The organism is Streptomyces sp. NPDC058457, assembly GCF_042720695.1.
In the GTDB taxonomy this organism is placed as follows: domain Bacteria; phylum Actinomycetota; class Actinomycetes; order Streptomycetales; family Streptomycetaceae; genus Streptomyces.
On sequence record NZ_JBHXLU010000022.1, the window covers coordinates 1 to 115343 of the forward strand.

90 protein-coding genes and 1 other RNA gene are annotated in these 115343 nt (G+C 70.9%); 33 read left to right on the forward strand and 58 right to left on the reverse strand.

All coding sequences use genetic code 11. The annotated features are described in order from the left end of the window. Positions 1-291 precede the first annotated feature (291 nt). Positions 292-465: a hypothetical protein gene (locus tag ACFWPS_RS19245; RefSeq protein WP_383706572.1), complete on the forward strand. Its 174-nt coding sequence runs from the start codon at positions 292-294 to the stop codon at positions 463-465. A 1192-nt stretch (positions 466-1657) separates the two neighbouring features. Here ACFWPS_RS19245 and ACFWPS_RS19250 read toward each other — a convergent pair. Together ACFWPS_RS19250 and ACFWPS_RS19255 are read right to left on the reverse strand one after the other, a co-directional pair. Continuing rightward, on the reverse strand, positions 1658-1981 hold the full coding sequence (locus ACFWPS_RS19250) for a hypothetical protein (RefSeq protein WP_383706573.1): 324 nt from the start codon (positions 1979-1981) through the stop codon (positions 1658-1660). A gap of 438 nt (positions 1982-2419) precedes the next feature. Further along, complete coding sequence (locus tag ACFWPS_RS19255) at positions 2420-3100, reverse strand: DUF3566 domain-containing protein (protein ID WP_383706575.1); 681 nt, start codon at positions 3098-3100, stop codon at positions 2420-2422. A 267-nt stretch (positions 3101-3367) separates the two neighbouring features. Here ACFWPS_RS19255 and ACFWPS_RS19260 point away from each other — a divergent pair, with 267 nt between their 5' ends. Genes ACFWPS_RS19260 through ACFWPS_RS19270 form a run of 3 tightly spaced genes read left to right on the forward strand, consistent with a single transcriptional unit; the run spans position 3368 to position 6122 of the window. Then, on the forward strand, positions 3368-4207 hold the full coding sequence (locus ACFWPS_RS19260; RefSeq protein ID WP_383706577.1) for a CPBP family intramembrane glutamic endopeptidase: 840 nt from the start codon (positions 3368-3370) through the stop codon (positions 4205-4207). Beyond that, the gene (locus ACFWPS_RS19265; protein WP_383706579.1) at positions 4204-5448 is read left to right on the forward strand and encodes a sensor histidine kinase; all 1245 of its coding nucleotides are present in this window, start codon (positions 4204-4206) and stop codon (positions 5446-5448) included. The genes ACFWPS_RS19260 and ACFWPS_RS19265 overlap by 4 nt, the downstream gene beginning before the upstream one ends. Beyond that, positions 5445-6122, forward strand: coding sequence for a response regulator transcription factor (locus tag ACFWPS_RS19270; protein WP_089106638.1), 678 nt, complete (start codon positions 5445-5447; stop codon positions 6120-6122). The genes ACFWPS_RS19265 and ACFWPS_RS19270 overlap by 4 nt, the downstream gene beginning before the upstream one ends. 33 nt (positions 6123-6155) lie before the next feature. Here ACFWPS_RS19270 and ACFWPS_RS19275 read toward each other — a convergent pair whose 3' ends face one another. The 10 genes from ACFWPS_RS19275 to ACFWPS_RS19320 all read right to left on the reverse strand — a co-directional run bounded on the left by ACFWPS_RS19275 (position 6156) and on the right by ACFWPS_RS19320 (position 18942). Further along, positions 6156-7325, reverse strand: a complete 1170-nt coding sequence (locus tag ACFWPS_RS19275) for an SUKH-4 family immunity protein (RefSeq protein WP_383706581.1) — start codon at positions 7323-7325, stop codon at positions 6156-6158. Positions 7326-7641: 316 nt separating this feature from the next. Next, a complete protein-coding gene (locus ACFWPS_RS19280) occupies positions 7642-9954 on the reverse strand; it encodes a xanthine dehydrogenase family protein molybdopterin-binding subunit (protein WP_383706583.1) in 2313 nt (770 codons plus the stop codon). Beyond that, positions 9951-11639, reverse strand: coding sequence for a 2Fe-2S iron-sulfur cluster-binding protein (locus tag ACFWPS_RS19285; RefSeq protein WP_383706585.1), 1689 nt, complete (start codon positions 11637-11639; stop codon positions 9951-9953). The genes ACFWPS_RS19280 and ACFWPS_RS19285 overlap by 4 nt, the downstream gene beginning before the upstream one ends. Then, on the reverse strand, positions 11636-12529 hold the full coding sequence (locus ACFWPS_RS19290; RefSeq protein WP_383706587.1) for an FAD binding domain-containing protein: 894 nt from the start codon (positions 12527-12529) through the stop codon (positions 11636-11638). Before ACFWPS_RS19290 ends, ACFWPS_RS19285 begins: the two co-directional genes overlap by 4 nt. Before the next feature lie 516 nt (positions 12530-13045). After that, complete coding sequence (locus ACFWPS_RS19295) at positions 13046-14674, reverse strand: beta-N-acetylhexosaminidase (RefSeq protein ID WP_383706589.1); 1629 nt, start codon at positions 14672-14674, stop codon at positions 13046-13048. A 3-nt stretch (positions 14675-14677) separates the two neighbouring features. Next, positions 14678-15523: a carbohydrate ABC transporter permease gene (locus ACFWPS_RS19300; RefSeq protein WP_383706765.1), complete on the reverse strand. Its 846-nt coding sequence runs from the start codon at positions 15521-15523 to the stop codon at positions 14678-14680. A gap of 5 nt (positions 15524-15528) precedes the next feature. Then, entirely contained in the window at positions 15529-16515 is a 987-nt protein-coding gene (locus ACFWPS_RS19305; protein WP_383706591.1) for a carbohydrate ABC transporter permease, read from the reverse strand. Further along, positions 16512-17804, reverse strand: coding sequence for an extracellular solute-binding protein (locus ACFWPS_RS19310; protein ID WP_383706594.1), 1293 nt, complete (start codon positions 17802-17804; stop codon positions 16512-16514). Before ACFWPS_RS19310 ends, ACFWPS_RS19305 begins: the two co-directional genes overlap by 4 nt. Positions 17805-18038: 234 nt before the next feature. Continuing rightward, a complete protein-coding gene (locus ACFWPS_RS19315; protein WP_351718250.1) occupies positions 18039-18317 on the reverse strand; it encodes a DUF3039 domain-containing protein in 279 nt (92 codons plus the stop codon). 52 nt (positions 18318-18369) lie between these two features. Further along, positions 18370-18942 (reverse strand): YqgE/AlgH family protein, encoded by a 573-nt coding sequence (locus ACFWPS_RS19320; RefSeq protein ID WP_217545775.1) that lies wholly within the window; start codon positions 18940-18942, stop codon positions 18370-18372. Positions 18943-19193: 251 nt separating this feature from the next. Here ACFWPS_RS19320 and murA point away from each other — a divergent pair, with 251 nt between their 5' ends. Next, positions 19194-20534 carry a UDP-N-acetylglucosamine 1-carboxyvinyltransferase gene (gene murA / locus ACFWPS_RS19325; protein ID WP_383706596.1) on the forward strand — a complete coding sequence of 447 codons (1341 nt, stop codon included), beginning with the start codon at positions 19194-19196 and terminating at the stop codon, positions 20532-20534. A 303-nt stretch (positions 20535-20837) separates the two neighbouring features. On the opposite strand, the gene ACFWPS_RS19330 is transcribed toward murA, so the two are convergent. From ACFWPS_RS19330 to ACFWPS_RS19355, 6 genes are all read right to left on the reverse strand, one after another. After that, positions 20838-21119: an HU family DNA-binding protein gene (locus ACFWPS_RS19330; RefSeq protein WP_189268239.1), complete on the reverse strand. Its 282-nt coding sequence runs from the start codon at positions 21117-21119 to the stop codon at positions 20838-20840. A 299-nt stretch (positions 21120-21418) separates the two neighbouring features. After that, on the reverse strand, positions 21419-22822 hold the full coding sequence (locus ACFWPS_RS19335) for an NAD-dependent malic enzyme (protein ID WP_383706598.1): 1404 nt from the start codon (positions 22820-22822) through the stop codon (positions 21419-21421). 377 nt (positions 22823-23199) lie between these two features. Then, the gene (locus ACFWPS_RS19340; RefSeq protein WP_383706600.1) at positions 23200-25539 is read right to left on the reverse strand and encodes a HelD family protein; all 2340 of its coding nucleotides are present in this window, start codon (positions 25537-25539) and stop codon (positions 23200-23202) included. Between the two features lie 60 nt (positions 25540-25599). Further along, a complete protein-coding gene (locus ACFWPS_RS19345) occupies positions 25600-26424 on the reverse strand; it encodes an anti-sigma factor family protein (protein ID WP_383706602.1) in 825 nt (274 codons plus the stop codon). Next, positions 26424-26945 carry a sigma-70 family RNA polymerase sigma factor gene (locus ACFWPS_RS19350; protein ID WP_010039908.1) on the reverse strand — a complete coding sequence of 174 codons (522 nt, stop codon included), beginning with the start codon at positions 26943-26945 and terminating at the stop codon, positions 26424-26426. Before ACFWPS_RS19350 ends, ACFWPS_RS19345 begins: the two co-directional genes overlap by 1 nt. Before the next feature lie 394 nt (positions 26946-27339). After that, on the reverse strand, positions 27340-27936 hold the full coding sequence (locus tag ACFWPS_RS19355) for a CGNR zinc finger domain-containing protein (protein ID WP_383706604.1): 597 nt from the start codon (positions 27934-27936) through the stop codon (positions 27340-27342). 295 nt (positions 27937-28231) lie between these two features. Here ACFWPS_RS19355 and ACFWPS_RS19360 point away from each other — a divergent pair, with 295 nt between their 5' ends. Next, entirely contained in the window at positions 28232-28762 is a 531-nt protein-coding gene (locus ACFWPS_RS19360) for a peptidoglycan-binding protein (protein ID WP_383706606.1), read from the forward strand. On the opposite strand, the gene ACFWPS_RS19365 is transcribed toward ACFWPS_RS19360, so the two are convergent. Both ACFWPS_RS19365 and ACFWPS_RS19370 read right to left on the reverse strand, forming a co-directional pair. Continuing rightward, positions 28713-29237: a helix-turn-helix domain-containing protein gene (locus ACFWPS_RS19365; protein ID WP_383706608.1), complete on the reverse strand. Its 525-nt coding sequence runs from the start codon at positions 29235-29237 to the stop codon at positions 28713-28715. The two genes, ACFWPS_RS19360 and ACFWPS_RS19365, sit on opposite strands and share 50 nt — an antisense overlap. Before the next feature lie 175 nt (positions 29238-29412). Then, a complete protein-coding gene (locus ACFWPS_RS19370) occupies positions 29413-30471 on the reverse strand; it encodes a ribosome-inactivating family protein (RefSeq protein WP_383706610.1) in 1059 nt (352 codons plus the stop codon). Here ACFWPS_RS19370 and ACFWPS_RS19375 point away from each other — a divergent pair. Beyond that, complete coding sequence (locus ACFWPS_RS19375; RefSeq protein ID WP_383706612.1) at positions 30458-30913, forward strand: LuxR C-terminal-related transcriptional regulator; 456 nt, start codon at positions 30458-30460, stop codon at positions 30911-30913. The two genes, ACFWPS_RS19370 and ACFWPS_RS19375, sit on opposite strands and share 14 nt — an antisense overlap. Before the next feature lie 174 nt (positions 30914-31087). Here the strand turns inward: ACFWPS_RS19375 and ACFWPS_RS19380 are convergent, their stop codons facing one another. The 9 genes from ACFWPS_RS19380 to ACFWPS_RS19420 form a co-directional block, all read right to left on the reverse strand. Continuing rightward, positions 31088-32248 (reverse strand): uroporphyrinogen-III synthase, encoded by a 1161-nt coding sequence (locus ACFWPS_RS19380; RefSeq protein ID WP_383706767.1) that lies wholly within the window; start codon positions 32246-32248, stop codon positions 31088-31090. 94 nt (positions 32249-32342) lie between these two features. Further along, positions 32343-33710 carry a nitrate/nitrite transporter gene (locus ACFWPS_RS19385; RefSeq protein ID WP_383706614.1) on the reverse strand — a complete coding sequence of 456 codons (1368 nt, stop codon included), beginning with the start codon at positions 33708-33710 and terminating at the stop codon, positions 32343-32345. 159 nt (positions 33711-33869) lie between these two features. Then, positions 33870-34796 carry a hypothetical protein gene (locus ACFWPS_RS19390; RefSeq protein ID WP_383706616.1) on the reverse strand — a complete coding sequence of 309 codons (927 nt, stop codon included), beginning with the start codon at positions 34794-34796 and terminating at the stop codon, positions 33870-33872. A gap of 264 nt (positions 34797-35060) precedes the next feature. Beyond that, a complete protein-coding gene (locus ACFWPS_RS19395; RefSeq protein ID WP_383706617.1) occupies positions 35061-35654 on the reverse strand; it encodes a hypothetical protein in 594 nt (197 codons plus the stop codon). A gap of 3 nt (positions 35655-35657) precedes the next feature. Then, on the reverse strand, positions 35658-36260 hold the full coding sequence (locus ACFWPS_RS19400; RefSeq protein ID WP_383706619.1) for a hypothetical protein: 603 nt from the start codon (positions 36258-36260) through the stop codon (positions 35658-35660). Positions 36261-36279: 19 nt separating this feature from the next. Then, positions 36280-37713, reverse strand: coding sequence for a putative T7SS-secreted protein (locus ACFWPS_RS19405; RefSeq protein ID WP_383706621.1), 1434 nt, complete (start codon positions 37711-37713; stop codon positions 36280-36282). Then, positions 37713-38036 carry a hypothetical protein gene (locus tag ACFWPS_RS19410; RefSeq protein ID WP_383706623.1) on the reverse strand — a complete coding sequence of 108 codons (324 nt, stop codon included), beginning with the start codon at positions 38034-38036 and terminating at the stop codon, positions 37713-37715. The genes ACFWPS_RS19405 and ACFWPS_RS19410 overlap by 1 nt, the downstream gene beginning before the upstream one ends. A gap of 40 nt (positions 38037-38076) precedes the next feature. Then, positions 38077-39114: a hypothetical protein gene (locus tag ACFWPS_RS19415; RefSeq protein ID WP_383706625.1), complete on the reverse strand. Its 1038-nt coding sequence runs from the start codon at positions 39112-39114 to the stop codon at positions 38077-38079. After that, positions 39102-39764, reverse strand: a complete 663-nt coding sequence (locus tag ACFWPS_RS19420) for a hypothetical protein (protein WP_383706627.1) — start codon at positions 39762-39764, stop codon at positions 39102-39104. The genes ACFWPS_RS19415 and ACFWPS_RS19420 overlap by 13 nt, the downstream gene beginning before the upstream one ends. 432 nt (positions 39765-40196) lie before the next feature. On the opposite strand from ACFWPS_RS19420, the gene ACFWPS_RS19425 reads away from it, so the two are divergent. The 5 genes from ACFWPS_RS19425 (at position 40197) to ACFWPS_RS19445 (ending at position 47669) form a co-directional block, all read left to right on the forward strand. Further along, positions 40197-44783: an RHS repeat-associated core domain-containing protein gene (locus ACFWPS_RS19425; RefSeq protein ID WP_383706629.1), complete on the forward strand. Its 4587-nt coding sequence runs from the start codon at positions 40197-40199 to the stop codon at positions 44781-44783. Between the two features lie 23 nt (positions 44784-44806). Further along, on the forward strand, positions 44807-45274 hold the full coding sequence (locus ACFWPS_RS19430; RefSeq protein ID WP_383706631.1) for a hypothetical protein: 468 nt from the start codon (positions 44807-44809) through the stop codon (positions 45272-45274). A gap of 157 nt (positions 45275-45431) precedes the next feature. Next, positions 45432-45680, forward strand: coding sequence for a hypothetical protein (locus tag ACFWPS_RS19435; protein ID WP_383706633.1), 249 nt, complete (start codon positions 45432-45434; stop codon positions 45678-45680). A 181-nt stretch (positions 45681-45861) separates the two neighbouring features. Beyond that, complete coding sequence (locus tag ACFWPS_RS19440; RefSeq protein WP_383706635.1) at positions 45862-46401, forward strand: HEAT repeat domain-containing protein; 540 nt, start codon at positions 45862-45864, stop codon at positions 46399-46401. Then, positions 46398-47669, forward strand: a complete 1272-nt coding sequence (locus ACFWPS_RS19445; RefSeq protein ID WP_383706637.1) for a hypothetical protein — start codon at positions 46398-46400, stop codon at positions 47667-47669. Before ACFWPS_RS19440 ends, ACFWPS_RS19445 begins: the two co-directional genes overlap by 4 nt. A 145-nt stretch (positions 47670-47814) precedes the next feature. On the opposite strand, the gene ACFWPS_RS19450 is transcribed toward ACFWPS_RS19445, so the two are convergent. Both ACFWPS_RS19450 and ACFWPS_RS19455 read right to left on the reverse strand, forming a co-directional pair. After that, a complete protein-coding gene (locus tag ACFWPS_RS19450; RefSeq protein WP_383706639.1) occupies positions 47815-49014 on the reverse strand; it encodes an acyltransferase in 1200 nt (399 codons plus the stop codon). Continuing rightward, positions 49011-51176 carry a glycosyltransferase gene (locus ACFWPS_RS19455; RefSeq protein ID WP_383706641.1) on the reverse strand — a complete coding sequence of 722 codons (2166 nt, stop codon included), beginning with the start codon at positions 51174-51176 and terminating at the stop codon, positions 49011-49013. Before ACFWPS_RS19455 ends, ACFWPS_RS19450 begins: the two co-directional genes overlap by 4 nt. 9 nt (positions 51177-51185) lie before the next feature. Here ACFWPS_RS19455 and ACFWPS_RS19460 point away from each other — a divergent pair, with 9 nt between their 5' ends. Then, positions 51186-51677, forward strand: coding sequence for a hypothetical protein (locus ACFWPS_RS19460; RefSeq protein ID WP_383706643.1), 492 nt, complete (start codon positions 51186-51188; stop codon positions 51675-51677). Positions 51678-52427: 750 nt separating this feature from the next. On the opposite strand, the gene ACFWPS_RS19465 is transcribed toward ACFWPS_RS19460, so the two are convergent. Further along, complete coding sequence (locus ACFWPS_RS19465) at positions 52428-53408, reverse strand: LysR family transcriptional regulator (protein ID WP_383706645.1); 981 nt, start codon at positions 53406-53408, stop codon at positions 52428-52430. 84 nt (positions 53409-53492) lie between these two features. Here ACFWPS_RS19465 and ACFWPS_RS19470 point away from each other — a divergent pair, with 84 nt between their 5' ends. Further along, positions 53493-54875 (forward strand): MFS transporter, encoded by a 1383-nt coding sequence (locus ACFWPS_RS19470; protein WP_383706647.1) that lies wholly within the window; start codon positions 53493-53495, stop codon positions 54873-54875. A 166-nt stretch (positions 54876-55041) separates the two neighbouring features. Here ACFWPS_RS19470 and ACFWPS_RS19475 read toward each other — a convergent pair whose 3' ends face one another. The 6 genes from ACFWPS_RS19475 to ftsE form a co-directional block, all read right to left on the reverse strand. Further along, entirely contained in the window at positions 55042-55824 is a 783-nt protein-coding gene (locus ACFWPS_RS19475) for a hypothetical protein (protein ID WP_383706649.1), read from the reverse strand. Positions 55825-55946: 122 nt separating this feature from the next. Beyond that, positions 55947-56333, reverse strand: a transfer-messenger RNA (tmRNA) gene (gene ssrA, locus ACFWPS_RS19480). 94 nt (positions 56334-56427) lie between these two features. Beyond that, positions 56428-56970 (reverse strand): SsrA-binding protein SmpB, encoded by a 543-nt coding sequence (smpB, locus tag ACFWPS_RS19485; RefSeq protein ID WP_383706651.1) that lies wholly within the window; start codon positions 56968-56970, stop codon positions 56428-56430. A gap of 100 nt (positions 56971-57070) precedes the next feature. Then, the gene (locus tag ACFWPS_RS19490; protein ID WP_383706653.1) at positions 57071-58261 is read right to left on the reverse strand and encodes a S41 family peptidase; all 1191 of its coding nucleotides are present in this window, start codon (positions 58259-58261) and stop codon (positions 57071-57073) included. A gap of 68 nt (positions 58262-58329) precedes the next feature. After that, positions 58330-59247: a permease-like cell division protein FtsX gene (gene ftsX / locus ACFWPS_RS19495; RefSeq protein ID WP_383706655.1), complete on the reverse strand. Its 918-nt coding sequence runs from the start codon at positions 59245-59247 to the stop codon at positions 58330-58332. Positions 59248-59282: 35 nt separating this feature from the next. Then, positions 59283-59972, reverse strand: a complete 690-nt coding sequence (gene ftsE, locus ACFWPS_RS19500; RefSeq protein ID WP_383706657.1) for a cell division ATP-binding protein FtsE — start codon at positions 59970-59972, stop codon at positions 59283-59285. 257 nt (positions 59973-60229) lie between these two features. On the opposite strand from ftsE, the gene ACFWPS_RS19505 reads away from it, so the two are divergent. Then, a complete protein-coding gene (locus ACFWPS_RS19505) occupies positions 60230-60424 on the forward strand; it encodes a hypothetical protein (RefSeq protein ID WP_383706659.1) in 195 nt (64 codons plus the stop codon). A 133-nt stretch (positions 60425-60557) separates the two neighbouring features. Here the strand turns inward: ACFWPS_RS19505 and ACFWPS_RS19510 are convergent, their stop codons facing one another. From ACFWPS_RS19510 to ACFWPS_RS19525, 4 genes are all read right to left on the reverse strand, one after another. Further along, positions 60558-61178 carry a hypothetical protein gene (locus ACFWPS_RS19510; RefSeq protein WP_383706661.1) on the reverse strand — a complete coding sequence of 207 codons (621 nt, stop codon included), beginning with the start codon at positions 61176-61178 and terminating at the stop codon, positions 60558-60560. A gap of 301 nt (positions 61179-61479) precedes the next feature. Further along, positions 61480-62586 (reverse strand): peptide chain release factor 2, encoded by a 1107-nt coding sequence (gene prfB / locus ACFWPS_RS19515; protein ID WP_383706663.1) that lies wholly within the window; start codon positions 62584-62586, stop codon positions 61480-61482. Between the two features lie 184 nt (positions 62587-62770). Continuing rightward, positions 62771-64003, reverse strand: a complete 1233-nt coding sequence (locus ACFWPS_RS19520; protein WP_383706665.1) for a serine/threonine-protein kinase — start codon at positions 64001-64003, stop codon at positions 62771-62773. Positions 64004-64114: 111 nt separating this feature from the next. Next, positions 64115-65893, reverse strand: a complete 1779-nt coding sequence (locus ACFWPS_RS19525; protein ID WP_383706667.1) for a serine/threonine-protein kinase — start codon at positions 65891-65893, stop codon at positions 64115-64117. A gap of 418 nt (positions 65894-66311) precedes the next feature. Between ACFWPS_RS19525 and ACFWPS_RS19530 the strand changes: the two genes are divergently transcribed. The 9 genes from ACFWPS_RS19530 to ACFWPS_RS19570 all read left to right on the forward strand — a co-directional run bounded on the left by ACFWPS_RS19530 (position 66312) and on the right by ACFWPS_RS19570 (position 83720). Beyond that, positions 66312-70121 carry an FHA domain-containing protein gene (locus ACFWPS_RS19530; RefSeq protein ID WP_383706669.1) on the forward strand — a complete coding sequence of 1270 codons (3810 nt, stop codon included), beginning with the start codon at positions 66312-66314 and terminating at the stop codon, positions 70119-70121. Between the two features lie 205 nt (positions 70122-70326). Beyond that, complete coding sequence (locus ACFWPS_RS19535) at positions 70327-71703, forward strand: ABC transporter substrate-binding protein (protein ID WP_383706671.1); 1377 nt, start codon at positions 70327-70329, stop codon at positions 71701-71703. A gap of 7 nt (positions 71704-71710) precedes the next feature. Then, complete coding sequence (locus ACFWPS_RS19540) at positions 71711-73045, forward strand: carbohydrate ABC transporter permease (protein ID WP_383706672.1); 1335 nt, start codon at positions 71711-71713, stop codon at positions 73043-73045. Then, complete coding sequence (locus ACFWPS_RS19545) at positions 73042-73881, forward strand: carbohydrate ABC transporter permease (protein ID WP_383706674.1); 840 nt, start codon at positions 73042-73044, stop codon at positions 73879-73881. Before ACFWPS_RS19540 ends, ACFWPS_RS19545 begins: the two co-directional genes overlap by 4 nt. 165 nt (positions 73882-74046) lie before the next feature. Further along, a complete protein-coding gene (locus ACFWPS_RS19550; protein ID WP_383706676.1) occupies positions 74047-76308 on the forward strand; it encodes a CDP-glycerol glycerophosphotransferase family protein in 2262 nt (753 codons plus the stop codon). 124 nt (positions 76309-76432) lie between these two features. Continuing rightward, entirely contained in the window at positions 76433-78625 is a 2193-nt protein-coding gene (locus ACFWPS_RS19555; protein ID WP_383706678.1) for a bifunctional glycosyltransferase family 2 protein/CDP-glycerol:glycerophosphate glycerophosphotransferase, read from the forward strand. Positions 78626-78627: 2 nt separating this feature from the next. Further along, on the forward strand, positions 78628-80832 hold the full coding sequence (locus tag ACFWPS_RS19560) for a CDP-glycerol glycerophosphotransferase family protein (RefSeq protein ID WP_383706680.1): 2205 nt from the start codon (positions 78628-78630) through the stop codon (positions 80830-80832). Continuing rightward, positions 80829-82145 carry a hypothetical protein gene (locus ACFWPS_RS19565; RefSeq protein ID WP_383706682.1) on the forward strand — a complete coding sequence of 439 codons (1317 nt, stop codon included), beginning with the start codon at positions 80829-80831 and terminating at the stop codon, positions 82143-82145. The genes ACFWPS_RS19560 and ACFWPS_RS19565 overlap by 4 nt, the downstream gene beginning before the upstream one ends. 72 nt (positions 82146-82217) lie before the next feature. Further along, positions 82218-83720 (forward strand): hypothetical protein, encoded by a 1503-nt coding sequence (locus tag ACFWPS_RS19570; protein ID WP_383706684.1) that lies wholly within the window; start codon positions 82218-82220, stop codon positions 83718-83720. Here the strand turns inward: ACFWPS_RS19570 and ACFWPS_RS19575 are convergent. After that, positions 83710-84126: an organic hydroperoxide resistance protein gene (locus tag ACFWPS_RS19575; protein WP_217545350.1), complete on the reverse strand. Its 417-nt coding sequence runs from the start codon at positions 84124-84126 to the stop codon at positions 83710-83712. The two genes, ACFWPS_RS19570 and ACFWPS_RS19575, sit on opposite strands and share 11 nt — an antisense overlap. 136 nt (positions 84127-84262) lie before the next feature. Here ACFWPS_RS19575 and ACFWPS_RS19580 point away from each other — a divergent pair, with 136 nt between their 5' ends. Continuing rightward, a complete protein-coding gene (locus ACFWPS_RS19580) occupies positions 84263-84748 on the forward strand; it encodes a MarR family winged helix-turn-helix transcriptional regulator (RefSeq protein ID WP_383706686.1) in 486 nt (161 codons plus the stop codon). Between the two features lie 37 nt (positions 84749-84785). Here the strand turns inward: ACFWPS_RS19580 and ACFWPS_RS19585 are convergent, their stop codons facing one another. After that, on the reverse strand, positions 84786-86351 hold the full coding sequence (locus ACFWPS_RS19585; protein ID WP_383706688.1) for a glycosyltransferase family 39 protein: 1566 nt from the start codon (positions 86349-86351) through the stop codon (positions 84786-84788). A gap of 364 nt (positions 86352-86715) precedes the next feature. Between ACFWPS_RS19585 and ACFWPS_RS19590 the strand changes: the two genes are divergently transcribed. Then, positions 86716-87933 carry a glycosyltransferase 87 family protein gene (locus tag ACFWPS_RS19590; protein ID WP_383706690.1) on the forward strand — a complete coding sequence of 406 codons (1218 nt, stop codon included), beginning with the start codon at positions 86716-86718 and terminating at the stop codon, positions 87931-87933. A gap of 39 nt (positions 87934-87972) precedes the next feature. Then, entirely contained in the window at positions 87973-88953 is a 981-nt protein-coding gene (galE, locus tag ACFWPS_RS19595; RefSeq protein ID WP_383706692.1) for a UDP-glucose 4-epimerase GalE, read from the forward strand. Positions 88954-88988: 35 nt separating this feature from the next. Here galE and ACFWPS_RS19600 read toward each other — a convergent pair whose 3' ends face one another. From ACFWPS_RS19600 to ACFWPS_RS19610, 3 genes are all read right to left on the reverse strand, one after another. Then, positions 88989-89915 carry an RNA polymerase sigma-70 factor gene (locus ACFWPS_RS19600; RefSeq protein WP_383706694.1) on the reverse strand — a complete coding sequence of 309 codons (927 nt, stop codon included), beginning with the start codon at positions 89913-89915 and terminating at the stop codon, positions 88989-88991. Positions 89916-89961: 46 nt separating this feature from the next. After that, a complete protein-coding gene (locus ACFWPS_RS19605; RefSeq protein ID WP_383706696.1) occupies positions 89962-90339 on the reverse strand; it encodes a DoxX family protein in 378 nt (125 codons plus the stop codon). 79 nt (positions 90340-90418) lie between these two features. Beyond that, on the reverse strand, positions 90419-91045 hold the full coding sequence (locus tag ACFWPS_RS19610; protein WP_383706698.1) for a TetR/AcrR family transcriptional regulator: 627 nt from the start codon (positions 91043-91045) through the stop codon (positions 90419-90421). 370 nt (positions 91046-91415) lie between these two features. On the opposite strand from ACFWPS_RS19610, the gene ACFWPS_RS19615 reads away from it, so the two are divergent. Next, positions 91416-92333, forward strand: a complete 918-nt coding sequence (locus ACFWPS_RS19615) for an ABC transporter permease (RefSeq protein ID WP_383706700.1) — start codon at positions 91416-91418, stop codon at positions 92331-92333. Positions 92334-92373: 40 nt separating this feature from the next. Beyond that, positions 92374-93207, forward strand: a complete 834-nt coding sequence (locus tag ACFWPS_RS19620; protein ID WP_383706769.1) for an ABC transporter ATP-binding protein — start codon at positions 92374-92376, stop codon at positions 93205-93207. Between the two features lie 31 nt (positions 93208-93238). Here ACFWPS_RS19620 and ACFWPS_RS19625 read toward each other — a convergent pair whose 3' ends face one another. The 4 genes from ACFWPS_RS19625 to ACFWPS_RS19640 form a co-directional block, all read right to left on the reverse strand. After that, positions 93239-93682, reverse strand: a complete 444-nt coding sequence (locus tag ACFWPS_RS19625) for a GtrA family protein (RefSeq protein WP_383706702.1) — start codon at positions 93680-93682, stop codon at positions 93239-93241. 200 nt (positions 93683-93882) lie between these two features. Next, positions 93883-98820 (reverse strand): NAD-glutamate dehydrogenase, encoded by a 4938-nt coding sequence (locus ACFWPS_RS19630; protein WP_383706704.1) that lies wholly within the window; start codon positions 98818-98820, stop codon positions 93883-93885. 669 nt (positions 98821-99489) lie between these two features. Further along, complete coding sequence (locus ACFWPS_RS19635) at positions 99490-100155, reverse strand: HAD family hydrolase (RefSeq protein WP_383706706.1); 666 nt, start codon at positions 100153-100155, stop codon at positions 99490-99492. A gap of 91 nt (positions 100156-100246) precedes the next feature. Further along, a complete protein-coding gene (locus tag ACFWPS_RS19640) occupies positions 100247-100762 on the reverse strand; it encodes a DUF6912 family protein (protein ID WP_383706708.1) in 516 nt (171 codons plus the stop codon). 336 nt (positions 100763-101098) lie between these two features. Here ACFWPS_RS19640 and ACFWPS_RS19645 point away from each other — a divergent pair, with 336 nt between their 5' ends. After that, complete coding sequence (locus ACFWPS_RS19645) at positions 101099-101560, forward strand: Rv3235 family protein (RefSeq protein ID WP_383706710.1); 462 nt, start codon at positions 101099-101101, stop codon at positions 101558-101560. Between the two features lie 119 nt (positions 101561-101679). Here ACFWPS_RS19645 and secA read toward each other — a convergent pair whose 3' ends face one another. Then, complete coding sequence (gene secA / locus ACFWPS_RS19650) at positions 101680-104526, reverse strand: preprotein translocase subunit SecA (protein WP_383706712.1); 2847 nt, start codon at positions 104524-104526, stop codon at positions 101680-101682. A gap of 361 nt (positions 104527-104887) precedes the next feature. On the opposite strand from secA, the gene ACFWPS_RS19655 reads away from it, so the two are divergent. Further along, positions 104888-105463 (forward strand): GNAT family N-acetyltransferase, encoded by a 576-nt coding sequence (locus ACFWPS_RS19655; protein ID WP_383706714.1) that lies wholly within the window; start codon positions 104888-104890, stop codon positions 105461-105463. A gap of 49 nt (positions 105464-105512) precedes the next feature. Continuing rightward, entirely contained in the window at positions 105513-106730 is a 1218-nt protein-coding gene (locus ACFWPS_RS19660) for a winged helix-turn-helix domain-containing protein (RefSeq protein WP_383706715.1), read from the forward strand. Positions 106731-106751: 21 nt separating this feature from the next. Here the strand turns inward: ACFWPS_RS19660 and ACFWPS_RS19665 are convergent, their stop codons facing one another. The 6 genes from ACFWPS_RS19665 to mtrA all read right to left on the reverse strand — a co-directional run bounded on the left by ACFWPS_RS19665 (position 106752) and on the right by mtrA (position 114485). After that, on the reverse strand, positions 106752-107501 hold the full coding sequence (locus ACFWPS_RS19665) for a response regulator (protein WP_383706717.1): 750 nt from the start codon (positions 107499-107501) through the stop codon (positions 106752-106754). 207 nt (positions 107502-107708) lie between these two features. Continuing rightward, positions 107709-108401, reverse strand: a complete 693-nt coding sequence (gene hpf / locus ACFWPS_RS19670) for a ribosome hibernation-promoting factor, HPF/YfiA family (RefSeq protein WP_383706719.1) — start codon at positions 108399-108401, stop codon at positions 107709-107711. A 314-nt stretch (positions 108402-108715) separates the two neighbouring features. After that, complete coding sequence (locus ACFWPS_RS19675) at positions 108716-109612, reverse strand: ComF family protein (protein ID WP_383706721.1); 897 nt, start codon at positions 109610-109612, stop codon at positions 108716-108718. A 311-nt stretch (positions 109613-109923) separates the two neighbouring features. After that, a complete protein-coding gene (locus tag ACFWPS_RS19680; protein ID WP_383706723.1) occupies positions 109924-111762 on the reverse strand; it encodes an LpqB family beta-propeller domain-containing protein in 1839 nt (612 codons plus the stop codon). Next, a complete protein-coding gene (gene mtrB, locus ACFWPS_RS19685) occupies positions 111752-113794 on the reverse strand; it encodes an MtrAB system histidine kinase MtrB (RefSeq protein ID WP_383706725.1) in 2043 nt (680 codons plus the stop codon). The genes ACFWPS_RS19680 and mtrB overlap by 11 nt, the downstream gene beginning before the upstream one ends. A gap of 1 nt (position 113795) precedes the next feature. Next, positions 113796-114485, reverse strand: a complete 690-nt coding sequence (gene mtrA / locus ACFWPS_RS19690) for a two-component system response regulator MtrA (RefSeq protein ID WP_015659998.1) — start codon at positions 114483-114485, stop codon at positions 113796-113798. A 249-nt stretch (positions 114486-114734) separates the two neighbouring features. On the opposite strand from mtrA, the gene ACFWPS_RS19695 reads away from it, so the two are divergent. Further along, on the forward strand, positions 114735-115124 hold the full coding sequence (locus ACFWPS_RS19695) for a hypothetical protein (protein ID WP_383706727.1): 390 nt from the start codon (positions 114735-114737) through the stop codon (positions 115122-115124). Positions 115125-115343 lie beyond the last annotated feature (219 nt).

Here is a 115343-nt window from a genome sequence, read left to right on the forward strand (position 1 = left end):
AACTGCAGTTACTCCTCGCGGTCTGGACCGGCGCCTGCCCCACCTGTCACCGCGACATGCCAGAGCCCATATCAACCTGACCAAGCACTACTAGTTGTGCAGCAGTACCACTACGCCGCTTCTCCCGTTTCTTCCGTGGTGTCCCCTCCTCCCATCGTCGCCGTCTTCCCCATCGTCCCCGTCCCTCCCGGGCCGCCCGTCCGCCCCTCTTCTGCCCTGCGGGCCGGTGGGGCCGGGCGGACCGGGGGGACCGGTGCGGCCTGGCGGACCGGAAGGGCCCACCTCAAGGCCGTGCGTCTGGAGTTCGACGTCCCCTGCCCACATATCGTCGATCTGCATTTGATGGGCGACGAGCGCGCCCCACTGCGCGACAAGCGCGACGATCAGGGCGGCACCAAGCGCGAGGGGGCGCCGCTTGAGCAGTTTCTCTTTTACGTTTCTCACATTGTCCCTCACGCTGAGTGATGGAAGGATGTAAATAGCAGGGAGTTGACAAGGCTTCCCCCTCGTCGCGCGACCGCCCCGGAGCGGCCGTGAACGCCGCGAGCTCGTCGATCACCGCACGGAGGCACTGAAGCCCGTCCTCGCGGCGGAGCGCGAGCGAGGGTGAGTGCCCCGCGAGGCGGCACTGGAGGCTGCTCGACCAGAGGGCCGCCCTGCGGAAGTTGACGGAGGAAGGGCGACTCGCACCACCGGCACACCAGATCCCGCGGGGAAACGGTGGAGCGGCAGGGACCAAGAGACTCGCGGACGCGTTCGCGGCACGGGGCACGGGGCTCAGTTTTGGATCTTGGTGACAGTGACGGCAGGCCTTGGAGTGGCAACAGCGTCCTTGCCGTCCTGGCCGTCCTCGCCGTCCTGGCCGTCCCTGCCCTGTTGGCCCTCCCGCCCGTTCCTCCCCTCCTGCCCGTTCCTTCCGTCCTGCCCGTTCCTTCCTTGAGGGCCGGCTGGGCCGGCGGGACCCGACGGGCCTGGTGGGCCGGAGGGACCGACTGCGCCGCCATGTGCCTGGAGGTCGACGTGCTGTACCCGCAGACTGTCGATCTCCGCGGCCTGGGCGAGGAGCGCAATCGACTGCACGACGAGGGTGGTGATAAGCATCGCACGGAGCACAAGGGGGCGCGGGAGCCTACGCATACGCGTACGCAGCATTTCGTTTATCCTTCTCACGTCATCTCTCACGCTGTGTGACGGCCAAAGTTTAAATGGCCAGACGTCGGAGAAGTGAACCTCCTCATCGCGTGTCCATTCCGAGACAACCCCTCAGGAAGCCCGCCAAGAAGGCAGCTGGCGACTTCTCCGCAGTTGCGCGCGAACTGCTCGATAGCCGACCTCGGCCACACGCCTTCAAAGCGACGTCATCAAGGCGAAGCCCGAGCGAGGGTGAGTGCGGCCCCAACGCGCCACCAGCGCACCGGATCCCGCGGGGAACGGGGGACGGTGGAACGACAGGGACCAAGGGGCCCGCGGACGCGTTCCCAACGCGCGGCATGCGCGCTCGTCTGCGGGGTACCGGTGCCGGTTCCGCGGTTCGCCATGCACTGCCGGCCGTAACCACACGTCCCTCCGCCCGGTTGCACGCTGGTTGAACATCCAGGCGACGGAGGAAATGTCCGAGAGAACCCCATCCTTGACGTACCCATGGCGAACGTGGGGCTCAGTTGCGGCTCAGGGTGACGGTGACGGTAGGCCTCGGAGTGGCAAAAACGTCCTTGCCATCCTTGCCGTTCTTGCCGTTCTTGCCGTTCTTGCCGAGCCTCCCATTCTGTCCGGGCCTCCCATTCACACCATTCCTCCCATCCTGCCCGTTCCTTCCTGCCGGGCCGGTAACGCCCGGCGGACCCGACGGGCCTGGCGGGCCGGAGGGACCGGGTGCGACGCCTTGTGCCTGGAGGTCGACGTGCTGTACCCGCAGACTGTCGATCTGCGCGTCCTGGACGATGAGCGCAATCGACTGCACGACGAGGGTGGTGATAAGCATCGCACGGAGCACAAAGGGGCGCGGGAGCCTACGCATACGCGTACGCAGCATTTCGTTTATCCTTCTCACGTCATCTCTCACGCTGTGTGACGGCCAAAGTTTAAATGGCCAGACGTCGGAGAAGTGAACCTCCTCATCGCGTGTCCATTCCGAGACAACCCCTCAGGAAGCCCGCCAAGAAGGCAGCTGGCGACTTCTCCGCAGTTGCGCGCGAACTGCTCGATAGCCGACCTCGGCCACACGCCTTCAAAGCGATTTGGATCTCGCTGTGCAGGGGCTCCGTCTCAGTTTCCGTCTCGTTCATCGACGTACGCGGCCGAACGGGTGCGAACACTCGCGGTTCGATTCCCGCCACGGCCTCTACCTGCCTGACCTGACCAGGCAAAACGAAAGGGCGGTATCCCGGAAGGGATGCCGCCCTCGTCGTTGTCCGGGTGGCTACGGCTGCCGGGGGCGGGGGTCGGCTTCGGCGTCGGGTGGGGATGGGTCGCTGCCGCGTCGGCGGGAAAAGCGTCCGGCGGCAATGGGGTTGGCCGGCAGCCAGCCGTCCAGGTGCCGTCGGGTGTGCACGTGCAGCCGCGTCAGGAGTCGGAGGACCTGGGCGGCCGGTGGTGGATCGGTGAGGTCGCCGGTCAGGGCCACCTCGACACCGCCGCTGAACCGGGCGGTGTAGTTGTACATGAAGCCGCACAGGCAGGCCAGAACGGTGCCCAGGAGGATCTCCAGCGCGACGACCCCGGTGGCGACGACCAGTGTCTCCCACGGCGTCGGCCACTCGCCCGGGGTCACGATGTCCAGCAGCACCGACGTGGCGAGCGCGGCGCCCAGGACGCACACGCCCAGGCCCGTCAGGAAGAAGAAGCTCATCACCGTGACCGACCACGGGTTGGTCCCGGATATGCGCATGCGGGTGGGCCGGGGCGGCGGGCCGTGCGGGACGACGTGTTCGCGGGGTGGCGCCGGCTGCGGCGACCCGCGTTCGGGTGCCGTCGGAGTGGGTGCCGTCGGAGTGGGTGCCGTCGGAGTGGGTGCCGTCGGTGACGTCACCATGCGGGACGAGATCCTCGGCGTCGGCTTACCGGTCGTGCCGCGGGTCCTGCTGCGCTTGGTTCGGCTCATGTCCGCTCCCTCGCTGGTCCTCACCTGCGACGTTAGGTGGAGGCGTGCGGCCGCGCATCCCCTGCGGTGACGGTGAGTGAGCAAGGAAGCGTCGCCGGCCCTGAGCGGTGACGGCCGATTCAGAGGGTCCGCCCGTCTGTCCCCCACGTGTCCCCCGTGCGAGCTACGGGCAGGTGTCCACTGAGTGGTGACGATTGCGGGGCGGCCGATCCGTAGCGTTCGGGCCAGTCGCAGCGGTTGGGCTGCGGATCCTGTGAGGGAGTCATCATGAGGCTGGTCTGGCAGCTCCTGGCGGTCGCGGCGGTCGCCTTCGTCGGGGGGCAGGGGGTCGCCGCGGTGCAGGACAACTGGTTCCTCACCCTGGTGCTCGGTCTGCTGACGGCCGTGGTCGCGGTGCTCGTCTACGGGTGGGTGGTACGGCGGACCGAACACCGGCCGAGCAGCGAGGTGGGGCGGGAGGGGGCCCGGGCGGCGTTCGGGCGGGGGGTCGCCATAGGGGTGGTGACGTTCGCGTGTGTCATCGGGAACATCGCCTTCCTCGGGGACTACTCGGTCCGTGGAGCGGGGTCCGTGACGGGTGCGCTGGGGGTCGTCGGGTACATGGCCGCCGCCGCGGTGACGGAGGAACTGCTCTTCCGGGGCGTGCTGTTCCGGATCGTCGAGGAGCGCACCGGGACCTGGATCGCGCTGGTGTCGACCGGGGCGCTGTTCGGAATGATGCATCTGCTCAACAAGGACGCGACGGTGTGGGGCGCCCTCGCCATCGCGATCGAGGCCGGCGGCATGCTCGGCGCCGCGTACGCCGCCACTCGCACCCTCTGGCTGCCGATCGGCCTGCACTTCGGCTGGAACTTCGCCGAGTCCGGCGTCTTCGGCACCGAGGTCTCCGGCAGCGGCGGAGCGCAGCAGGGGCTGCTGGACGCCACCACCTCGGGGTCGCGGCTGGTCACCGGCGGGCAGTTCGGGCCGGAGGCGAGCGTGTACTCGGTGCTGCTCGGGGTGCTGGTGACGGTCGCGTTCCTGTGGCTCGCCAAGCGGCGGGGGCATGTGATGCCGCGTCGGCGGCGGGACGTCCCGGCCGGCCGCGTCGCTACACTGCCCCGGTGATCAGTCCTCGGCAGGCGCCCGGGTGGTGGCACCGGCTCGACGTCACGGTCCGGGATCTGCCGCTCGGGCTGCTGCTCCTGGCCGGGTCGTTCCTGCCGGCCCTGCACGGCAAGGGGACCCAGGTCGGGGACCTGCCGACCCGTCCCTTCGACGCGCTGACCATCGCGGTGCTCGGCCTGGAGTGCCTGCCGCTCGCCGGGCGCCGGCGGTGGCCGGCCGTCTCGCTCGCGCTGGTGTCCCTCGGCTTCGCCGTCGACCAGCTGCGCGGCTACCACTCGGCCGCGGGCACCGCGCTGCCGCTCGCCCTGATCAGCACCGGCGCCCATCTGGAACGGCACCGGCGGGTCACCGCGCTGGTGTTCTCCGCGGCCTACGTGCCGTTGGCGGTCGCGCTGCACCGGCTGGGGTCGGGTGGCGAGACGGCGAGCGGGTTCGTGACGTTCTACCTGGCGCTGGTCCTCGCGTGGGGCGTCGGGGCGTGGCTGCGCTCCACCCGGGCCGCGGAGGCCGAACGCCGACGGCGGGTCGCCGAGGACACCCGCACCACCGAGCGCACCCGAATCGCCCGCGAGCTGCACGACGTGGTGACCCACCATGTGACGGCGATGGTCGTGCAGGCGGAGGCGGCGCGGTATCTGACCGCCGCGCCGGACCGCCTCGACCAGACGCTGACCGCGGTCACCGACACCGGGCGGCGGGCCATCTCCGACCTGCGCCATCTGCTCGACCTGCTCAACCCCGACCACGGCACCGGCACCGGCACCGGTGGCACGGGGGTCAGGACGCCCCCGGCCGGGCGGCTGCTCACGCTCGTGGAGCAGACGCGGCGGGCCGGGCAGCCGGTGGAGTTCACCGAGGAGGGCACGCCGACGGAGTCGGCCGGCAGCGCCGACCTGGTGGCCTACCGGGTGGTGCAGGAAGCCCTCACCAACGCCCTCAAGTACGCCCATGGCAGCCGCACTTCGGTACGGGTCCGCCATGACGAGAAGGAGATCACCGTGGAGGTCGGCACGGACGGGTCCGGTGCGTCCGGAGGGCCCGCCGGTTCGGGAGAGGCCGGCGGGTCGGGAGGAGAGGCCGGGCGGGTCGGGCGCGCGGGCGGATTGCCCGGCGGGAGCGGGCGCGGGCTCGTCGGTCTGCGGGAGCGGGTGGCCCTGCTCGGCGGCGATTTCAGTGCGGGCCGGCAGGCGGACGGCGGGTTCGTCGTCCGGGCCCGGATACCTGTGGGGAACCCGGCGTGACCGCCGCGGGCGAGGCGGCACCGATCCGGGTCCTGGTCTGCGACGACCAGGTGCTGATCCGCACCGGCCTGGCGACGATCATCGACGCCCAGCCCGACCTGGAGGTGGCGGGCGAGTGCGGGGACGGGCAGGCCGCGGTCGACCTCGCCGGCCGGCTGCGTCCGGACGTCGTGGTGATGGACGTCCGGATGCCGGTCCTCGACGGCATCGAGGCCACCCGGCTGCTCGCCGGTGCCGGGGTGCCGCATCCGGTGAAGGTGCTCGTGGTGACGACGTTCAACCTGGACGAGTACGTCTACGAGGCCCTGCGCGCGGGCGCCAGCGGCTTCCTGCTCAAGGACGCGCCGCCGGACCGGCTGCTGCACGGCATCCGGACCGTGGCCACGGGGGCGGCCCTGCTGGACCCCGAGGTGACCCGGCAGCTGGTGGGCCGCTACGCCGCCCGCATCCGCCCCGCCGACGGCGGCACCCCGCACGGCGTCCCGCTGACCCCGCGCGAGCTGGAGGTGCTGCGGCTGATCGCGGACGGCCTCTCCAACGGCGAGATCGCCGCGGCCCTCGTGCTCAGCCCGGAGACCGTCAAGACCTTCGTGTCCCGCATCCTCGCCAAGCTGGGTCTGCGCGACCGCGTCCAGGCCGTCGTCTACGCCTACCGCCAGGGCCTGGTGACCTGACCCGCCCCGCCCGCCCCGCGCCCCCGCCCGCTGCTACAGCACCCCGCCTGCCTCGTCCTGGAACAGCTCCGTCCAGTAGTGCCAGTCGGCGTCCGTGGTGACGGGGGTGGGGTCGATGGCCGCGAGGGTGTGGAGCATGGTCGCGGCGAGCTGGTCGTAGGCCTCGGTGGTGAGTTCGTGGTTGAGGTGCTCGTCGATGGTGCGCTCGTGGTGCAGGAGCCAGAGGGTGTAGGCGAGCGTGGAGATGTCCGTGTTGAGGGGGTAGAGCGTCGCCTCGGGCTCGGAGAAGTTGAGGATCGCGCCCGTGGTGCCGTCCACGACGAGGCTGTTGTCCTCGACCAGGTAGCCGAGGCGTATGAGCCGGTCGGCGTGGGGCGGGAGGTCGTCCAGGGGGAAGCCGCCCGGGTGGATGTCGGTGAAGTACTCCCAGAGGGTGGGGAGCGGGGCGTCCGGGTCGAGGTGGAAGAGGACCGCGTCCTCGGGGATGCCGGTCTCGCGCAGGAAGCGGCGGGTCGGCTCGTGGGTGAGCGTGGGCGGGAAGTCGACCTCCTCGAAGCGGGCCACCCGGCCCTGTCCGAACTCCTGGTCCAGGAGCCGGGCCGGCAGGTCGACGGTCAGCCCGGAGGCCGTGCCGGGGCCCGCGATCAGGCTGAGGGGGCGGATCAGGGCCGTCGCCTTCCAGTACGGCGGGACGCGGCCGGCCGTGCCCTCCTCGAAGAGCTCCAGGAGCTTGCGGGAGGCCTCGGTCGCCGCCTTCGTGCCGTACGTACCGGCGAGGGAGGCGAAACGGCCGCGCAGGCCCGTCAGTTCCTCGGTGACCGCGGCGAAGCGGAGCAGCGTCTCCAGCGAGGGCGCCAGCGGGCGCGGGTCGGTGGGGTCGATCAGGTAGGCCGTGGTGATCTCGCCGGTGCCGCCGTCGAGGAGGATCGACTCCGGGTCCAGGCCGGCCGGGGCCAGCAGCTCCCCTATCACCAGCCGGTCCCGGAGCTCCTCCGCGAGCCGGGACGGGCCGTCCGTGACGTCCGCCAGCGTGCGCAGGCCGGCCGTGCGCAGCGGCTCGAACGTCAGCAGGCCGCCGCTGTGGGGCAGTCCGGGGCCGGCGAGCCGGCTGCGGGTCGGTTCGTGCGTGATGTACCGGTCCAGTTCGGCCTCGGTCAGCGTGATCGCCGTCGCACCGCTGCCGGTCGTGCTGATCGTGCTCATCGCTGCCCCCGCGATCAATGTGTTCAAGACGTGCAAGTAGCAAGAAGGTCGAGTCGAGTGGTGCGTCGTGCGTCGAAGTCAGCGGGGCATGGCGGGCCGTCCGGGCTTCCCCTCCGGAACGGTCGTCCCCACTGCCCAGAACACTACGCCGCGGCACTGACAACGCCCCGCAGAAGAGACGCCAGGAGACCCTCGTCCGTTCCGTCCCGGTGAGAATCGCCTCCACCGCCTGTTCCACGGCGAGTTCGCAGGCGTCCGGCCACGGTGCCGACGGCTCGGTGCGCGGGCGGCTGACCGCCCGCGGCCCCGGACGGGCTCACTGGCCCGTGACCACCGCCGCCTGCGGACGGATCGGGAGGCGGTTGACCGGGCGGCCGGTCGCCGCGCGGACGGCCGACGCGATGGCCGCCGGGGACGTCACCACCGGTACCGCGCTGACCGACTTGGCGCCGAAGGGGGCGACCACGTCCCGCTCCTCCACGAGCTTGACGATCCGGATGTCGGGGGCGTCGAGGGCGGTCGGCAGGGCGTAGCCGGTGAGGTCGGGGTGGCGGATCAGCCCGCGCGGGGTGCGCAGGTTCTCCGTCAGGGCGATGCCCACGCCCTGTGTGACACCGGCCTCGATACGGGCGTTGAGCTGCGCCGGGTTGAGGATCCGGCCGACGTCCTGGGCGACGGCGAGTTCCACGACCCGGACCGAGCCGAGTTCGATGTCCACGTCGACGACCGCGCGGATCGCGCAGAAGGCGAGGCCGACGAAGGCGTCGCCCTGGCCTTCGGCGTCGAGCGGCTCGGTCGGATGCGGGCGGCACTGGGCGGTGGCCCACAGCTCCTTGCCGTCCAGCGCCTCGGTGACGGTGGTCGACAGGACGCCGTCGTACGACGTGATCTTGCCGTCGGTGATCTGGAGCAGCTCGGTCGACATGCCGAACTTGTGGGCGAGGGGCTGGAGGAGCTGGGTGCGGACCATCTTGGCCGCGCGTTCGACGGCGCCGCCGGAGACCCAGGTGTGGCGGCCGCGGCAGCCGGGGCCCGCGGGCGGCTGGTCGGTGTCGACGGGGGCCACGTGGACCTCGTCGATGCCGAGGGTGTCCTGGACGATCTGGCGGGCGAGGGTGGTGAAGCCCTGGCCGGTCTCCACGGCGGCGCAGAGCACGGTCGCGATGCCGTCGTGGACCTTGACGGTGGCCGTCGAGACCTCGTCGGCGCCCTCCGCGCCGAGCATGTGCACCATGCCGAGGCCGTAGCCGACGCCCCGGCGCACCGCGCCCGGCTCGCCGGCGCCCTCGGGGCCGCCGGGCAGCAGCCACTCGTCCTCGGGGGTGTCCTTGGGCAGCGTGGGGAGCGGGAAGTCCTGTACCGCCTGGAGGAGTTCGGCGACCGGCGCCGGGCAGGTCACCGTCTGGCCGATGGGGAGCACGTCACCGGTGGCGAGCGCGTTGCGCAGCCGGATCTCGGCCGGGTCCAGGCCGAGCCGCTTCGCCAGCTTGTCCATCTGCGCCTCGTAGGCGGCGCACACCTGCATGGCGCCCTCGCCGCGGACATGGCCGGAGGGCGGGTTGTTGGTGCGGACGGCCCAGCCCTCGATGAAGGCGTTCGGGACGACGTACGGGCCGCAGGCGAAGGAGACGGCGGCGGCCAGGGACTCGGCGGAGGTGTCGGCGTAGGCGCCCGCGTCGAGCAGGATCTGCGCCTCGACCTTGACCAGCCTGCCCTCGGCGTCGGCGTGGTGCCGGTAGCGGAGCAGGGTGGGGTGGCGGTGGGCGTGGCCGAGGAAGGACTCCTCGCGCGTGGCGGTGAGTTTGACCGGGCAGCCGGTCTTGAGGGCGAGCAGGCCGAGCGGCAGCTGGAAGCCCTGGTCCTCGCGGTCGGCGGTGGCGCCGGGCACGCCGGTGACGACGATCTTCACCTGTTCGAGGGACAGGCCATAGCAGGCGGCGGCCGTGTTCCGGTCGGTGTGCGGGTCGGTGGAGGCCAGGTACAGCTCGACCCCGCCGTCGGGGCGGGGCACGGCGAGGCCGGCCTCGGCGCCGATGGGGGCGGGGTCGGCGCGGCCGATGCGGTACTGGCCCTCGACCACGATCTCGCCGGTCGCGTCCGGGTCGCCGTGCTGGAGCGGGATGTGCCGGATCAGGTTGCCGTCCGGGTGCAGCGGCTCGGCCTCGAAGGACTGCTCGGGGTCGATGACCGGGTCGAGCATCTCGTACTCGACGATGACGGCGGCGGCGGCCATCCGGGCCGTGTCCGGGTGGTCGGCGGCGACGGCCGCGATGGGCTCGCCGTGGTGCCGTACGACCTCGGAGGCGAAGACCGGGCGGTCCGGGGTGCCCCGGCCGTGGCGGGGGGTGCCGGGGACGTCCTCGTGGGTGACGACGGCCCGTACGCCGGGCATCTCGCGCGCGTGGCTGGTGTCGATCGACACGATGCGCGCGTGCGGGTGCGGGGAGCGCAGCACGGCCGCCCACAGCAGGCCTTCGGCCCACAGGTCGGCCGCGTACGGGAAGGTGCCCTCGGTCTTCGCGCCGGCGTCGGCGGGCGGCAGCGACACGCCGAGGCCGTGCGGCAGCGGCTCGGGTGCGGGGACGGGGGTCTCCGCGGCGGTGGTCGTGGTGACGGTCTCGTTGGTCACGCCTGGCCTCCGTCCGGGCCGTAGGGCTGGTCGTCGTAGCTCTGGCTCTGGTCGTCGAACGACTGGTTGCCGCCGAACGTCTGGTTCCCACCGAACGTCTGGTTGCCGCCGAACGACTGGTTACCGCCGAAGGACTGGTTGCCGCCGAAGGACTGGTTCCCGCCGAACGACTGGTTGCCACCGTACGACTGGTCGTACGACTGCTCGTGCGGGACCTGGATTCCGGCCCCGAAGGTGCCCGGGGAGTCGAACGCCGACGCGTTGACGCCGCCGGCGCCCGGTCCCGCCTGATGCGGAATACGGGCCTCGTCGCCGTCCGTCTCAGCGTCGGCGGCGGTGTGTGCCTCGCGTTCGGCGACGACCTCGTTGACGGCGTCCAGGACGCCCCGGTAGCCGGAGCAGCGGCAGAGGTTGCCGCACAGGGCCTGGCGGGTCTCCAGCTCGGTGGGGGCCGGGTTGCCCTCCAGCAGGTCGTGGACGGTCATCGCCATGCCGGGGACGCAGAAGCCGCACTGGACGGCTCCGCAGCGGGCCAGGGCGCGTTGGACGTCGGACGGCTGTCCGTCCTGGGCGAGGCCCTCGACCGTGCGGACCTCGCTGCCGGCCGCGGTGACCGCGGGGACCAGGCAGGAGGCGACCAGGCGGCCGTCGACCTGGACGTTGCAGGCGCCGCACTCGCCCTGCGAGCAGCCGTCCTTGGCGCCGGCGAGACCGAGGCGCTCACGCAGGACGTACAGGAGGGACTCGCCGATCCAGGCGTCGGTGACGGGGCGGTCGGCGCCGTTGACGCGGAGGACGTAGGAGGCGAGGGGGTGGTCGTCGATCGCCTCGGCTTCGCCTTCGGCGTGTTCTTCCCCGGCCGCACCACCCGTGACGCCTTCGTCGTCGGGTGCGGGTGGCCCCGGTGGGGCGGACACGCCGTCGGCGGCCTGCGGATCGTGGGTGGGGTGCCTGCCGGCGACGTCGTGGGGCGCGTCGGCTCCGCCGCTGTCAGGCGATTCACGGATTGCCCGCAGTTCGCTGGTATCACCCGCTTCGCCCCCTTCACCCCGCGTCGGCGCGTCGGCCACAGGTGGCACACCGGCGGCCCCGGAGGCGAGACCAGGGGCCCGCGTGTCGCCGCGGCCCGCACGGGGCCCAGCGGGCGATCCAGGGCCCTCCACGGGGTGCTCCCACGCCGGGGTCTCCGCCGCCCATGGCGCGGACGCGCCGCCCGGCAGGGTCGCCGGCGGCGTGCCGCCCCACTGCTCCATGAGCGCGGATGTGGTGAACTCGCCCGATTCGTCCGGGGCGTCGCCGGTCGCGACCGGGATCGACCACTGGCCGGTCACTTCGTGACCGGGCGCGGGCGGCGGTTCTTCGTACGTCCACTGCTGGGTCGAAGCCGGGTTGTAAGTGAACCGGTCGTCGGCGGGCTGCTCCTGGGGAACCGCGTTCGGATCGGGCCACCGGGCGCCGTCGGCCGGCGCGCCCCAGCCGTCGGTGCCGGGCGCGGCCGCTATCCGCGGCGGCACATAGCCGTGTCCGGGCGCGGCCAGGGGGCTGTCGGCGGACAGCAGGGCCTCGATGCCGCCCTCGGGGAGTTTCACGAAGGCGGTCGCGCCGTCGTCGTAGTCGCCCTGGGGCAGCGGGTTCCAGCGGCCGCCGCCGGAGGGCGCGCCCTCTCCGTGCTGGTCGTCGGTCATGACAGCGCCCTCCCCAGTGCTCGTCGGGCCAGCGCGGCGACGGTGCGCCGCAGGTGCAGTACGGCGGGCGGCAGCGCCGGCACCGAGCCGTCGGGCTCGGGGGCCGGGTCCGGGATGCAGGCGGCCGCGACGTACTCGCCGAAGGCGGCCAGCGCCTCCGGGACGAGCGCGCGGTCGTTGTCCCAGTCGATCAGCCGGGCCACCCACTGCTCGGCGTCCAGGGGCCGGAGCGGCATCGGCGCTATGGCGCCGACGGCGCATCTGACGCCGCGCCGCGCGGGGTCGAGGACGAGCGCCACGGAGGCCACCGAGCGGCCCGGTCCGGTGCGGCCGGTCGCCTTCAGGAAGACCTGCGGGGCGTGCAGCAGCGGCACCCGCACGAAGCCGATCAGCTCACCCGCGCGGAGCATCTCCACGCCGGCCAGCAGGTGCGACACCGGGATCTCCCGGCGGGAGCCGCCCGGTCCCGCGATGACCAGCGTCGCCTCCAGGGCGGCGAGCACCGGCAGCGCGTCGCCGGTGGGCGCGGCCGTGGCGATGTTGCCGCCCAGGGTGCCGGCGTTGCGGATGTGCGGCGGACCGGCGGCCCGCGCGGCGGCGGCGAGCGCCGGGATCAGGGCCGCGAAGTCGGGGCGGCCCATGCGCGCGTGCGTGAGGCCGGCGCCGAGCAGGGCGTTGCCGTCCTGGTACTGCCAGCCGCGGATCTCGCTGATCCGGCCGAGGCCGACCAGGGCGGCGGGCCTGAGCTGTCCGGAGTTGACGGCGGCCATGAGGTCGGTGCCGCCCGCGACGGGGACGGCGGCGGGCATGGCGGTGAGGGCCGCCACAGCCTCGTTCAGCGTCGTGGGCAGCGTGACGGACTGCGCCGCCTGCGGTGCGTGCGTGGTCAAAACCGGCTGCCCCTTCCCGCTGCCCCACCTGGTCCCACCTGTGTGGCCGTACGGTACGTGCTCACAGGGCGGACGTGGCAACTCTGGCACATCTTCGCAAGCCTCGAACGCACGGGTCCGCTAGGAGGCATTCGCCCACCTCATCGGCGACTTGGTCCGTTTTCTTCCACCATCACCGATGCGCTCCGATTGACACTCTTCGGTGATCCTTGGGGTCTTTTTCCATTACGCGTTCGGAGCGAGGAGAACGACCGGGAGAGACCGGCGAGGCGGACCGGAGAACGGGACGGTCGGAGGCCGGAGGGGGGACGGTCGGAGGCCGGAGGGGGGACCGGCGAGACGCCGGAGGGGAACCGGGGAAGGCCGAGGCCGGCCCGGTGAAAAGCCGGCGCCGGACCGGCGACAGGGACAGAGCCGGCCCGGCGAGAAGCCGAGGCGCCGGGCCGGCGAACGAGACCGAAGCGGGACCGGCAAAAGGGCCGGGGTCCGGCAGGTGAAGGGGCGGGCAGGGGTAGGTCAGCGGTTCGGGGGCGGGCCGTCGATCGGGCGGCCGGGGACGCCGGGGCGTTGCTGCCACGGCAGGGGGCCGGTCGGCGGGCGGTAGGCGACCCCCAGGGCGTCGAGGCGCCGGTAGTGCGTGGTCATGCGGCGCTCGAAATCGGCGAAGTCCCGCTCCCCCGGGGCCGGGAGGGCACTCCAGGCGACCTCGGCGAAGGCGGCGAGCCGGGGGAAGGCCTGGTAGTCCACGCGCGCGTGGTCCTCCATCACCTCGGTCCAGACGTTGGCCTGGGTGCCGAGGATCCGCCGCGCCTCGGATTCGTCCAGCTCCGCCGGAACGGGCTCGAACCGGTACACGTCCTCCAGGGTGCGGACGAATCCGATCGGCACCGGCTCGTCGGCGCCGTCGGCCTGCCGGTGGTCGAGGTACACGTACTGCTCGGGGCACATGACGACGTCGTGTCCGGCCCGCGCGGCCGCGATCCCGCCGCCGTAACCGCGCCACGACGAGACGGCCGCGCCCTCGGCGATCCCGCCCTCCAGGATCTCGTCCCAGCCGATCAGCCGACGCCCGCGCGCGGAAAGCCACTTCGCGAAGTGTCCGATGAACCACGACTGCAACTCGTCCTCGTCGGCGAGCCCGAGTTCCTTGATGCGCGCCTGCGCGGCCGGCGAGGCCCGCCACTGGTCCTTGCGGCATTCGTCGCCGCCGATGTGAACGAACTCCGACGGGAAGAGCCCGAGCACTTCCTCGAACACCCCCTCGTAGAAGCGCAGCGTGTTGTCAGTGGGGGCGAGTACGTTCGGAGAGATCCCCCAGGAGTCCCAGACGGAGAGGGCCGTGGTATCGACGACGTCGGTGTTGCCGAGTTCCGGATACGCGGCGATGGCGGCCTGCGAGTGTCCCGGTACGTCGATTTCGGGGACGACGGTGATATGCCGCTCGGCCGCGTAGGCGACGATCTCCCGGATGTCGTCCTGGGTGTAGAAGCCGCCGTGCGGCTTCTCCTCCCACAGCGGTGAGGCCCGGTGACCGAATTTCGTGCGGGTCCGCCAGGAGCCGACCTCGGTGAGCCGGGGGTAGCGCTCGATCCGCACGCGCCAGCCCTGGTCGTCCGTCAGGTGGAAGTGGAAGACGTTGAGTTTGTGCGCCGCCATGAGATCGAGGTAGCGCAGGACGCCTTCCTTGGGCATGAAGTGCCGGGCGACGTCGAGCATGAGGCCGCGCCAGGCGAATCGGGGGGAGTCCTGGAGGTGGCTCAACGGCAGCCGCCAGGAACGGCCGGGCAGCGGCGCACGCCGACAGGCGTCCGGCCCGAGCAGCTGACGCAGTGTCTGGGCGCCCCAGAAAAGCCCGGCGGGGCCGCCGCCCACCACCTGCACGCCGGTGGGCATGACCGCGAGGCGGTAGCCCTCCGCACCGAGATCCCTGGTGACCGACGAGTCGACGGTCAGCCGGATGACGTTGCCGTCCGTACCCCCGCCGGGCGGCAGCGGCAGGCCGGTGGCCGCCCCCAGGGTGGCCCGCAGCCAGCGCTCCGTACGCTCCGCGCCCTCCCCCGCCGCCAGTTCGGTGTCCGGGTCCAGTTCGAAGAAACCGCCCCCGTAGGACGCCACGTACCGGGGCTCGGGAATCACATCCGTCATGTCTCAGTCCTTAACCGCTCCGCCCAGTCCTGAGACCAGGCGTCGCTGTACGAGTACGAAGAACACCAGCACCGGAATCGTCATCACCGTGGACGCCGCCATCACCCCGCCCCAGTCGGGGTCGTCCGGCTTGAAGAACACCAGCAGGGCCATCGGCAGGGTCGACTGCGAAGTGTCGCTGATGATGAAGGACTTGGCGAAGAGGAAGTCGTTCCAGGCGGAGATGAAGGAAAACACGCTCGTGGCCACCAGGCCCGGCAGGACGAGCGGGAAAAGGATCTGCCAGAGAAAGCGCGACCGGCTCGCCCCGTCGATGTACGCGGCCTCCTCCAGCGCCTGAGGCACCCCTTTCACGAACCCCCGCAGCATCCAGATCGCGAAGGGCAGCGAGAAGGCGATGTGGGGCAGGATCAGCGAGCCCAGTGTGTTCAGCAGACCGAAGTCCCGCATCTGGAAGAAGAGGGGGATGGTGAGGGCCTCCACGGGCACCATCTGGGCCACCAGGAACATGATCAACAGGGTGGTCCGGAAGCGGAACCGGAATCGGGTCACGGCGGTCGCGGCGAGAAAGGCGACGAGTGCCGAGACGATCACGACACTGCCCGCGACGACCAGACTGTTGACGAAGTAACGGCCGAATTCCTGCTGCCCGAACACCCGCCGGAAGGAGTCCAGGGAGGGCGAGAGGGTCCACGGCCGGGGCTGGTCCGACTCGATCTCCCCGGCCGGCCTGAAGGCGCCCAGCACCATCCAGTAGAGCGGAAAGGCGACGAGTACGGCGATCGCCAGCGCCGCCCCCTCGGCGGCCAGCCGCCCCGGCCGGCGCCCGAACCCGCGCACAAGATTCACCACGGTCACAGCTCCTCCCCCTGCCGGCGCAGCAGCCGCAGGTAGACCAGGGTCACGGCGAGCAGGACCAGCAGCGTGACGACACCGATGGCGGCGCCAAGACCGTACTGCGAGGAGGCGAAGGCCTGCTGGTAGGCGTACACGTTGAGCACCAGGTTCTGCCCGGCGATCCCGCCCCCGCCGGTCATCACGTAGATCTGGGTGAAGATCTTGAAGTCCCAGATCACCGACTGGATGGTGACGACCATCAGGATCGGCCGGAGCATCGGCGCCAGCACCGACCGCCAGATCCGCCACTGCGAGGCCCCGTCCAGCGCGGCGGCCTCCAGCACCTCGGCCGGTACGGCGCGGATCCCGGCGTACACGGTGACCATGACGAACGGGAAGGAGCACCAGACCACTTCGAGCAGCACCAGGAAGAAGGCGGAGTATCGCCCGTACGTCCAGGAGTGGTCGCCGAGGCCGAGCAGCCGGTTCACCGGCCCGAAGTCCGGGTCGAAGAGGAACAGCCAGACCGTGGACCCGGTGACGGCCGGAGTCGCCCAGGCCCCCAGCGCGGCCAGCATCAACGCCAGCCGCGGCAGCGCACGCACGCGCGTCAGCAGCACGGCGAGCGCACAGCCGACGGCGAGCGTCGACACCACACAGCCGGCGGCGAAGAGGACGGTGGCCAGCAGCACCGACCAGAACTGGCCGTCGGAGAAGACGTCCGAGTAGTTGCCCAGCCCCACGAAGGCGGTGGGTTCACCACCACTGACCTGAGCCTGCGTGTACCGGAAGACCGAGATCAGCCCAAGCTGATAGATGGGGTAGACGAGCAGGCCCCCGAGGATCACAAGAGCGGGCGTGAGATACAGCCAAGGGCCCCATCCAGTGCCCCCATAGGGGCGCGGGGCTGTATTGAATTTGCGGCTACCGCCGCGCGGGCGCGACCAGCCACGACGGCGCCGCACCCGCCCATGCTCGGTAAGCACCCCCACCGTCGGCGTCATCCGGCGGAGCCAAACGCGTCATCCATCTTCTTCGCCGCCTCCTCCGAAGCAGCCGTCACGCTCTTCTTGCCGCTGATGACCTCCTGGAACATCGTCGGCAGCACCAGCGACGAGTCGATCTGCGACCACCCGGCAGAGGCCGGCACGAACTTCGTCCCGGCGCCCAGGGTCTGCACGAACGGCTTCACGAACGGCTCCTTGGCGGCCGCCTGGTCACGGACGTCCTTGAACGTCGGCAGAAATCCCATCGCGTCGAACATCGCCGCCTGCGTCTTCTTGGCGGTCAGCTCCTCCATCAGCTGGACGGCCAGCGTCCGGTGCGTCGTGCTCTTCAGCACCCCGATGTTGTTGCCGCCCGCGAAGGCCGGCGCGACCGAGCCGGCCGTGGCGCCCGGCAGCGGCACCACCGCGTACTTGCCCTTGACGCTCCCCGCCTCCACGGCCGTGTGGCTGAAGTCGCCCCCGATCGCCATGCCCGCCTTGCCCGCGGCGAACGCGGTGACCGTGTCGTTGCCGCCGAAGCCCGCGCACTTGGCGGCCGGACAGTTGTCGTCGCCGAAGAGGGAGGTGTACGCCTTGATGCCCTTCTGTGCGGCCGCGCTGTCGATCGCCGAGGTGTAGGAGCCGCCCTTGGCGGTGGCGAGTTCCCCGCCGTCGGCCCAGATGAAGGGCATCGCGCCGTAGGTGTAGGCGCCGCCGACGACGAGGCCGTAGAGGTCGGGCCTGGCCTTGCGGACGGCGCGGGCGGTGGAGGCCAGCTCGGCGATGGTCGTGGGCGGCTTCAGGCCGAGTTCCCTGAAGACGTCCGTGCGGTAGTAGAGGGCGCGGACGCCGACGTAGAAGGGGGCGCCGTAGACCTTGCCGGCGACGGTGACCGACTGTCTGGCCGTCGGGTCGGTGTCCTTGGCCGCGGGCCAGGCCGCGAACTCCTTGGTGACGTCGAGGAGTCCGCCGTCGTGGACGTAACCGGCGGTGTCGGTGTTGCCGTACTCCATGACGTCGGGGGCCGAGGCCGGGTCGTTGAAGGCGGCCTTGACGCGCTGCGCGCGCGTGTCGACCGGGATGTACTCCACGTCGACCTCGGTGCCGGTGTGCGCCTTCTCGAAGGCGGCGACGACCGAGTCGACGACCTTCTGCTTCGGGTCGTTGCCGACCTCCTGGAAGAGCCACACCCGCAGGGTGCCGCTCTTGTCGTCCTTGTCGGAAGCGGAGTTGGAGGAGGTCTGCGGGGCGCAGCCGACGGCCAGGAACAGGGCGCCGACGAGGAGTGCGGGGACGGGGAGCTTCATGGAATGACCCTCCGGGAGCGCGCTCAAGCATGGGGGCGTTGCAAGATATGCAACGGCTGTTTCGCTCTGCACAACACCACGGAGGCTAGGGACAACATGAACACGCCGACAAGAGGTCTCAACCACTCTGTGACCGCGCGACGCACTCCGTGCAACGCGCGGACATGACAAAGGCCCCGGAGCACGCCAAAGCGCGCCCGGGGCCTCGGAGAGCCGAGCTGTCGGACCGGCGGGTTACTTGTCCTGGCCCTCGCCGTCGCCGCCGGCGCCCATGGACTCGTAGATCTCCTTGCACATGGGACACACGGGGTACTTCTTCGGGTCGCGGCCGGGCACCCACACCTTGCCGCACAGCGCCACGACGGGGGTGCCGTCGAGCGCGCTCGCCATGATCTTGTCCTTCTGGACGTAGTGGGCGAAGCGCTCGTGGTCGCCGTCGCCGTGGGACACCTGCGGCGTCGGTTCTACGAGGGTCCCCGTACCAGTCCCGCGCTCGGGCTCAAGAGTGCTCATAAGTGCCAAGGGTACTGAAGCGCCCGGACAACGGTTGCGAGAAGGCCGACGGTCAGTTGAGCGAGGGGTCGTCCGGGTATGTGGCGACCATCGCGAGCTCGTTGCGCTGGCGGCGGAGGACCTCGCGCCAGAGCCTTTCGGGGGACGGCGAGGAGACGTCGCCGGGTTCGGACTCGACGACGTACCAGGCGCCCTCGACCAGTTCGTCCTCCAACTGGCCGGGGCCCCAGCCGGCGTAACCGGCGAAGATCCGCAGGGAGCCGAGGGCCGAGGCGAGCAGTTCCGGCGGGGCCTCCAGGTCGACCAGGCCGATCGCGCCGTGCACCCGGCGCCAGCCGAGCGGGGCGCGGTCGCCGTTCGCCCCGCCGGGGATGACCGCCACGCCGAGCGCGGAGTCCAGGGACACCGGGCCGCCCTGGAAGACGACCCCCGGCTCGCCGGCGAGGGAGGCCCAGCCCTCCAGGATGTCGCCGACGTCCACCGGGGTGGGGCGGTTGAGGACGACACCGAGGGAGCCCTCCTCGTCGTGGTCGAGAAGGAGCACCACCGCACGGTCGAAGTTCGGGTCCGCCAGGGCGGGCGTGGCCACGAGCAGCCGCCCTGTGAGCGAGGACACCTCGGTCATGCCAGACATGATCCCGCATCTTCCTCTCCCGTGGGGAGCCAATCAGGGTCCACGGGTGAATGCAGCTCAGGGCGGAAGGGAGCGCCCCCGGCGCACGGTGACGGGCGGTGACCCCATGTGTCCGGATAGGCACCGTTCGTGTTGTGACACAGCTATGACGCAGCTGGGTGGTCCTTGGGCTTACGGGAGTGGGCCGATGGGCGATTACTCTGTCTCTCCGGCCCTGCCCAACTCCATGGAACGCGAGATTCATGACCGTCAACGACGATGTCCTGCTTGTCCACGGCGGCACCCCGCTGGAGGGCGAGATCCGGGTCCGCGGTGCGAAGAACCTCGTACCGAAGGCCATGGTCGCCGCCCTGCTGGGCAGTGCACCCAGTCGGCTGCGCAACGTTCCGGACATCCGTGACGTGCGGGTGGTGCGCGGCCTGCTGCAGCTGCACGGGGTGACGGTGCGTCCGGGCGAGGAGCCCGGTGAGCTGGTGCTCGATCCGACGTACGTGGAGAGCGCGAACGTCGCCGACATCGACGCCCACGCGGGGTCCAGCCGGATCCCGATCCTCTTCTGCGGCCCGCTGCTGCACCGGCTCGGCCACGCCTTCATCCCGGGCCTGGGCGGCTGCGACATCGGCGGCCGGCCGATCGACTTCCACTTCGACGTGCTGCGGCAGTTCGGCGCGACCATCGAGAAGCGTGCGGACGGCCAGTACCTGGAGGCGCCGAAGGGGCTGCGCGGCACGAAGATCCAGCTGCCGTACCCGTCCGTCGGCGCGACCGAGCAGGTGCTGCTGACGGCCGTACTCGCCGAGGGCGTCACGGAGTTGTCGAACGCGGCCGTCGAGCCGGAGATCGAGGACCTCATCTGCGTGCTGCAGAAGATGGGCGCGATCATCGCGATCGACACCGACCGCACGATCCGCATCACCGGCGTGGACAAGCTCGGCGGCTACACCCACCGGGCCCTGTCGGACCGTCTGGAGGCCGCGTCCTGGGCGTCGGCGGCGCTGGCGACCGAGGGCGACATCTACGTCCGGGGCGCCCAGCAGCGCTCGATGATGACGTTCCTGAACACCTACCGGAAGGTGGGCGGTGCCTTCGAGATCGACGACGAGGGCATCCGGTTCTGGCACCCGGGCGGCCAGCTGAAGTCCATCGCCCTGGAGACGGACGTGCACCCGGGCTTCCAGACCGACTGGCAGCAGCCGCTCGTCGTGGCCCTGACCCAGGCCACGGGCCTCTCCATCGTCCACGAGACGGTCTACGAGTCCCGCCTCGGCTTCACCTCCGCGCTGAACCAGATGGGTGCTCACATCCAGCTCTACCGCGAGTGCCTGGGCGGCTCGGCCTGCCGCTTCGGCCAGCGCAACTTCCTGCACTCCGCGGTCGTCTCCGGCCCGACCAAGCTCCAGGGCGCCGACCTGGTCATCCCCGACCTCCGCGGCGGCTTCTCCTACCTCATCGCGGCCCTCGCGGCCCAGGGCACCTCCCGCGTCCACGGCATCGACCTCATCAACCGCGGCTACGAGAACTTCATGGAGAAGCTCGTGGAACTCGGCGCGAAGGTGGAACTGCCGGGCAAGGCACTCGGCTGACCGCCATCTCCTGGCCCCGGCCCGGGACAACACCCTCCGGCCGGGGGTCCGGGGGTCGTCCCCCGGATAGACACAGCATGGAGAAGCTCGTGGAACTCGGCGCGAAGGCAGAACTGCCGGGCAAGGCACTCGGCTGACGCCCGCAGGAGACGGTACGACGATGGGGCGGCCCCTGGTGGAGGGGCCGCCCCATCGTCATGTTCGGCGGCGTCGGCGGACGCGCCCCGAAGGGGCGCGGGGAACTGCGCGGCCAGCCACGACGGGCCCGCAGTCACCCACGGCGCTCAGGCCGCGCCCTTCGGCTCACTTGCCCTTCGCGGATTCCTTCAGCTTCGAGCCCGCGGAGACCTTCACGCTGAAGCCGGCGGGGATGTTGATCGGCTCGCCGGTCTGCGGGTTTCGCGCGGTGCGAGCGGCACGGTGGGTGCGCTCGAAGGTCAGGAAGCCGGGGATGGTGACCTTCTCGTCGCCCTTGGAGACGATGTCGCCGACGACATCGGCGAAAGCGGCCAGCACGGCGTCGGCGTCCTTGCGAGTCACCTCGGCACGGTCGGCCAGCGCGGCCACCAGCTCACTGCGGTTCATGTTGTTACTCCCGTGTTCTTCTTGCCATTGAGGCGTGCCACGCGGCGGAGCCGCATGTTGGGCCGGGACGCATCCTGCCCCCACCTGCGGCGGGAACGCCAATCCGGGTGCCGCCAATACCCTACGGGTGGGCCGAAGGAGGGGTTTCACGACGCGCCGGTCGGATGGCGTGGCAAGTTTCACAAACGTTTGCCTGGGGGCTGCCGCCCCCAGACCCCCGCATCATGCGTCTCGCGTGGTGTTTCGGCTGCCCGGCCGGTGGGGGTTGCTCGCGCAGTTCCCCGCGCCCCTACGGGGCGCTACGCGCCCTTCGCGGCCTCTCGCACCGCGCCCGCCACCGCTCCCGCGACCTTCTCGTTGAAGACGCTCGGGATGATGTAGTTCGGGTTCAGCTCGTCCTCGGTGACCACGTCGGCGAGGGCCTTCGCGGCCGCGAGCATCATGTCGGTGTTCACCGTACGGGACTGCGCGTCCAGGAGGCCGCGGAAGACACCCGGAAAGACCAGCACGTTGTTGATCTGGTTCGGGAAGTCGGAGCGGCCGGTGGCCACCACGGCGGCCGTCTGGCGGGCGATCGCCGGGTCCACCTCGGGGTCAGGGTTCGCGAGTGCGAACACAATCGCACCCTCGCCCATGGCGGCCACGTCGGCGCCGTCGAGGACGTTCGGGGCGGAGACGCCGATGAAGACGTCGGCGCCGCGCACGGCCTCCTTGAGGGTGCCGGTCAGGTTCTCGGGGTTGGTGTTGTCGGCGATCCAGCGCAGCGGCGAGTCGGCCGGGGCGTCGACGAGGTCCTCGCGGGCGGAGTGCACGACACCGTGGATGTCGGCGACGACGGCGTTCTTCAGGCCGGCCGCGAGCAGCAGTTTGAGGATGGCGGTACCGGCCGCGCCGGCGCCGGACATGACGACCCGGATGTTCTCAATCGCCTTGCCCGCGACGCGAAGTGCGTTCGTCAGGGCGGCGAGGACGACGATCGCGGTGCCGTGCTGGTCGTCGTGGAAGACGGGGATGTCGAGGGCCTCGCGCAGCCGGGCCTCGATCTCGAAGCAGCGCGGGGCCGAGATGTCTTCCAGGTTGATGCCGGCGAAGCCGGGGGCGATCGCCTTGACGATCTCGACGATCGCGTCGGTGTCCTGGGTGTCGAGGCAGAGGGGCCAGGCGTCGATGCCGGCGAAGCGCTTGAAGAGGGCGGCCTTGCCCTCCATGACGGGCAGCGCGGCCTTCGGGCCGATGTTGCCGAGGCCCAGCACCGCGGAGCCGTCCGTCACGACCGCAACGGAGTTGCGCTTGATGGTGAGGCGGCGCGCGTCCTCGGGGTTCTCCGCGATCGCCATGCACACACGGGCCACGCCCGGGGTGTAGATCATGGAGAGGTCGTCACGGTTGCGGATGGGGTGCTTGGACTGCATCTCGATCTTGCCGCCGAGGTGCATGAGGAACGTACGGTCCGAGACCTTGCCGAGGGTGACGCCCTCGATCTCGCGGAGCTGCCCGACGATCTGGTCGGCGTGGGCGGTCGAACTGGCCGCGATGGTGACGTCGATACGGAGCTTCTCATGGCCGGACGCGGTGACGTCGAGGCCGGTGACCGAGCCTCCGGAGGACTCCACGGCGGTGGTGAGCTGCGAGACGGCGGTTCCGCTCGCGGGCACCTCCAACCGGATGGTCATCGAGTAGGAGACGCTGGGCGCCGTTGCCATGGCCGACTTCCTTCGTTGTTTCACCGTGTCGCTGGTTTTGCCGTCCGATCGTCGCACCTACCGCCGGGTAGGCGTTAGCCGGGCCTGATTGCGTGCGTATTGTTCGCGCAGAAAAGAGGCCCACGTCACACGGTGACGTGGGCCTCTCTCTACGTTCATGACACCGGCCCGCCATGCTCGCCTCGCGGCAAGTGGTCGCTCGCAGCGACGAAGGTTGGGCCCGGGGGCTTGGATCGAGCCGGTGTCACGACAAGGCTAACAAACAGATCCCGCGGAGCCATTCCCGTCCGGGGAGTTCACAGAAAACCTCCAGCCGAACGGGCCTGACACCCACCCTGACGCAGACCCTGCCACCGGCCCTGCCGTCCGCCCTGCCGTCACTCCCTGAGCAGGTCCGGGACCCCCGCCGCGTCCGGTTCGTCGCGCTCGCCCGAAACCACCGTCAGCTGCTGCGTCGCCCGGGTGAGGGCCACGTACAGCACCCGCAGCCCGGCCGGCGACTCGTCGGCGATCTCCGCGGGCGAGACGACGACCGTGGCGTCGTACTCCAGGCCCTTGGCCTCCAGGCTGCCGAGGGCCACCACCCGGTCGCCGAGCCCGGCCAGCCAGCGGGCGGCCTCGGCGCGCCGGTCCATGGCGACGACCACGCCGACCGTGCCGTCGACCAGGTCCAGCAACCGCTCGGCCTCGGCGCGCACGGTCTTCTCCAGCGAGTCGCGCACGACCAGGAAGCGGGGCTCGACGCCGGTGGAGCGGACGGCCGAGGGGGACTTGGAGCCGGGCATGGCGAGGGCCAGGACCTTCGCGGCCAGTTCGGCGATCTCGGCCGGGTTGCGGTAGTTCACGGTGAGCTCGAAGCGGCGGCGCGGGCGGCTGCCGAGGGCCTCGTCGCGGGCCTCGGCCGCCTCGTCCGGGTCGGACCAGGAGGACTGGGCCGGGTCGCCGACGACCGTCCAGGTGGCGTGCCGGCCGCGGCGGCCGACCATCCGCCACTGCATCGGGGTGAGGTCCTGCGCCTCGTCGACGATGACGTGGGCGTACTCGACGCGCTCCTGGGCGAGCCGCTCGGCGCGCTCGCGCTGCGACTCCTCGCGCACCGGCATCAGCTCCTCCAGGCCGGTGAGCTGGTCCAGCGGGTCCGCCTCGCGCTTCCGCTTCGGGCGGGCGGGGGTGCCGAGGATGGCCTGGAGTTCGTCCAGCATGGCGATGTCGTGGACGGTGTGGCCGTCCCGCTTCAGGGAGCGGGCCACCCGGCGGATCTCGCCGGGGTTGAGGATCCGGCGGGCCCAGCGGCCGAGGCGCCTCTCGTCGGTCATGGCCGTGAGGACGGTCTGCGGGGTGAGCTCGGGCCACCAGGCGTCGAGGAACTCGATGAAGGAGTCCTCCGTGACGATGTCCTCGTCGAAGGAGGAGCGCAGTTCGGCGGCGAGTTCCGGGTCGGTGTGGCGGCCGGCCGCGCCGGAGCGGTTCCACAGGGCGTCCAGGAGCAGCTTGCGGGCGCGGGGGCGCAGCAGGTTGACCGGGGCCGTGCCGCCCAGCACGTTGTGTCTGACGCGGTCCAGGTCCGCGGCCTCCAGCTCCAGGCGGCGGTTGAACGCGACGACCCTGAGCCGGGTCGGTGAGTCGTTCAGCTCCAGGGCTCCGCGGGCGGCCTTGCGCAGCACCCGGAGCATCCGGGAGGAGCCCTTGGCGCGGGCGGTGGCCGGGGTGTCGTACAGGGTGGCCTCGGTGCCGTCGACGAGGGAGCCGATGGCCCGGATGGCGACCTGGCCCTCCTCGCCGAGGGAGGGCAGGACCCCTTCGGTGTACGCGACAAGGAGCGGGGTCGGGGAGACGATCAGGATGCCGCCCGCGTACCGGCGCCGGTCCTGGTAGAGCAGGTAGGCGGCGCGGTGCAGGGCGACGGCCGTCTTGCCGGTCCCCGGGCCGCCCTCGACGTAGGTCACGGAGGCGGCGGGGGCGCGGATGACCAGGTCCTGCTCGGCCTGGATGGAGGCGACGATGTCCCGCATGGTGTGGCTGCGGGCCTGGCCGAGGGCGGCCATCAGGGCGCCGTCGCCGATGACGGGCAGCGTGTCGCCGTCCAGGAAGGCGGTCAGCTCGGGGCGCATCAGGTCGTCCTCGACACCGAGGACCCGGCGGCCCTTGGAGCGGATGACCCGGCGTCGTACGACACGCCCGGGATCCACCGGAGTGGACCTGTAGAAGGGCGCGGCGGCCGGCGCCCGCCAGTCGATGACCAGCGGGGCGTAGTCCTGGTCGAGGACGCCGATACGGCCGATGTGCAGGGTCTCGGCGATGTCGGCGGTGTTGTCGGTCCGGACCGCGCCCTCGGCGGGTTCCACGGCGGTGTAGGCGCCGTCGGGCCCCTTCTTGCCGTCCTTCCCGAGGAGCAGGTCGATCCGGCCGAAGAGGAAGTCCTCGAACTCGTTGTTGAGCCGGTTCAGGTGGACGCCGGCCCGGAAGACCTGGGCGTCCCGCTCGGCGAGTGCGCCGGGCGTGCCTACCTGACCGCGTTTGGCCGCGTCGTTCATCAGGAACTCCGCCTCGTGGATCTTCTCCTCGAGGCGGCGGTACACCCGGTCGAGATGTACCTGTTCGATGCTGATCTCACGGTCTCGAACGGAGTCCTGAGCGGAGTCCTGGACGGAGTCCTGTACGGCATCCCGTTCGGAGCCGTACGAGCCGACCGCGGATTGCTGAGCCTGAGCGGCCACCGGGCCCCCTTCTGACGTGCTGGGCAGCCGTCAACCGTACGCGAAGGGGGCCCGCTGAAGCTACGCGCTGACCGAGACGAGCTTCTTGCCGTCGAAGGTCATGACCTCGAAGTGGTCGATCTGGTTGGGGGTGAAGGCGGCCCCGCCGTGCACGTAGAGGGGCTCCTTGGCCTTCGCCGACTTGGCGTCGGTGATGCCGTATCCCCAGGTCGGAACGGACCAGGAGGTCACCGTCTCGCGCTCGCCGTTCTTGCCGACGGCGATCAGCGAGCACTTCTTCGGGCCGGTGACGTTCTTGAGCTGGAGGACCGCGTGGGTGCCCCAGTCCTTCTTCTCGACGGCGACGGTGGCGCTGACGTGGGTCGTCGGGTCCGTGGCCGACTTCTTGTCGGTCATGGTCTGGAAGGCCGCCTGGGCGGGGCCCATGGCCATGTCCGTGCCGTTGTTGCCGTCCGAACCGCTGCCCAGCGCCACGCCGGCCGCCGAGCCGCCGGCGATCAGTACGATCGAGGCGGCCAGCGCGAAGACGTTGCGCCGGCTGCGGACCTTCCGCTTCTCGGAGACCTCGACGACGAGCTTCTCGACCATCCGCGGGCTGGGCTTGGCGGACAGCGACTCGCCGATGGACGGGGTACTTCCGGAACCCGGCAGATCCGCCAGGGCCGCGAGCATGGGCTCCATTCCGGCCAGCTCGTCGAGCTGCTGGGCGCACCATTCGCACCCGGCCAGATGGGCCTCGAAAGCGGTTGCCTCGGCGTCGTCGAGAATCCCCAGCGCATACGCGCCGACGGTCTCGTGCTCATTGGGCACCGGAGATTCCTGCATGGCACCAGACATACCCGAACCGCCTGTGCCGAATCCGCCGTGCCCCCCGTACACACTCATCACGCCGTCACCCCCCGCTCCTCCAGAGCCAGCTTCATCGACCTGAGGGCGTAGAACACCCGCGAACGCACGGTGCCGCTGGGTATACCCAGCGTTTCGGCCGCCTCGTTGACGGTACGCCCCTTGAAGTACGTCTCGACGAGCACCTCCCGGTGGGCCGGGGTCAGGTCGTCGAGCGCGTCAGACAGCGTCATCAGCCACAGCGCCTTGTCGATCTCGTCCTCCGCGGGGATGACCTCCAGCGGCGACGGATCGACCTCCTGCGGCCGGGCCTGCCGGCTGCGGTGACCGTCGATGACGATGCGGCGAGCGACCGTCACCAGCCAGGGGCGTACCGATCCGGTAGCTCGATTGAGCTGTCCGGCGTTCTTCCAGGCACGGATGAGTGTCTCTTGCACGACGTCCTCGGCGCGTTGCCGATCACCGGCGACCAGCCGAAGGACATACGCAAGGAGAGGTCCGGCGTGCTCTCGGTAGAGGGCACGCATCAGCTCCTCATCGGGCTCCGAGGGCTGGGACATGCGATGTCGGGCCCTCGATCCACGTTCATTGGCCACGGCCGCATCCTTGCGCACGCCCACCTCCGGTGTCCGGGGGTTCCCCCAGTCGGTCGCTCCCCCACCGGTACGGAAGTGACTCGCGGCGTGTTCAACAAGACCCCACATTTTTCCGCGAGGTGACATGACGAGCGGGACATGACCCCACATTCCCACCGCGTGATCTTTACATTTCCGACACAACGTCGAAGGCGGCCGGGTTGCCCGTACGCGCCAGTCATCAAACGAAGTGTTGTCGAAATCACTTTCGCGGAGCTTCGATGAAGATCCGGCAGAAGCCGCGAATAGGACGGGAGTTGAGCCGCGGGGTGACGGCGGTCACGCGCGTTCACGCGTGTTCACGCACGTTCAGGCACGTTCAGGCACGGGCGAGCGCGGCTCGGCGCCGGTGCCGGGCCACCCGCTCCCGGTTCCCGCAGACCTCGCTGGAGCACCAGCGGCGCCTGCGCCCTCGGGAGGTGTCCAGGTACACGAGGGGGCAGTTGTCGCCCTCGCACTCCCTGATCGCCGCCCGGGCCACCGGGTCGGTGAGCAGCTCCACGGCGTCCCGGGCGACGGCGGCGAGCAGCGCGGCGCACTCCGGCGGGCCGGCCAACTCCCGCACCAGAAGTCCGTCTTCGCCGGGTACGGCGCGCGGGGCCGGGGGCGCGGCGGCACGGGCGAGGTCGTTGACGCGGCCGAGCGCGAGGTCGTACGGCCGGACCATCGGCGTGTGCCGGCCGCGTACCGACTGGCCCACGTGTACCCGCAGTTCACGGAAGGCGACGAGCCAGCCGGCGTCGGCGTGGGCCAGCGGGGTGCCCGGCGGGACGAGCCCGGATCCGGTGATCCAGGCCCGCAACGGTTCCAGCCCGTCGAGCCGTTCGCCGGGATGCGTGGTCGCGAGCAGATCGAGACAGATCCGCCCGGCGTCGAAGCGCAGCTCGTACGGGGCCGCGGCCGTACCCAGTGCCATGTGCCTGTCACCGCCTACGCCTAGGACAGGGGAACCGTTCTGTTCACAGTGCCCGGTGCGGCGGGCGGCCGGAAGTCCTCGTACCGGTGTTCCGCCGTTCCGCGGCGTTCCCGTGCGACCCCGCTCCGGGCGGGGACGCCGGTGCCCGGAACGCGGGCCGTCCCCGTTCGGTCCGGATACCCCGGCCGGCCTCGCCGCCCCCGCTCCCGGCCGTGACGCTGTCTCCTGCGAACGCACAGCGAGCCGCCCCAGGGGGGACCTCGCCGGGGGACGGCGGTTCAGAAAGGACACGTTCATGACCATGCGCACCCGGGTCGTCGCGATGGCGGCGGCCGTACTGCTGGGCGCCACGGGCATCGCTCTGGCACCCGCCGCGAGTGCCGCCTCGTACCACGGCATCAACGGCGGCGGCTCCGTCCTCGACGACTGGCAGGACGAGGAGCAGATCGGCGTCGACGACTACGCCAACAGCAACGCCACGGCCCTGTGGCAGACCGTTCTGTGGGCGGACGGCGCCCAGTGGCAGGACGACGACGGCATCTCGCACCCCTTCGAGAAGGCCCAGATCGACGGCACGTTCGGCGACGAGACCGAATCGGCCACCCAGTGGTGGCAGGCGCACTTCAACCTGACGGACAGGGACGGCGTCGTCACCGAGGACACCTGGACGTCCGCCCAGAGCAGGCTCACCGGCCCGCCCGGAAACGGCACCGTCACGTACAACGGCGTCCGGAAGGGCACCTTCAAGCGGGTCGGCATCAAGTACCGGGTACGGATCAAGGGCGCCGGCTCCTGGAAGACCGCGTACTACGACAAGCTCGGCTGAGCACGCCGCCTGGGCGGGCGGCCGCAGAGCCGTCCGCCCTGCGGGGCAGCGCCCACCACAGCCCGGCGGCCAGCAGCGCGGCGAGCGCGGACGCGGCGAGGGCGGCGGTCCGCCACCGCCGCTGTCCTATGGAGGGCTTGGCAGGCTCAACGGGCCGGGCGGGCCCGGCGGGCCCTGGTGCCGCTTCCGCCGCCGGCTCCGACGCGCCCTGCGGCCAGGCCTGTTCGGCCAGCTCCCACAGCGCCAGCAGCCGCGCCTGGTCCCCGCCGGCCAGTCGGCCCAGCATCTGTGTCGCGCCCCTCGGCGGCAGTCTGTCGCCGTTCAGATAGCGCTGCCAGGACGACTTGCTGTACGCGGTGCGCCGGGCGAGTCCGGCGAGGCTGAGTCCGGTACGGCCCTTCAGGACCCGCAGTTGCTCGACCAGATGCCGGGCCTCGCGCGGCAGCGTGGCCGGCAAGGGCTGCCAGCGTGTCATGTTCCGTCCCCCCGTGTGCCGTGGTCCGGCGTCAGCGTGCCGCCCGGCCGGAGAGATCCGGCAGAGCGCACGGCCGCGGACCCGGGGCACGGACCGTCGCACGTGCGCGGCCGCACGGGACGGCCCGGCGCGCCCGGGAAGGAACGGACCGGAGTGGCGGGCCGGAAGCCGCCCGCTACGACCCATTGCCCGGCTGCGCTCCCCAGAACGTCGTACGACGGCCGGCCGGTCCGCTCATCCCCCGTGCCGCGGAACCGCCGCACACGGGCTCAGCCGCACACGGGCTCGGCCGCACATGGCTCACCCGCGCGTGGCTCAGCTGCGCAGGGCGAGGGCGAGTTGGGCGTCGACGGCGGACATCGTGGTCAGGCTTCCGGAGCCGACCCGGACGTTGGGCGCGGTGCCGTTTCTGCGTGGATCGCTCGGCCGCCTGGGAGAGGGCCGACCAGTCGTTCTCGAAGTCCAGGCCCGACACCGTGATCATGCTGCCGCCGCTGTTGGAGCCGTTGCTGCTGACCTCCGACTGCCGCCCCGAGCGCCAGGCACGGCCCTGCCCGAGGGCCTGGCCCAGGTTGTAGGAGATGTAGTCGAACCGGGCCGCCTCGGCGAAGGCCTGGACGAGGATCAGCATGGACCGGGCCTGGACCTGCTCGCTCGCGACGGTCGCGTTGTCGAGGTTGCTGATCGCGTTGCGGATGGCCCCCTGGTTGATCTCCAGGACTCCGCGGTCGTTGACGCTCGCGGCACGCTGCATGTCCGCGTAGTTGAGCCAGTTCCGCTCGACGACACGGTCGTTGCGGACCACGCCCGGGTAGGGGTTGGCGGGCCCGCCGAACCGGTAGTAGCGGTTCTCGCCCAGGTTGCGGTAGCCCTCGACGTACAGGTTCCTGGCGTTGAACACGAGGCTCACCTGGTCCCCCGCCCGGTTGGCCAGGATGACGTCGAAGTAGTCGTTGTTCGCGGAGGTCAGGACGATGTTGTCGTAGAGCCGGGAGGAGCCGGCCCGGCAGCGGATCCGCTCGACGACACCGTCGTAGGCCCGCTTGAAGTCCTCGGCGTCGGCGGCCGAGAGGTCGTGGCTGGTGCCGTCGCTGACCTTGTCGGAGGCGACGGTCCGGATGTCGCCGAGCGCGGTGGACCGCGGGGCCGGGGCGCCGTTGGCGTCGGCGAGGAGGACGGCTCCCGCCAGCAGCGCGGGGAGCAGTGCCGTGGTGCCGAGGATGCTGCCGCCCATCGCCGTCCTGGCCCCGCGGCTGGACGTGGCGGACGCGGCCCTGGCCCTGGACCACGGCGTGGCCAGCTACCTGCTGGAGCCGCAGTGCCCGGACCTGTTCACCGTCGCCCTGCACTACACCTCGCGGGGCGGGAGCATCCTGGCCTCGCCGGTGGCCGCCGACTGGGTGAGGGCCCGGTCGGTGCGGGGGACGCGGGTGACCGCCGGCCCGGAGCCGGATCTGGCCCGCCGGCTCACCCGGCGCGAGCGGCAGGTCGTCGAACTCCTGACCACCGGGCTGGGGGTCCGGGAGATAGCCGGTGCGATGTTCCTGACCGAGAAGACGGTCAGGAACTACCTGAGCCGCGTGTACCCGAAGCTGGGCGTGCAGTGCCGGTCCGACGCGATCCTGCGCTGGCTCGGCCGCCTGGAGCCGGACACGCCGGACGCCGGACCGCCCTGATGAGTGTTCAAACGGGTGCCCAAATCGGTGTTCAAATCGGTGTTCAACACGGCGAGGACCTCTTTCGGAAGCCGTTCCTGTGGGGTGCCTCGATCATGCCGGGCCGCGGCCACCGCGAAACAGAGTCACCTGCCTCCGTCACGGGGCGGCAGCGGACCGAACCGGCCGTCCGTCTCAGACGTCCGCGTACTTCGTGTCCGCCGCCGGGTCCAGGGCGAGCCGGTACCCCCGCTTGACGACGGTCTGGATCAGCTTCGGCGCGCCCAGGGCCGTACGGAGGCGGGCCATCGCCGTCTCCACCGCGTGCTCGTCGCGGCCCGCGCCCGGCAGGGCCCGGAGCAGTTCGGCGCGGGCCACCACCCAGCCCGGGCGCCGGGAGAGCGCCCGCAGCAGGGACATCCCGGCCGGCGGTACCGGCTTCAGCGCGCCGTCGACGAGGACGGCGTGCCCCCGGATCTCGACGCGGTGGCCTGCGATGGGCAACGCCCGGGCCCGCGAGGGCAGTTCCTGGCAGAGCAGCTGTACGAGGGGGCCGAGCCGGAAGCGTTCCGGCTGGATGGTGTCGACGCCGAGGGCCTGGAGCGGCAGGGCCGTCACAGGTCCGACGCAGGCGGGGACGACGTCGTGGCCGAGGGCGGCGAGCAGGTCGCCGAGCAGCCCGCGGTGCTCGGCGCGCGAGATCAGCGAGGCCGCGGCGGGCGCGCTGGTGAAGGTGATCGCGTCGACCGAGCGGGAGACGACGGCGTCGAGGAGCCGGTCCACCGGCCCGAGGTCCTCCGGCGGCATCCACCGGTACACCGGCACCGGCACCACCTCCGCGCCCGCCACCCGCAGCGACTCCACGAACCCCGGCAGCGGCTCACCGTGCAGCTGTACGGCGACCCGGCGGCCGTCGACGCCCTCCTCCAGGAGCCGGTCGAGCACCTCGGCCATGGACTCGGACGACGGCGACCACTCCTCGGTCAGCCCGGCGGCCCGGATGGCCCCCTTGACCTTGGGCCCCCGGGCCAGCAGCTCCACGTCCCGCAGCCGCCCGAGCAGCTGCTCGCCGAAGCCCCAGCCGTCGGCGGCCTCGACCCACCCCCGGAACCCGATCGCGGTGGTCGCCACCACCACGTCCGGCGCCTGGTCGATGATCTCCTTCGTGGCGGCGAGCAGCTCCCCGTCGTCGGCGAGCGGCACGATGCGCAGGGCGGGGGCGTGCAGCACGGCGGCACCGCGCCGCTGCAGCAGTGCCCCGAGCTCGTCGGCGCGGCGCGCGGCCGTGACCCCCACGGTGAACCCCGCGAGAGGGCCGTGCGGACCGGGGTCCGGTCGCTGCTGTTCCTCGTCCATCGCCATCGCTGCTCTCCTAGCTGACCCGCATGCCGAACGAGCCTGTCAACGGTGCGTGACAGGCTCGGTTCGGGTTGATGTCACCGGTGTTACGTCACACTTCGACGTAGCTGAGCTGCGCCTTTGCCTCAGTGGCGGCCGTGGCCTGCTCCCGCACGGCCGGCCGGCGAAGGTATACGGCCCAGGTGACGGCGAAGCACAGGCCGTAGAAGACCAGGAAGGCGACGAAGGCGCCGGTGCCGCTGCCGTAGGAGAGGTAGGACTGCCGGAAGGCGAGGTTGATGCCGACGCCGCCGAGCGCGCCGACCGCGCCGATGAGCCCCATGGAGGCCCCGGACAGCCGCCGCCCGTAAGCCGCCGCCTCCTCCCCCTGCAGGCCCTTGGCGAGGGCCTTGGCCTGGAAGATGCCGGGGATCATCTTGTACGTCGAGCCGTTGCCGAGCCCGCTGAGCACGAACAGCACGACGAAGACGGTCACGAACATCGGCAGCGACTTCTGCATGCTGGCGACGACGAGGAGGGCGGTGGCGGTGGCCATGCCCACGTAGTTCCAGAGGGTGATCCGCGCCCCGCCGTACCGGTCGGCGAGCCAGCCGCCGACGGGCCGGATGAGGGAGCCGAGCAGCGGGCCGATGAAGGTGAGGTAGGCGGACTGGAGCGGCGTACGGCCGAACTGGACCTGGAGCACCTGCCCGAAGGCGAAGGCGTACCCGATGAACGACCCGAACGTCCCGACGTAGAGGAAGGACATGATCCAGGTGTGGCCGTCCTTGGCGGCGTCGATCGCGGCGCCGGTGTCGTTCTTCACGGTGGCGAGGTTGTCCATGAAGAGCGCGGCGAGGACGGCGGCGACGACGATCAGCGGGATGTAGATGCCGAGCAGCACCCGCGGCCCGCCGCTCGCCCCGATGATCGCGAGGGCGACCAGCTGGATGACGGGCACGCCGATGTTTCCGCCACCGGCGTTCAGCCCGAGCGCCCACCCCTTCTTCTTCAACGGGAAGAAGGCGTTGATGTTGGTCATGCTGCTGGCGAAGTTACCGCCGCCGATCCCGGCCAGCAGCCCCACGAGCAGGAACGTGTCGAAGGACGTCCCCGGCTTCATCACCGCGAACGCGGCGACGGTCGGGATGAGCAGCAGCCCGGCGCTGATGATCGTCCAGTTCCGGCCGCCGAAGACCGCGACGGCGAAGGTGTACGGCACCCGGACGACCGCGCCGACGAGCGTGACCATCGAGGTCAGCAGGAACTTGTCGGCCGGGGTGAGCCCGTACTCCGGGCCCATGAACAGCACCAGAACCGACCACATGGTCCAGATCGAGAACCCGATGTGCTCGGAGAGGACGGAAAAGATCAGGTTCCGCCGGGCGACCTTCTCACCGGTCGCGTTCCAGAACGTCTCGTCCTCCGGATCCCACTCCTGGATCCAGCGACTGTGTGAGGTAGGGGCTGGGGCTGTCATGACGCCTCCACGGTGCTCCGCGTGCTCGGTCTGCTACGAGTGACTAGGCCACGAAGGTAGGGAGGCGTCGTTTCCGCGCTGTGGCTGTGGGTGACCGGAAGGGAACGTTGCTCTCACCCTGCCGGGAGGCCCGGTGAGAGGTCGGGGACCGGGGGCGGCTCAGCGGGAGGGGTACGGAGGCTGCTGGGTCTGCTGGTGGTAGGGGCCGGGGGCGTACGGACCCGGGGGCTGCCGAGGAGCGGCGTACGGCCCGGCGGGCTGCTGCGGCGGGGCGTAGGGGCCGGGGGTGTGGGGCACGGGCGGCTGCTGACCGTAACCGGGGGCGGGGGCGGAGGCGGAGGCGGAGGCGGCGGGGGGTTGGCCGCCGTAGGGGCCCTGACCGCTCTGGCCGCCATACGGGCCGTAGGGACCGGCCTGCTGCTGGGGCTGGTACTGGGGCTGCTGCATCGGGCTCGGCTGCATGGGCATGGGCATGGGCACAAGCATGGGCATGGGCGTGCCGGGCGGCAGGTACCGCACCCGCCCGCCCTCATCCGTCACCGGCACGAACCCGGCGGCCTGGAGCCGCTGCGCGAACTTGGCGTTGCGCCCGCGCGTGACGAAGAACCCGAGCCCCATGACTGCCATGAGGAGGACCCACACCACACCGGAGACGACGAAGGCACCCGCACTCCCGCCGGCACGCGCCGCGGCAAGCACCAGCCCGAGGGTGATGCCACCGGCCCCGAGCAGCATCCGCTTCTCGACGTTCTTCCCGGTGAGGTCGAACTGGATCCGGGCCTTGAGGAGTTCGACGGCATCGGGCACGAGGGGCGGCAGCGAGACACCGTCGGCGGCGTTCGGGTACTGCGCCCAGTTCTGCGCGGCGCGCGCCCGCCCCTGGGGGCTGCGGTCGGGCACGATCAGCAGCTTGAGGACGTTGTTGCGGGAGCCGGTGTGACGGGCGTCGGCGTACTCGTACCCGAACTGCTGGGCGACGAAGGCGAGCCGGGCGAGCTTCTTCACGGAGGCCCAGGCGTTGGTGAGCTCGACGGGCTCGCCACTGGCCATCAACTGGAACATCTTCCGCACTTGCCGCGCACTCATCGCATCCGCTCCCCGTGTCCCCGTGTCCCCGTGTCCCCGTGATCTGCGTGATCCACCTGATCCGCGTGTAGCTCTGTAGGCGACAGCATCGCACTCTTCGCTTCCGCAACCGAGGCAGTTTTCCACGCGACCAGTCCCCTTCATCTACGACTGGCTGGAATGCCGCACCCGGTGAGCTTCCGTCGACGTGCAGATGATCCGGATACCTTTGCATTCGGTCCGAAGCGGGCTGCTGCAGAACCGCGGCAGCCGGGCTTGCGACGGTCACTTCCAGTGCAGCGACTTGGCGACCGCCTCGAACAAGTCGACCATGGCATCGGCGAACACGTCCAAGGACGTCGAGAACGTGAGCAGCAGGACCGCCCGGGTGTTCGGCACACTGACCGCATAGTCCACCACGGTCACGGGTAGTTGGTTGCCGGTCGGGTCTTCGGCGTCCGGAACCTTACGGGTACGCCGCATCGTCGCGGGACCTGCGAAGGGGAGAACGACGTCGGCGATCTGCTGGGATCGGCCCTTCGCTTCGAGGCGGACGTCCTCCCCGCCCGGGACCACTGTGACGAGGAGCGAAGAGGACAGCGGCACCGGACCGATGGTGGTCGTCGAGATGTAAAGTTCGACGCCACCGTTCTCGTGACCTTCCTCCGCACGCGCGTTTACGGCCTTGATGAATTCCCGCTTGAGGAGCACGGCGTCGTCCTGGCCCTCGAAGACCCGCTCGGCCAGTGCGCGAATGGGCGCTTTCCAGCTGTCGGGTTCGAGAGGAATCCTGAACCAGCCGTCCGGAACGAGCAGTCCGTAGTCGCTCGGAGGGAGAATTTCTCCGTCGGTACGGCCGTCGGCGGCGACGTCTGGCATTCCTCACCCTTCCTTGGTCTCGGCGAGCTCCAGCGACTCGGCCAGCGTCTGCGCCAACTCCAGGAGCGCTTCGCTGAAGACGAGGTTGGTCCACGACATCCGGAAGACAAGGATGTTGTCGACCTGTGACGGAATCACCGCGTAGGTGACCGTCTCCATCATCGTCTTCTTCTTGAAGAGCGAACCGGTCTCGACCGCGAGGAGTTCCTGGACTCGGACGCCGGGCCCGGCCGGAAGGTTCACCTCGGACACGCTCCGGCGCTCGGGCGACGTCGGAAGGACGGCTTCCAGGAGATCAGGAAGACGGTTCGTGGACCGATATCCGTCGCCGTCGTAGTCGTGGACCTCGTAGACGGCGGTCAACGCTTTTGCCGCGTCGATCACGTAGGCATAGGCGAAAGTGGGGTCACCCAGGTCAGCCGTGGCCGCCACCCGGGCCAGTACGGAGGCCAGTTCGCGTACTTCGCTTCGCGGAGCGTCTGCGCCCAAGTACTGCCGGGCAGCCTGCTTGGCCCACTCCCCGAACTCCGCACTCTCTCCAACGGGAAGTCTGATACTGCCTTCGGGTTCAGAGATCAGGCACTGCCACATCGCTTCGTCACTCACTCGGAATTCCTCCTGGCCGTCACGAACCCGCCGTCCAAGCGGTCTTCCACTTGTTGTACGGATTATCCCATTCCATGAGGCCCTGGAGCTTGTCGTTCCCGTCGATGGCGGTCGCCGCGGCAGTGTAACCGAGCCACCTCTGCCCAGCGGATCGCACATAGTCGGTGAACTTCACACCGCCCATACTTTCGAACTTTCCGAGAATCGGCACCTCTTTGAGCGCCTTGCTGGATTCGACCCACTCCGGATTACCGAAGGGCCGGGCTCCCCGCCAAGCATCCTTTCCGAAGAGCTTCCCCACGTCCTTGAAGTCCTTGAGTCCCTTCACGGCGTCCGCCGTGTCCTGATAGATCACCTTGGGATTAAGGACGTGCTTGAACTCCCCGAGCTTCCCGAAGGCTCCCGGCAGGTCGCCCGCGAGTCTCCGTGACGCCTCTTCGGCGGCTTGGTTCGCGACCTTGGTGGCCTTGCCTTTCAGCGTGTTGGCCGCCTTCACCGATCTGCCGGACAGCGAGTTGGCGGCGAGGTAGTCCGCCCTGGCGGAGCGGCTCGCCGTCTGCACTCCCCGCACGCCTGCCGCAGCCGCCTTGCCCGCGCTCAGCGCGGCGCGGCCCAGCCCGAGCGTGAGCAGGGCCACGCCGTCCAGAACCAGGTCGGCGATGCTCGCGTCTCCCGAGAAGACGAGCACCAAGTGACAGGCGAGGGACACCACCGTCGCAAGCAGGGCGATCGCGTCCAGTACACCCGCCAGTGCCCAGCCGATCACCGGGATCCAGCCCACCAGGAGAGAGGCGAGGGCGCAAGCTGTCGCCACCCAGCCGGCGATGTCCGCGATGCTCTTGAGCGCCCCCTTGATGTTCTCCCAGGTGGAGTCCTTCAGTTTGTCGTGGTCGATGAGCGCCTCAAGGGCCCGGGCCGCCTTCTCACCGGCCCGGTTACGGGCGTTCTTGGCGGCGTGCACCCGCTGGATGGCGTCCTGGACACGACCGTCGACCTCGTCCCGCTTCGTGGTCAGCTCGTGCTTCTTCTGCTCGTAGTCGCCCGCGGACTTGTCCAGGGCGTCGAGCGACTTGTCGAGACGGTCCCGCTCCTCGCGGTCGCGCTCGGCGTCATTACGGGCCTTGTCCGCCGCCTGCTGGGAGGACGCCAGGACGGAGGCGTACTTCTCATCCGACCGGTCCGTCTGCTCGCCCAGGAGGTCGGCAGCCGTCTCGAAGCGGTCCAGGACCTTCTTCAGCCGTCCGACGGTCCCCTCGGCCGTCTTGCGGAACTCCTCAGCGGCGTCGCTCTGCCAGCCGTCCACTCCGCAGAGAGCTTCGATGTTGCCGGTCTGTCTTCTGATGGCATCGGCCACCGAGCGGAACCGCCGGCCCAGCTTCGCCACGGCCTCGGGGTCCCCGGACACCGGGTCGGAGTCCAGCTCGACCGGTGACCAGTCCTTCGGTCGGGACATCATCCCCCTTGCCTCTGGGGCTTCTTCCCCTGCTCGCGGACCGCGTTGGCGAGGTCGGTGTCTATCTGCTCGTAGGCCTGGGCCGCGGCCTTCGTGATGGCCGCAAGCTTGGCCAACTCCCCTTCGAGCTTCCCCCGCTTGTAGTCCCAGTTGTCAGCAAAGTCATCGAGCCGGTCCGTGAGCTCCTCGTGACCGACGACCTCTCGGCTCCAGCCGTACTTGTCCTTGTCGTCGAGCCCTTGCAACTCCTCGACGATCTTCCCGATGCCCGTTGCAACGTTCTTGAGCACGTCGAGATCGTCGATCCTGGTCCTGTCACCCACGGCGCCCCCTACGGCCGGAAGGCTCCGGCCGGCCCATCGCTCACCTGTTGACGGACTGGATCTCCTGCACGATGACATCCTGGGTGGCCCCGAAGGTCCCGTCATCCAGGGGTCCGCCCGTATCTCCCGTGCCCGTCCAGCTGATATGCCAGGTGATCGTGGCCTTGAGCGGGTACGAGCCCGTGCCCGAGGACCGCAGGTACTTCACCCCACAGGGTGGCGTCTCGCCGGCTTTCCCCTTGGCGTAGGCCTCTCCGATGCTGCCGTTCTTGAACTCACAGACACCCGAGGCCGGATACGTCACCGCATCCGAGGTTCCGGGGTCGATTTTGAGGGAGTACGGCGTAGCGGTGGTCGTGGCGCTGATGCCCAGCGCGGGAACGGACGCGGTGACGGAGACCGGCTTGAACTCGGCACCATCCAGCCAGGCCCAGGTGGGAAGGTTGACCTTCGTCTTGTCCGCCGGTGCCAGGGTCACCTTCGTACCGGGGACGCGGATCTGGTTGTAGGCGAGTTGCGAGAGGATCTCCGGAGTGACCGCCTGGGGTACGTCCGCCGGCGGCTTGTCACCCGTGTCCACCCAGAAGATGGGCTTCGTGCAGTCGAGCGCGCCGGGGTCCCCTTCACGACCCGGCGTGACATACGAGTCCCACCAGTAGCCCTTACCGGCCTTGTCCTTGTTGAAGTCCGTGTACGGATTCCCGTTGACATAGCGGTCGCGCTGCTGAGCATCCCACTCGTAGCCCGTGGAGTCGGCCTCCCAGATCGGGGTCAGGTAGGCCTCGAGCTCATCAGGCGAGTACTTGGGCGCGTAGTAACAGGCCGGCGGCGTCCAGTTCGTGGTAGGAGTCACCGCGCCGGTCGATGCCCCGGAACCATTCTTGGAGAGGTCGTAGACGACGCCTGCCGTCGCTGAAATATTGCCCTTTTTATCACTTCCGCCGGAAGTGTTCGTATTAGGGTCGCCATTCGTGCTGCCCCCGGGCCCGTAGCCCGCGAATGCCTGCGTGGGGCAGGCCAACAGAGCCACTGCGGCAAGTATGACAATTGCCGAGTTCCGGAACTTCATGGCTGGCATACGGAGCTCCCCCGCTGCGACGTCAGCTTCTCGGTGATCCAGACACCCTGCTTGTTGAGCTGAAGCAGGCTGCTGTAGAGGACGTAGTCGTCCTTCGAGGCCTTGGTGACCTCCGTCTTCCCGGTCTTCAGGCTCTTGTTGTAAGCCTTGGTCTGATCCTCGCAGTAGACAAGACCTGCGGTCCCGTCGTCGTTGATCTGAACCTTGGCATCGAAGTAGCGCTTGGCTCCGGTGATCCGGCCCTTGTAGTCCACGAACTCCTGGATGAACTTCTGGCTGCCCGCAGCCGCCAAGCCCTCGGAGTAGAAACGGTAGGCCTTGTCGAGCGGAGCCTGCTTGGCGATCGCCATGTCCACAGCTTTTATGAACTGCTCAGTGTCGCTGAGGACAGCGTCCTTCTTCTCGTCACCCGTCTTCGCCCACTCGAATGTGTACGTCAGATCCGACGGCAACGTGATCTTCGGACGGCCGACGGTCGTCCCCGAAGCCGAAGCACTCGGCGAAGTCGAAGCCGACGCCCCCGTGTCCGCGCCCGCGATCTTGTCGTTCGACTTGGAGCCGTCTCCGTCACCCCCACCGCACCCGGCAAGCAGCAGTGCGGCCGTCACACCGGCGGTGGCTGTCGTGAGCAGGCGGGAACGGCGGGTCACGGTGGGCTCCTGGTGGGGCGGTTGGGGTCTGCGAAGCAGCGAATACGCTATCGGGGTCCATCCGGAATGCACCAGAGCGATTTGCTGCACCCCAGTCGCATGAAACGCGCACGGCACATCATAGTCGGGCAACTCACCACCCTCACCTCAGCTTTGGTGCCGTCCCGTGACATCGGCGTGCCCGTCACTTGGCCCCCGCAAAGGGCTACCGACCGGGCCAGGCCGCCCGACGACGGGATGACCCCCACGTTCGGCCGAGGCGCCGACTCAAGCCCGGACAAACCCCCCTCGGTGCACCAATGCACACTCTGAAGACACTGACAGCTCCCGTCGACCGCTCCCGGAGCGGCCTTCACTTCAAACTCACGGGACCTGTAACTTCACGTGTGCACAGGTTTGTTGACGGGGCGTACGCGACGGGGGTTGCGGGACATGGCGGGGTATCGGCCGGCGGACTGGCATCCACTCGACCTGGACAGGGACCCGACCCCGGGCGACCCGCAGCGCGTCCGCACCCTGGCCACGCAGCTGCACGACTTCGCCGACGACGTCTCCGACGCGCTGCGCCTGGTGAAGGGTATGGCCGGTGAGGACACGCTCCTGCAGTGGGCGGGCAAGTCGGCGGAGGTGTTCAAGGAGCAGTTCAAGGACGTTCCGAAGAACCTGAAGAAGCTGAAGAAGTCGTACGAGATGTGCGGCGACGCGCTGGCGGACTACTGGCCGAAGCTGGAGCGCGCCCAGGCCCTGGCCGACAAGGCCCTCGCCAAGGCGAAGGAGGCCCAGTCCGACCTCTCCTCTGCCAAGTCCCGGCTCTCCTCGGCCGATTCCTGGGTGACGCGGGCGTCGAAGGAAGCCGACAAGTACAAGGACGACCCCACCGGCAGCAAGTCGGACGGTGACAAGCCGGACGAGGGGAAGGTCCGGGCCGCCACCCGGGACGTGCAGAGCGCCAAGTCGGCGCACAGCAAGGCCCAGTCGGACGTCAGCGGCGCGCAGAGCGCCCTCGACGCGGCGAAGAAGATGGCCGAGGACGCGCGGAAGATGCGCGACGACGCGGCGGGTGAGGCGAAGCGGAAGATCGACGAGGCCTCGGACGCGGGGATACCGAACCGGCACTGGTGGCAGGACGTCGGGCACTGGTTCGAGGACAACTGGGACACGATCGTCACGGTCTGCAAGGTGGTCGTGGCGGTCGTCGGGATCATCGCGATGATCATCGGCGGGCCCATCCTCGGTGCGATCGTGCTCGTCGCCGCTCTCGTCGTGCTCGCCGACACGCTCTACAAATACTCCAAGGGACAGGCGTCTCTATGGGACGTGGCGTTCGCCGCGCTGGACTGCATACCCGGCGGCAAGGGCATCACCAGCCTCGGCAAACTCGCCAAGGGCGTGAAGGAGATGAAGTTCCTCAAGGGCGGCCTCAAGGCCATGGCGGAGAGCCTTGGCAAGAAGGGGCTGCGCAAGGAGGCCGACGATGTGCTCGCCAAGAGCAAGCCGGGCAAGGGGCGGTGCCTCAACGGCGACCCCATCGACATGGTCTCCGGCGAGATGTACATGGCCGAGACCGATGTCGAGCTATCCGGGCTGCTTCCACTTCTCCTACGGCGCACCCACCTGTCCACCTACCGTGCGGGCCGTTCCTTCGGCTCGTCGTGGGCCTGCACGCTCGACGAACGCCTGGAGCTGGACGACCGAGGAGCGGTCTTCGCCACCGAGGACGGCATGATCCTCGTCTATCCCGTGCCGGAACCCGGGGCGTCGGTACTGCCGGCGGAGGGGCCGCGGTGGCCGCTGGACTGGGACGGCACTTCCGGTGCCCCGGTGCGGATCACCGACCCGCTCACCGACGTCACCCGCCATTTCGCCCCGCCGCAGCGGCCCGGACCCATCGACGAGCCGTTCACCCTGCTGCTCACGGCGATGACGGACCGCAACGGCTACCGGATCGACTTCGACCGTGATACCGACGGCACACCGGTGGCCGTACGTGACTCGGGCGGCCGCCACCTCCATGTGGACACCGACGGCGGGCGCGTCACCGCGCTGCGCCTGCGCAATCCTGAGGACGGCCCTGGGGGCACGGTCCTGCGGCGCTTCGACTACAGCTCCTCCGGCGATCTGACCGGCGTCCACGACTCGGGCGAGCTGCCCATGAGCCTCGCCTACGACTCCCGCGGGCGCATCACGTCGTGGACCGACCGCAACGGCTACCACTACTGCTTCGGCTACGACGGGCTGGACCGGTGCGTCCGGGGCGAGGGTGCCGACGGCAGCCTGTCCTGCACTGTGGAGTACGACGACGAAGCGCGTGAGACGCGCTACACGGACGCGCTCGGCCAGACCACGACGTACCGCTACAACGAGCTCTACCAACCGATCGCCGTGACCGACCCGCTCGGGCACACCGAGCTCTCCGAGTGGGACCGTTTCGGACGGCTGCTCGCACGCACCGACCAGCTGGGCCGCACCACTGGCCTCACTCTTGACGCCCACGGCCAGCCGACCCGGATGGAGCGGCCGGACGGCACCGTCATCGAGGTGGCCTACAGCGACGAAGGTCTGCCCGTCGCCGTCACGGAGGCCGACGGGGCGCGCTGGGAGTGCACGTACGACGACCGGGGCAACCTGCTCACCAGCACCGATCCGCTCGGCGCGGTGAGCCGCTACACCTATGACGGGCGCGGCCACCGGACCGCACGGACCGACGCGCTCGGCAACACCTTCCGTTTCGACACCGACGAGGCGGGGCTGCCTGTCCGGGTCGTGGACCCACGCGGCAGCAGCGTCACCGTGCACCGGAACGCGTTCGGCCGCATCGTCCGGATCGATGACCCAGTCGGCGGGACTCTCCGCCAGGGATGGAGCCCAGAGGGCCGGCTGCTGTGGCGCGAGCACGCCGACGGCGGCCGGGAGACGTGGTCGTACGACCCGCAGGGCAACCTCACCGAGCACCGCAACCGCGGCGGGGCCACCACCGCCTTCGCGTACGGCCCGTTCGACCTTCCCAGCGCCAGGACCGATCCGGACGGCACCCGCTACCGCTTCACCCACGACGCCGAACTACGGCTGGTCGGCGTGACCAATCCGCTCGGCGACATCTGGAGCTACCAGTACGACGCGGCGGGCCGTCTCGTCGGCGAGACGGACTTCGACGGCCGGACGCTCACCTACACCCACGATCGCACCGGCCGGCAGACCGAGCGGAGGAACGGCAACGGGCAGACGGTCCGGATGACCCGTGACACCGCCGGCCGCGTGGTGGAGACCCGCACGGACGGCGGCGCCGTCGTCTCCCTGCGCTACGACCCGGCCGGCCGGCTGGTCGAGGCCGCGGGCCCGGAAAGCGTGGTCGCCTTCACCTACGACGCGGTGGGCAGGGTGCTCACCGAAAGCGTCGACGGCCGCACGGTCACCAGCGCGTACGACCCGCTGGGCCGCAGGGTGGGGCGGACCACTCCGTCCGGCGCCACCTCGCAGTGGTCCTACGACTCCGTGGGGCTGCCCGTCTCGCTCGTGACCGGGGCAGGCGAGCTCACCTTCACCCACGACGCGGCCGGCCGGGAAACCACCCGTGGGCTGGCCGGCGCCGCCACGCTGACCCAGTCCTGGGACGCCGGACATCGCCTGGTGGAGCAGATCATCCACTCGGGGACCGGTGCGGCCGGGCCCGATGCCACCACCGTGCTGCAGGCCCGCTCCTACGCCTACCGGGGCGACGGACACCTCACCTCGGTCGACGACAGACTGGCCGGTACCCGGAGGTTCGACCTGGACCGGGCCGGCCGCGTCACCCGGGTGTCGGCCGCGAACTGGACCGAGACCTACGCGTACGACGAACTCGGCAACCTGACCACCGCGAACCATCCCGGAACCGCGGGACAGGACGCGCAGGGCCCGGTCGGGCGCTCCGGCACGAAGGTCACGTCGGCGGGCCGCACCACGTACGAGCACGACGGCCAAGGACGCGTGGTCCGCATGATCCGGCGCACGCTGTCCGGGCTGCGGCGGATCTGGACCTACGCCTGGGACGCCGACGACCGGCTCGTCGAGGCCGCGACTCCCGACCGGGGCGTCTGGCGGTACCGCTACGACGTCCTCGGCCGGCGTACCGCCAAGTGGCGGCTGCACGAGGACGGCTCGGCCGTCGACGAGACCGCCTTCACCTGGGACGGAGCCAACCTCGCGGAGCAGCAGGCGCTCCGGGACGGTGCGGTGGAGACCGACACGTGGGACTGGGGTCCGGGTACCCACCGGGCGGCGGCCCAGACGCGGGGGCGACGCAGCGTCCTTGACGCGGACGAGGTCAGCAGGCGGTTCTACGCGATCGTCACCGACTCGGTGGGGACGCCCAGCGAACTCGTCGACGAGGACGGCGTGATCGCCTGGCGGGCCGCCACCAGCCTGTGGGGACGGCCCCTGGCCGACGACGACGGCCTGTGCCCGCTGGCCTTCCCAGGTCAGTACCGCGACCCCGAGACCGGCCTGCACTACAACCTGGCCCGGTACTACGACCCGGACACCGCGCAGTACCTCTCACCCGACCCGCTGGGACTGGTCCCCGCTCCGAACCACCACGCCTATGTGGACAACCCGCTGCGCTGGACCGACCCGCTGGGTCTGGAGGGCGACAGCACCGAGCCCGTCCGCGTGTACGACGACTCGACGTACAGCAAACACGGTTCAGGCAGCAGTTCGTCGGCCAAGGGCGAGGTCAGCCGCGCCCCGAGCAACGGGCAGGCCGCACTGGACCGGTCCATCCACCTGGGCGACCCGAACAACCCTGACGAATTCCGGCGGCTCGGCGTGGATCACGTCAACAACGAAATCGTGGTCCTGGACCGGCACGACTACGTCACCGACAAGGACGGCAATATCATCAAGGAGATCTACCACGGTCACGTTCAGGGTTCGTACCCGTCGAATAGCGTCAAGGAGAACGCTCTGACCAGGCTTGTGAGGGCCGGAATGATCGACAACAAGAAGAAGCAGCGGGTGCTCCCGCCCAAGTGCGACAAGTGACGGGCGGAGAGGGAAGATCAAGCATGGCGTCCGAGTGGGACTGGCAGAACGGTCAGGGTCTGCTGGCCTTCGACGATCCCGGGGAATGGGATGCCGCGTTCGAGCGCGGCGAGCCTCATCTCGGTACGGCGGTGATCGGGCTGGCGTTCCACTGCCCGTTGGAGGAGGTGTCGCCCCGCATCGTCAAGGCGATGCAGCTGCCGGACAGGCTTCAGCGCACGAACGCCTTCATCGCGACGGGGCACGCGGCACGGCTGAACGGCGCTCTGACCCCGGAGTTGTTCGCGGCCTTGCGGGCCGAGGGCCTCGGCGGGGTCGCCGAGCACCCCATCAGGGACACACTGACCTTCGTACCGTTCCGGGATCTGCCGCCGTGGTTCAAATACCAGCGGGTGTATGTGACCGTGCGCGACAAGCTGGAGTACTGGTGGCAGCGCATCCAGGACGCGGTCGGCGACGCCTGGCGGGCCCTGCGGCGACGCCGCGGCTGAGCCGACCGGCAGCGGAGCAGTGCAGGGGCCTTCCCCGGCGTGCGCCGTCCGGCCACACCCGCGCCCTCCTCCCCGCCGCCACGTCCTCCATCCACCCGAACGCCATCACCGCCGCCACCACCGCCACCACCGCCACCACCGAGTTTCAGCAGTTGCCATGGACGCAGAAATCAAGTCCCGCTTCACGAGCGCCGGCCTGGAAGTGGTCGCGCGATACACGGGCGTTGACGGCCCATCCGTCGAGAAGGCGTTTCACCAGGTCGTGCACATCGATGCCACGCCGGTTCAGAGAATGCAGAAGCGCGGGCCCGACGCGGCTCACCAGATCGACGCGGCCTGGAAGACACGTGCACATGAAGGAGGAGTGGTATCCGACGATGGTGCGTTTCTTGCGGCGGCAGTATGAGCTACGGGTGGGTTCATGTGAGGCTCACCCCGACAACCGATATTTCCGCGTTGGCGGACCAAGGAGGAGAACTCCTTTTCATCGCCCGTTCCATGAGCGGTAACCGGGTCTGCGCGGCCAGCACGGAGGGGTCCGAACACTGGATCCTTGAAGCCGACTTTCCAGCTCAGGAGTGACGGTTATGATCAACCTGGAACGGGTGGACTCCCTCGTCACCGGCGGATACATCGGCGCCGAGCGAGCCGAGGAGGCCGCGGCCGCGGTGCCTGCGGTACGGCATCGTGTCCTCGACTGGCTGCGGATCACGTCCGCCGAGGGGGACTGGCGGCGCTTCGAACGGCTCGCGGCGCTGGCGCTGCACCTCCACCCCGAAGGGCTCGGGCCGATCCTGGCGACAGTGCTGGCCACGCGGCCCGCGGGCGTGAACACGGAGGACCTGGTCGACCTGCTCGGAGAGCTGCGGGCCCCGGAGGGAGTCGAGCCGGTCGCCGCCCTGGTGCGGGACCGGAAGTCGACGGACGGTCCTTACTTCGCCTTCTGCGTCAAGGCCGTCCAGGCACTGGGTGAGATCGGCACCCCCGAAGCCGTCGGTTTCCTGCGCGGCATCGCCACCGGAGATCCCGCAGCCTGGCCCGACCCACTGCGCTGGCACGCCGCGGAGGAACTGGGCATCGAGGACGAGCTCGGCTTCGACGAGGACCGGATGCTGGGCGGATCGTGACCGAAGAGCATCCGCCGGGCGGGGAGGGCGACGAACCGGAACCCGGCCTCGACGAGATCGAGGAGATGTGCGCCATGGCCACGCCCGGGCCCTGGTTCGTCAGAGACCTGGACGACAGCCATGCCATGAACCTGCGTGCCGTCAGCACGGTGGCGGACACCGGACGCCATGAGCGATGGCCCGACTTCGACCACGGGGAGCTGATCGCGGCGACCCTGGTGCAGGAACCACGCTATGTGGACTGCGCCGACGAACGCTGGGACGAGAACGCGGCCTTCATCGCGATGGCGCGGGAGGCCGTGCCCCGGCTCGTGACAGAGGTGAAACGTCTGCGGCAGCTCCTCGCGGCTGCCGTGCCCGGAGAGGGACGCGCGACGGAGACCAGCACCTTCGCGTACCGCTTCCGCAGCCCGCTCGGCGGGCTCGCCGCCGATCTGACGGCAGGGCACATGTCCCCGGGCAGGGAGGACGGCTTCTTCCTGCAGATCGATCGGAAGGTGCGGCTGATCCCGCCCACGGGAGCGCACTGGCGGGACGTCCACTGGCTGGCCCACGGCCTGGCCGCACACGCGGCCGCCCTGCTGTCACTGCACCCCGAGGGCCTGACCGTCAGGGTCACGTCGTTCACGTTCCCGCTCGCCCCCTACCGGCCCGAAGTCGCAGCCCTGGCCATGGACGGCTGGCTCAGGCAGCGGTTCGGCCTGCCGGACCGCGGACTGCGGGTGGCCGTCGAGGTCGGGCGGGGAGCGTACATGTTCCAGTGGGGAGACGGCGCCACCCCTCCTCGGACGACGCTCCGGTTCGATTTCTCCGTGGACGAGAACGAGGCACCCCCGCCGTCGGGGTTCGACCTGGGGCACATGGACGTCCGGGGCGACCGGGGCGAGGCGAGCTCGCGGGACCGCACCCCGGACCAGGCGATGATGATCTACCTTTCGCTGCCCCTCCTCATGGACGGCCTGCGCCGTTTCCTGCCGGGCCGGGACCGGTCCTTCATGACGTCCGCCGTCGACTCGTCCTTCTCGCTGACGTTCCGGCGCGGAAAGGAAGGCTCGATCGAGACCCTCCACGACGGTACGGTCATCGACCGATCCTCCCCCGAGGACCTCGCGAGCGCCGTGTACACGGGAACCGAGCGTTTCGCGGGGCCCCGACTTCCCCTCGGTTCTCTGCCAGGGCGCCGACCGCGCGAACTCGGCCGTGGACCTCGACGGCAACCCCCTGGACCGACCCGCCGTCGCCGAACACTTCGTCCTCGAATTCCGTGATACGGACCGTGTAACGCACGGTTCCGGTGACGGTCCAACCGACCTTTACCGACGCCGATACAGCTGCCTTCGCGTCTGTGTTCTTGCCGAAGAAGGCAACTGACACCGTAGCCAGGTGGCCCCTCAAAGGGTCAAAGGGATTCGCTCACGCCCTGCGACGCGACACCTCGCGCCGCCTCCCCGGCCCGTTCGGCCACAGCCGTGCCCCCCGGCCCGCCGCCACGTCCTCCACCCAGCCGAACGCCACCACCGCCGCCGCGATCAGCGGCCATACCACCACGAACATCCAGAAGCTGTAAGTGGAGTCCAGCAGGCCCGACGCCCGGTCCGACTCCATGCACGGCAGGTTGTACGCCTGGTCGATGATCGGGACCGTCGCCATGATCAGCATGTTGTGCCAGAGGTAGATCGTCACCGCGCGGTTGTTGGACAGGGTGATCCATCTGTCCCAGCGGCGCAGGCCGCCCGGCAACTCCCGCCAGGACGGGGAGTACTGGAGCAGCAGCACGACCGCCCCGAACGACCAGCACGCCTGCGCCAGCGGGATGTCGTTCAGGTCCCAGCCGTCGGGGCCCTGGTGGCCCGACGCCCACCACAGGCCCAGCGCCATCACCAGGCAGGAGAGGGAGACCGCTGCGTAGCGCGGGACGCGCGCCAGTACGCCCTCGTGATGGGCGAAGCCGAGGATCCAGCAGCCGCCGTACACCGCGAAGTCCGTGACCGCGTTGCCCGTTTCGCCGGGGACCCTCACCAACCCCGTGCCCACGACGGCCGTCAGCGCCAGGGGGGCCAGGGTCGTCGGCAGGGGCCACCTGCGGAACGCCCGCAACAGCAAGGGCGACAGCAGGACGAACCACAGGTACGCGCGGAGGTACCAGAGCGGGCCCGCCGCCTGTTCCGCCCAGGTGTCGTCCAGCAGGCCCGATGCCGAGCCCAGGTGTTCGGGGTACGGCGGGGCGCCGATCGGGAGGACGTAGTCGAGGAGTTTCAGCCGGCCGGTCCAGCCGCCGCCCACGTCCGGGTCCTTCAGCGGGTGCCAGCCCGCCGTCAGCATCATCGTCAGCAGGACCGCGCTGAACAGCCAGAGGGGGGGCAGGAGACGGCGAAGCCGGCCCCGGATCACGCTCCCCGCGGGGCGGTTCAGGCTGCGGGCCATCAGTGAGCCCGCCAGCGCGAACATCACGCCCATGGAGGGGAAGAGGACGGTGAGCCACGGCCAGCCGAAGAGGTGGTAGACCACGACTCGGAGCAGGGCCAGGGAGCGGAGGAGGTCCAGGTAACGGTCCCGGCCACCGAGGGTGCCGGCCCTGCCCGTTGCGACCGGGGCCGTTTCTGCGTGTGTCATGCCGCCTGCCTCTCCTCGGCGGTGCCCGGCGCCGCCCCCACCACTCCCGTCCGCCGCAGCTTCTGCCAGCGCAGGCGGCCGCCGGTGAGGGCCGTGATCCAGGACTGGAGCAGGACGACGTACATGAGCTGGCGGTAGAGGATCTGCTGGAGCGGCAGCGAGACGAGATGGGTCATGCGTTCGCGGTCCAGGTGGAAGGCGTAGGCCGCGCAGGCCGCCTGCACTGCCAGGACCCCCAGCCAGGCGCCGATCGTCTTCTGCGTCGGGCCGAAGACGATGCCGTAGAGGAGGAACGCGTCGATCAGGGGGGCGAGGAGCGGGGCCACGACCATGAAGAGGGACACCAGAGGGAGGCCCACTCTGCCGAAGCGGCCGGACGGGCCGCGGTCCAGCAGCGCTCCCCGGTGCTTCCAGATCGCCTGCATCGTGCCGTACGACCAGCGGTAGCGCTGGGACCAGAGCTGCGAGACCGACTCCGGGGCCTCCGTCCAGGCCCGGGCCCGTTCCGCGTAGACCACGCGCCAGCCGTCGCGGTGGATCGCCATCGTGATGTCGGTGTCCTCGGCGAGGGTGTCGTCACTCATGCCGCCGACCCGTTCGAGGGCCGTACGGCGGAAGGCCCCGACCGCGCCGGGGATGGTCGGCATGCAGCGCAGCACGTCGTACATCCGGCGGTCCAGGTTGAAGCCCATCACGTACTCGATGTGCTGCCAGGCACCGATCAGCGAATCCCGGTTGCCGACCTTGGCGTTGCCGGCGACCGCGCCGACGGCCGGATCGCCGAAGGGCTGGACCAGCTCCCGTACCGTGGCCGGTTCGAAGACCGTGTCGCCGTCCATCATCACGACGATGTCGTGGCTGGCGTTCGCCAGGCCCCGGTTGAGGGCGGCCGGCTTGCCCGCGTTCTCCTGGCGGACCACCCGGACGTCCGGCAGGTCCAGGTTCTCCACGATCCGTGCCGTACCGTCCGTCGAACCGTCGTCGATGACGAGGATCTCGACGGGATGTTCGCTCGCGGTCAGTGAACGGACCGTGTTCTCGATGCACTTGGCCTCGTTGTACGCCGGGACGAGGACCGAGACCGGTTCGGTCACCGGTCGGCGGCCCCAGCGGAAGCCCTTGCGGCGGACCCTGCGGGTGTGCAGGAACGACAGCCAGAGCATCAGCGCGAACCGGGCGAGCACCGACGCGCCGATCACCGCCAGGCCGACCACCAGCACGTCCGTGATGCCGTCCGCAGCCTGGACCAGCAGGATCCAGGCCCTGCCCTGCCAGAGGTCGGGGCCGGTGACCGGGGTGTGGGCGCTCGGCGCGTTCAGGGCCTCGGTGAGGTTGTCGAAGGTGTAGCCCCGCTTCTGCAGCAGGGGCACGAACCTGTCCAGGGCCTGGACGGTCTGGTGGCGGTCGCCGCCCGAGTCGTGCATCAGGACGATCGCGCCCTTGCCGGCGTCCGGGGTGGCGTTGCGGACGATCCGGTCGACGCCCGGCTTGCGCCAGTCCTCGCTGTCCGTGTCGTTGACGACGGTGATGTAGCCACGGCCGCCGATGTACTCGGTCACCGGCCAGGAGAGGTCGTCCATCGCGTCGGCGAACGAGGAGTACGGCGGCCGGAAGAGAGAGGTACGGATGCCGGCCGCGCCGGTGATCGCCAGCTGGGTCTGGGACAGCTCCCAGTCGATGCGCTTCTTCGACTGGTACGACAGATCGGGGTGGCTGAAGGTGTGCACGCCCACCTCGTGGCCCTCGGCCACCATGCGCCGCACCAGCTGCGGATAGCGGGAGGTCATGGTGCCGGTGACGAAGAAGACGGCGTGCGCGTGGTGCTTCTTCAGGACGTCCAGGACCTTCGGGGTCCAGGTCGGGTCGGGACCGTCGTCGAAGGTGAGGACCAGGTGGTGGTCGGGGATGCGGAGTGACGTCGTACGGCCGCCCCGGGTGTCGATGACCGGGCCGCCGTCCAGGATCTCCTCCGGGACCCGGTCGGAGGCGGCCTCGGGGCGGACGCGGTGGTCGGCGAGGATCTCGCTGTGGACGTAGCCGCGCAGCATCAGCATCGCCATCAGGGCGGCCAGGAGGAGGACGGGCAGCGTCAGACGCAGGGACAGGCGGCGGCGCCGGGAAGCGTCGGCGGCGGTCCCGCGGCGCCGGGTGCGGGAGGCCATCAGAGGACGGTGGCGGGAGCGGAAGCCGCGCCGGTCGTGATGGTGCGCGGGGCCGCGCCCTCCGCGACCGGGCCGCCGCCGGTCGGAGCGGTCGACTCGCTGGGCGAGGCCGGGGGCGGCGACGAGGCGGGAGAGGCCGGCGGGTCCGAGGAGGGCGTCACCGCGGACGGCGAGGCGGACGCGGACGACGACCCCGGTTCCGGCGAGGAGCCCGTCCTCCCTGCGGACGACGTCGGTCGTGCGGACGCCGACGCACTCGGCCGGACGGTCCCCTTTCCGGCGCCGGGGGCCCGGGAGGAAGTGCCGGCCGACGGGGTCGTACCCCCGCTCACGGCCGGGCCGGCCACCGAGGCGCCGTCGTCCGAGGACCGGGGCGACCGCGCGGGCCGTGGCGAGTCGTCGACCTTGCCGGCCGGCCTGTCGGCGTTCTGCCCGGGCACCGGCAGCCAGGGCGCGTCGGAACTTCCGGACAGCAGGGTGACGACGATGACGACCGCGTAGACCGCGCAGGCGAGGCCGACGGCCATCCCGAACCTGCGGAACCGGCGACTGCGGCGACCCGACTCGTCGACGAAGACGGGGACGGGGACGTCGGAAGCGCCGGACGCGGCGCTGGAAGGGCCGGACGCGCCGGAGGCCTCGGGCGCGCCGGTCCGCATCAGTCGTGTCCGCCCCGACGGCTGTATTCGTACGGCACCGACGTCGTTCTGGACGGTCACCTCGTCGGGGTCGTGCACAAGGTCCGGGGCCGGGTCGTGAACGAGTTCCGGGGCCGGGTCGTGGACGAGGCCCGGAGCCCGGTCGCGCAGAAACACGGGGGTCGGCGGCTCGACAACGCTCCACGGGTCCCGTAACGAGCCGGCCCGCAACACCTCGGTCCCCCCGGTCGCCCCGGCGGCCCCACTCGCTCCGGTCGCCCCGGCGGCCCCACTCGCTCCGGTCGCCCCGGCGGCCCCACTCGCTCCGGCGGCCCCGGCCGCCTCCCCGCCGTCGGCGGCCGGCTCCGCCCCGTCGTCCCCCGTCACCGGCACATCCCGGGCGTCCAGGGCCGCCTGCGGCAATTCGGGTTGGGTTTCTTCTCGCCAATTTTTCACGCGCGTACATCCCCCCACGGGACCGTTCCGGGCGCGCTGACGAACCCGAGCACACGTCAACGGAACGGGCCCCCACCCGCTCCGAACGCCCCCTAGCAGCTCTCCGCGCTCGGGCCCATGAAGCTAGCGCACGGGGAAGACCCCTGTTCCCGATGTGTCATTTGTGGTCGTCCATCACCTCTTGATCACTGGCCGGAATCCATCCACCGGTTGGCCACTGAAGCCAGCGTTCCGCCCGCCCGATCTCGGTGGCGGCCCGGCACAGCGCGTCGACTCCCGGATGGACCAGCCCCTTTCGCCACACGAGCGACACAGGCGACAACGGGACCGGATCGACCAGGGGCCGCGACACGCTTCCAGGTATGGCCGGAAATCCCACTACCGCGAGGATGGGATACCGATCCTTGGCCATGACTCGCCGGAACTCCTCCTCCCCGACGGCCAGCGGCAGGGGCGGCGCGACCGCGATGCCTCGCTCCTCGAAGAGCTGAAAGGCCAGGTCAGTCCATTCCAGGGTGCGTTCGTTCCCGGCGCCGGCGTACACCGTCTCGCCCGCCAGCGCGGCCAGCGGCACCGCGTCCAGGGCCGCGAGCCGGTGATCGGAGGGGAGAATTACGGCCATGGGTTCGAACCGTACGGGCTGTTGTTCGAGTCCGGAGCGCAGCGCCGGATCCAGTCCCGCGAACCGCCCGAAGGACGCGTCGAGCCGACCCGCGATGAGTTCGGCCGCCGCTCCGGTGAGCCCGCTCTCGTAGCGGGCCATCAGCTCGCAGTCGGGAGCGAGTTCACGGGCCCGGTGCAGGACCCGGCGGGCGGTCTCCAGGCCCGGGGAGTTGAGGTCCACCAGCAGCGGCCGGGCCTGCCCGAACGCGGCGAGCAGGGCGTCCTGGGCGGCCAGCACCCGGCGGGCGTACGGCAGCAGCCGGGTGCCGTCGGCGGTGAGGCCGACCCGCCGGGTGCTGCGGAGGAACAGTTCGGCGCCCAACTCCCGCTCCAGCCGCCGCACATCACGGCTGAGGGCCTGCTGGGCGACGTACAGCCGGGCGGCGGCGCGGGTGAAGTGCAGTTCCTCGGCGACGGTCACGAAGACGCGCAGCAGGCGGGGGTCTATGTGGGCGGGCGAGGCAGACGCTGGCATCACGCGAACTTACAACACAGGTGCGTGAATCGGCGCCGAGCAGGTGTTGGACCCCTTGATCGCCCCGGGGCGACGGTGGTGTCCATGCCACAACCGACCCGGCCGAGCCCACGCGAGATCGCCCACACCGCCCGCACCGCCCACACCGTCACCGCCGACTCCCTCGTCACCGTCGACTTCAGCCCCCGATTCCACCGCCGCTCCGACCACCGCGACACCCCGCACCCCCGCCGCGCACCTCGCTCCCGCCCCCGCTCTCGTTCCCACCGCCACCCACCCGGCCCCTACCGCCGCCTCTTCGCCCGCCCCGGCACCAGGGCCTTCACCGCCGGGAACCTGCTGGCCCGCCTCCCCATGGGCATGTTCAGCGTCAGCGCGGTCGTGATGATCGCCGGGTCGCGCGGCTCGTACGCCCTCGCCGGTGCCGTCACCGCGACCGGCCTCGCCGCCACCGGTCTTGCCGGGCCTTGGATCGCACGGCTCGTCGACCGGTACGGGCAGGCCCGGGTCGCCGTACCCGCGACCGTCGTCGCCGTGCTCGGCAGCCTCGCCCTGCTGCTCTGTGTCCGGTACGGCGCACCGGACTGGACCCTGTTCGCCGCCTACGCGGCCACCGCCACCACCCCCAACCTCGGCGGCATGTCCCGGGCCCGCTGGGCGCACCTGCTGCGCGACGACCCCGGTGCCCTGCACACCGCGAACTCCTTCGAACAGGCCGCCGACGAGCTCTGCTTCATGCTCGGCCCGGTCCTCGCCTCCTTCCTGACCGGCACGTTCTTCCCGGAGGCGGGCACGCTGGCCGCCGCGGTGCTGCTGCTCACCGGCGCGCTGCTGTTCGCCGCCCAGCGGGCCACCGAGCCGCCGCCCCGGGCCGGGACCGGCACCCCTCGTACACCGCTGCGCATCGGCCCCCTCCTGGCCTGCTTCGTCGCGACCGGCGCGGTGTTCGGCTCGATGGAGGTCGTCACCATCGCCTACGCCGACGCCCAGGGCCACCGCTCGGCGGCCGGTGCCGTGCTCGCCCTCCAGGCCGCCGGCTCCTGCGCGGCGGGCCTGCTGTACGGAGCGCTCAGGCCGACAGGACCGGCCGAACGCAGGCTCCCCGGCTGCCTGTTGTCGATGGCGGCGCTGATGTCCCTCCCCCTGCTCGCCACCCGCGCCCTCGACACCCTCTGGGCCCTCGCCCCCGCCCTGCTCGCGGCCGGCATGGCGACCGCCCCGACGATGGTGACCGCGATGACCCTGGTCCAGGACCGCGCCCCCGCGGACCGCCTCAACGAGGGGATGAGCCTGGTCGTCACCGCCCTGCTGACCGGCATCGCCTGCGGCTCCGCGCTCGGCGGCTGGACGGCCGAGCACCTCTCCCCGACGACCGCGTTCACCACACCGCTCGCCGCGGCCACCGCGGCGTTCCTGATCTTCGCCACCCGTCGAGTCGCTTCCCCCGATTCCCGCCGGATCCGTTGACGCCCTCAGAGCCCGCACCTGCCGGATCCGTCGGCGCCCTCAGAGCCCGCACCTACCGTCCCCGCCAAAGCGCTTCGCCGTCCCACGTACTCCCCGTATGGGAGGGCCGGTCCAGGGGCCGGTGGAGCGGAGGTCCGTGGACCGTTCCTCCGCTCCGGCGGCCGGGTCAGTCCCGCGCCTGCACCTGCCGGTCCCCTTGCCAGGTGATCGACGTCAGTGTGCTCAGGCCGCCGTGTGCCACGCCCTTGTAGGTCACTCTCCGGGCGGGGCCGGACTCGTGGGCGACTCGTTTCGTCAGTTCCGCGCCCTCGTGGAACAGCCGCTGCCACTCCTCCTCGTACCTGGCCTCGTCCCGGTCCCGCAGATACAGGTTCAGGGTGGTGTCGACGGCCTTCGCCCAGCTGTACAGGCCGGCGACGAGGTCGTCGGACAGGGCCAGTCCGGCGGCCGGGTCGTCGGGGAAGAAGTCCCCGAAGCCGTCGGAGCGCAGCGGACCGTACTGGTACTCGGCCTCGACCGTGAGGTCGAGCGGATGCGGCGGGGTGCCGTGTTCGTCGCGCTCCCAGTGCAGGCGGTCGCAGCCCCAGCACAGCCACTTCGCCGTCCGGTGCCGCTCGTCCCGGTAGCGCACCGCCCATGCCGGCCCCAGCCGCCTGGCCAGGCGCCGGGCGGCCTCCAGCCCTCGCTCGGCGTGTTCGCGCAGGTCGCGGCGGGAGCCGAAGCCCTCCGGCGGCCGGGACGACGACCAGGAACGCAGCTCGTCCGCCAGGTCCGCCGGGAGGGCCAGCCGGTCGTCGTCCAGCGGGATCGCGCGGGTGAAGGCACCGAGGTCGTCGTGGGCCGCCGGATCCTCCGCATCCACCGCATCCACCGGAGGATCCGGCTCGTACAGGGGAGACGGCTCACCCCGCGCCTGCACGAGCAGGCTCCGTGGTGCGTCGGGCGTCATGCGGTGTTCGCTCCGATCACGTGTCCGTTGCCGGCCCTCCGGAAATGACAAGGCCCCGGTGCTCTGCTTCGAGAGCGCCGGGGCCTGTGCCCACATGGGATTGAGGAGCTGGGCTCCCCTGATCGTGGAGATGGCGGGAATCGAACCCGCGTCCAACGGTGCAAAAACAGGGCTTCTCCGTGTGCAGTTCGCTGTGATTTTCTCGGCCCCGGCAATCACGCGAACAAGTCGCCGACGGGCCCAGTCACTGTTTGATTTCCCACCGAACCCCGTGACCGGGCTCGATGGTTTAGTCCCCTAGATTATGCCAGGGTCCGGGTCGGGAACATCCCCGGGCTGACACCCGTTAGGGCCTTCACTCACTGCTTATTAGGCAGCGAGGGCGAAGGCGCGGGAATCGCTCTTGGAATTGGCGATTATTGGTTGCGACATATGGTTTACGAGATCATTGCCGCTTCCTCGACACGCTTCCCCTGCTTCGACATCCGCTGTCGAAACCGATCATCCCCATGTTGATTTTTCAATGCCCACACCAGGGCTTCCCCTGCTGTTGGCCCCATCGTACGTGACCAACGTACGCCCGTGCCACTGCATTCCTGTCGGCTACGCGCCCCGCTGCTTGCGCTTGGCCGACGCGATCGCGCGGTCCGACTCCCGGCGGTCCTGCTTCTCGCGCAGGGTCTGCCGCTTGTCGTACTCCTTCTTGCCGCGCGCCAGGGCGATCTCCGCCTTCGCGCGGCCGTCCTTGAAGTAGATGGCGAGGGGCACGATCGTGTGACCCGTCTCCTGGGACTTGGTCTCCAGCTTGTCGATCTCCTCCCGGTGCAGCAGCAGCTTGCGCTTGCGTCGCACCGAGTGGTTGGTCCAGGTGCCCTGGCTGTACTCGGGGATGTGGGCGTTGTGCAGCCACGCCTCGTTCCCGTCGATCTGCACGAAGCCGTCGGTCAGCGAGGTACGGCCCTGACGCAGCGACTTCACCTCGGTGCCGGACAGGACGATGCCGGCCTCGTAGGTGTCGATGATCGCGTAGTCGTGCCGCGCCTTCTTGTTCTGCGCGACGATCTTGCGCTTGCCGCCCTTCTCGCCGTCCCTGGCTTTGGCGGCCGTCCCCTGCTGCTTCTGCTGGGACTCTTTCGGTACGTACATTCCCTTGGCCATAGTGCCATCCATTTTCGCACTACGGAGGGGGTGGGAGGGAAGCGGATTAGCAGCGGGTTCCGCAGGTCCCGCGACGGGCCACGGCGAGCTACGACGGATCGCCGAGGCCGCTCAGGACCGTCTCCGCCCGCTCCAGCGCCCCGGTGGACACCTCCAGGTCGGGGGTGATGCCCCGGCCGTCGACCGTGTGACCGGAGGGGGTGCGGTAGTGGCCGACGGTGAGCTCGGCGACCGAGCCGTCGGGGAGGCGGGTCGGCATCTGGATGGAGCCCTTGCCGAAGGTGCGGGAGCCGAGGACGACCGCGCGGCCGCGGTCCTGGAGGGCGCCGGTGAGCATCTCGGCCGCGCTCATCGTGCCGCCGTCGACGAGCGCGACCAGGGGTCTCGCGGTGTCGCCGCCGGGCTCGGCGTGCAGGGAGCGCGGGGCGCCGTCGACGTCGTAGGTGGCGACCAGGCCGCCGTCGAGGAAGGCGGAGGCGGCGGTGACGGCCTCGCTGACCAGACCGCCGGAGTTGCCGCGCAGGTCGAGGATGATCCCGGCGTCGGCGGGGGCCTGCCGTACGGCGGTGCAGACGAGCTCCCCGGAGCCCTTGGTGAAGGCGGAGATCCTGATGACGGTGATGCCTGCGGCCAGCTTGCGCACGGTCACCGAGTCGGTGGACAGCAGCGCCCTGCGCACTGTCTCGCTCCACGCGCGCGTGCCGCGCTGGAGGCCGAGGGTGACGGTCGTACCGGCGCGGGCGTCGGTGGCGTCACCGCGCAGTAATGAGACGACGTCGGTGACGGGCCGCCCGTCGACGTCCGCTCCGTCGATGCTCCGCAGCCGATCGCCCTTCTTCACCCCGGCCTCGGCCGCCGGCGACCCGGCCTGCACCTTGCTCACCTCGATCCGGCCGTCCCGCTCGCGCCGGGCCCACAGCCCGACCCCGGTGTACTGGCCGTCGAGCGCTTCCTCGAACTCCTGGTACTCGCCCTCGGAGTAGACCGCGGCCCACCGGTCCCCGCTGCGGCTGGCGGCGCGTTCCGCCGCCTCCATGGGGGACTCGCCGTCGGCCATCGCCTCGGCGGCGGCCTTCGCGACGTCCTCGTGCCCGGCGGCCGGACCCTCGTGCCCGGCGGCCGGACGGGCGGCTCCGGTGGGCGTCTTCCGGTCGGACTGCCCGGGGTCGGGAAACGCCCCGGTGGCCGCCCCGGTCACCAACAGCCCTGCGAACACCAACGTCAGAGCCGCCCCCCGGCGAACCCGGCGGGGCTGACAGAACAGCTCTCGGCCTGACATGCCGGTGAGTCTAGGACAAGGCAAGAGGGCCGCACGGGCGGTTGCCCGTACGGCCCTCTTGGCATGCGTCACACCTTCAGGTACTTGCGCAGCGCGAAGAACGCGGCAAGCGCGGGCATCAGGAGGCTCGTTGCGAGGATGAGCGGGAGCTTGGTCAACACCGCGTCCCAGCCGATGAAGTTGATCAAATTCAGCTTGTGGGACAGGTCCAGGCCGTGGTCGATGATGAAGTAGCGGGCGACCACCAGGAATCCGCAGGCGACCGTGCCGCCGATCAGGCCGGCGACGGCGGCCTCCGCGATGAACGGGGCCTGGATGTAGAAGCCGGAGGCGCCGACCAGCCGCATGATGCCGGTCTCGCGCCGACGGCTGAACGCGGAGACGCGCACCGTGTTGACGATCAGCATCAGGGCGACCACCAGCATGAGGGCCATGACCATGCGGGCCGCCCAGTTCATGCCGTTGAGCAGGCCGAAGAGGTTGTCGAGGATGCCCTTCTGGTCCTGGACCGACTGGACCCCGTCACGGCCGTCGAAGGCCGTCGCGACGACCTGGTACTTCTCCGGGTCCTTGAGCTTGATCCGGTACGACTCCTGCATCTGGTCCGGCGTGAGGGAGTCGGCGAGCGGCGAGTCGCCGAACTGCTCCTTGTAGTGCTTGTACGCCTGGTCCTGCGACTCGTAGGTGACCTTCTCGACCACCGACATCTTGCCGAGGTCGGCCTGGATCTGCTTCTTCTGGTCGTCGGTGACGGCGCCCTTGGCGCAGTTGGGGTCGGACTCGGCGTCGCTCTTGTTGCAGAGGAAGATCGAGACGTTGACCTTGTCGTACCAGTAGCCCTTCATGGTGTTGACCTGGTCGCTCATCAGGAGCGAGCCACCGAAGAGCGCCAGGGACAGGGCGACCGAGACGACGACCGCGAAGGTCATCGTCAGATTGCGGCGGAGACCGACTCCGATCTCCGACAGTACGAACTGGGCGCGCATGGCGTCGGGTTATGCCTTTCCGTGGACGGTCGCGGTCAGTGCTGGTAGCCGTAGACGCCGCGTGCCTGGTCTCGGACGAGGCGGCCCTTCTCCAGCTCGATGACGCGCTTGCGCATCTGGTCCACGATGTTCTGGTCGTGGGTGGCCATCACCACGGTGGTGCCGGTGCGGTTGATGCGGTCGAGGAGCTTCATGATGCCGACCGAGGTCTGCGGGTCGAGGTTGCCCGTGGGCTCGTCCGCGATCAGCAGCTTGGGCCGGTTCACGAAGGCGCGCGCGATGGCCACGCGCTGCTGCTCACCGCCGGACAGCTCGCCGGGCATCCGCTCCTCCTTGCCACCGAGCCCGACGAGGTCGAGCACCTGGGGCACGGACTTGCGGATCTCGCCCTTCGACTTGCCGATGACCTCCTGGGCGAAGGCCACGTTCTCGGCGACCGTCTTGTTGGGAAGCAGGCGGAAGTCCTGGAAGACCGTCCCGAGCTGGCGGCGCATCTGCGGCACCTTCCAGTTGGAGAGACGGGCGAGGTCCTTGCCCAGGACGTGCACCTGGCCGTGGCTGCACCGCTCCTCGCGGAGGACCAGCCTCAGGAAGGTCGACTTTCCGGAGCCGGAGGACCCCACGAGGAACACGAACTCGCCCTTCTCCACTTCCAGGGACACATCCCTGAGTGCGGGGCGGGTCTGCTTGGGGTAGACCTTGGAGACATTGTCGAATCGGATCACGGATGCACCACGGGTCGCCGGGGGTAGATGAGCGTGACCATACGCGAGTCGGGTGAGGAAGCGCAGGCGCCGGTCACGGTTGGGTGAGGCTTGTGCGGTTTTGTTCCGGGGCAGTCTCCTCCGAGTGCCCCGGAGTGCCTGGGCGAGGTCTACGGACGGCCGCGCTCTTTCCGGGGGAACCTGGCACAGTGGGAGGGGAACGTTCTCGTTCCGCGGAGCGTTGTGTAGACGATGGCCGGTGCAAGGAGGGCGAGCGCATGACGTACGACCGGTTGGTGTGCGCGAACTGCGCGGCGCCCGTGAGCGAAGGCCGGTGCCCTGTGTGCCGTGCCAACCGCGAGCGTCTTCAGCAGGAGAGTTTCCTCGGCAGTCTGAACCCGATGGCGCTGATCGGGCTGCTGGCGGTGCTGATCGCCGCGGTGGCGCTGCTGGCGGCGCACCAGACCGCGTAACGAAGCTCACACACGAAGCTCCATCGCGAAGCTCAGACACGAAGCTCGCACAGAGTGACCGAAGGGCCCCGAGCTGTTGCTCGGGGCCCTTCGCCGTGCGGTGCGCACGCGCTCCGTGACCGGCCGGCTACCGTCAGGCGGCGGCGCCGCCGCGGCTGCCCATGAGGCGCGGCAGGATGCGGAAGCCGATACCGCCGGCGATCATCGTGGCGGCGCCGACGATGAGGAAGGTCGTCTGCGCGGCACCGGTCTCGGCGAGCTGGTCGCCGCCACCCTGGGCCTCGGTGTTCGACGAGCCGGTGTCGGTGAGGGCGGAGGTGCCCTCCTCCTGCGCGGAGGTGCCCGAGTTGCCGTCGGTGCCGGTGTTGTTGCCGCCGCCGCTGCTGCCCGTGCCGCTGCCGTCGGTCGGGTTGTCGGTGGTCGGCTCGTCCGTCGGCTCGGTGGGCTCGTCGGTCGGCTGGGTGGGCTCGTCCGAGGGCGCGCTCGACTCGGAGGGCGGCTCGCTGCTCGGCGGCGTGCTGGAGGGCGGCTCCTCCGTCGGCGAGGCCGGGCCGGTCGGGATCTCGGTGGAGCTGTCGGTCGGGGCGGGCGAGTCATCGCCGTCGAGGTCGGCGTTCACCTGCACGCCGGTCTCGTCGGCCTCGACGCCGATGGAGAGGGCGGAGGCGGCGCCCGCCGCGGTCAGCGAGGCGCCGGCGGCGATCACGACGCCGGCGGCTATCCGCGCGACCCGGATCCGCGTCTTCTTGGTCATCTGGTTGCTACCCCCAGTAGCTGAACGTCAGGATGGCGGCGCTGGGGCCGTGATCGACGGGGAAGGCTACGGATGTGCAAGCCCCCCGGTTCACATGCGCCCCAGAGATACGCATGCCACGCTTCACCCTTCCCATTTTTCAAAGCAACGTCAAGGCCGTTGCGGGCGCGATGTCCAGTTGCGCACCCAATGCCGGGACCTGAAGCATGTGAGTGTGACGTAAAACCCAGACAAACGAGAACTGCCGCCACGAGGGCGGCAGTTCCAGGGAGTCCGACTCAGCGTGGGCGAGTCGACAAAGTTACTTCTCCTGCTGCTTGCGCCAGCGAATTCCGGCCTCCAGGAACCCGTCGATCTCGCCGTTGAACACGGCCTCGGGGTTGCCCACTTCGTACTCGGTCCGCAGGTCCTTGACCATCTGGTACGGGTGCAGGACGTACGACCGCATCTGGTTGCCCCAGGAGTTGCCGCCGTCGCCCTTGAGGGCGTCCATCCTGGCCTGCTCCTCCTGGCGGCGCCGCTCCAGGAGCTTGGCCTGGAGGACGTTCATCGCGGTCGCCTTGTTCTGGATCTGCGAGCGCTCGTTCTGGCAGGAGACGACGATGCCGGTGGGGAGGTGAGTCAGCCGCACCGCCGAGTCGGTGGTGTTCACGCCCTGGCCGCCGGGCCCGGAGGACCGGTACACGTCGACCCGCAGCTCGGACTCGTCGATCTCGATGTGGTCGGTCTGCTCGACCACGGGGAGCACCTCGACCCCGGCGAAGGAGGTCTGCCGGCGCCCCTGGTTGTCGTAGGGCGAGATCCGGACGAGCCGGTGCGTGCCCTGCTCCACGGAGAGGGTCCCGTAGGCGTACGGCACCTGCACGGCGAAGGTGGTCGACTTGATGCCGGCCTCTTCCGCGTACGACGTCTCGATGAGCTCGGTCTTGTAACCCTTCTGCTCCGCCCACCGCAGGTACATCCGCTGCAGCTTCTCGGCGAAGTCGGCGGCGTCGACGCCACCGGCCTCCGCGCGGATGTTGACGAGCGCCTCACGGGCGTCGTACTCACCGCTCAGCAGCGTCCGGACCTCCATCTCGTCCAGCGCCTTCTTGACGGAGGTGAGCTCGGACTCGGCCTCGGCACGGGTGTCCGGGTCGTCCTCCTCCTCGGCCATCTCGAAGAGCACGGCAAGATCGTCGATCCGCCCGCGCAGCCCCTCGGCCTTCCTGACCTCGGCCTGCAGGTGGCTCAGCTTGCTGGTGATCTTCTGCGCCTCGTCCGGGTTGTCCCACAGGGACGGCGCGGCCGCCTGCTCCTCGAGCACGGCGATGTCTGCCCTCAGCTTGTCGAGGTCCAGAACGGCCTCGATCGACTCCATGGTCGAGGAGAGGGACTTGAGCTCTTCGGATACATCGACGACTGCCACGCCTCCAGCGTAACGGCTCCGCCAAGCGAGGATGGCCGACGGGCATCCCCCACGCGCTCAGCTCCGCGAGGGGGGCGAGCCGGGCGGGCGCCAGGTCCCTCACCGGGTTCCGGGGCGGAGCCCCGTGGCGGTGGGCTTGTGGGCTGCCGAGTCGGGTGGGTGGGCAATAGGTCGGCCGCTACGGTCACGGCGTCGACGTGCTGTGTGTCTCCTGTGGCGGAGCCGAGTCGTCGCCCGACGTCGCCAGCCACGCGCCGACGCCCACCACCGCGGCCACCACCACCCCCGCCACCGCGAACGTCACCCTGCGTCGCCGAGCCGCCACGCGATGCCGCGCCGACCCCGGCCGCGGCGCCCCCGACGCCCTAGGCGCCCGCGCCGTGCCCCGGGCGCCGCCCGCCAGCTCGTCGGGGCCCGGCACCCGCATCGACGTGTGCGTGTCCCGGTTGGAGTCCGGCTTCGCGCCCGGCACCAGGGAGACGGCCCCCCGGCGCCGTACCCGCTGCTCCTCCGTGGCCGGGGCGGCGGCCGCCTCCTCGGCGGCCTCCTCCGCCGCCTCCGTCTCCGGCTCGTCGACGTCCAGCGGCGGCATCCCCGCCAGCATCGGCAGCTGCTCCCGCAGCCGCGCGGCCAGCTCGGACGCCCGCAGCCGGGAGGCCGGCGCCTTCGCCAGGCACTGGACGAGCAGCTGCCAGAGCTCCTCGGGGATGCCGGGGAGCGGGACGACGGTCTCGGTCACATGGCGGCGCAGCACCGCTCCGGGGTGGCCGCCGCCGAAGGGGGTGAAGCCCGCGAGGAGCTCGTACAGGACCGTCGCGAGCGCGTAGATGTCCACCGAGGCGCGGGGCGGCAGGCCCTCGACGATCTCCGGGGCCAGGTAGTCCGGCGTACCGATGATCTTCGTGGCGCGGGTCCGCTTCGGGGAGTCGATGAGCTTCGCGACGCCGAAGTCGGTCAGCAGCGCCGGGTGGGAGCCGCCCGGCCCCAGCGGGCCCTGCATGTCGAGGAGGACGTTCTCCGGCTTCACGTCCCGGTGGACGACCCCCGCCGCGTGCGCCGCCGCCAGCCCGTCCGCGACGTCCGCGACGATCGCGACGGCCGCCTCGGGCGCGAGCCGCCGTTCCCGGTCCAGACGGGTGCGCAGGTCCGTGCCCCGGACCAGGTCCATGACGAGGGCGAGGTCGTTGCCGTCGACGACGAGGTCACGGACGGACACCACGTGGGGATGCTCAAGGCCCAGCAGTGCCGTGCGCTCCTGCACGAAGCGGCCCACCAGCTCCTCGTCGGACGCGAGATCCTCACGCAGCAGCTTGATGGCGACGGGCCCCTCCGGCCCCTCGCCCAGCCACACCGTGCCGGCGCTGCCCCGCCCCAGGATCTGGTTGGCGGTGTACCGGCTGCCGATCTTCCGTGCCAAGACTGCTCCTACAGACGCGTGTTGCCGACAAAAGTACGCGTCCGATGAGCCAACCTTCACCACGGAGGCGGAAATCACCCGCCAGGTGTCGACAAATCCCCAGAGTCGCGGTCAGTTGCCGGAGCCGTTGCCCAGGTCGCCGATGAAGTTGCTGACCGAGGTCGCCCAGTCCTTCAGCTGGTGCCAGTAGCCCTTGCCCTCGCCGACCCACGTGTGCACCGGGGTCAGATCCCAGATCAGCCAGCCCGCGACGAACAGGATGACGACCAGGAACAGGCAGCCCTTGAGGCAGCCGAGCCCGGGGATCTTCATCGGGTTGGCGCTGCGCTGCCGCGGCTCGCGCGGGGCGCGCTGCTCAGGCTCGGCGGGGGGCGCGTAGCGCTGCTGGGGCTGCTGCGGCGGGGCGTACTGCTGCTGCGGGCGGCCGCCGCCGTACCCGGCGGGCTGCTGCGGCCCGTAGCCGGCCGGCTGCTGCTGGCCGTACCCGGCGGGCGGCTGCCCGTACCCACCCGGTCCGCCCTGCCCACCCGGTCCGCCCTGACCTCGCGGCTGCGGCCGGCGTACCGGCTGCTGCTGCGGGGCCTGGCGCGGCGGCTGCTGCTGCGGCCGGGCCACCTGCCGCTGCGGGCGGCGGCGCAGCGGGTCCTCACCCGGGTCCAGGTACTGGACCTGGGTCTGCTCGTTGCGGTCGCGGGCCGCGCGGAGCTGGGTCTGCCAGGGATGCGGCTGTTCCGGCTGCTGCTGGCCGGGCTGGCCGGGCTGACCCGGCTGGCCCTGGGGCATCGGCGGCAGCACGGCCGTAGGGTCGGCCACGCCGGTGTTCGGCAGCACGGCGGTCGGGTCGGCGGCGCCGAACGGCACCGGCCCGCCGGTGTGCGGCAGGACGCTGGTCGCGGCGTTCGGGTCGTACGCCCCCATCGGCGTGCCCGTGTTCGGCAGCACCTGGGTCGGGTCGGCCGCGCCCGGTACGGCGGTCGGCGCCGGGTCGGGGGCGAGCAGCGCGCCGACGCCCTCGGCCGCCGCGATCTGCGCGGAGTTCGCGTGCACGCCGACGCCCTCGGCGACGACCCGCAGGCCGCGCGCGAGGTTCTCGGCACTGGGGCGTTCGTCGGGGTTCTTGCGCAGGCAGCGTTCTATGACCGTCCACAGCGGGTCGGGGACGGTCGAGGGGCGGCGGGGTTCGGCGCTGAGGTGCTGGTGGAGGACTTCCAGGGCGCTGCCGCCGGAGAACGGCGGACGGCCGGTGACCAGCTCGTACAGCAGGATGCCGGCGCCGTAGATGTCGACGGCGGAGGTCTGCGGGCGGCCCTCGGCGGACTCCGGGGCGATGTACGCGGGCGTGCCGACGAACTCGTGGGTGCGGGTCAGGCCCGGGGAGTCGGCGAGGCGGGCGATGCCGAAGTCGGTCAGCATCGGGTGCATCTGGCCGTTGTACTGGGCGAGCAGCACGTTGGCCGGCTTCAGGTCGCGGTGCACCACGCCGTCGGCGTGGCTGGCGGCGAGCGCGTCGGCGACCTGGGCGGTCAGCAGGGCGGCGGCCACGGGCGTGAAGGGGCCGTTCTCACGCAGGTAGCGGTGCAGGTCGGGGCCGTCGACGAGGTCCATGACCAGGGCGAGGAGATCGCCCTCCACAACGAGGTCCCGGACCCGGACGATGTTCGGGTGGGTGAGCCGGAGCAGGACGGAGCGCTCCCGCAGGAAGCGCATCACGATGTCGGAGTCGTTCGCGAGCTCTTCCTTGAGCACCTTGATCGCGACGGTCTCGCCGGGCTGCCCGGCCACGGCTGCCTCGGCGCCCGCGGTCTCCCGCTGGCGGGCACGCCAGACGGTACCGGTGGCGCCGCGTCCCAGCGGCTCCTCCAGGAGGTACTTGCTGCCTACCGGCCGCACGTCATGCACTCCCTGCTGCTTGCTGAATGTCTCCGACCCATGTGTCCGACCCACTGTAGTGCCGTGGTGCCTGGGACCGGGCTGTCGTCCGGCTGTGCTTTCCCCCTCCCCGGTAGGGAGGCGATAAGCGTCCCGACGTATCCCCATACGTTGCCGTTCCGGCGTGCGTTCGATGGAAAGACGCTTGCTTCGGTCCGCCGGTTGCCGGGCTCGGACGTGACCGATCTCAAGTGATCGCCCGCAAGGTATTGGTCAGGCACTTTTGGGGGCAGAGCTGACCAATCAAGATCACTTACCATCGGGGCGTGGGCGCGTTGTCAGTGGCAGGTGCGAGGATGCGTTTGACAGCAGAACTGGCCGACGTGCTCGTGGCGGTGGGGGGAATTCCGCGCCCGCGCAGAAGGGACCGCTGACGGCGATGCAGATCCGGCTGACCGTCGTAGACCCGCTGGGCCCTGCCGCGCAGCGGGGCCGGGCCGTGAGCCGCGACGTGCTGGTCACGGCGCCGGCGGGCACGGACCTGGCCGCGGTGGCGTCGGGGCTGGCCTCGGCGGTCACCGGGGACGGCAGCCTGGGCGGCCGTGAGCCGAGCGGTGCCCCGGTCGTGCTGTACGCCGGGGTGGAGCGGCTGGACGCCCGCCGCCGCATCCTGGGCGAGCCCCCGCTGGTCGACGGCGCGGTGCTGTCCCTGGGCGCCCCCGCGGCCCCCGAGCCGCACCCCGAGCTGGACGACGCCCCGACCCAGCTGCACGTGATCGCCGGCCCGGACGCGGGCGGGGTCCACCTGCTGCACGGCGGCCAGATCACCATCGGCCGCTCCGCCGACGCCGACGTCCCGCTCGACGACCCGGACGTCTCCCGGCTGCACTGCGCGGTCACGGTCGCCGCGGACGGCCGGGTCTCGGTCGCCGACCTGCACTCCACCAACGGCACCGCCCTGGACGGCACCCGTGTCACCGACCACCCGGTCCGCCTCACCCCGGGCTCGCTCCTGCGCATAGGGGAGTCGGCCCTGCGGCTTACGCCGTCCGGGGGACCGGGGGCCCGGGTGTCCACGGCACCCGACGGAGAGGGGTGCGTGCGGGTCCTGACGGGGGGCGAGGGACCCGACGACGGCGGTTCCGCCGGCCCCGGGGGCGGTACGACCGCTCCGGCGGGCCGCACCCATCACGCCTACGGCACCGCGGGCTGGGGAGCCGCGGGCGGGGCGGCCGGAGGCCAGGAGCACGGCCCGGTGGAGCCACCGGTCGTACCGGCACAGGGGGACGCGCCGAGGATCGAGAGCCGGGGCGGGCTGCCGGCGGCCGACCGCGCGGACGGAACGCCACGGACCACGCGGACCGCGCGGACCGGACGGGAAACCGGACCACCGACCGGGCACGGCGGGCACGGCGGGCACGCGGGCGAACTCCCGTCGGTCGCCGGGCCCAGGACCGAGCCGCCGTCGGCCGGGCGAGGGGACGACGTCGACCGCCGCGGATACCCGTCGGCCGGCAATCACGGCACGCTGCCGGGCCCGCGCGGCGGTTCCGGCGCCGCACCCGGATCGGGCGCCGCGCACGGCCCCGTCCCGTCCCACGGCTCGGAAGCCGCACACAACTCCAGCACGGCGCAGGGCCCCGGCACCGCACACGACTCCGCACGCGGCTCCGCCGTGAAGCACAGCCCGGGCGACACCCATGCCGGCCGATCCGGACTCCTGGGCGGCCCGAGCTCCTCCGGAAGCACCGGAAGCACCAGAGGTACCGGCGCCACCCGGCCCGCGGCCCCCGCCCCCACCGACGACAGCGGCCTCGCCGACACCTCCACCGACGCCTCCGCCCCCTCCGGCAGGCGCAAGGGCACCCCCCTCCGCGGTACCGACGCCCCCGCCCTGCCCGGTGCCCGCAGGCGCGGCGGGCTCGGAGCCTGGGCGCGGCGGCTGGCCGGTGGGCGCGGTGAGCCCCCGTCGGCCGCCGACGACGAGACCGCGGCGGAGGACGGCGGCACCGCTTCCGTCGGAGTTCCCGCCCAGCCCGAGACCTGGCCCGACCCCGCCGCCCTGCTGCTGACCGCGCTCGGCCCCGGCCCCCGCCTCTGGGAGCGCGGCCCCGGCCACCCGGAGACGCTCACCGTCCGGCTGGGCACGGCGGACCGCTCGGCGCCCGACGGTTCGGGCCTGCTCCCCGCCGTCCCGGTCACCGCAGACCTGCGCGAGTCCGGTGCCCTCGGCCTGGCGGGCCCGCGCACCCGCCTGGCCGGCCTCGCCCGCGCGGTCCTGGCCCAGCTCGCCGCACTGCACTCGCCCGACCTGCTGGAGATCGTGCTGATCAGCGCGGACCGGGCCCGCCCCCTGGAGGAGCGCACGGCCGAGTGGTCCTGGCTCGGCTGGCTCCCGCACGTCCGACCGGGGCACAGCCAGGACTGCCGCCTGCTGCTCGCCTACGACCGCGAGCAGGCGGCGGCCCGCGTGGAGGAGCTGCTGCGGCGGACGGAGGAGCTGTCCGCCCCCCGCAGGCCGGCCACCCCGTCCGACCGCCCGGCCCCGGCGCAGGCACCCGCACCCGCACCCGCACCCGCCCGTACGGCAGCGGACACCCCGCCCGCCGAAGCCGCCAACCGCCCCTCCTGGGCCCGCGACGACCTCGGCGCCGACGACAACGGCAGGGGCGGCTTCCCGGGGCCGTACACGGTCGTCGTCGTGGACGGCGATCCGGGCGGCTCCGCGCTGCGCGAGGCGGTGGCGCGGCTGACCGTGGCCGGCCCCCGTGCGGGGGTGCACGTGATCTGCCTCGCGGAGACGGCTCCCACCTCGTCCACCTCGCCGGTCTCCCGGACCTACGAGGAGGCGTGCGCGGTGACGCCGACGTTCCGGGAGTGCGGGGCGGTCGCCCTGCTCAGCGGGGACGTGGCGACGGCGCTGCACCTCATGCGAGTCTCCGCCGGCCACGTCGGCACCGGTCACGCGGGCCCGGTCGGCCCCGGCACGCTGGCCGCGGTGGACGCGGTCTCCCCCGCCTGGGCCGAGCGGTTCGCGAGGGCGCTGGCCCCGCTGCGCCCCGACGGCCCGGGCGGCGACCGGCACCCGCGCGTGGCCGCCCCGCTCCCCCAGTCCGCCCGTCTGCTGGACGAGTTGGGGCTGGCCAGGGCCACCCCGGCGTCGCTGATGGCCCGCTGGGCGGACGCGGCCGACGACACCGAGTCGCTGGGCGGCCGGGCCCGGGCGGTGCTCGGCGCCGGACCGCGCGGCCCGCTCACCGCCGACCTGGTGGCCGACGGACCGCATGTGCTGGTCGAGGGCCCGCCCGGCAGCGGCCGTACGGAGCTGCTGCGGTCGACGGTCGCCTCGCTGGCCGCCGCCGAGCGGCCCGACCGGCTCGGGATCGTCCTGATCGACGGCCGCGACGGCGTCGGCACCGGTGCCGGGCACGGCGAGGGCCTGCGGGTCTGTACGGACATACCGCATGTCACGACCCACCTCACCGCCAACGACCCGGTGCGGATGCGGGAGTTGGCGCAGTCGCTGAGCGCCGAGCTGAAGCGGCGGGCCGAGCTGCTGGGCCGCTCCGACTTCACCGACTGGCACGCGCAGCGGGAGATCTCCGGCCGTATCGTCCCGCAGCGCGCCCGTCCGGCCGCCTCGGGCGCAGCCGACATAGAGGCCCCGCCGAGCTCGACGATCCGCCTGCGCCCGTCGGCCGGCGCCGCGGCCCGCGGGCGTACGGAGGCACCGCCCCCGCTCCCCCGTCTCGTGGTCGTGGTCGACGACCTGGACGCCCTGGTCTCCCCCGCCCTCGGTTCACCGGGCCGGCCGGCCGCCGGTTCCGTGATGCGGGCACTGGAGGCGGTGGCGAAGGAGGGCGACCGGCTCGGCGTGCACCTGGTCGCGGCGGCCGGCACGGGCGGCCGTACGGCGGAGACGGAACCGGCCCGGCAGGCCACTTTGCGCATCACCCTGGACACCCCGGCCGGCGGCCCCGACGAACCGGCGCCGGGCCGTGGCCGTCTGGCCACCCCGGACGGCCGGACCACGGCGTTCCAGACGGGCCGCGTCACGGGCCGTATCCCCCGCACGGCGACCCAGCGCCCCACGGTGGTCCCCCTCGACTGGCACCGCATGGGCGACCCCCCGGCCCGCCGCCCGGTCCGCGAACTGGGCAACGGCCCGACGGACCTGGCCCTGCTGGCGAGCGCGGTGGAGCGGGCGGCGAAGGAGGTTTCGGCGGCGGAGGTTCCTTCGCTTCTGTGAGCGAGGGCACCCCTCTCAGCCCGTCCGGGGGTACCTCCCCTCCGGGGGAGTTTCGAGGACGAGGCCGCCGGTCACCCATCACGACGCGATCACGATCCCCGGCGCTGACCTGTCGGCCCACTTGCCGCGTACGCGGCGCCCGCGTACACCGGAGCGCACGGCACAGAGTTCTGACGTTCAACGAGGAACGACGAACGGGGAAGTGATGCGCGCTATGAGCAACACCATCCGGACACACAGGGCCCTCACCACACTCGCCGCCCTGCTCGCGGGATCCCTCGCACTCACCGCGTGCGGAGGCAACGACAAGAAGCCCGACGGCGGCAACAGCACGGGCGCCACCCAGACCAGCACCCTCACCCTGCCGAAGCTCGACGGCACCACCCTCGAAGTGGCCGCCGTCTGGACCGGGCAGGAGCAGAAGAACTTCAAGCAGGTGCTCGCGGAGTTCGAGAAGCGCACCGGCGCGAAGGTCACCTTCGTGCCCGCCCAGGACCCGATCATCAACTTCCTGGGGTCTAAGATCGCGGGCGGTCAGCCGCCGGACATCGCGCTGCTGCCGCAGCCCGGCGCGATCAAGCAGGCCGTGCAGAAGGGCTGGGCGAAGCCGCTCGACGCGGACACGCTCACGGAAGTGCAGAAGAACTACTCGCAGGGCTGGCAGGACATCGGCAAGGTCGACGGCAAGCAGTACGGCGTCTACTACAAGGCCGCCAACAAGTCGCTGGTCTGGTACAACGCCAAGGTCTTCGAGAACGCGGGCGCCAAGGAGCCCAAGACCTGGCAGGAGCTGCTGACGACGGCGCAGGCGGTGTACGACTCGGGCGTCACCCCGTTCTCGGTCGGCGGCGCCGACGGCTGGACGCTGACCGACTGGTTCGAGAACGTCTACCTCTCCCAGGCGGGCCCGGAGAAGTACGACCAGCTCGCCCAGCACAAGATCAAGTGGACCGATCCGAGCGTCAAGCAGGCGCTGACGACGCTGGCCCAGATCTGGGGCAAGAAGGGGTACGTCGCGGGCAACGCGTCCGGCGCGCTGCAGACGGAGTTCCCGGCCTCGGTCACCCAGACCTTCACCGGCGGCGACCAGCCGAAGGCGGCCATGGTGTACGAGGGCGACTTCGTGCAGGTCAACATCGGTGAGACCAAGGCGAAGGTGGGCACGGACGCGAAGGTGTTCCCGTTCCCGGCCGTCGGCTCGACCGCGCCCGTGGTCTCCGGCGGTGACGCGGCGGTCATCTTCAAGGACTCCAAGGGCGCCCAGGCGCTGGCGAAGTTCCTGGCCTCCCCGGACGCGGCGACGATCCAGGCGAAGCTCGGCGGCTACCTCTCGCCGAACAAGAGCGTGCCGAACTCGGCCTACCCGAACGAGGTGCAGCGCACGATCGCCAAGTCCCTGATCGCGTCCGGTGACGACTTCCGCTTCGACATGTCCGACCAGGCCCCGCAGGCGTTCGGCGGTACCCCGGGCAAGGGCGAGTGGAAGGATCTCCAGGACTTCCTGCAGAACCCGACGGACGTCGCGGGCACCCAGGCGAAGCTGGAGAAGGACGCGGCGGCCGCCTACGGCAGCGGAAGCTGACCCGGCGATGGCCGCACCCGCAGCCACGGCCCCCGCTTCTCCTCCTGGCCACCGCAAGAGCGTGACCGGCACCCGCAGGACCGTGGCGGTGCTCTTCCTCCTCCCGGCCCTGGTGCTGCTCGGCGCGCTCGTGGTCTACCCGATCGGGTACTCGCTGATCCGCAGCTTCTACAACGCGAACGGCGACGGTTTCGCCGGCTTCGACAACTACAAGGCGATCTTCACGGACGACGGCATCCGTACCGCCCTGAAGAACAACGTGATCTGGGTGGTGTTCGCGCCGACGGTCTCCACCGCCCTCGGCCTGATCTTCGCGGTGCTGACCGAACGGGTGCGCTGGGGCACGGCGTTCAAGTTGGTCGTCTTCATGCCGATGGCGATCTCGATGCTGGCCGCCGGGATCATCTTCCGTCTCGTCTACGACCAGGACCCGGACAAGGGGGTCGCCAACGCGGTCTGGGTCGGCATCCACGACACCTTCGCCCAGTCCTCCGCGTTCCCCAACGCCCACCTGGGCCGCGAGTCGCCCCTGAAGGCGGATCAGGGCGGCTTCATCACCAAGGCCACCGTCCACACCGGCGAGACCGTCACGCTCCCGCTCGTCGGTGTCGCCCCCGACCAGCTGCCCGACGGCGCGAAGAAGGCCGTGGCGGCGAAGTCCGACCCGGGGAAGATCACCGGTACCACCTGGCAGGACTTCACCCGCGGCAAGGGCGTCGGCAAGTTGGGCGCCCCCGACCCGTCCGAGCTCGGCTACGACGGGATGCGCGTCGAGGCGGTGAAGAACGGCAAGGTGGTGGCGTCCGTGAAGGCCGCCGCCGACGGCACCTTCACCCTGCCCGCCGCCGCCGACGGGGCCCAGCTCCGGCTGCCCGCGAGCAACTTCAAGCAGCCGTACAACGGCGTCGACTGGCTCGGCCCGTCCCTGGTGACTCCGGCCATCATCGGGTCGTACGTCTGGATGTGGGCGGGCTTCGCGATGGTGCTGATCGCGGCCGGGCTCGCGGGCGTGCCCCGGGAGCTGCTCGAGGCGGCGCGGGTCGACGGGGCCACCGAGTGGCAGGTGTTCCGCAAGGTCACCGTGCCGCTCCTGGCGCCGGTCCTGGCGGTGGTCACCGTCACCCTGATGATCAACGTGCTGAAGGTCTTCGACCTCGTGTACATCATCGCGCCGGGCTCCTCGCAGGACGACGCGAACGTGCTCGCCCTGGAGCTGTACCGCAAGGGCTTCTCGGAGGGCCAGCCGGGCATCGCGAGCGCGATCGCGGTGTTCCTGCTGCTGCTCGTGATCCCGGTGATGTGGTTCAACGTGCGCAGGCTGCGGCGGGAGGAGCGGCGATGAGCTGGCTGCTGGCGAAGATCAACGGCGGTCTGGTCCGCGTCTTCCTGATCGTCGTCGCCCTGTTCTGGCTGGTGCCGACGATCGGGCTGCTCGCCTCCTCGCTGCGGTCGCCGGACGACATGAGCGCGAGCGGCTGGTGGCACGTGTTCGGCAAGCCGTCCCAGCTGACGTTCGACAGTTACCAGAAGCTCCTGGAGAACAGCGACATCACCAACTCCCTCTGGAACACGGTGCTGATCACCGTCCCGGCGACGGTCCTGGTCGTGATCATCGGGGCGTTGGCGGGATACGCGTTCGCGTGGATGGAGTTCCCGGGCCGGGACTGGTGGTTCCTGATCGTGGTCAGTCTGCTGGTCGTGCCGGTCCAGGTGGCGCTGATCCCGATCGCCGAACTCTTCGGGAAGATCGGCCTGTTCGGGACGATCTTCGGGGTGATCCTCTTCCATGTCGGCTTCGGGCTGCCGTTCGCGGTGTTCCTGCTGCGGAACTTCTTCGCGGAGATCCCGCGGGAGCTGCTGGAGGCGGCCCGTCTCGACGGCGCCGGTGAACTGCGCGTGTTCACCAGGGTGGTGATGCCGCTCGGCGGGCCGGCGATCGCGAGCCTGGGCATCTTCCAGTTCCTGTGGGTGTGGAACGACATGCTGGTCGCGCTGGTGTTCACCAAGTCGGGCACCCAGCCGATCACGGTCGCGCTCCAGACCCAGGTACGCCAGTTCGGCAACAACGTCGACGTCCTGGCGCCCGGCGCGTTCATCTCGATGGTGATCCCGCTGGCCGTGTTCTTCGCGTTCCAGCGGCAGTTCGTGTCGGGGGTGATGGCGGGCGCGGTCAAATAACCGCACTAGACCACGCAAGGGGCCTTCCAGAGGGGCGAGTCGGGCTTCGGCTCGCCCCTGTCCGCTCACGGAACGTAACCCACATGACGTAGCGAACCGTAACCGAATCACTCCATTGGCCGTTCCCGGGCAGAACGCCCGCGCCGACCGACCCATGGATGTCCCTTGCCCAGGTTCAGTGTCATTGTCCCCGCGTACCAGGTCCAGGCGTATCTGCCCGAGTGCCTGGACTCGGTGCTCTCCCAGTCGTACCCCGATCTGGAACTGATCGCCGTCGACGACTGCTCACCGGACGCCTGCGGCACGATCATCGACGAGTACGCGGCCCGGGACGCGCGTGTGAAGGCCCTGCACCTGCCGGAGAACCAGGGCCTGGGCGGCGCCCGCAACGCGGGGCTGGCGCAGGCGCGCGGCGACTACCTGCTCTTCCTGGACAGCGACGACACGCTGACGCCGGACGCGCTGCGGGCGATCGCCGACCGGATCAAGGAGACCGGCGACCCGGACGTGCTCGTGTACGACTACGCGCGAACGTTCTGGACGGGCCGGGCGGAGCGCAACAAGGTCGCGCTGCATCTGACCGAGCAGGGCCCGGCGCCGTTCCGTCTCGAGGACCGGCCGGGTCTGCTGCGGGTGCTGATGGTGGCCTGGAACAAGGCGTACCGGCGGGAGTTCGTCGAGAAGAACGGCCTCGCCTTCCCGCCCGGCTACTACGAGGACACCCCCTGGACCTACCCGGCCCTGATGGCCGCCGGGTCGATCGCGACCCTCGACCGGGTCTGTGTGCACTACCGGCAGCGGCGGCAGGGCAGCATCCTCGGCACCAGGAGCCGCCGGCACTTCGACGTCTTCGACCAGTACGACCGGGTCTTCGCGTTCATCGAGGAGCGGCCCGAACTGGCGCGCTGGCGGCCGGTGTTGTTCCGCCGGATGGTCGACCACTTCTCGACGGTGTTCACCAGGAAGGACCGGCTCCCGAAGGGCAGCCGTGCCGAGTTCCTGCGCACGGCCCGCGCCCACTACCGGCGCTATCACGCGGGGGGCTCGAAAATCCCGCTCCGCACCCGGCTCCGGCACGCTCTCGTCCACTACGGCCTGCACCGCACCTACCGCGCCCTCCAGCTGGCGATGTCCGCCCGCCGCCGCGCCCTCAAGGCCGGCGCCAAGTCCGTCCGCGGCCTGCGCTCGGCCCTGCTCCAGCTGCACTACCGCATCCAGCTGCGGCTCCCGCTGCGCGCCGACCGCGCGGTCTTCGCCGCCTACTGGAACCGCGGCCACGGCTGCAACCCGGGCGCGCTGGAGAAGGCGTTCCGCACCCACGCCCCGCACATCCGCACCGCCTGGATCGCCCGTCCGGAACACCACCACACGATCCCGCCGGGCCCGCGCCGGCTGCGGCCGGGCACCTTCGGCTACTGGACGGCGCTGGCCCGCTCCAAGTACCTGGTCAACAACGTCAACTTCGACCGGCGGCTGCGCAAGCGCCCCGGCCAGGTGTTCGTGCAGACCCAGCACGGCACCCCCCTCAAGCACATGGGCCTGGACCTCCAGGAACACCCGGCGGCCGCCGCCGACATGGACTTCGAGGAGCTCCTGCGGGGCGTCGACAAGTGGGACTACGTCCTGTCCGCGAACCGGCACACCACCCTGACCTGGGAACGCGTCTACCCCGGCGGATACCGGACCCTCGAATACGGCTACCCGCGCAACGACGTCTTCCAGCAGGCCACCTCGGCCGACGTCACCCGGATCCGCGAGTCGCTCGGCGTCCCCGAAGGGTCGGTCGCCCTCCTCTACGCGCCCACCCACCGCGACTACCGGCGCACCCAGCGCCCCGCCCTCGACCTGGACCGGATCGTGCGCCGCCTCGGCCCGCGCTTCGTGATCCTGGCCCGCGCCCACTACTGGCACGGCGGCCCGTTGGCGTCCGGGGACCGGGTGATCGACGTCAGCGACCACCCCAGCGTGGAGTCCCTCTGCCTGGCCGCGGACGCGCTGGTCACCGACTACTCCTCCCTGATGTTCGACTACGCCAACCTGGACCGGCCGATCGTCGTGCACACCGAGGACTGGGACGCCTACCACGCGGCCCGCGGCACCTACTTCGACCTGCGCTCCAGCCCGCCCGGCGCGGTCGCCCGCACCGAGGACGAACTGATCGACATCTTCGCGACCGGCCACTGGCGCGGCTCCCGCTCCGCCCAGCTGCGCGCCGCGTTCCGCGAGCGGTTCTGCCGGTACGACGACGGGCGCGCCGCCGAGCGGGTCGTCCGGCATGTGGTGCTCGGCGAGCCGGCCGGGCTGCCGGAGTTCATCCCGTTGGAGCAGCGGCACCCCGTGCCCTCGGCGGCCGCAGGGCTCGCCCACTCCCCGCTGGCCACCGTTCCGCAACCTTCCGGCCATCTGCCCGTCACCGAGAGCCGCTGAACGCCGTTTGCCTTGCAGGGAGTTCCCTCATGCCCCCGAACACCTCGCGGCCCACTCCGTCCCGGCCGTCCACCTGGCGACCGACGGGAAGGCCGGGCCGCATGCACACCTGAGAAAGAGCAGCATGACCCGCTTCAGCATCATCGTCCCGTCCCACGGGGTCGCCGGCCGGCTGTCCCAGGCGCTGGACTCGGTCCTCGCCCAGTCCTTCGGCGACCTGGAGCTGATCCCGGTCTGCGACGCGGCCGACGCCCCGGCCGCCTCGGTCGCCGCCGCCTACGCCGAGCGGGACTCCCGGGTGGTCCCGGCGCACTCCCCGCCGTCGGCCGGGCTGAGCGGGGCCCGGAACACCGGGATGCGGGCGGCGAACGGCACGTACCTGCTCTTCCTCGACGGTGACGACGTGCTGGTGCCGGGCGCGCTGGCGCTGCTCGACGCCCGGCTCGCCGAGACCGGTGACGTCGACGTCCTGTATGCCGAGCACGAGCGGACGCCCTGGTGGGAGGGCGAGCCGACGAACCCGGCGGCGCCCTTGCTGGCGGGCGTCCCGAACGGCGCGTTCACCCCGGACCGGGCGCCCCGGCTGACCGGCGTGGCACTGCCGGCGTGGAGCGCGGTCTATCGCCGTGCCTTCCTGGCCGAACGGCGGCTGAGCTTTCCGGACGGGCACTTCACGGACCTCGGCTGGGGCGGCCTGACCACCGTCGCCGCCGAGCGGATCGCGGTGCTGCGCTCGGTGGTCGTACGGCACCGGCTGCGTCGGCAGGGCAGCCGGCTGAACCTGCCCGGACCGCATCAGCAAGAACTCCTCGACCAGGTGGAGCTGGTGCTGGAGCGGGCCGCCGCGCTGCCCGGCGAGCGGGCGCGGGCGCTGTTCGAGCAGGTCTTCGGGGTGGTGCTGAAGACGGCCGCGCGGCCGGACCGGATGCCGGCCGGGCACCGGGCGTTCTTCCGGCGGGCGGCCAGGCTGCACCGCGCGCACCGGCCGGACGGGTTCCGGATGCCGGGCGGAAGCGTGGGGGTGCAGCACCGGCTGCTCGCGGCGGGCGCGTACACGGCGTTCCGGATGCTGCGCGGCGCCAACCGGATCGCGGCCGGGGCGGCCGGGCGGCTGCCCCGGCCGCGCATGCCGCTCACCCGGCTGCGGTACGCCCTCGACCTGCGCCGCCCGCTGGACGCGGACCTCGCCGTGTACTGCGCGTACTGGGGGCGCGGTTACGTCTGCAACCCGGCCGCGATCCACGCCGTGGCCCGCGAACTCGCCCCGCACATCCGCTCGGTGTTCCTGGTCGAGGCGGGTCAGGAGCACACCGTGCCGAACGACGTCGAGTACGCGGTGATCGGCAGCCGCCGTTACTGGCAGGTGCTGGCCCGCGCCAAGTACCTCGTCAACAACGCCAACTTCGCCGAGGGGGTCGTCAAGCGGCCCGGCAGTATCCACGTCCAGACGCAGCACGGCACCCCGCTGAAGAGGATGGGCACCGACCAGTCGGCGTACCCGGTGGTCGCCGCGCAGACCGGCAGCTTCACCAGGCTGCTCGGCCGCGTCGACCGCTGGGACTTCAACCTCTCCGCCAACCGCCACTCCACCCAGACGTGGGAGCGCGCCTTCCCCGGCTCGTACCGGACGCTGGAGTACGGCTATCCGCGCAACGACGTCTACTACACCGCGACCGCCCACGACGTGGTCCGGGCCCGCCGCAGGCTGGGCGTCCCGGACGGCAGGACGGCCGTGCTGTACGCCCCCACCCACCGCGACCACCACACCGGTTTCGAGCCCGGGCTCGACCTGGAGGCGTTCTGCGAGGCGGCCGGCGAGGACGTCGTCGTCCTGCTGCGCGCGCACTACTTCTACGACCGGGGAGCCGGCCAGGGCAGCGGCCGGGTCATCGACGTCACCGCGCACCGCTCCGCCGAGGACGTGTGCCTGGCCGCGGACGCGCTGATCACCGACTACTCCTCCATCATGTTCGACTACGCCAACCTGGACCGGCCGATCGTCGTCTACGCCGACGACTGGGAGGTCTACCGGCAGACCCGGGGCGTCTACTTCGACCTGATGGCCGAGCCGCCGGGCCTGGTCGCCCGCACCCCGGAGGAGCTGGCCCGGCTCTTCCGCGACGGCTCCTACCTGGGCCCGGAGTCCAGGCAGCTGCGGGCCGGCTTCCGGTCCCGTTTCTGCCAGTTCGACGACGGCCTGGCCGCCGAGCGGGTCGTACGGCGGGTGTTCCTCGGCCGGCCGCCGGAGGAGATCCCGACGGTGATCCCGCTCGCCGAACGCCTGCCCGCCCCGGCCGCGACCCTCGTCAGGAGCTGACCGTGCCCCGACTCAGTGTGATCATCCCCTGTTTCAAGGTGCAGGGCTTCCTCCGCGAGTGCCTCGACTCGGTCCTGGAACAGTCCTTCCACGACATCGAGGTGATCGCCGTCGACGACCGCTCCCCGGACGGCTGCGGCGCGATCCTCGACGAGTACGCGGCCCGCGACCCGCGCGTGAAGGTCCTGCACCTGCCGGAGAACGTCGGCCTCGGCCGCGCCCGCAACGCCGGACTCCCCTACGCCACCGGTGACTTCCTCCTCTTCCTCGACAGCGACGACACCCTCACCCCGGGCGCGCTGCGCGCGATCACCGACCGGCTGGCGGAGACCGGCGACCCGGACGTGCTGGTCTTCGACTACGCCCGCACCTACTGGTGGGGCGGGACCCGGCGCAACGCGCTCGCCGAGGTGCTGGGTGCGACGGCGGACGTGTTCACGGCGGCCGAACGCCCGGAGATCCTCGACCTGTTGATGGTGGTGTGGAACAAGGCCTACCGCCGGGACTTCGTCGAGGAGAACGGCTTCCAGTTCCCGCCGGGCTACTACGAGGACACCCCCTGGACCTTCCCGGTCATGCTCAGCGCGGCCCGGATCGCCACCCTCGACCGGATCTGCCTCCACTACCGCCAGCGCCGGCAGGGCAACATCCTCTCCACCACCAGCCGCAAGCACTTCGACGTGCACGACCAGTACAAGCGGGTCTTCGCCTTCGTCGGCGCCCGCCCGGAACTGGCCGGCTGGCGGCCGTACCTGCACCGGAAGATGGGCGAGCACTGCCTGGACATCCTCGCCAAACCGGACCGGCTGCCGCCCGCCGCCAAGGGCGAGTTCTTCCGGCGCACGGCGGAGCTGTACCGGGCGTTCCGGCCCGAGGGGGCCGAAGGGGCCGAAGGGGCCGACCTCGGTGTGCTGGGCGGGTCGTACACCTCGTACCGGCTGAGGCAGCAGGCCGGGCGGGCCGGCCGGGCGGGCGGGCGGCAGGCGCTGCGGGTGCGGCGGGCGGCGGGGGCCCGGGCCGGGCGCGCGCTGACCGGGCTCCGCGGCCTGCGCGCCCTGGACGAGGAGCTGGTCCTGTACTCGGCGGCCTCGCACCAGGGGCTGCGGGGCGACCCGGCGGCCGTGTACCGCGCGGCCCGGGAGATCGCCCCGCGGCTGCGGGGCGTCTGGGTGGTGCGGGACCCGGAGGTCGCGGCGGGACTGCCGGCGGGCGTGGCGCATGTGCTGCTGGACTCCCCCGAGTACCAGCGGCTGACCGCCCGCGCGAAGTTCTTCGTCAACGACGTCAACTGGCCCGGCTCCCTGGTGAAACGACCCGGCAGCGTGCACGTGCACACGCACCGGGGCACCCCGCTCAAGTACCTGGGCGCCGACCTGCTGGGCAAGCCCGGCGCCCGGCTCGGTTTCGACGTGCCGCAGATGCTGCGCCGGGCCGACCGCTGGGACCACAGCCTGGTCGCCAACCGCCACTCGGAGCTGGTGTGGGAGCGGGCCTACCCCTGTCACTTCGCGTCGGCCCGCACGGGCAGCCCGCGCAACGACGTCCTGGTGACCGGCGGCCGGACGGACTTCCGGGCCCGGCACGGCATTCCCGCCGACCACACGGTGGTGCTGTACGCGCCGACCCGCCGCGACTACGTCCGGGGCGGTCATGTCGACCGGATCGACCTGGCCCGGTTCGCCGCCGACCTCGGCGAGGGGCACACGCTGGTGGTCCGCCTGCATCCGGCCCTGGCGACCGGTCCGGCGCGCGGGATGGGTCTGGCCGAGCTGCACCGGCGCGGGATCGTGGTCGACGCGACCGGCGAACCGCACGCCGAGGAGGTCATGCTGGCCTCGGACGCCCTGGTCACCGACTACTCGTCGATCATGTTCGACTACGCCAACCTGGACCGCCCGATCGTCGTGCACGCCGACGACTGGGCCGCGTACACCGCGAGCCGGGGCGCCTATCTCGACATCACCGCCGAGGCGCCGGGCCATGTCTCGCACTCCTACCGGGAGTTGGCGTGGCTGTTCGCCTCGGGCGGCTGGCGGGACGAGGAGTCGGCGCGGCTGCGGGCCGACTTCCGGTCCCGGTTCTGCGAGTTCGACGACGGCCGGGCCGCCGAACGGGTCGTACGGACGCTGCTCCTTGGCGAGGCGATGCCGGAGCCGGCCCGGGTGCCCGGTCCGGCCGGCGCGCCCGACGTGCTGGCGTCGACGTGAGACCGCGCACCTGGGTGCTGGTGCTGGCCGCCGTCTTCGCGGTGCTGCAACTCGCCGACGTCACCGGCCGGGACACACCCGACTCCAAGAACTACGTGTCGTACGCGCTGGCCCTGGCCGGGGCGGGCAAGCGGGAGGCGGCGGCCGAGACGGTGGACTGGGCGTGCGCGGGTGAGGCGTCGGCGGCGGAGCGCGCGCAGCGCGTGGACGTGCTGCGCTTCCACGCGCCGAGTCCGGCGGGCCGGGTGTTCGCGGACTGCTGGGCCGGTGAACTGGGGCGGCTGGACGGGCGGTTGCAGGCCGGCGGCGCGCAGACGGACGGGCACATCGTGCCGTTCGTGGCCCCCCGGCTGCGGCGGATCTTCGAGGTGCGACCGGGCTATCCGGTGTTCCTGGTGCCGTTCGTCACCGTGTTCGGGGTGACCTGGGGGGTGTGGCTGGCGAGTGTGCTGGTCGCGGTCGCGGGCGGGGTGCTGGTCTTCCTGGTGCTGCGGACGGTGTCGGTACCGGTGCCGCTCGCGCTGACCGGGCAGGTCCTGTACTACGTGCTGCCGGTCGGCACGACCGCTATGCGGCCGATGACGGAGGGCCTGATGCTGGCCCTGACCCTGACGGCGGTGTGGGGCTGCGCACTGGCCCTGACCGGGCGGCCACTGGCCCTGACCGGGCGGGCGCGGGCGGGGACCGGGCTGCTGGCGGGGACCGGGCTGCTGGCGGGCGCGTTGCTCGCGCTGTTCGCCGTGAAGCACTCGCAGGCGCTCTTCCTGGGTGCGTGCCTGGCCGGGGCCGCGGCGGTGGTCGCGCTGTGGCGGCGCCGGCACGGCCGGGGACCCGGGCGCGCGGTGACCGCGATCGCGGTGGCGGGGTGCGGAGCGGTCGCCGGCACCCTGCTCCTCGCCCGGCTGCTGCGCTACCCCTCCGAGGCGGAGAGCGTGCAGGACCTGCTGACCGGCCACTACACCCGCCCGGACCGGGCCCACCCGTGGCGGGAGTTCCTCCATCTGGAGTTCGACTTCTGGGTGGAGTGGCTGCGCCGGCAGCTGACGGAACCGCTGTTCCCGGCAGCACTGGCGGCCGGGGCGTGGGGAGCACGGCGGCGGCCGGCCTTCGGTGTCTTCCTGCTGGCGGCCGCCGGAACCGGGATCCTCACCCAGGCCGGGCATCCCGACATCACCATCTTCGGCGACCGGCTGATCGTGCTGGCCTGGCTGCTGCCGGTGGTGGGCGTGCCGCTGCTCCTCGAACCGCTGCTGCGCCGCCCGGTCCCGGTTCCCGCGCAGGGGTCGCCCGAGGCGGTCGGCGTCACTCGATGAGGTGACGGACGGCAACGCCGTCGGGGCGGACGGGAACACTTGGCAAATGGTCCGCCCTGTCCGTTTCCTCCGGTGAGCACCGGCGCCCTGCTCCGGCGCGCCACGCGCGGCTCCACCGCCCTGCGCGGCGGCCGGGTCCGCAGACTCACCCCGTACCAGGTCTTCGGCCTGCTGTTCTGGCTGGTGATGACCCTGGCGTACTGGCGGGTGCCACCGTGCTGCGAGGCCGGGCAGCACGCGGCGGCGGTGGCACGGCTGCGGGCGGGCCTGACGAACACCGCCGCGACCCCGTACGTGCTGGCGCAGGGTGCGCTGGCCCGGCTGACCGGGCTCAGCGGCTGGCAGCTGCTGCGGGTGTGCGGCCCGCTGAACCTGGTGGTGCTGCTGACGGGCCTCGGCCGGCTGGTCCGGGTCCTCACCCCGCGCCGGTGGGCGCCGGTGCTGGCGCTGGCCTTCCTGTCCGTGCTGTGGGGCACGCGACCGGCCTGGGGCGGGGGCTCGCTGGCCCTGCTGCCGCTGACCGGCAGCCTCGGCTACCCGTCCGCGTTCGCCCTCGGCCTCACCCTCTGGGCCTGGTCCCTGACCGGTGCCCGCGCCCGCGATCTGCGCCGGGTGCGCTATGTCGGCCCGAGCGGCCTGCGCAGCCTGTCCGGATACGCGGCACTCGGACTGCTGTACGGGGCGGTGGCCCTGGTCGACCCGGTGACCGGGGTGGGCGCGGCGGCTGGGGCGGTGGCGTTCGTGGCGGGGTGGCAGCGGGGGTGGCGGGGCTCGGTATGGGGGCGGTGGGCACTGACGTGCGCGGTGGCGGCGGCAGCCCTCGCCTTCGGCACGCACGCGCGCGTGCTGCCGGCTTCGCCGTACGAGCCGTACGAGCCGTACGGGTCGTACGGCTCGTACGACGGGTCGATCGGGTTGGACGAGTTGATCGGGTTGACCGGTCAGTGCTGGCTGGCCCTGCTCGGGGTGCCGGCGCTGTGGTTGCGGGCCCGGCGGGCGGCCGGGCCCGGTCCGCGGGGTTCGCTGGAGCTTGCGGCCCGGCGTGATCCGCTGGTGCTGCTGTTCGCCCTGGAGTGCCTGGTGCTGGTGGGCGGCCGGCTCGTCGGGGTGCTCGGGCTCGTGCTGCTGGCGCCGCAGTGCGCGCTCGCCGTGGAGCTGGCGGCGCAGCGGCCCTGGCCCGGATGGCGGCGGGCGCTCGGCTGGGCCGCGGCCGGCGGGGTCTGCCTGGGCTTTCTGGCCGCGCAGGCCGGGGCGGTCGTACCGCGCTCGGTGGATCCGGTCGGCTTCGTGCAGCCGCCGCGCTGGCCGTCGTACGACTGGGCGGCCCGGCACATCGGCCCGGGGGAACCGGTGATCACGGACGCCTACTACGCCGTCCGGCTGCTCCCGGGGTACGGCATCGACCTGACCGACGGCCACGACCACCGCCCCCGGGTGCGCTGGCTGCTGCTGACGCGGCGGGAGCGGCTGCCCGCGGAGGCGGTGGTCGTGGACTGGAGCCGGCGCACCGGGGAGGTGCTCGCGCGGCTCACCCGGACGCGGGACGCGTCCCCGGTGCCGCTGACTACTCGATGACGAGGTCGACCGGGATGTTGCCCTTGGTGGCCTTGGAGTAGGGGCAGTAGGCGTGGGCCTGGTGGACCAGCTTCTCGCCGGTCTCGTTGGCGAGCGCCTCGGGAAGCTCGACGCGCAGGGTGACCTTGAGCGCGAAGCCGCCGTCGGACTCGTCCTTGCCGATGCCGACCTCGGCGGTGACGGAGATCTCGCCGGTGTCGACCTTGGCCTGGCGGCCGATGGCGCCGAGGGCGCTGGCGAAACAGGCGGCGTAACCGGCGGCGAAGAGCTGCTCCGGGTTGGTGCCCTGGCCGTTGCCGCCCAGCGCGGGCGGGAACGCCAGCGTCAGGTCCAGCTGCCCGTCCGAGCTGACCGCCCGTCCTTCCCGGCCGGTGGCGGTGGCGGCTGCCGTGTAGATGGCGTCCATGGAAGACCATCCCTCTCGAAGTACTCGAAGTATCGGTGTTCCGGCGGCTCCCGTTCCGGCCGCCCTCACGACCACAAGTAGAGCACACAATTCAATTGCACACAACTAAATGACCCGCAAGCGCTACGCTTGAACCATGAGCGCGACGACCCCGATCCCCAGCCCCGCCGCAGAGGCGGAGTGGCTCCACCTGGACCGCCAGATCTGCTTCTCCCTGCACGCCGCGTCCCGCGCCTTCAACGGCGTCTACCGCGTGATCCTCAAGGACCTCGGGCTCACCTACCCGCAGTACCTGGTGATGCTGGTGCTGTGGGAACAGGGCGACCTGCCGGTCAAGAAGCTCGGCGAACACCTGCGCCTGGACTCCGGCACCCTGTCGCCGCTGCTCAAGCGCCTGGAGGCGGCGGGCCTGGTACTCCGCGAGCGCAGCACGCGCGACGAACGCTCGGTGGAGGTACGGCTGACGGAGGAGGGCGCCGCGCTGCGGGAGCGGGCGCTGGAGGTACCGCGGAGGATCGTGTCGGCGACGGGCTTCGACGTGGACGAGATCCGGGACCTGAAGGCGCGGCTGGACCAGCTGACGGGGACTTTGGATACGGCGGCCTTGGAGGAGGGTTCCTAACTAGAAGAGTCCCAGTGGAGCGCCCCTCTTTTGGCTTTCAGGGGCGCGGGGCTGTTGCCGATGTGCGGCTGTCGCCGCGTGGGTGCGACCAGCCCCCACCGGCCTGCACCGCGGACTCGGCCGAACCCACCCGAATCGGCCGCACATACAACCTCAGCGCAACCCGATCGATCACCATCTCCTCCCGCAGCACGAACTGCTGGTTCAGCACAGCGAACTTGGCCCGCTCCGTAGCGAGCCGCGGCCGATACCCGCTCACCAGCGCGTACTTCTCCATCACCGCCCACACCTCGTCCACCCCGGCCAACCGCCGCCGCAGCGTCCCCGCCCCCACCTCACGCCCGTACAACGTCCCCGACACCGGCCCCGGCTCGGCCAGCGCAACGTCCTTCGTGGACTTGAAGTCGGCGGGATACGCAAGCTCCGCCCCACGCGCGTGGGCCGGCAGGAACAGCACGGGGTCGCCGGGCCGCAGCACACGAGCCACCGCCGCCGCGACCGCGCCGAGGTTGTCGGCACGGTTGCCCGGCACCCGGTCCGCCCGCAGCAGCGGGACCTGGTGGGTGAAGGCGAGGACGACCGCCAGGACCCCGGCCAGGGTGAGCGCGGGCGACCTGGGCGCCGTCGCCGTGCCGTGGGACCAGAGCCTGCCGAGCACCCCGGCGACCCGGTCCGCGCCGAGCGCCACCAGCAACGGCCCCCCGGCCAGCGCGTACAGCACATACCGGTCGACGTACAACGGGGTGAACTGCGAGGCCAGCATCAGCGCCACCGGTGGCAGCACCGCGAGCGGCAGCGCGACCGCCGCGAGCGTCACCTCGCCGCGCCGGCCCACCAGCCGCGTCAGCCCGAGGAGTCCGAGCGCCAGGCACGCCCAGTACACCCCGTCGGTCGGTCCGACGTACTGGCGCAGCAGCTCCTGCGCGGTCTCCACGTCCGGCTCCCGCAGCCACGCCACCTGGGCCGACTGCCCGTGCGAGACCACGACCATCGGCAGCAGCGACAGCGCCACGCCCCCGGCCGCGCAGCCCCACCCCCGCCACACCCTTCCCGACGAACGGGCCAGCGCCAGAGTTCCCGCGTGTGCGAGCAGCAGCAGGACGGCGAACTCGTGCAGCCAGCAGGTGACTCCGAGTACGACGCCGTACTGGCACCAGGCCCGCCGGCCCTCCTCCCGCACCGCCCGGACGAAGAGCAGCGTCGCGCCGGCGGCACCCGCGGCGACCAGGGCGTAGGAGCGGCCCTCCTGCGCGTAGTGGCCGACCAGCGGGGTGACCGCGTACAGCAGCCCGGCCCACAGGCCGACCCGCGGCCGGGCCAGACGGCTGCCCAGGGCGGCCACCAGGCCCGCGGTGACGGCCGCCGCGCACACCGAGGGCAGGCGGAGGACAACCTCGCCGGGGTGGCCGGGATCGGCGGCGAGGACGACGTGCATCAGCAGGTAGTACAGGCCGTGCACCGCGTCCACGCCGTGCAGCAGCCGCCAGATCTGCGGCACCGTGCGCCGGGCGACCTGGTAGGTGACGGCCTCGTCGCGCCACATGCCGCCGCGGTGCAGCCCCCAGAACCCGACCGCGAGCATCACCGCGGCCGGGACGGCCACGGCCAGGCCCCGGGCCGCCCCCGGCCACCGGGGCGGACCGCCCGACGGGCGCGGCCGACTCCGTGGAGCCGGCCGGCTGTCCTGTGCTGTTCGCGTCGTTCGCGGATGCGCTTTTACGAGAGGCCCGATAGTCACCACGGCCCGATCTTTTGCGATTAGCCAACCTTTGCCGGGTATTGACGGCGTATCGGCATGGATACACCATCCGCGCGGCTTACGCTCGCGGTTGATGAATCGCCGCCCGTACTTGCCGCTCCCGCGCGTCCCGTTCGCCCCGCCTGTTCGACTCCCGCGGCTCCGCCGCCCGCCCGGCCTCTCACGTCTCCTCTGTCTCGCCGTCGCCTGGACCGCCACGCGCGCGTCGATGCTGTGGCTCCTCGCCCACAACAACGAGCGAACCCTGGGCCACGGAGCGGTCTCGCGCGAAGTGTGGCGGCTGTACTTCCACTGGTACGGCGTGCTGTCGCACGGCGCGTTCCCGGCGCACGACACGTTGTGGCAGTACCCGCCGGGCGCCGGTGCGGTGCTGCTCGCGCCGGGGCTGGCGCCCGGACTGAGCTACTTCCAGGCGTTCGTCGCACTCACCCTGGCCACCGACGCGCTGATCACGGCGGCGCTCGCCCGCGCGGGCACGCGCCCCGGCCGCACCCTGCTCGGCGCGGCCCTGTGGACCGGCGGCCTCCCCCTGCTGCTGCACCTCCCGCTCGCCCGCTACGACGTGGAGGTCACCGCCTTCGCCGTGCTCGCCCTGCTGGCGCTGTCGCGCTCCACGCGCGCGTGCGGTGCGCTGGCGGCGCTGGGCGCGCTGGTGAAGGTGTGGCCGGCGCTGGTGCTGCTGGGCCTGGCGCGCGGGCGGCCGACGCGCACGGCGTGGCTGTCCGCGGCCCTGACCGGGACAGCGGCCCTCGCCGCGCTCGTGGTGTCGTTCCGCAACCCGCTGGCCTTTCTGCGTCAGCAGGGCGGCCGGGGTGTGCAGATCGAGTCCCTCGGCGGGACCGCGCTCAGCCTCGCGCGGCAGGCCGGCTGGCGGGGCACGGCCCGCTACCAGTACGGCGCCATGGAACTGGTCGGACCGCACGTGCACGCGGTCGCGACCGTCTCCCTCGCGCTCACCGCGGCAGCCTTCGCCCTCCTCCTGCTGTGGCGGGTACGGGCCCGGCACTGGACCCCGGCCACCCCGTACGACGCGGCCCTGAGCGCCGTCCTCCTGTTCACCGTCACCAGCCGGGTGATCAGCCCGCAGTACATGATCTGGCTGCTCGGCCTGGCCGCCGTGTGCCTGACCTCACGGCACACCACGCAGCGTCCGGTCGCCGCGCTGATCATGGCGGCGACCGCGCTCAGTGCCGTCGCCTACCCCGCGTTCTACGCCGACGTCGTCCGCTGCACCTGGACCGGCTGTCTGCTGATGCTCGCCCGCAACGGCCTGCTGGCCACCGCCGCCGTGCTCTCCCTCACCCGCCTGTGGCGCGCCTCCCGCCGCCGGGAGAGCACGTCACGTGTCCACATGGTCACAACAGGCCAGGCCGGTCGTCCGCAGATGTCGGCGGCACCTGCTTCACTGAGGGGTGACCGCGGCTGACGAACACCACGGGCCAACTGACGGAGGGGACGGCCACACATGACCTGGCTGATCACCGGCGGCGCCGGTTACATCGGGGCGCATGTCGTACGGGCGATGACGGAGGCGGGCGAGCGGACGGTGGTCTACGACGACCTGTCCACCGGCATCGCCGACCGCGTGCCGGGGGACGTGCCCCTGGTGACGGGCTCCACGCTCGACGGTGAGAAGGTCGCGCGCGTCCTGGCCGAGCACGAGGTGACCGGGGTCGTGCACCTGGCGGCGAAGAAGCAGGTCGGCGAGTCGGTGGACCGTCCGCTGCACTACTACCACGAGAACGTCGAAGGCCTGCGCGTCCTGCTTCAGGCGGTGACGGAGGCACAGGTCCCCTCCTTCGTCTTCTCCTCCTCCGCGGCGGTCTACGGCATGCCGGACGTCGACCTGGTGACGGAGGAGACGCCGTGCGTGCCGATGTCGCCGTACGGCGAGACGAAGCTCGCGGGTGAGTGGCTGGTCCGCGCGACGGGCCGGGCCACGGGCCTCGCCACGGCTTCGCTCCGCTACTTCAACGTGGCCGGCGCGGCCCGCCCCGAACTCGCCGACGTGGGCGTCTACAACCTCATCCCGATGGTCTTCGAGAAGCTCACCGAGAACGCGCCGCCGCGCATCTTCGGCGACGACTACGCGACACCGGACGGCACCTGCGTCCGCGACTACATCCACGTGGTGGACCTCGCCGAGGCCCACGTGGCCGCGGCCCGCGCCCTCCAGGCCGAGCCGGGCCGCGAACTGACCCTCAACATCGGGCGCGGCGAGGGCGTCTCGGTCCGCGAGATGATCGACCGCATCAACGCGGTCACCGGCCACGACCTCCCCGCGACCGTCGCCGCACGCCGCCCCGGCGACCCGGCCCGCGTGGTCGCCTCCGCCGACCGCATCACCACCGCACTCGACTGGAAGACCAAACACGACATCCACGACATGATCACCTCAGCCTGGGCCGGCTGGGTACGCCTGCACCCGGAGGCGACCCGGGGCTGACGCACCGGCCCGGCCGCCGGGTAGGTGACCTCCCGTCACTCCCCCGCCCTGCGGGCCTGTTTGGCCTCCTCGGCTATGGACCAGGCGTCCGCCACCGGGCCCACGTGGCCGAGTTTGTCGGGGTTGAGGACCAGGCGGACGGCCTGGATGCGGCCGTCGAGGATGTCGAGGGAGAAGGTCTGCAGGACCTTGCCGTGGCGGTCGCGGAAGATCGCGCCGGGCTGGCCGTTGACCTCGTGCTGCTCGCAGGTGACGTCGATCCGGAAGAGCAACGGGATGACGGCGGCGAGGAGACGGGCCACGTTCTGGGCGCCCAGCACGGCGCGGGCCAGCTGCGGGGCCTTGCCGCCGGCGTCGCTGACCAGCGACACGTCGGCGGCGAGCAGCTCCTGGAGGCCGGCCAGGTCGCCTTCGTGGAGGGCTTCGAAGAAGCGTGCGGCCAGTTCGTCGCGTTCCCTGCGGTCCGCCTCGAAACGGGGGCGGCCCTCGGCCATGTGGCGCCGGGCCCGGACCGCGAGCTGGCGGCAGGCGGCCTCCGAGCGGCCCACCGCCGACGCGACCTCGGGGAAGCCGAAGTCGAACACCTCGCGCAGGACGAAGACCGCGCGTTCCAGGGGGCTGAGCCGCTCCAGGAGCAGCAGCGCCGCCATCGACACCGAGTCGGCCAGCTCCGCCGACCGCACCGGGTCCTCGTAGGGGTCGGCGAGCAGCGGCTCGGGGAACCACGGGCCGACGTACTCCTCGCGCCGGACCCGGGCCGAGCGCAGTACGTCGATCGAGATCCGGGTCACCGCGGCCGACAGGAAGGCCTTCGGCGACCTGACCTCCGTCGGTGAGCCGGCGAAGCGCAGCCAGGCCTCCTGGACCGCGTCCTCGGCCTCGCCGACGCTGCCCAGGATCCGGTACGCGATCGAGAACAGCAGCGGCCGCAGCTCCTGGAACTCCTCGGTCCTGTTCTTCATGTGCGTCTCCCCCTCGTCCCGTCCCGTCCTGTCCCGTCCCGGCCCGTCAGAAGGCGCCCGGGCCGAACCGGCCCGCCGCGACGACCAGCGCCAGCGCGAGGTAGACCAGGTTCAGCGCCACGAACGCCCGCTCGCCGCGCCGGCCATGGGTGATCATCGCGCCGATCATCAGCAGGATCCAGGCGGTGGCGGTCACCGGCACCAGTACCGGTGCGACGCCGGTGACGGCGGGCAGCACCAGACCCGCCGCGGCCAGGAGTTCGAGGATGCCGAGCGTCCGCACGAAACCGTCGCCGACGTCACCGGTCCAGCCGCCGCCGTGGGCCGCGGCCGGCTTCTCCCTCGGCACGAACGTCTTGCTGATCCCGCCGGCCAGCGCCACCGCGGCGAGCAGCCCGGCGGCGATCCACAGCGCGAGGTTCATCGTCCACTCCTTGATCGGGATGCCTGCGCCCTCTACGACGAGACGGCCGCTGCGGCTGTGACATCCCCGGCGGAGTGGTTCACAGCGCCTTGAGCGCCTCCGTGGTCCCGCGGGCCAGCGCCGCCAGATACCCCTTCGGCAGCTTCGGGGTGCGGATCACCACCGAGCGCCAGTACAGCGGGCCGGAGATCAGGTCCATGGCCAGGTCGTCGTCGAGGCCCTCGGCGAGTTCGCCGCGCCGCTGCGCCGCCTCGATGATCTTGCTGGCGACGCCCTCCTGGCCCTCGCGCAGCGTCTTCTGCATGGCCTCGGCGATGTCCGGGTTGCGGGCCGCCTCGGCCTGGAGGTCCGGGATGATCTGCGAGGCGACCGGGTGGCGCAGCGCGCGGGACGTGACCTCGTACAGCAGGCGCAGGTCGCCCTCCAGGGAGCCGGTGTCGGGTACCGGCAGGCCCAGCACGGCGAGGGCCGAGACGACGTCGAGGACCAGGTGCAGCTTGGAGCGCCAGCGGCGGTAGACGGCGGTCTTGCCGACGCCCGCACGGCGCGCGATGCCCTCGATGGACATCCGGGCATACCCGACCGCCGCGAGCTCCTCGAAGACGGCGGCCCGGATGGCCTCGGTCACGTCCTCGCGGAGGACGGCAGCCCCGGCAGGGGCTCGTCGGCGCGGACGCGTCTGGGACTCCTCGGCGTTCGTCGTCATGCTCCCAGCATAGGGGCGTAACGACGAAACGGTTGCGTTCCGACGACGCACCGACACGGAGCCGCCACCCGAACGCCGCAACGCGGACGCGCTGAACGCGCCCCAGGTCATCGCCGTACCGAACACGTGCCCGCACCACGCCGCAACGAATCGGTCGCGCCCCGACCTCGAAAGTGTTACGGCGCGCATCCGTCCGTGACGACGAAACGGTTGCGTTCCGACGCCAACTCGGCCTACGCTCCCGTTGCGACGATACGGTCCCGTCCCGACGTAAGAAAACGTGAAGAGAAGCGTAAGGAAACTTCGGGTGACGGGCCCGGCCCCAGCCGGACGCCGCAGCACCCCCACCCCCCGAGTGAAAGCAGCGGATGTGACCCAGGTTCTCCACACACCGCCCCCGGCCCCGGTCACGGCCGAGGACGACCTCGCGGCGCTCGCCGCCCGGCACGGTCTCTCGGTCAGCGGCGCCCGCCCCACCCTGCCCCAGTACATCCGCCAACTGTGGGCGCGGCGGCACTTCATCGTCGCGTTCGCGACCGCCAAGCTCACCGCCCAGTACGCGCAGGCGAAGCTCGGCCAGGTCTGGCAGGTCATGACCCCGCTGCTGAACGCGGCCGTCTACTACTTCATCTTCGGCATCCTGCTGGGCACCAAGAGGGGCGTGCCGGACTACATCCCGTTCCTGGTCACGGGCGTGTTCATCTGGACGTTCACGTCGAGCTCGATCATGACCGGCACCCGCGCGATCGCCGGCAACCTCGGCCTCGTCCGCGCCCTGCACTTCCCGCGGGCCGCGCTGCCCATCTCCTTCTGCCTCCAGCAGCTGCAGCAGCTGCTGTTCTCGATGGCCGCCCTGGCCGTCATCCTGCTCTGCTTCGGCGTGCCGGTGGCCGCCTCCTGGCTGCTGGCGATCCCGGTGCTGATCCTCCAGTTCACCTTCAACACCGGCATGTCGCTGATCATGGCCCGATGGGGCGCCAAGACCCCGGACATCTCCCAGCTGATGCCGTTCGTGCTGCGCACCTGGATGTACATCTCGGGCGTCATGTGGAACATCGACAAGCTGACCAAGAACCACCACGGTCTGCCGAGCTGGGTGAACCCGGTACTCAAGGACAACCCGGCCGCCGTCTACATCGACCTGATGCGCTACGCCCTGATCGACAGCTTCCACTCCAGCCAGCTGCCGCCGCACGTGTGGATCGTCGCGACCGGCTGGGCCCTGGTCATGGGCGTCGGCGGCTTCATCTACTTCTGGAAGGCTGAGGAGACGTACGGCCGTGGCTGAGAACGTGAGCGACACCCCCATCGTGAGCGACACCCGCAGCATGAGCGACACCCCCATCCCCACCGTCGTCGCCGACAGCGTCGACATCGTCTACCGGGTCAACGGCACCGGCGCCGGACGCGGCTCCGCCACCGCCGCCCTCAACCGCATGCTGCGCCGCAAGAACGCCGAGAAGGCGGCGGGCACCCGCACGGTGCACGCGGTCAAGAACGTCTCCTTCGTCGCCTACAAGGGCGAGGCGATCGGCCTGATCGGCACCAACGGCTCCGGCAAGTCCACCCTCCTCAAGGCGGTCGCCGGCCTGCTGCCCGTGGAGAACGGCGCCATCTACACCGACGGCCAGCCCTCCCTCCTCGGCGTCAACGCGGCCCTGATGGGCGACCTGACCGGCGAGAAGAACGTCTACCTCGGCGGCCTCGCCATGGGCATGTCCCGCGAGGAGATCAAGGAGCGCTACCAGGACATCGTCGACTTCTCCGGCATCAACGAGAAGGGCGACTTCATCACCCTCCCGATGCGCACCTACTCCTCCGGCATGGGCGCCCGGCTGCGGTTCTCCATCGCCGCCGCCAAGGACCACGACGTCCTGCTCATCGACGAGGCCCTGGCCACCGGTGACGCGTCCTTCCGCATGCGGTCCGAGGAGCGCATCCGCGAGCTGCGCCAGCACGCGGGCACGGTGTTCCTGGTCAGCCACAACAACAAGTCCATCCGCGACACCTGCGAGCGGGTGCTGTGGCTGGAGCGCGGTGTGCTGCGCATGGACGGGCCGACCGAGGACGTCCTCACGGAGTACGAGGCCTTCACCGGCGACAAGTCCGACAAGACGAAGGCCAAGCCGAAGCCGAAGCCGAAGGTCGCCCAGCCTTCCTGAAGCAGATCTACGACCGCGAGCCGCGCCGTTGCTACACGGCGCGGCTCGTGTCCGTCCGGAACACCCACGTCCGGTAGACGAGGAAGCGGAAGGCGGAGGCGAGCACGATCGACAGCGCCTTCACGATGTTGGATTCCAGCGGCCCGGCGAGACCGAGACCGTGATAGCCGGCATAGAACAGACCGCTCTCCAGCACGACACCCACTCCGCTGAACACGAAGAAAAGTGCGATCTGCTGTCGTGTGCGCGAGGCCCGGTCACGATAGGCGAAAAACCGGAAGCCCACGTAATTGGTCGACATCGCCAGGCAGCTGGCCGCCACCGTCGCGGTCATGGCCGGCCAACGCAGGCCGTGCAGCAGCAGGTTGAAGACCAGGAAATTGACGAGGACACCGCTGCCGCCGACGACCCCGAATTTCACGACCTCGAGTACGACCTGCGGGACCGGCCGCCCCACCGTGAGTTGAACTGTCACACGGCAGACCATATCCGAGACATCCCGATTAGCAGGAAACGGTAAATCCGCCGCCCTTTTTCCCCTAAACATCGGCAAGAATAAGCATCGGCAAGAAAGAAAGCGCCCCGAGCCGCCATCGGCCCGGGGCGCCTTTCATGTCATACGACTGCTTCGTGCGACTACTTCGTACGGCTACTTCATACGACTGCTTCGTACGGCTACGAGTGCGTGCGCAGCAGTGTCCGCATCGTCCGCATGGCCACCGAGAGGTTGGCCAGGTCGAAGGAGTCCGAGCTGCGGATCTCCTCCAGGGTGGTCCGGGCCCTGCCCAGGATCGCGCTGTTCTTCTGCTCCCAGGCCTGGTAGCGCTGCTCGGGCGTCGACGTGCCGTTGCCCGCGGCGAGCACGTCGGCGGTGAGCATCGCGTGCGCCGCGTACAGGTCCTCGCGGATGGAGGCGCGGGCCATCGACTGCCAGCGGTCGGCGCGCGGGAGCTCGATGATGCGGTCCATCAGCTGGGTGACGCCGAGCCGGTCGGCGAGATCGTAGTAGACCTCGGCGACGTCCAGCGGCTCCTTGCCCGTGCGGTCGGCCACCGAGACGATGTCCAGCGCCGGGAAGGCGGAGGAGAAGCCGGCCACGCGGGTGGCGACCTCGGCGGGCACACCGGCGCCGGACAGCTCGTCGTACACGTGCTGGTACCACTCCAGGTCCGCGCCGCGCAGCAGCTTCGGCAGCTGCTGCCAGACCTGTTCGACCCGCTCGGAGAAGAAGTCGACGGTCTCAAGGAGCTGGAGCGGCTGCGGCCGGTTGTTGAGCAGCCAGCGGGTGCCGCGCTCCACCAGACGGCGGGAGTGCAGTCGGATCCGGGTCTGGACGGCCGCGTCGACCCTGTTGTCCAGCTCCTCGACCGCGTCCCACACCGGGGCCGAGCGGAAGATCGCGCGGGCCGCGGTCTGCGCCCGGACGATCTCCTCCAGGGAGGCCCCGGTCTCCTCGCGCAGCCGGTGCAGGTAGGTGGTGCCACCGGTGTTGACCGTGTCGTTGACCAGGACCGTGGTGGTGATCTCGCGGCGCAGCGGGTGGGTGGCGAGCGCGGCGGCGAACCGCTCGCGCAGCGCCGTCGGGAAGTAGGCGTGCAGCAGGCTGCTCAGATACGGGTCGTCCGGCAGCGTGGTCGCCAGCAGCTCGTCGGCGACCGTGATCTTCGTGTACGCCAGCAGGACGGCCGTCTCCGGGCCGGTCAGGCCCTGGCCGGTGCCGATGCGCTCGCGGATCTGGCGGTCGGTGGGCAGGAACTCGAGAGCCCGGTCGAGATGGCCTTCCCTGACCAGGTGGCGGATGAACCGCTGCTGGGCGTGGAGCATGTCCCCGGACTGGGCGAGTGCGTTGGAGATCGCCACGTTCTGCGCGTAGTTGTTGCGCAGCACCAGGGCGCCGACCTCGTCGGTCATCTCGGCGAGCAGCTTGTTGCGCTGCTTGACCGTCATGTCGCCGTCCGCGACCGCGCCGTTGAGCAGGATCTTGATGTTCACCTCGTGGTCGGAGGTGTCCACGCCTGCGCTGTTGTCGATGGCATCGGTGTTGATCTTGCCGCCCTGGCGGGCGAACTCGATCCGGCCCAGCTGGGTCAGGCCCAGGTTGCCGCCCTCGCCGACGACCTTGACGCGCAGGTCGGCGCCGTCGACACGGATGGCGTCGTTGGCCTTGTCGCCGACGTCCGCGTTGGACTCGGTCGACGCCTTGACGTAGGTGCCGATGCCGCCGTTCCACAGCAGGTCGACCGGCGCCGCGAGGATCGCCTTCATCAGCTCGGCCGGGGTCAGCTTGGCGACCTTCTCCTCGATGCCGAGGGCCTCGCGGATGTGGCCGTTGACCGGGATGGCCTTGGCGCTGCGCGGGAAGATCCCGCCGCCCTGCGAGAGCAGGTCGGTGTCGTAGTCGCCCCAGCTGGAGCGGGGCAGGTCGAACAGGCGGCGGCGCTCGGCGTAGGAGGTGGCCGCGTCCGGGTTCGGGTCGATGAAGATGTGCCGGTGGTCGAAGGCGGCGACCAGGCGGATCTGCTCGCTGAGCAGCATGCCGTTGCCGAACACGTCACCGGACATGTCGCCGATGCCGACGACCGTGAAGTCCTCGGTCTGGGTGTCGACGCCCAGCTCCCGGAAGTGCCGCTTCACGGACTCCCAGGCGCCGCGCGCGGTGATGCCCATACCCTTGTGGTCGTAGCCCGCGCTGCCGCCGGAGGCGAAGGCGTCGCCGAGCCAGAAGTTGTAGCTGCCGGCGACCTCGTTGGCGATGTCGGAGAACGTCGCGGTGCCCTTGTCGGCCGCGACCACCAGGTAGGTGTCGTCCTCGTCGTGCCGGACCACGTCCTGCGGGGGCACGACCTCGCCGGCCACCATGTTGTCGGTGATGTCGAGCAGCGCCGAGATGAACGTCTTGTAGCTGGCGATGCCCTCGGCCAGCCACGCGTCCCGGTCCACGCCCGGGTCGGGCAGCTGCTTGGCGACGAAGCCGCCCTTGGCGCCGACGGGCACGATGACGGTGTTCTTCACCATCTGCGCCTTGACCAGGCCGAGGATCTCGGTGCGGAAGTCCTCACGCCGGTCGGACCAGCGCAGACCGCCGCGCGCGACCTTGCCGAAGCGCAGGTGCACGCCCTCGACGCGCGGCGAGTACACCCAGATCTCGAACGCCGGGCGGGGCGCCGGGAGGTCGGGGATGGCCTGCGGGTCGAACTTCATGGAGACGTACGCGTGCGGCGTGCCGTCGACCGTCTCCTGGAAGAAGTTGGTGCGCAGCGTCGCCTTGATGACGGTCAGGAACGAGCGCAGGATGCGGTCCTCGTCGAGGCTCGCCACCTGGTCAAGGGCCGCGTCCAGCTCCTCGAGCAGGGCGTCGGTGATCTCCAGGCCGGCCTTCTGCCGGTCCGGTGACATCCGCGCCTCGAACAGGGAGACGAGCAGCCGGGTGGTGTGGACGTTGTTGCGGAGCGTCGTCTCCATGTAGTCCTGGGAGAACGTGGACGCGGCCTGCCGCAGGTACTTGGCGTACGCCCGGAGCACCATCGCCTGCCGCCAGGTCAGCCCGGCGCTCAGCACCAGCGCGTTGAAGCCGTCGTTCTCCGCCAGGCCGGTCCAGGTCGCGGCGAACGCGTCCTGGAAACGCTCACGGCCGTCGTCGCCCAGGTAGTCGCCGTTGCCGCCGCCGGACACCTTCGGCATGCGCAGCCCGAAGTCGTAGATCCACGCGGTCGTCCGGTCCGCGCAGCGCAGCTCGTACGGCCGCTCGTCGATCACCTCGACGCCCAGCCGGTTCAGGACCGGCAGCACGGCCGACAGGGAGATCGCCGCGCCCTTGCGGTAGATCTTGAACCGGCGCTCGCCGGGGGCGGCGCCCACCGGCTCGTAGAGGCTGAGCGCGAAGTCGTTGCCCGGCTCCTCGGTGAGCCGCTCGAGGTGGACCAGGTCGGCGACCGCCGCGCGCGGGGTGTGGTCGGCCTTGTAGCCCTCGGGGAAGGAGTTGGTGTAGCGGCGCTGCAGCTCGGCCGCGCGCTCCTCGCCGCACTCGGCGTTGAGCGCCTCGGCGAAACCGTCGGCCCACGAGCGGGCCGCCTCGACCAGGCGGGCCTCGATACGGTCCTTGTCGGCTTCGGACAGCTCGGGCAGCTCGGTGCCCTGCGGGACGCGGACGACGAAGTGCAGCCGGGAGAGGATCGACTCGGTGTTCCAGGCCGTGAAGTCGACGCTGGTGCCGCCGAGCTCCTCCTTCAGGATGTCGATGATCCGCAGCCGGACGCCGGTGGTGTAGCGGTCGCGCGGGAGGTAGACGAGAGCCGAGTAGTAGCGGCCGTACTCGTCCTGGCGCAGGTACAGCCGCAGCCTGCGGCGCTCCTGGAGGTAGAGCACGCTCGTGACGATCGACTCCAGCTCCGGGACCCGGGTCTGGAACATGTCGTCGCGCGGGTACGTCTCCATGATCTGCATCAGGTCACGGCCGTCGTGGCTGTTGGGCGAGAAGCCCGCGCGCTCCAGCACCGCGTCGACCTTGCGGCGGATGACCGGCACCCGGCGCACCGACTCGGTGTAGGCGGCGGACGAGAACAGGCCCAGGAAGCGCCGCTCGCCCACCACGTTGCCGTCCGCGTCGAACTTCTTGACGCCGACGTAGTCCAGGTACGAGGGCCGGTGCACGGTCGCCCGGCTGTTCGCCTTGGTCAGGACGAGGAGCTTGTGCTCACGGGCCTTGGCGCGCGCGTCGGCCGGGAGCCGCTCGAAGGACGGGCTGACCGGGTGGCCCTCCTCGCCGGCGTGCTGCGGGTCGGAGCGCAGGATGCCGAGGCCGGTGCCGGGCACGGCGGCCAGCGAGTCGTCCTCACGCAGCTCGTACTCGCGGAAGCCGAGGAAGGTGAAGTGGTCGGCGGCCAGCCAGCGCAGCAGCTCGCGGGCCTCCTCGACCTCGGGGCGCGGCAGGTCGGCGGGGACCGGCTCCTCGCCGAGCTGCTCGGCGACGCGGACGGCGCCCTCCCGCATCTTCTCCCAGTCCTCGACGGCCTCACGGACGTCGGAGAGGACGCGCAGCAGGTCGGCGGTGATCTGCTTGAGGTCGGAGCGGTCGGTCTCGCGGTCGATCTCGACGTGGATCCAGGACTCGACGTGCGTGTCGTGCGGCAGTTCCTCGTCGGCGGGCGGGGTGGGCAGCACCTCGATCAGCTTGCCGGTGAGGTCGCGGCGGACGACGAACTGGGGGTGGATGACGACGTGGATGCCGCGCCCCTGCCGGGTCAACTCGTTGGTGACCGAGTCCACGAGGAAGGGCATGTCGTCGGTGACGACCTCCACCACGGTGTGGCTGCAGGTCCACCCGTTCTCCTCGACGGTCGGGGTGTGGACCCGGACGTTCGCGGTGCCCTGCGGGCGGGTCTCGGCGAGACGGTAGTGCGAGACGGCGGCGCCGAAGACGTCGACCGGGTCGCGGTCGGCGAGGTCCTCCGGTGCGGTGTGCAGGTAGTAGCGCTGGAGGAACGCGAAGACGGACTCCTGGTCCACCTCTCCCGTCGTCCCAGTCGGTAGGTGCCCCCCGGCCGGGCTGTTCTCAGCTACCCGGGCGGCCCGATCGAGCAGCTCGGCCTTGGCTTCGTCCAGCTTGGTCTGCATTGTCCTCTGGCTCCTGTCGCGCGCCATTGCGTGACGTAGAAGGAAGTACGGGCTCTTCCCCCTGCGGCTCGACGCCACGGCCGGGGTCTCCGGTCTGCTCAGACGCTATGCCGCAAGGTGAGATGAGCGGAGGATATTGAGCCACATTTGAGCTGCTCCGCAGGTGTGATGCTGCTCTCGGCAGCGAACCCGCCAGGGCCGCTTTCGGCGCCCTCCGCCCGGGAAGACCAGCGACCGCCGCCCGGTCACGGAGGTGCTCCGTGCAAACCGGGCGCAGGGCAGGGGCACCGATGCCCCCGCGAACTATCGCGCTGATCACGCCACCAAGGCTATCGCTCCCCACCGGGGGGTCGTCATGAGCCGTATGTGTACAAAACAAGGGGTGGAACTTTGACGTTCTGCACAGGGGCGCTGCGCCGGCTCGGCCGACAGGAGGGGCTGGGGATGCGTTTGACAGCGCGGGTGGGTGGGGGCTGGTCGCGCAGTTCCCCGCGCCCCTGAAGGGGCGCTGCAGCCGCTGGCACCTTGTCAGCTGACCCAGCTGCGGGCAGGCGTGCCGCAGGGCGGCACGGGTGAGCGCTGGGGGTCCCCCCGGCCGAAGGCTGGGGGAGGCACCCGGCAAGCGCCGGTAAGCGGCCCCACCCCCGGCCGCAGCCCACCGGCACCGGCTTACGCCACCAACCGCTCCGCCTCCTCGACCGCCTCCGCCAGGGAGTCCACGACGGGCACCCCGACCTCCTCCAGGCTCACCCTCCCGTGCGACCCCCCGGTGTACAGCACCGCCTTCGCCCCCACCGCCCGCGCCGCCACCGCGTCATCCGCCGCGTCCCCGATCACCACGGTCCGCCCGGGCTCCACATCCGCCAGCTGCCGCAGATGGCGGACCATGTGCTCGGCCTTGCTGCCCCCCGACGGCCCGATCCGCCCCTCCACCCGGAGGAAGTGCGGCTCGATCCCGAAGCCCCGCACCAGCGGGACCAGTTCGTCATGCGCGTACATGCTCAGCAGCGACTGGCTGCGCCCCGCGGAACGCCACCCGACCAGCAGCTCGGCCGCTCCCTCGGTGAGCGCGCAGCGGCCTCGGTGCTCCGTGTAGTAGCGGTGGAAGATCTCGTCCATGACCTCCCACTCGGCCTCCGTCGGAAACCGCCCCATCAGCCGCTCGTAGAACTTCGGCACCGGCACGCAGTACAGCGCCCGGTACTGCTCCAGCGTTATCGGCGCCAGGCCCAGCTCGGCCGAGGCCGCGTTCGTCGCCCCGATGATCGCGTCGTTGTCGTGGAACAGTGTCCCGTTCCAGTCCCAGACAATGTGTGCGCTTTCCTGCTTCCCCATGCCAAAAACGCTACCCGCCGCCACTGACAATCAAGACCGCGGGCACATCACCGCTGGTCACAGAGGTCCGGTCGGCCCCCGTCGGCCCCGCTCAGCCGCCGAACCCCACCAGGTTCGGGATCTCCTGCGTCGCGTACCAGAGCAGTTCGTGGTCCTCGGCCCCGTCCACGACGAACTGCGCGTCGTCGTCCCCGCCGTCCGCCGCCTCCAGGGCCCCGGCCGCCGCCGTCACGTCCTCCTCCGCGTCGTCGGAGTCGACGTGCACCGAGGCCGCCCTGGCCAGCGCCACCGTCCCGGTGACCCGGACCTCGCCCAGCGCCGCCGGGTCGAGCCCACGGTCCGGGTCGGCCGCCGCAGTCCCGTCGGGGACGTCCACGGCGACCACGACCCGGCGCCGCATCGCACCCGGGTCGGCGGCGAGCAGCCGCAGAGAGGCCAGCGCGGCCCGGTTGAGCGCGGCGTACTCCAGTTCCTCTATGTCGTCGGAGAGGTACCACTCGCGCAGCGCGGGCGTGACGGCGTAGGCGACGAAAGGACCGGTCCCCAGCTCGCCCGTCCTGTGCGCCTCGGCGAGCCCGGGGAGGGTCAGGGGGACGTAGACGCGCATGACTGGCCGCTCTCTTCCGGGACTCTTCGACTACTCGACTCTGCATCTCCCGAAGGTTCTGGCGCCTCCCGGAGGGCCTACAGGATACGTGCGGGCGTCCCCTTTCGGGTCTCGGGCGGTGACGTCGGGGGCGTCCACCCTGCGCCCCGCGATTCACCCGGTACCGCCGCTCTCCCAGCGGGTTTCCCGCACCTCCGACCACTCGGATAGGTGAACATTCCCGAGCCCCCGACACGGACCAGCGCCGCCTTGCTGTCGGCGACCCGGCCCCCGTACAAGATCCGTAACCGAAAGTTACCGCCCGGTACCCGCCGGGCCCGCCGAACGGGGATCCCCATGAACAAGGTCATGACCAGGACCGCCCAGCTCCGCCCGGGCACCCGGCCACCCGGCCGCCGCGACTCCCGCCGCCCCGGCTCCCCCTCCTCCCGCCGGCCGCTCACGCCTCCGGCGGCCCCGCCGAGCCCGCGCCCCACCGACCTCTTCGCGGAGCGTCTGCTGGCCGTCCTGAGCGGCCGCCGCCCCGTCCACTGGATGCTCCGGCACACCGCGGGCCATGCCTACGACGACCTGGCCCGGCTCGCCGAACGCGGCCCCCTGCGCACTCGCGGCACCGACCCCGTCGTCCGCGACATCGGCTACTACGTACCGCGCGCCGGTGCCCTGGAGGTCTTCGCCCGCATCGCTGCGGGCGACCGGCTGCGCGCGATGGCCTTCCGCCTGGAACAGGGCGCGGACCTGCGCTGGCGCTGCACGGCCGTGGAGATGGGCGGCCCCCGCGCGCCTCACGACACCTGACAGCCGGGCGGAGGGCGCGGGCCCCTGTCCGAGGTCCGCCCCGCGCAGGTGCCCATCCCATGCCGAAGGGCCGGCCCCCCTCTCGGGTGACCGGCCCTCGCGTAGCACTGATACCGGGGTTACTTCCGGCGGCGGCGGATGCCCTTCGCCTGCTTGCGGCGCTCGGCGCGGGTCAGGCCGTCGGCCTCGGAGCGGGCCGGCTCCTCGTCGTCGTAGTCGAAGTCGCCCTCGACGAGGCCGCCCTCGCCGTCCACGGTGGCCGCGGAGAAGTGCATGCCCCGCCGCTGCGGCGCCTCCAGGCCCTTGGCGCGGATCTCGGGACGGGAACCCGCCTGGGCCGGCACCGCGTCCTGGACGCCCTCCGCGGCCTCAGCGATGTCCTCGACCGGGACCTCCTCGACCTGCTGCTCGACCTGGACCTCCAGGTTGAACAGGTAGCCGACGGACTCCTCCTTGATGCCGTCCATCATCGCGGTGAACATGTCGAAGCCCTCGCGCTGGTACTCGACCAGCGGGTCCTTCTGGGCCATCGCGCGCAGGCCGATGCCCTCCTGGAGGTAGTCCATCTCGTAGAGGTGCTCGCGCCACTTGCGGTCCAGGACCGACAGCACGACCCGGCGCTCCAGCTCACGCATGATCTCGGAGCCGAGCTGCGCCTCACGCGACTCGTACTGCTCCTGGATGTCGTCCTTGATGGACTCGGAGATGTACTCGGCGGTCAGGCCCGCACGGTCGCCGGCCGCCTCCTCCAGTTCGTCGACGGTGACCTTGACCGGGTAGAGCTGCTTGAAGGCGCCCCACAGGCGGTCGAGGTCCCAGTCCTCCGGGAAGCCCTCGGCGGTCTCCGCGCCGACGTACGCGTCGATGGTGTCGTCCGTGAAGTGCTGGATCTGCTCCTGCAGGTCCTCGCCCTCCAGGACGCGACGGCGCTCGCCGTAGATGACCTCGCGCTGCCGGTTGAGCACCTCGTCGTACTTCAGGACGTTCTTACGCGTCTCGAAGTTCTGCTGCTCGACCTGCGACTGCGCGGACGCGATCGCGCGGGTGACCATCTTGTTCTCGATCGGCACGTCGTCCGGCACGTTCGCCATGGACATCACGCGCTCGACCATCTGGGCCTTGAACAGGCGCATCAGGTCGTCGCCGAGGGAGAGGTAGAAGCGGGACTCGCCGGGGTCGCCCTGACGGCCGGAACGACCACGCAGCTGGTTGTCGATCCGGCGCGACTCGTGGCGCTCGGTACCGAGGACGTAGAGGCCGCCGAGCTCCTTGACCTCTTCGAACTCGGCCCTGACCGCCTGCTCGGCCTTCTCCAGCGCGGCGGGCAGCGCATGCGCCCACTCCTCGATGTGCTCCTCGGGGTCGAGGCCGCGCTGGCGCAGCTCCGCCTCGGCGAGGTCCTCGGGGTTGCCGCCGAGCTTGATGTCGGTACCACGGCCGGCCATGTTGGTGGCCACCGTCACGGCACCCTTGCGGCCGGCCTGGGCGACGATCGACGCCTCACGCTCGTGGTGCTTGGCGTTGAGCACCTCGTGCTGGATGCCGCGCTTGGAGAGCTGCTGCGAGAGGTACTCCGACTTCTCGACGGAGGTCGTGCCGACCAGGATCGGCTGGCCCTTCTCGTGCTTCTCCGCGATGTCGTCGACGACCGCCTCGAACTTGGCGACCTCGGTGCGGTAGATCAGGTCCGACTGGTCCTTGCGGACCATAGGCCGGTTCGTCGGGATCGGGACCACGCCGAGCTTGTAGATCTGGTGGAACTCGGCGGCCTCGGTCATGGCCGTACCGGTCATGCCGGACAGGCCCGGCTGTTCCTTGTCGTTGTGGTCGTGGCGCTTGTAGAGGCGGAAGAAGTTCTGCAGGGTGATCGTGGCGAGGGTCTGGTTCTCGTCCTTGATGTCCACCCCTTCCTTCGCCTCGATCGCCTGGTGCATGCCCTCGTTGTAGCGGCGGCCGGCGAGGATACGGCCGGTGTGCTCGTCGACGATCATGACTTCGCCGTCCATGACGACGTAGTCCTTGTCCTTCTTGAAGAGCTCCTTCGCCTTGATGGCGTTGTTCAGGTAGCCCACCAGAGGCGTGTTCACCGACTCGTAGAGGTTGTCGATGCCCAGCCAGTCCTCGACCTTGGAGACACCGGACTCGTGGATGGCGACCGTGCGCTTCTTCTCGTCGACCTCGTAGTCGCCGGTCTCCTCGACGCCCTTGAGCGGGTTGCCGGCCTCGCCCTTCTTCAGGCGCAGGACCAGCTTGGCGAAGTCGCCGTACCACTTGGTGGCCTGGTCGGCCGGGCCGGAGATGATCAGCGGCGTACGGGCCTCGTCGACCAGGATGGAGTCGACCTCGTCGACGATGGCGTAGTTGTGGCCGCGCTGGACGAGCTCGTCCTGGGCCCACGCCATGTTGTCGCGCAGGTAGTCGAAGCCGAACTCGTTGTTCGTGCCGTACGTGATGTCGCACGCGTACTGCTCGCGGCGCTGGGCCGGCGTCATGTTGGCGAGGATGCAGCCGACGGTGAGGCCCAGGAACTTGTGGACGCGGCCCATCATCTCGGAGTCGCGCTCGGCCAGGTAGTCGTTGACCGTGATGAGGTGGACGCCCTTGCCCGACAGCGCGTTGAGGTACGCGGGCAGGGTGCCGACGAGGGTCTTGCCCTCACCGGTCTTCATCTCCGCCACGTACCCGAGGTGGAGGGCCGCGCCACCCATGATCTGCACGTCGTAGTGACGCTGGCCGAGGGCGCGCTTGGCGGCCTCGCGGACGGTCGCGAACGCCTCGGGAAGCAGGTCGTCGAGGCTCTCACCGTCGGCGTAGCGCTGCTTGTACTCATCGGTGAGGGCCCGCAGCTCGGCGTCGGAGAGGTCGACGAAGTCCTCTTCGATGGAGTTGACCTGGTCCGCGATGCGGTGCAGCTTGCGCAGGATCTTGCCTTCGCCTGCACGCATGATCTTCGAGAGGACGGACACGGGGCTTTGTCTCCTTGCCGGTCGGGCCTGGGAGGGTCGGTTTCCATTTGACGTACTGAGCAACGGCCATCGTATGCGAGGACCCGGCCGCGTCGGGAGGCCTGGGCGGCCCAACGGCCCTCCGTCGCCTTCCTGAGGGCCCTGCGAGCCCGCTTCGTGCCACTGTTCCAGGGGACTGATGGGTGGTGCCGGGTGGTGTCGCCGGGTTTTGCCGCTTCATGAGGGACAACGGCCGGGGCCCGCGGATAGTGCCGCGCGGGGGGCGAGGAATTGCGCGAAATGTGATCACGTACTCACGGAAAGCGAAGGTGGGCGGCGAAACCGATGGCGTACCGGACGCCAGGGCGAGCAGAATCAGCCGATGGAACCCGTCACGCTCACCACCCCTCGTCTGCTGCTGCGCGCGGTCGGCCCGCAGGACTCCGACGCGGTGTACGCGGCCGTCCAGGATCCCGACATCCAGCGCTGGACGACGATTCCCTCGCCCTACCTCGCCGAGCATGCCCGTGGCTTCACGGAGCAGATGGTCCCCGACGGCTGGTCCGAGGGCTCGATGTTCACCTTCGGCGTCTTCCTGCCGACGGGGGAACTCGCCGGGATGCTGGCCCTGACCATGCGCTCCCTGGGGACGGCCGAGGTGGGTTTCTGGACCGCCAAGGAGCACCGCGGCCACGGCTACACCACCGAGGCCACCCTCGCGGCCGCCCGCTGGGCGTTCACGCGGATGGCGATCGACCGGGTCGAATGGCGTGCCGAGGTCGGCAACCACGCCTCCCGCGCGGTCGCGGAACGCGCCGGCTTCACCGTCGAGGGCACCCTCCGCTCCTCCCTCAACAACAAGGGCGTACGACGCGACTGCTGGGTGGGCTCCCTGCTCCCGTCGGACCTGGGCCTGCCGTCGGCGGCGCCCTACCTGCCGGCCCCCTCGCAGGGCTGAAACCCCAGCTCGTGCCGGGCTGTCAGTGCCACCCTCTATCGTCCGACCCATGACGACCCTCCCGCGCCCCGCCGCCGCCCTCTCGGCGGACGAAGCCCGCCGGATCGCGCTGAAGGCACAGGGCTTCCTCGGTGCCCCCGACCGCCGCTCCGGCGTCCGGGGCGTGCTCCGTCACCTCGGCGCGGTCCAGCTCGACACCATCTCGGTCCTCGCCCGCTCCCACGAGCTCATTCCGTACGCCCGCCTCGGCCGCGTCGGCCGCCGCACGGTCGAGGCCGCCTACTGGCAGACAGGATCTTTGGGCGCGTCTCCGACACAACCGCACGCCTTCGAGTACTGGTCGCACGCGGCCTGCATCCTCCCCATCGAGGAGTGGCCGCACTTCGCCTTCCGCCGCCGCGCCTACCGCGACCGCCCGCACTGGAGCCACGATCTTCCCGACGGCGTCTACGACCAGGTCATCAAGCAGCTGCGCGGCGAGGGGCCGCTGACCGCGACGGAGTTGGGCGGCGCGAAGAAGACCAGTGAGTGGTGGGACTGGTCCGGCACCAAGGTCGCCGTGGAGCGCGCGCTGATGTACGGCGAGGTGGTGTGCGTCGAGCGGCGCGGCTGGAAGCGGGTGTACGACCTGGCCGAGCGCGCGGTCCCGGACGCGCTGCTCCACGACGAGCTGGACGACGCCGAGTGCCTGCGCCGACTGGTCGGGCTGGCCGGGCAGTCGCTGGGCGTCGGCACGCGCGCGGACATCGCCGACTACCACCGGCTCAAGGGCGAGCAGGTCGACGCGGTGATCGCCGACTCGGGTCTGGTCCCGGTGGAGGTGGAGGGCTGGGGGAAGCCCGCCTGGGCGGACCCGTCGGCCCTGGCCACGCCCCCGCGCGGCCGGCACCGGACGACCCTGCTCTCCCCGTTCGACTCCCTGATCTGGGACAGGGCGCGCACGGAGCGGATCTTCGGCTTCACCCACCGCCTGGAGGCGTACGTCCCGAAGCCGAAGCGGGTGCACGGCTACTACTCGATGCCGGTGCTGGCCGGCGGCCGGCTCGTGGGCCGGGTGGACCCGGCGCGCGAGGCGGGCGGCCTCCTGGTGGCCCGCCAGGTCACGCTGGACGGCCCGAAGGCGGTCCCGGCGGTGGCGGAGGCGCTGGTCGAGGCGGCAAGCTGGGTGGACTGCACGACGGTGCGCGTGGAGCGCGTGGACGCCCCCGAGCTGCGCGAGCCGCTCCTCAAGGAAGTGACCCGCGCCCTGATCGCCGCGCTGCGCTGACCGGCGCCCACGCCGGCGGCCTCAGCGGATTTCGAGGATCTTCTCCCGCATCGCGTAGACCACCGCCTCCATCCTGGAGTGCAGCTGCAGCTTCTCCAGGATGTTGCGCACATGGTTCTTCACGGTGTTCTCGGAGATGAACAACTCCTTCGCGATGTCGCGGTTGTTCATCCCCGTGGCAACCAGCTTGAGCACTTCGAGTTCACGGTCGGTGAGCCGCGGCGCCGGCACCAGCCGGCGCTCGTCGGTGCGCTGGATCATCGACTTGAACTCGGTGAGGAGTTTCGACGCCATGGACGGGCTGATCTGCGACTGGCCGTCGGCCACCGCGCGAATAGCGGTGGCCACCTCGTCGGTGGAGATCTCCTTGAGGAGGTACCCGGTCGCGCCCGCCTTGATCGCGTCGTAGAGATCGGCCTCTTCGTCACTGATCGTCAGCATGATGATCTTCGCGCTGGGTGCGACCTCCTTGATGGAGGTGCAGGCCTCGATGCCGCCGCGCTTGGGCATCCGGACGTCCATCAGCACGATGTCGGGCAGCAGGTCCGCGGCCTTGTCGACGGCCTCCGCGCCGTCGCCCGCCTCCCCGACGACCTGGATGTCCTCCTCGGCGGCGAGCACGATCTCCAGTCCGCGGCGGAAGAGGGCATGGTCATCGACGACAAGGACTCTGATCGGTTCCTTGCGTGGAGTACCGCCCGCGTCCGGGCCCATGCCGACGACGCCGTCGTCGGCATCGCTGTCCCGCATCGGTCCGAAGCTGTCCGCCATCGTTCCTCCCCCTGAAGGCTGTGGCCTGTGGTGCTGTGCCATCCCGCCAACCCAAGGCAGCGGCCCACCGGTTGGGCCGTTGCGGCCATGATTCCATGCTCGGGCGACAACAGGGTCACAGAGCGGGGCGCCAAGTGGTCGCACACCGGTGCCCCTGGGGGCGCACGGCGCTTCCAGGGGCACCGGCTCAGCTGCCGGCAGGGCGGGTCAGCCGCCCAGCGTGCCTCCCGCCGCGGGAGGTTGCGCCTGGGCGACCATCGGGTCCGTGCTGAGGTGGATGACGCCGTAGTCGTACGCGTGCCGCCGGTAGACGACACTCGGCTCCTTGGTCTCGGAGTCGACGAACAGGTAGAAGTCGTGGCCGACCAGTTCCATCTCGTAGAGGGCCTGGTCGAGGCTCATCGGGGAGGCGACGTGGGTCTTCTCGCGGACGACGAGGGGGCCTTCGCCCTTCACTTCCAGGGAGCCCATCTTCTTGGTGGGCACGCCGTCGGGCTCTTCCTCATGGACGGGGTAGCCGTTCCCGTTGAGCGTCGCCGCGCCCGGGACGTGGTCGGGGACCTCGGCGGCCGAGATACGCCGTGCGCCACGGCGCGAGAACCGCTTGTCGTGCTGCTTGCGCAGCCGCGCGTCCAGCTTCTCCGCCGCCAGGTCGAGTGCCGCGTACGGGTCACTGGCCGCTGCCTCCGCCCGGATCACCGGACCGCGGGAGCGGAGCGTGATCTCCACTCGGTCGCAACGGTCGGCCTGTCGGGGGTTGGGCTCCTTGGACACCTCGACGTCGAGGCTGATCACCTTGCCGTCGAGCTTCTGGATCTTCTCCAGCTTCAGCTTCTCGGCCACGTGCTTGCGGAACCGCTCGGGCACCTCGGTCTTGCGGCCCTTGACGACGATGTCCACGCAGAACTCCGTTCCCGGATCGCTCCGCTGCACTGCGGAGCATCTCCCTTTTGCACCCAGCTCCGGTGAACCCCGGAGCCTCGGACTCGGCGACTTCACCTCCTCCTCCCCCATGGGCAAGATCTGCACCCCAGCACCGCGATGATTACGGAAAACCCGCGGCACGGCATTCGGATAGGGGAGACATGGCCTGCGGCTTTCTCCCTCACAACCGAACATATCTCGCCCGGACGGATGTCGTCACCCTCTACTGATGCGTACCTCCATTCAGGTGAATTGACCCTGTCACTACCTGCAACGTTGTACGTTCACGGTCAGTTCCGGTTCATTTCGAAGGAATCCGATGCGGCCGCGACCACAGCCGCACGGATCGGCCCCGCGAGGCCGTTCACCTCGGCCATTCCCGGTGCGTCCCGTGTCCACCTCACCCGCTCTTCCCGTGATCCGGCCTGTCTTTCCTCCCTTCCTTCCCAAGCCGTGCGCCGATACACGGCCGTTGTTCCCTCTCCTGCCCCTCCGGCCCCCGTGGCCTCCCGTACCGCACGCGCCGCCTCCGCCAGGGTGGCGCCCGTGGTGACGAGGTCGTCGACGAGGACGACACGGCCCCCGGCGAGCAGCCTGGCACCGTCCGCCGTCACCTCCAGCGCACCCGCGAGATTCGCGAACCGCTGCCGGGAGTTGAGCCCCGACTGGTCGGCCACGGCCCGCCGCTGCCTCAGCACCGGGGCCACCCGGGCCGAGCCCCCGGCCCGCCGCAACTCCGCTGCCGCCGCGAGAGCGATCCGCCGCACCGGATCATGCCCTCGTGCCCGCACGGCCCACGGCGCGGACGGCACCGGGACGAGCAGCACGGGTCCGGTGGCGTCGGCGCCACCCGTCGCACCGCTCCAGGAGGCGACGATCCGCACGGTCGGGCCGTCCCGGAGCCCGGCCCGCACCGCTCCCGCCAGCGCCGCGCCCAGCGCCCCGGCGAGTGCCAGCGCACCGCGCTCCTTGTGGGCGAGAAGAGCCGCCCGTACCTCGTCCGCGTAAGGCGCCGCCGCGTACACCGCCGGCAGCCCGGGCGGCTCCGGCACCGGTCGCACCCGGCGCGGTACGGCCCCGCTCAGGGCGGCACGGCACTCGGCACAGAGCACCGCGCGAGGCGTCCCACAGCCTCCGCACTCGGCCGGTAGCACCAGGTCGGTGAGGTCCTGCCACCACCCCCGCATGTGCCCACTGTGCCAATGACCGGCCGCACCGGCCACCCCTGTGGACAACCGCCTGTGGACAACTCCACGCGACACGCACAGCACGTCACCCACACGGGTGAGGAGGTGCCTGTTGTCGTTCTAAGCCGGTGCTGTACCCGAGAACAGTCGCCCGAGGCGCACAACGGCTCCGGCACCGTGTACCCGGCACCCGGCACCCGGCACCCGGCACCCAGCACCCAGCACCCAGCACCCAGCACCCGGCAACGAAAAACGGCCGTCCCGTCGGCTCGACGCCGGTCCGGGACGGCCGCTCACGCACGGCTCGGGGCTCAGCCCGGATAGACCGGCGCCGACCCGTCCTTGACCACCTTCTGCCACTGGTCCCCGGACGGCAGCCTGACGATCCCGTCGTCCTGCGAGTCGGCCACCAGCGGCACCCGGTCGTCCTCGGACGCCGCGATCGCCAGGACGCCCGTGAGAGCCGCGGGCGCCGGCCCGTCCGGTGTGGAGCCGTCGACCTGGACGTACCGCGTCTGCTGCACACCACCCTGCTCGCGCCCGACCACCACGAGCCGGCTGTCCCCGGCCCAGGACATCGCGGTGACCTCCTCGGAGCCGGGGGTGGCTGAGCGCAGTTCGAGGACCGAAACCTCCTGCTGGTCATCGGACTTGGTGCGCTCGATCCGCCCGACGAGCAGCGACTGCTTGCCGTCCTTCTCGACGACGAGCGCGATCCGCACCCCGTCCGCGGCGACCCGCACGTCCTCGATACGGCCGTTCAGTTCGGGGATCTGTACGGCCAGCGGCTGGCCCACGCCCTGCGCCAGCATGTACAGCTGCGGCTTGGCGGGGTTCCGGTCGGCCACCCACAGGTCGCCGCGGGCGTCCCAGCTCGGCGCCGTCAGGCGGTCGTCCTCGGTGGCACCGTGACTGGTCAGCACGGCGTCGCCCAGCGAACCGGCCGACGCGAGCGAGGTGACGTACAGCGACCTGCCGTCACTGGTGACCCCGGCCGCGGTCCGCTCGTCGCGGGCGACCGCCACCGACCGCAGCGGCTTGGTGCCCGCGCCGAACGGGCCCGGTACCGCGACCGCGCCGGTGCCCGGGCCGCCGGTCGTCATCCGCACCAACCGGTGCTTGCCGTCGAGGAAGTACAGGTAGTCGGGGTGCTTGGCGGAGGCGCGCCATGCGGTGGCCTCGGCCTCCTCCTCGTCGGCGTCGCACATGTGGGAGCCGCTGACGGACTGCAACGCCACCGAATCCACGGTGGGCGTCAGGTTCCGCAGCGTGAAGAGCAACTGGGTCGCCATCTCGTTGCACAGGGCCGCCCCGATCCGGGACGCCTTCACGTTCAGCGGCACCGTGACCCGGTTCTGATCGTCCGGGGCCAGCCCGGACACGCCCTTCTTCAGCGTCGTACCGGTCGGGAAACTCGACCGCACCACCGGGCCGAGCCAGGTGGTGGGACCCTTGAGCAGCGAACGCACCAGCTGGGTCGTCGGGTCCACGCCGCTGCGCACGAAGACGGGATCGGCGACCGCCACCGGCTGCCCGGTCTCCTCGGCCGACGTGTCCGAGGCGAAGTAGTACTTGTCGACGGACGTGTAGTTGCGCTGGAAGTCGGACTTGCCCATCACGACACCCTGCGGCAGCGAGTCGATCCGCCACTGCCCGCTCTTGGCGTCCTTGGTCAGATGCACCGTCCTGCGGTACGCCCCGTCCGCGGGCGCGTACGCCTGCTGCGCGTCGACGGTGGCCACCCGGCTGCCCTGGAGCGTGTAGGTGATGCTGTCGGTGCCTTCCCGGGTCGCCGGACGCGGGTCCGTCTGGATGCTCGGCCCGTCCGCCAGCACCGTGGCCTGCGACTCCGGCTGCCAGGTCTTCGCGGCGGTCTTGGTCAGATACTTGCGCGCCGTGTCGTAGTTCGGATCGTCACTGGTCAGGGCCTCCAGGAAGCCCTGCACGATCTCCGTGGAAGAGGCGTCCTGCTGCGGCGGTATGGCGAACACCCGTACCTGTGTGTCCTGCCGCGGCGTGGACTCGACGTCCCGCAGGTCGCCGCTGTCCGGCATGGAGGCACAGCCCGCCAGCAGTACGGCCCCACAGGCGGCGTACGCCACCGCGCGCGCCGGTCTGCGCCGAGCGCTCCCCTTGCGGTCAGCGCCCACGAAATGCCTCCCCTGGCTTGTTCGACTCGTCCGCCCCGCCGGCCTGACCGGTCTCGGGCATGCCCTCCTGACGCCGTGCGCCCTGGGCCGGGCGGGGCACCACGCGTGCGCCGTTGCCGGGCAGCGCGGTCGGGTCGGCCGTGGGGGCCGCGGCGGCCATCCGCTGCTGCATCGGCGCGAGCGCCGACGCCTGGCCGCCCGGCTGCACCGGTACCGTCGCCCGTTTGTCCTCGCCGCCGCCCGGCAGACCGGCGCCGTCGAGCCCCCGGTTGCGCCGGGAGTCCTTGGGCTCCAGGGGTATCGGCGAGCCCCGCAGCGGCTCGTCCGCCGTCCTGGGGAGCGTCAGCCGGAACTGCGAGCCGCCGCCCGGTTCCCCCCACGCCTGCAGCCAGCCGCCGTGCAGCCGTGCGTCCTCCAGGGCGATCGACAGTCCCAGGCCCGTACCGCCGGTGGTACGCGCGCGTGCCGGGTCCGCCCGCCAGAAGCGGCTGAAGACCCGGGTCGCCTCGCCGGGCTTGAGCCCGATGCCGTAGTCGCGTACCGCGACCGCGACCGCGCCGCCGGCCGCCGCCAGCTTGACGACGACGTCCTTGCCCTCGCCGTGCTCCACGGCGTTGACGACGAGGTTGCGCAGCACCCGCTCCACGCGCCGGGCGTCCGCCTCGGCCACCACGGGCTGCAGGTCGCCGACCACGCGTATGTGCGTGCCCTTGCGCTCCGCGAGCGGCTCGGCGCCGCTGACCACCCGCCGCACGACCTCCCTGAGGTCTATCGGCTCGGCCTCCAGCGCCGCCGCGCCCGCGTCGAACCGGCTGATCTCCAGCAGGTCGGCGAGCAGCGACTCGAACCGGTCCACCTGGTCGGCGAGCAGTTCCGCGGACCGCGCGGTCACCGGGTCGAAGTCCTCGCGTGCCTCGTGGATGACGTCGGCCGCCATCCGGACGGTCGTCAACGGCGTCCGCAGCTCGTGCGAGACGTCGGACACGAAACGGCGCTGCATCCGCGACAGCTCCTCCAGCTGCTGGATCTTCAGCTGGAGGTTCTGCGCCATCTTGTTGAAGGCCTCGCCGAGCCGCGCGATGTCGTCCTCGCCGGTGACCTTCATCCGCTCCTGGAGCCGCCCCGCCGACAGCCGCTCGGCGATCCCGGCCGCCATCCGCACGGGAGTGACGACCTGGCGCACCACGAGCCAGGCGATGGCCCCGAGGAGTACGACGACGAACAGCCCGGCGGTCGCCAGCGTGCCCTTCACCAGGCTGAGGGACTTCTCCTCCTGGGTGAGCGGGAAGAGGTAGTACAGCTCGTACGGGTTGTTGTTCGGGTCGTTGACCTGCTTGCCGATGACCAGAGCAGGCTGCGACTCCTTGTCGTCCGTGTAGATGATCCGCGTGTAGCTCTGCGCGGCAGTCGTGCTGCCGTTGATCCGCGTGCGCAGGTCGTCGGGCACGGATGCCGTCGGGTCGAGCTGACCGGAGGCGCGCGGCCCGCGACCGCCGCCACCGTTGTTGTCGCCTGCTGGCAGCGTCACCACCTCGAAGGCGCCCTGGCCACCGCTGGACAGGGAATCCACGAGGTCGCTCATCCACGAGGTGAGGTTCTGCGACTGCCGTCCGTCCGCCGTCTCGGCGGTGACACCGGTGCCGGTCGCGGCCTCGTCGGCCTTCTGCTTGGCCACCGCGAAACCACCAGTGGCCTGGCTCTGCGCAGCCTTCACCTTGGCGTCCAGCAAGCCGTTGCGCACCTGCCCGATGACGACGAAGCCGAGCAGCAGTACGACGCCCAGCGACATCAGCAGGGTCGTGACAACGACCTTGAGCTGGATGTTGCGCCGCCACAGCCGCATGACCGGCAGCAGCGGCCGCCGCACCCAGCGCATGAACAGGCGCAGCACCGGGCTGCCCTGAACCCCGCCCTGGAGCAGGCCACCCTCGAAGAGCAGCCGCCAGCGCTTCGCGAGCCGTTTCCCGCCGACAGGCCGCTCCGGTCGGTCCCCGGACCGACCGGGGGCCGAAGCGGCACTGTCCCCGGACATGTCAGCTCGGTCCCGCCTTGTATCCGACACCACGGACGGTCACCACGATCTCCGGCCGCTCCGGGTCCTTCTCGACCTTGGAGCGCAGCCGCTGGACATGAACGTTGACGAGGCGGGTGTCCGCCGCGTGCCGGTAGCCCCAGACCTGCTCGAGGAGCACCTCACGCGTGAACACCTGCCACGGCTTGCGGGCGAGCGCGACCAGCAGGTCGAACTCCAGCGGGGTCAGCGCGATCGACTGCCCGTCCCGCTTCACCGAGTGCCCGGCCACGTCGATGACCAGGTCACCTATGGCGAGCTGCTCCGGCGCCGGCTCCTCCGACCTGCGCAACCTGGCCCGGATCCGGGCCACCAGCTCCTTCGGCTTGAACGGCTTCACGATGTAGTCGTCCGCGCCCGACTCCAGGCCCACGACCACGTCGACGGTGTCGCTCTTCGCCGTGAGCATCACGATCGGCACCCCGGACTCCGCCCTGATCAGACGGCACACCTCGATACCGTCCCGACCGGGCAGCATCAGGTCCAGGAGCACCAGGTCGGGCTTGGTCTCACGGAAAGCGGCCAGCGCCTTGTCACCGTCGGCTACGAAAGACGGCTCAAAACCTTCACCACGCAGCACGATGCCGAGCATCTCGGCCAGTGCGGTGTCGTCGTCGACGACAAGGACTCGTCCCTTCATAAACGACATCATCCCATTCTCATAACAGTGAAGGTTGCGCAGGTGACCAGGCTCACCGGCCAGTGACCATAGTCGCTGCGGACCGTCACTGTCTGCCCCCGTCCGTCGACGTTGATGTCAGTGACGGATGTCAGCTCGCCCGCCTGGCGAGTGTGCCGAGGATACCGATCGGCCTACCGCGACTGTCCGAGGTCAGTCATGCTCTGCATGGCTCGATCACCTCTGCCGCTGCCGCGCATATGCCCCCTACTCTCCGCATCCATGGGGAAATCGATGCGTCTGTACTGGGGCTACATAGCAGTTGCGGCCCTCATCGTCGCGTGGACTCAGCGGTGGTCACTACCGATCGTTGTCGCTCTGTCGGTCGCGGTCTCGGCCTACGCCTCCTTCCAGGTACCGGTCTGGTGTGGAGCGGTCAATCGGGACGGGAAGACCTACTGCCGCAACAACGCATACGGCATCCTGATGGGGTGCCGGAACCGCCAGCATCGTTGGCAGAAACTCAAGATGATCGTTCTGCGCAGCAAGGCCGGAGACTTCAGCCGGGCAGTCTTCCCGAGCGCGACGGAGAAGTTCAACGCCTTCCTGGCTGTGGGGGGTCTACTTTCGGCTATCGCGGCGGTGATCGTTCCCGTCATGACAGGAGGGTGAAGACCTGCCTTCACCACGAATCACCCCAGCTCCCATCCCGTCTGCCGTCGACCCACACACCGTGGAGCGGGCGTGGTTCATGGCGTCCAGGTGGAGCGCGCCACTGTACGAACGACCTGGACGCCATGGGCCGCGTCTGCTCGGCTCTGCCTGGGTCGATGGCAGACGGGATGGGAGCACCCCGCGCACGCCACGACTCGCCGGCACTCGCGAACGGCG

Bases quoted from the DNA above. Each gene is read 5' to 3' on its own strand.
- ACFWPS_RS19425 (WP_383706629.1), top strand. From the start codon at position 40,197: ATGGCGGGGTATCGGCCGGCGGACTGGCATCCACTCGACCTGGACAGG.
- ACFWPS_RS19250 (WP_383706573.1), bottom strand. From the start codon at position 1,981: ATGCTTATCACCACCCTCGTCGTGCAGTCGATTGCGCTCATCGTCCAG.
- ACFWPS_RS19505 (WP_383706659.1), top strand. From the start codon at position 60,230: ATGACGTACGACCGGTTGGTGTGCGCGAACTGCGCGGCGCCCGTGAGC.
- ACFWPS_RS19555 (WP_383706678.1), top strand. From the start codon at position 76,433: ATGACCCGCTTCAGCATCATCGTCCCGTCCCACGGGGTCGCCGGCCGG.
- ACFWPS_RS19355 (WP_383706604.1), bottom strand. From the start codon at position 27,936: ATGGCACTGGGTACGGCCGCGGCCCCGTACGAGCTGCGCTTCGACGCC.
- ACFWPS_RS19275 (WP_383706581.1), bottom strand. From the start codon at position 7,325: ATGAGCACGATCAGCACGACCGGCAGCGGTGCGACGGCGATCACGCTG.
- ACFWPS_RS19330 (WP_189268239.1), bottom strand. From the start codon at position 21,119: ATGAACCGCAGTGAGCTGGTGGCCGCGCTGGCCGACCGTGCCGAGGTG.
- ACFWPS_RS19430 (WP_383706631.1), top strand. From the start codon at position 44,807: ATGGCGTCCGAGTGGGACTGGCAGAACGGTCAGGGTCTGCTGGCCTTC.
- ACFWPS_RS19470 (WP_383706647.1), top strand. From the start codon at position 53,493: ATGCCACAACCGACCCGGCCGAGCCCACGCGAGATCGCCCACACCGCC.
- ACFWPS_RS19610 (WP_383706698.1), bottom strand. From the start codon at position 91,045: ATGACGACGAACGCCGAGGAGTCCCAGACGCGTCCGCGCCGACGAGCC.
- ACFWPS_RS19395 (WP_383706617.1), bottom strand. From the start codon at position 35,654: ATGCCAGACGTCGCCGCCGACGGCCGTACCGACGGAGAAATTCTCCCT.
- ACFWPS_RS19255 (WP_383706575.1), bottom strand. From the start codon at position 3,100: ATGAGCCGAACCAAGCGCAGCAGGACCCGCGGCACGACCGGTAAGCCG.
- ACFWPS_RS19310 (WP_383706594.1), bottom strand. From the start codon at position 17,804: ATGAAGCTCCCCGTCCCCGCACTCCTCGTCGGCGCCCTGTTCCTGGCC.
- ACFWPS_RS19545 (WP_383706674.1), top strand. From the start codon at position 73,042: ATGAGCTGGCTGCTGGCGAAGATCAACGGCGGTCTGGTCCGCGTCTTC.
- smpB (WP_383706651.1), bottom strand. From the start codon at position 56,970: ATGTACGTACCGAAAGAGTCCCAGCAGAAGCAGCAGGGGACGGCCGCC.
- ACFWPS_RS19405 (WP_383706621.1), bottom strand. From the start codon at position 37,713: ATGTCCCGACCGAAGGACTGGTCACCGGTCGAGCTGGACTCCGACCCG.
- ACFWPS_RS19665 (WP_383706717.1), bottom strand. From the start codon at position 107,501: ATGGCGGACAGCTTCGGACCGATGCGGGACAGCGATGCCGACGACGGC.
- ACFWPS_RS19435 (WP_383706633.1), top strand. From the start codon at position 45,432: ATGGACGCAGAAATCAAGTCCCGCTTCACGAGCGCCGGCCTGGAAGTG.
- ACFWPS_RS19575 (WP_217545350.1), bottom strand. From the start codon at position 84,126: ATGGACGCCATCTACACGGCAGCCGCCACCGCCACCGGCCGGGAAGGA.
- ACFWPS_RS19315 (WP_351718250.1), bottom strand. From the start codon at position 18,317: ATGAGCACTCTTGAGCCCGAGCGCGGGACTGGTACGGGGACCCTCGTA.
- ACFWPS_RS19535 (WP_383706671.1), top strand. From the start codon at position 70,327: ATGCGCGCTATGAGCAACACCATCCGGACACACAGGGCCCTCACCACA.
- ACFWPS_RS19465 (WP_383706645.1), bottom strand. From the start codon at position 53,408: ATGCCAGCGTCTGCCTCGCCCGCCCACATAGACCCCCGCCTGCTGCGC.
- ACFWPS_RS19350 (WP_010039908.1), bottom strand. From the start codon at position 26,945: ATGTCCCAGCCCTCGGAGCCCGATGAGGAGCTGATGCGTGCCCTCTAC.
- ACFWPS_RS19475 (WP_383706649.1), bottom strand. From the start codon at position 55,824: ATGACGCCCGACGCACCACGGAGCCTGCTCGTGCAGGCGCGGGGTGAG.
- ftsX (WP_383706655.1), bottom strand. From the start codon at position 59,247: ATGCGCGCCCAGTTCGTACTGTCGGAGATCGGAGTCGGTCTCCGCCGC.
- ACFWPS_RS19335 (WP_383706598.1), bottom strand. From the start codon at position 22,822: ATGGCAACGGCGCCCAGCGTCTCCTACTCGATGACCATCCGGTTGGAG.
- ACFWPS_RS19540 (WP_383706672.1), top strand. From the start codon at position 71,711: ATGGCCGCACCCGCAGCCACGGCCCCCGCTTCTCCTCCTGGCCACCGC.
- galE (WP_383706692.1), top strand. From the start codon at position 87,973: ATGACCTGGCTGATCACCGGCGGCGCCGGTTACATCGGGGCGCATGTC.
- ACFWPS_RS19415 (WP_383706625.1), bottom strand. From the start codon at position 39,114: ATGCCAGCCATGAAGTTCCGGAACTCGGCAATTGTCATACTTGCCGCA.
- ACFWPS_RS19605 (WP_383706696.1), bottom strand. From the start codon at position 90,339: ATGAACCTCGCGCTGTGGATCGCCGCCGGGCTGCTCGCCGCGGTGGCG.
- ACFWPS_RS19455 (WP_383706641.1), bottom strand. From the start codon at position 51,176: ATGGCCTCCCGCACCCGGCGCCGCGGGACCGCCGCCGACGCTTCCCGG.
- ACFWPS_RS19440 (WP_383706635.1), top strand. From the start codon at position 45,862: ATGATCAACCTGGAACGGGTGGACTCCCTCGTCACCGGCGGATACATC.
- ACFWPS_RS19295 (WP_383706589.1), bottom strand. From the start codon at position 14,674: ATGACGGATGTGATTCCCGAGCCCCGGTACGTGGCGTCCTACGGGGGC.
- ACFWPS_RS19640 (WP_383706708.1), bottom strand. From the start codon at position 100,762: ATGCGCGTCTACGTCCCCCTGACCCTCCCCGGGCTCGCCGAGGCGCAC.
- ACFWPS_RS19620 (WP_383706769.1), top strand. From the start codon at position 92,374: ATGAGCGACACCCCCATCCCCACCGTCGTCGCCGACAGCGTCGACATC.
- ACFWPS_RS19490 (WP_383706653.1), bottom strand. From the start codon at position 58,261: ATGTCAGGCCGAGAGCTGTTCTGTCAGCCCCGCCGGGTTCGCCGGGGG.
- ACFWPS_RS19695 (WP_383706727.1), top strand. From the start codon at position 114,735: ATGGGGAAATCGATGCGTCTGTACTGGGGCTACATAGCAGTTGCGGCC.
- mtrA (WP_015659998.1), bottom strand. From the start codon at position 114,485: ATGATGTCGTTTATGAAGGGACGAGTCCTTGTCGTCGACGACGACACC.
- ACFWPS_RS19345 (WP_383706602.1), bottom strand. From the start codon at position 26,424: ATGAGTGTGTACGGGGGGCACGGCGGATTCGGCACAGGCGGTTCGGGT.
- ACFWPS_RS19590 (WP_383706690.1), top strand. From the start codon at position 86,716: ATGCTGTGGCTCCTCGCCCACAACAACGAGCGAACCCTGGGCCACGGA.
- ACFWPS_RS19305 (WP_383706591.1), bottom strand. From the start codon at position 16,515: ATGACGCCGACGGTGGGGGTGCTTACCGAGCATGGGCGGGTGCGGCGC.
- ACFWPS_RS19510 (WP_383706661.1), bottom strand. From the start codon at position 61,178: ATGACCAAGAAGACGCGGATCCGGGTCGCGCGGATAGCCGCCGGCGTC.
- ACFWPS_RS19370 (WP_383706610.1), bottom strand. From the start codon at position 30,471: ATGGGCGGCAGCATCCTCGGCACCACGGCACTGCTCCCCGCGCTGCTG.
- ACFWPS_RS19530 (WP_383706669.1), top strand. From the start codon at position 66,312: ATGCAGATCCGGCTGACCGTCGTAGACCCGCTGGGCCCTGCCGCGCAG.
- ACFWPS_RS19260 (WP_383706577.1), top strand. From the start codon at position 3,368: ATGAGGCTGGTCTGGCAGCTCCTGGCGGTCGCGGCGGTCGCCTTCGTC.
- ACFWPS_RS19675 (WP_383706721.1), bottom strand. From the start codon at position 109,612: ATGCGGGGGTGGTGGCAGGACCTCACCGACCTGGTGCTACCGGCCGAG.
- ACFWPS_RS19380 (WP_383706767.1), bottom strand. From the start codon at position 32,248: ATGGACGAGGAACAGCAGCGACCGGACCCCGGTCCGCACGGCCCTCTC.
- ACFWPS_RS19660 (WP_383706715.1), top strand. From the start codon at position 105,513: ATGACGACCCTCCCGCGCCCCGCCGCCGCCCTCTCGGCGGACGAAGCC.
- ACFWPS_RS19630 (WP_383706704.1), bottom strand. From the start codon at position 98,820: ATGCAGACCAAGCTGGACGAAGCCAAGGCCGAGCTGCTCGATCGGGCC.
- ACFWPS_RS19385 (WP_383706614.1), bottom strand. From the start codon at position 33,710: ATGACAGCCCCAGCCCCTACCTCACACAGTCGCTGGATCCAGGAGTGG.
- ACFWPS_RS19600 (WP_383706694.1), bottom strand. From the start codon at position 89,915: ATGAAGAACAGGACCGAGGAGTTCCAGGAGCTGCGGCCGCTGCTGTTC.
- ACFWPS_RS19635 (WP_383706706.1), bottom strand. From the start codon at position 100,155: ATGGGGAAGCAGGAAAGCGCACACATTGTCTGGGACTGGAACGGGACA.
- ACFWPS_RS19285 (WP_383706585.1), bottom strand. From the start codon at position 11,639: ATGACCGACGACCAGCACGGAGAGGGCGCGCCCTCCGGCGGCGGCCGC.
- ACFWPS_RS19655 (WP_383706714.1), top strand. From the start codon at position 104,888: ATGGAACCCGTCACGCTCACCACCCCTCGTCTGCTGCTGCGCGCGGTC.
- ACFWPS_RS19645 (WP_383706710.1), top strand. From the start codon at position 101,099: ATGAACAAGGTCATGACCAGGACCGCCCAGCTCCGCCCGGGCACCCGG.
- ACFWPS_RS19580 (WP_383706686.1), top strand. From the start codon at position 84,263: ATGAGCGCGACGACCCCGATCCCCAGCCCCGCCGCAGAGGCGGAGTGG.
- ACFWPS_RS19360 (WP_383706606.1), top strand. From the start codon at position 28,232: ATGACCATGCGCACCCGGGTCGTCGCGATGGCGGCGGCCGTACTGCTG.
- ACFWPS_RS19450 (WP_383706639.1), bottom strand. From the start codon at position 49,014: ATGACACACGCAGAAACGGCCCCGGTCGCAACGGGCAGGGCCGGCACC.
- ACFWPS_RS19365 (WP_383706608.1), bottom strand. From the start codon at position 29,237: ATGACACGCTGGCAGCCCTTGCCGGCCACGCTGCCGCGCGAGGCCCGG.
- mtrB (WP_383706725.1), bottom strand. From the start codon at position 113,794: ATGTCCGGGGACAGTGCCGCTTCGGCCCCCGGTCGGTCCGGGGACCGA.
- ACFWPS_RS19375 (WP_383706612.1), top strand. From the start codon at position 30,458: ATGCTGCCGCCCATCGCCGTCCTGGCCCCGCGGCTGGACGTGGCGGAC.
- ACFWPS_RS19320 (WP_217545775.1), bottom strand. From the start codon at position 18,942: ATGACCGAGGTGTCCTCGCTCACAGGGCGGCTGCTCGTGGCCACGCCC.
- ACFWPS_RS19390 (WP_383706616.1), bottom strand. From the start codon at position 34,796: ATGAGTGCGCGGCAAGTGCGGAAGATGTTCCAGTTGATGGCCAGTGGC.
- murA (WP_383706596.1), top strand. From the start codon at position 19,194: ATGACCGTCAACGACGATGTCCTGCTTGTCCACGGCGGCACCCCGCTG.